105 protein-coding genes, 4 tRNA genes and 6 pseudogenes (1 of these 115 running past the window's edge) are annotated in these 114,507 nt (G+C 64.9%); 60 read left to right on the forward strand and 55 right to left on the reverse strand.

From position 1 onward, the window contains the following. Positions 1-4 precede the first annotated feature (4 nt). Entirely contained in the window at positions 5-316 is a 312-nt protein-coding gene (locus FB389_RS09770; protein ID WP_142113165.1) for a DUF3039 domain-containing protein, read from the forward strand. Between the two features lie 44 nt (positions 317-360). Further along, positions 361-2,142 carry a DEAD/DEAH box helicase gene (locus FB389_RS09775; protein WP_142113729.1) on the forward strand — a complete coding sequence of 594 codons (1,782 nt, stop codon included), beginning with the start codon at positions 361-363 and terminating at the stop codon, positions 2,140-2,142. Here the strand turns inward: FB389_RS09775 and FB389_RS09780 are convergent. Beyond that, the gene (locus FB389_RS09780; RefSeq protein WP_142113731.1) at positions 2,139-3,452 is read right to left on the reverse strand and encodes a nicotinate phosphoribosyltransferase; all 1,314 of its coding nucleotides are present in this window, start codon (positions 3,450-3,452) and stop codon (positions 2,139-2,141) included. The genes FB389_RS09775 and FB389_RS09780 overlap by 4 nt on opposite strands. Positions 3,453-3,526: 74 nt before the next feature. Here FB389_RS09780 and clpS point away from each other — a divergent pair, with 74 nt between their 5' ends. The 6 genes from clpS to rdgB all read left to right on the forward strand — a co-directional run bounded on the left by clpS (position 3,527) and on the right by rdgB (position 7,658). After that, positions 3,527-3,844 (forward strand): ATP-dependent Clp protease adapter ClpS, encoded by a 318-nt coding sequence (gene clpS / locus FB389_RS09785; RefSeq protein ID WP_142113167.1) that lies wholly within the window; start codon positions 3,527-3,529, stop codon positions 3,842-3,844. Beyond that, positions 3,844-4,521 (forward strand): DUF2017 family protein, encoded by a 678-nt coding sequence (locus tag FB389_RS09790; protein WP_142113169.1) that lies wholly within the window; start codon positions 3,844-3,846, stop codon positions 4,519-4,521. The genes clpS and FB389_RS09790 overlap by 1 nt, the downstream gene beginning before the upstream one ends. Before the next feature lie 66 nt (positions 4,522-4,587). Next, positions 4,588-5,412 (forward strand): glutamate racemase, encoded by an 825-nt coding sequence (gene murI / locus FB389_RS09795; RefSeq protein WP_142113170.1) that lies wholly within the window; start codon positions 4,588-4,590, stop codon positions 5,410-5,412. Beyond that, entirely contained in the window at positions 5,409-6,209 is an 801-nt protein-coding gene (locus tag FB389_RS09800) for an MBL fold metallo-hydrolase (RefSeq protein WP_142113172.1), read from the forward strand. Before murI ends, FB389_RS09800 begins: the two co-directional genes overlap by 4 nt. Before the next feature lie 28 nt (positions 6,210-6,237). Further along, entirely contained in the window at positions 6,238-7,014 is a 777-nt protein-coding gene (gene rph / locus FB389_RS09805) for a ribonuclease PH (RefSeq protein WP_142113174.1), read from the forward strand. Next, entirely contained in the window at positions 7,011-7,658 is a 648-nt protein-coding gene (gene rdgB / locus FB389_RS09810; RefSeq protein WP_246043612.1) for an RdgB/HAM1 family non-canonical purine NTP pyrophosphatase, read from the forward strand. Before rph ends, rdgB begins: the two co-directional genes overlap by 4 nt. A gap of 22 nt (positions 7,659-7,680) precedes the next feature. Here rdgB and FB389_RS09815 read toward each other — a convergent pair whose 3' ends face one another. The 5 genes from FB389_RS09815 to trmB form a co-directional block, all read right to left on the reverse strand. After that, on the reverse strand, positions 7,681-8,103 hold the full coding sequence (locus tag FB389_RS09815) for a DUF3054 domain-containing protein (RefSeq protein WP_142113176.1): 423 nt from the start codon (positions 8,101-8,103) through the stop codon (positions 7,681-7,683). Positions 8,104-8,195: 92 nt separating this feature from the next. Next, the gene (locus tag FB389_RS09820; protein ID WP_142113177.1) at positions 8,196-8,870 is read right to left on the reverse strand and encodes a metal-dependent transcriptional regulator; all 675 of its coding nucleotides are present in this window, start codon (positions 8,868-8,870) and stop codon (positions 8,196-8,198) included. Positions 8,871-8,940: 70 nt separating this feature from the next. Further along, on the reverse strand, positions 8,941-10,734 hold the full coding sequence (locus FB389_RS09825; protein WP_142113179.1) for an ABC-F family ATP-binding cassette domain-containing protein: 1,794 nt from the start codon (positions 10,732-10,734) through the stop codon (positions 8,941-8,943). Between the two features lie 7 nt (positions 10,735-10,741). After that, on the reverse strand, positions 10,742-11,302 hold the full coding sequence (locus FB389_RS09830) for an NUDIX hydrolase family protein (RefSeq protein WP_142113181.1): 561 nt from the start codon (positions 11,300-11,302) through the stop codon (positions 10,742-10,744). A 63-nt stretch (positions 11,303-11,365) separates the two neighbouring features. Then, on the reverse strand, positions 11,366-12,082 hold the full coding sequence (gene trmB, locus FB389_RS09835) for a tRNA (guanosine(46)-N7)-methyltransferase TrmB (RefSeq protein ID WP_170207953.1): 717 nt from the start codon (positions 12,080-12,082) through the stop codon (positions 11,366-11,368). Between the two features lie 165 nt (positions 12,083-12,247). Here trmB and FB389_RS09840 point away from each other — a divergent pair, with 165 nt between their 5' ends. After that, positions 12,248-12,553 (forward strand): DUF3467 domain-containing protein, encoded by a 306-nt coding sequence (locus FB389_RS09840; RefSeq protein ID WP_142113185.1) that lies wholly within the window; start codon positions 12,248-12,250, stop codon positions 12,551-12,553. A gap of 100 nt (positions 12,554-12,653) precedes the next feature. Here FB389_RS09840 and FB389_RS09845 read toward each other — a convergent pair. Both FB389_RS09845 and bcp read right to left on the reverse strand, forming a co-directional pair. Then, positions 12,654-12,735 (reverse strand) — tRNA-Leu (locus FB389_RS09845). A 32-nt stretch (positions 12,736-12,767) separates the two neighbouring features. After that, positions 12,768-13,241 carry a thioredoxin-dependent thiol peroxidase gene (bcp, locus tag FB389_RS09850; RefSeq protein WP_142113186.1) on the reverse strand — a complete coding sequence of 158 codons (474 nt, stop codon included), beginning with the start codon at positions 13,239-13,241 and terminating at the stop codon, positions 12,768-12,770. A gap of 176 nt (positions 13,242-13,417) precedes the next feature. Between bcp and FB389_RS09855 the strand changes: the two genes are divergently transcribed. Further along, entirely contained in the window at positions 13,418-14,341 is a 924-nt protein-coding gene (locus tag FB389_RS09855; protein ID WP_142113188.1) for a cation diffusion facilitator family transporter, read from the forward strand. A gap of 22 nt (positions 14,342-14,363) precedes the next feature. Here the strand turns inward: FB389_RS09855 and FB389_RS09860 are convergent, their stop codons facing one another. Beyond that, the gene (locus tag FB389_RS09860) at positions 14,364-15,359 is read right to left on the reverse strand and encodes a sulfite exporter TauE/SafE family protein (protein ID WP_170207954.1); all 996 of its coding nucleotides are present in this window, start codon (positions 15,357-15,359) and stop codon (positions 14,364-14,366) included. Positions 15,360-15,623: 264 nt separating this feature from the next. Here FB389_RS09860 and FB389_RS09865 point away from each other — a divergent pair, with 264 nt between their 5' ends. Beyond that, complete coding sequence (locus tag FB389_RS09865; protein ID WP_142113192.1) at positions 15,624-16,406, forward strand: acetoin reductase; 783 nt, start codon at positions 15,624-15,626, stop codon at positions 16,404-16,406. 167 nt (positions 16,407-16,573) lie between these two features. Here the strand turns inward: FB389_RS09865 and FB389_RS09870 are convergent, their stop codons facing one another. Then, entirely contained in the window at positions 16,574-17,062 is a 489-nt protein-coding gene (locus FB389_RS09870) for a hypothetical protein (protein ID WP_142113194.1), read from the reverse strand. A gap of 293 nt (positions 17,063-17,355) precedes the next feature. Here FB389_RS09870 and FB389_RS09875 point away from each other — a divergent pair. The 6 genes and pseudogenes from FB389_RS09875 (at position 17,356) to istB (ending at position 22,650) form a co-directional block, all read left to right on the forward strand. Further along, positions 17,356-17,429, forward strand: a tRNA-Lys gene (locus tag FB389_RS09875). A 305-nt stretch (positions 17,430-17,734) separates the two neighbouring features. Further along, a complete protein-coding gene (locus FB389_RS09880) occupies positions 17,735-20,170 on the forward strand; it encodes a M1 family metallopeptidase (RefSeq protein ID WP_142113196.1) in 2,436 nt (811 codons plus the stop codon). Positions 20,171-20,528: 358 nt separating this feature from the next. Further along, positions 20,529-20,597: pseudogene (locus tag FB389_RS10750) on the forward strand (hypothetical protein); the annotation flags it as partial. 49 nt (positions 20,598-20,646) lie between these two features. Continuing rightward, complete coding sequence (locus tag FB389_RS10755; RefSeq protein WP_246043722.1) at positions 20,647-21,003, forward strand: hypothetical protein; 357 nt, start codon at positions 20,647-20,649, stop codon at positions 21,001-21,003. Positions 21,004-21,014: 11 nt separating this feature from the next. After that, on the forward strand, positions 21,015-21,785 hold the full coding sequence (locus FB389_RS10760) for a Mu transposase domain-containing protein (protein WP_246043613.1): 771 nt from the start codon (positions 21,015-21,017) through the stop codon (positions 21,783-21,785). A 49-nt stretch (positions 21,786-21,834) separates the two neighbouring features. After that, positions 21,835-22,650 carry an IS21-like element helper ATPase IstB gene (gene istB, locus FB389_RS09890; RefSeq protein WP_142113198.1) on the forward strand — a complete coding sequence of 272 codons (816 nt, stop codon included), beginning with the start codon at positions 21,835-21,837 and terminating at the stop codon, positions 22,648-22,650. Between the two features lie 375 nt (positions 22,651-23,025). Here the strand turns inward: istB and FB389_RS09895 are convergent, their stop codons facing one another. From FB389_RS09895 to FB389_RS09905, 3 genes are all read right to left on the reverse strand, one after another. Beyond that, entirely contained in the window at positions 23,026-24,495 is a 1,470-nt protein-coding gene (locus tag FB389_RS09895; protein WP_170207955.1) for an Ig-like domain repeat protein, read from the reverse strand. A 483-nt stretch (positions 24,496-24,978) separates the two neighbouring features. After that, positions 24,979-25,197 (reverse strand): hypothetical protein, encoded by a 219-nt coding sequence (locus tag FB389_RS09900; RefSeq protein WP_142113202.1) that lies wholly within the window; start codon positions 25,195-25,197, stop codon positions 24,979-24,981. Positions 25,198-25,397: 200 nt separating this feature from the next. Next, a complete protein-coding gene (locus tag FB389_RS09905) occupies positions 25,398-27,593 on the reverse strand; it encodes a S9 family peptidase (protein ID WP_142113204.1) in 2,196 nt (731 codons plus the stop codon). Between the two features lie 42 nt (positions 27,594-27,635). On the opposite strand from FB389_RS09905, the gene FB389_RS09910 reads away from it, so the two are divergent. Further along, on the forward strand, positions 27,636-28,565 hold the full coding sequence (locus FB389_RS09910) for an ATP-grasp domain-containing protein (protein ID WP_170207956.1): 930 nt from the start codon (positions 27,636-27,638) through the stop codon (positions 28,563-28,565). Positions 28,566-28,605: 40 nt separating this feature from the next. Then, positions 28,606-28,905 (forward strand): TetR/AcrR family transcriptional regulator, encoded by a 300-nt coding sequence (locus tag FB389_RS09915; protein ID WP_142113205.1) that lies wholly within the window; start codon positions 28,606-28,608, stop codon positions 28,903-28,905. Between the two features lie 824 nt (positions 28,906-29,729). On the opposite strand, the gene FB389_RS09925 is transcribed toward FB389_RS09915, so the two are convergent. The 4 genes from FB389_RS09925 to FB389_RS09940 are packed head-to-tail and all read right to left on the reverse strand — an operon-like array spanning position 29,730 to position 36,047. Further along, on the reverse strand, positions 29,730-31,103 hold the full coding sequence (locus FB389_RS09925) for a cryptochrome/photolyase family protein (RefSeq protein WP_142113207.1): 1,374 nt from the start codon (positions 31,101-31,103) through the stop codon (positions 29,730-29,732). Continuing rightward, positions 31,100-33,250: an MMPL family transporter gene (locus FB389_RS09930; RefSeq protein WP_142113735.1), complete on the reverse strand. Its 2,151-nt coding sequence runs from the start codon at positions 33,248-33,250 to the stop codon at positions 31,100-31,102. The genes FB389_RS09925 and FB389_RS09930 overlap by 4 nt, the downstream gene beginning before the upstream one ends. Positions 33,251-33,309: 59 nt before the next feature. Further along, the gene (locus tag FB389_RS09935; RefSeq protein WP_142113209.1) at positions 33,310-34,233 is read right to left on the reverse strand and encodes a DUF1295 domain-containing protein; all 924 of its coding nucleotides are present in this window, start codon (positions 34,231-34,233) and stop codon (positions 33,310-33,312) included. Continuing rightward, on the reverse strand, positions 34,230-36,047 hold the full coding sequence (locus tag FB389_RS09940; RefSeq protein ID WP_246043614.1) for an AMP-dependent synthetase/ligase: 1,818 nt from the start codon (positions 36,045-36,047) through the stop codon (positions 34,230-34,232). Before FB389_RS09940 ends, FB389_RS09935 begins: the two co-directional genes overlap by 4 nt. Before the next feature lie 109 nt (positions 36,048-36,156). Here FB389_RS09940 and FB389_RS09945 point away from each other — a divergent pair, with 109 nt between their 5' ends. Then, complete coding sequence (locus FB389_RS09945) at positions 36,157-36,723, forward strand: MarR family winged helix-turn-helix transcriptional regulator (RefSeq protein ID WP_142113211.1); 567 nt, start codon at positions 36,157-36,159, stop codon at positions 36,721-36,723. A 392-nt stretch (positions 36,724-37,115) separates the two neighbouring features. Next, positions 37,116-37,504 (forward strand): annotated as a pseudogene (locus FB389_RS10995) (TIR domain-containing protein). A gap of 14 nt (positions 37,505-37,518) precedes the next feature. On the opposite strand, the pseudogene FB389_RS09955 reads toward FB389_RS10995, so the two are convergent. Then, a pseudogene (locus tag FB389_RS09955) lies at positions 37,519-38,711 on the reverse strand (IS3 family transposase). 70 nt (positions 38,712-38,781) lie between these two features. Between FB389_RS09955 and FB389_RS09960 the strand changes: the two are divergent. Further along, positions 38,782-39,639: pseudogene (locus FB389_RS09960) on the forward strand (ATP-binding protein); the annotation flags it as partial. Between the two features lie 110 nt (positions 39,640-39,749). Here FB389_RS09960 and FB389_RS09965 read toward each other — a convergent pair. From FB389_RS09965 to trxA (FB389_RS09985), 5 genes are read right to left on the reverse strand one after another with little or no spacing between them, the layout of a single operon-like run. Next, on the reverse strand, positions 39,750-40,148 hold the full coding sequence (locus FB389_RS09965) for an arsenate reductase ArsC (RefSeq protein ID WP_142113212.1): 399 nt from the start codon (positions 40,146-40,148) through the stop codon (positions 39,750-39,752). A 35-nt stretch (positions 40,149-40,183) separates the two neighbouring features. After that, positions 40,184-41,401 carry a chromate efflux transporter gene (gene chrA, locus FB389_RS09970; protein WP_142113214.1) on the reverse strand — a complete coding sequence of 406 codons (1,218 nt, stop codon included), beginning with the start codon at positions 41,399-41,401 and terminating at the stop codon, positions 40,184-40,186. After that, positions 41,398-42,420, reverse strand: a complete 1,023-nt coding sequence (locus tag FB389_RS09975) for a metalloregulator ArsR/SmtB family transcription factor (RefSeq protein ID WP_142113216.1) — start codon at positions 42,418-42,420, stop codon at positions 41,398-41,400. The genes chrA and FB389_RS09975 overlap by 4 nt, the downstream gene beginning before the upstream one ends. Beyond that, positions 42,417-43,526 carry an ACR3 family arsenite efflux transporter gene (gene arsB / locus FB389_RS09980; protein ID WP_142113218.1) on the reverse strand — a complete coding sequence of 370 codons (1,110 nt, stop codon included), beginning with the start codon at positions 43,524-43,526 and terminating at the stop codon, positions 42,417-42,419. Before arsB ends, FB389_RS09975 begins: the two co-directional genes overlap by 4 nt. Then, positions 43,523-43,846 carry a thioredoxin gene (trxA, locus tag FB389_RS09985; RefSeq protein WP_142113220.1) on the reverse strand — a complete coding sequence of 108 codons (324 nt, stop codon included), beginning with the start codon at positions 43,844-43,846 and terminating at the stop codon, positions 43,523-43,525. Before trxA (FB389_RS09985) ends, arsB begins: the two co-directional genes overlap by 4 nt. Before the next feature lie 152 nt (positions 43,847-43,998). Between trxA (FB389_RS09985) and FB389_RS09990 the strand changes: the two genes are divergently transcribed. From FB389_RS09990 to FB389_RS10035, 11 genes are all read left to right on the forward strand, one after another. Beyond that, positions 43,999-44,535 (forward strand): hypothetical protein, encoded by a 537-nt coding sequence (locus FB389_RS09990; RefSeq protein WP_142113221.1) that lies wholly within the window; start codon positions 43,999-44,001, stop codon positions 44,533-44,535. Between the two features lie 53 nt (positions 44,536-44,588). Then, complete coding sequence (locus FB389_RS09995; RefSeq protein WP_142113739.1) at positions 44,589-46,313, forward strand: TraM recognition domain-containing protein; 1,725 nt, start codon at positions 44,589-44,591, stop codon at positions 46,311-46,313. 92 nt (positions 46,314-46,405) lie between these two features. Then, entirely contained in the window at positions 46,406-46,849 is a 444-nt protein-coding gene (locus FB389_RS10000) for a single-stranded DNA-binding protein (RefSeq protein ID WP_142113223.1), read from the forward strand. 2 nt (positions 46,850-46,851) lie between these two features. Continuing rightward, the gene (locus FB389_RS10005; RefSeq protein ID WP_142113225.1) at positions 46,852-47,409 is read left to right on the forward strand and encodes a hypothetical protein; all 558 of its coding nucleotides are present in this window, start codon (positions 46,852-46,854) and stop codon (positions 47,407-47,409) included. Continuing rightward, positions 47,406-47,609, forward strand: a complete 204-nt coding sequence (locus FB389_RS10010; protein WP_142113227.1) for a hypothetical protein — start codon at positions 47,406-47,408, stop codon at positions 47,607-47,609. The genes FB389_RS10005 and FB389_RS10010 overlap by 4 nt, the downstream gene beginning before the upstream one ends. Before the next feature lie 179 nt (positions 47,610-47,788). Then, positions 47,789-49,561, forward strand: coding sequence for a recombinase family protein (locus FB389_RS10015; RefSeq protein ID WP_211344987.1), 1,773 nt, complete (start codon positions 47,789-47,791; stop codon positions 49,559-49,561). 118 nt (positions 49,562-49,679) lie between these two features. Then, positions 49,680-50,012, forward strand: a complete 333-nt coding sequence (locus FB389_RS10020) for a hypothetical protein (protein WP_246043615.1) — start codon at positions 49,680-49,682, stop codon at positions 50,010-50,012. Between the two features lie 120 nt (positions 50,013-50,132). Then, on the forward strand, positions 50,133-50,618 hold the full coding sequence (locus FB389_RS10025) for a TIR domain-containing protein (RefSeq protein WP_142113229.1): 486 nt from the start codon (positions 50,133-50,135) through the stop codon (positions 50,616-50,618). Then, positions 50,599-51,045 (forward strand): HIT family protein, encoded by a 447-nt coding sequence (locus tag FB389_RS10765; RefSeq protein ID WP_246043616.1) that lies wholly within the window; start codon positions 50,599-50,601, stop codon positions 51,043-51,045. The genes FB389_RS10025 and FB389_RS10765 overlap by 20 nt, the downstream gene beginning before the upstream one ends. Beyond that, the gene (locus tag FB389_RS10770) at positions 51,042-51,521 is read left to right on the forward strand and encodes a hypothetical protein (RefSeq protein ID WP_246043617.1); all 480 of its coding nucleotides are present in this window, start codon (positions 51,042-51,044) and stop codon (positions 51,519-51,521) included. Before FB389_RS10765 ends, FB389_RS10770 begins: the two co-directional genes overlap by 4 nt. Positions 51,522-51,583: 62 nt before the next feature. Continuing rightward, the gene (locus FB389_RS10035; RefSeq protein WP_142113230.1) at positions 51,584-52,582 is read left to right on the forward strand and encodes a DNA-processing protein DprA; all 999 of its coding nucleotides are present in this window, start codon (positions 51,584-51,586) and stop codon (positions 52,580-52,582) included. 35 nt (positions 52,583-52,617) lie between these two features. Here FB389_RS10035 and FB389_RS10040 read toward each other — a convergent pair whose 3' ends face one another. Beyond that, positions 52,618-52,992: a sulfate permease gene (locus tag FB389_RS10040; RefSeq protein WP_142113232.1), complete on the reverse strand. Its 375-nt coding sequence runs from the start codon at positions 52,990-52,992 to the stop codon at positions 52,618-52,620. Positions 52,993-53,132: 140 nt separating this feature from the next. Then, entirely contained in the window at positions 53,133-56,699 is a 3,567-nt protein-coding gene (gene mobF / locus FB389_RS10045) for a MobF family relaxase (protein WP_142113234.1), read from the reverse strand. A 269-nt stretch (positions 56,700-56,968) separates the two neighbouring features. Here mobF and FB389_RS10880 point away from each other — a divergent pair. Both FB389_RS10880 and FB389_RS10050 read left to right on the forward strand, forming a co-directional pair. Further along, positions 56,969-57,157 (forward strand): annotated as a pseudogene (locus FB389_RS10880) (DNA cytosine methyltransferase); the annotation flags it as partial. A gap of 56 nt (positions 57,158-57,213) precedes the next feature. After that, on the forward strand, positions 57,214-58,086 hold the full coding sequence (locus FB389_RS10050) for a DNA cytosine methyltransferase (RefSeq protein WP_281282050.1): 873 nt from the start codon (positions 57,214-57,216) through the stop codon (positions 58,084-58,086). 12 nt (positions 58,087-58,098) lie between these two features. Here FB389_RS10050 and FB389_RS10055 read toward each other — a convergent pair whose 3' ends face one another. The 16 genes from FB389_RS10055 to FB389_RS10125 form a co-directional block, all read right to left on the reverse strand. Beyond that, positions 58,099-60,174, reverse strand: a complete 2,076-nt coding sequence (locus FB389_RS10055) for an ATP-binding protein (RefSeq protein WP_142113236.1) — start codon at positions 60,172-60,174, stop codon at positions 58,099-58,101. Then, a complete protein-coding gene (locus tag FB389_RS10060) occupies positions 60,167-61,564 on the reverse strand; it encodes an SIR2 family protein (protein ID WP_142113238.1) in 1,398 nt (465 codons plus the stop codon). Before FB389_RS10060 ends, FB389_RS10055 begins: the two co-directional genes overlap by 8 nt. Continuing rightward, the gene (gene brxL / locus FB389_RS10065; RefSeq protein WP_142113240.1) at positions 61,561-63,687 is read right to left on the reverse strand and encodes a BREX system Lon protease-like protein BrxL; all 2,127 of its coding nucleotides are present in this window, start codon (positions 63,685-63,687) and stop codon (positions 61,561-61,563) included. The genes FB389_RS10060 and brxL overlap by 4 nt, the downstream gene beginning before the upstream one ends. A gap of 14 nt (positions 63,688-63,701) precedes the next feature. After that, positions 63,702-66,197, reverse strand: a complete 2,496-nt coding sequence (gene pglZ / locus FB389_RS10070; protein WP_142113242.1) for a BREX-1 system phosphatase PglZ type A — start codon at positions 66,195-66,197, stop codon at positions 63,702-63,704. Beyond that, the gene (locus tag FB389_RS10075) at positions 66,194-67,675 is read right to left on the reverse strand and encodes an AlbA family DNA-binding domain-containing protein (RefSeq protein ID WP_142113244.1); all 1,482 of its coding nucleotides are present in this window, start codon (positions 67,673-67,675) and stop codon (positions 66,194-66,196) included. The genes pglZ and FB389_RS10075 overlap by 4 nt, the downstream gene beginning before the upstream one ends. A gap of 3 nt (positions 67,676-67,678) precedes the next feature. Continuing rightward, positions 67,679-68,476, reverse strand: coding sequence for a COG1361 family protein (locus tag FB389_RS10080; RefSeq protein WP_142113246.1), 798 nt, complete (start codon positions 68,474-68,476; stop codon positions 67,679-67,681). Beyond that, positions 68,469-72,026, reverse strand: a complete 3,558-nt coding sequence (pglX, locus tag FB389_RS10085; protein WP_142113248.1) for a BREX-1 system adenine-specific DNA-methyltransferase PglX — start codon at positions 72,024-72,026, stop codon at positions 68,469-68,471. Before pglX ends, FB389_RS10080 begins: the two co-directional genes overlap by 8 nt. A gap of 12 nt (positions 72,027-72,038) precedes the next feature. Beyond that, entirely contained in the window at positions 72,039-75,560 is a 3,522-nt protein-coding gene (gene brxC / locus FB389_RS10090) for a BREX system P-loop protein BrxC (RefSeq protein WP_142113745.1), read from the reverse strand. Between the two features lie 5 nt (positions 75,561-75,565). Beyond that, the gene (locus tag FB389_RS10095; RefSeq protein WP_094364311.1) at positions 75,566-76,165 is read right to left on the reverse strand and encodes a DUF1788 domain-containing protein; all 600 of its coding nucleotides are present in this window, start codon (positions 76,163-76,165) and stop codon (positions 75,566-75,568) included. Further along, positions 76,162-76,782 (reverse strand): DUF1819 family protein, encoded by a 621-nt coding sequence (locus FB389_RS10100; protein ID WP_142113250.1) that lies wholly within the window; start codon positions 76,780-76,782, stop codon positions 76,162-76,164. The genes FB389_RS10095 and FB389_RS10100 overlap by 4 nt, the downstream gene beginning before the upstream one ends. An 89-nt stretch (positions 76,783-76,871) precedes the next feature. Continuing rightward, a complete protein-coding gene (locus tag FB389_RS10105) occupies positions 76,872-77,072 on the reverse strand; it encodes a helix-turn-helix domain-containing protein (protein WP_142113252.1) in 201 nt (66 codons plus the stop codon). Positions 77,073-77,208: 136 nt separating this feature from the next. Next, positions 77,209-77,661, reverse strand: a complete 453-nt coding sequence (locus tag FB389_RS10775) for a lysophospholipase (protein WP_246043618.1) — start codon at positions 77,659-77,661, stop codon at positions 77,209-77,211. Positions 77,662-77,664: 3 nt separating this feature from the next. Further along, the gene (locus tag FB389_RS10780) at positions 77,665-78,345 is read right to left on the reverse strand and encodes an alpha/beta hydrolase family protein (protein ID WP_246043619.1); all 681 of its coding nucleotides are present in this window, start codon (positions 78,343-78,345) and stop codon (positions 77,665-77,667) included. Beyond that, complete coding sequence (locus tag FB389_RS10115; RefSeq protein ID WP_142113254.1) at positions 78,342-79,349, reverse strand: MAB_1171c family putative transporter; 1,008 nt, start codon at positions 79,347-79,349, stop codon at positions 78,342-78,344. Before FB389_RS10115 ends, FB389_RS10780 begins: the two co-directional genes overlap by 4 nt. Beyond that, complete coding sequence (locus FB389_RS10120) at positions 79,346-79,810, reverse strand: hypothetical protein (protein WP_142113256.1); 465 nt, start codon at positions 79,808-79,810, stop codon at positions 79,346-79,348. Before FB389_RS10120 ends, FB389_RS10115 begins: the two co-directional genes overlap by 4 nt. A gap of 61 nt (positions 79,811-79,871) precedes the next feature. Next, positions 79,872-80,303, reverse strand: coding sequence for a hypothetical protein (locus FB389_RS10125; protein ID WP_142113257.1), 432 nt, complete (start codon positions 80,301-80,303; stop codon positions 79,872-79,874). Positions 80,304-80,614: 311 nt separating this feature from the next. Between FB389_RS10125 and FB389_RS10130 the strand changes: the two genes are divergently transcribed. The 9 genes from FB389_RS10130 to FB389_RS10170 all read left to right on the forward strand — a co-directional run bounded on the left by FB389_RS10130 (position 80,615) and on the right by FB389_RS10170 (position 88,296). Continuing rightward, complete coding sequence (locus tag FB389_RS10130) at positions 80,615-81,694, forward strand: ArdC-like ssDNA-binding domain-containing protein (RefSeq protein WP_142113259.1); 1,080 nt, start codon at positions 80,615-80,617, stop codon at positions 81,692-81,694. Continuing rightward, on the forward strand, positions 81,694-82,626 hold the full coding sequence (locus tag FB389_RS10135; protein ID WP_142113261.1) for a bifunctional DNA primase/polymerase: 933 nt from the start codon (positions 81,694-81,696) through the stop codon (positions 82,624-82,626). Before FB389_RS10130 ends, FB389_RS10135 begins: the two co-directional genes overlap by 1 nt. Next, a complete protein-coding gene (locus FB389_RS10140) occupies positions 82,626-83,285 on the forward strand; it encodes a DUF2637 domain-containing protein (protein ID WP_246043620.1) in 660 nt (219 codons plus the stop codon). The genes FB389_RS10135 and FB389_RS10140 overlap by 1 nt, the downstream gene beginning before the upstream one ends. Next, the gene (locus FB389_RS10145; RefSeq protein WP_142113263.1) at positions 83,282-83,686 is read left to right on the forward strand and encodes a hypothetical protein; all 405 of its coding nucleotides are present in this window, start codon (positions 83,282-83,284) and stop codon (positions 83,684-83,686) included. Before FB389_RS10140 ends, FB389_RS10145 begins: the two co-directional genes overlap by 4 nt. A 93-nt stretch (positions 83,687-83,779) precedes the next feature. After that, on the forward strand, positions 83,780-84,667 hold the full coding sequence (locus FB389_RS10150) for a hypothetical protein (RefSeq protein ID WP_142113265.1): 888 nt from the start codon (positions 83,780-83,782) through the stop codon (positions 84,665-84,667). Continuing rightward, complete coding sequence (locus tag FB389_RS10155; RefSeq protein WP_142113266.1) at positions 84,664-85,671, forward strand: ParB N-terminal domain-containing protein; 1,008 nt, start codon at positions 84,664-84,666, stop codon at positions 85,669-85,671. The genes FB389_RS10150 and FB389_RS10155 overlap by 4 nt, the downstream gene beginning before the upstream one ends. Before the next feature lie 36 nt (positions 85,672-85,707). Beyond that, positions 85,708-86,400: a hypothetical protein gene (locus FB389_RS10160; RefSeq protein WP_142113268.1), complete on the forward strand. Its 693-nt coding sequence runs from the start codon at positions 85,708-85,710 to the stop codon at positions 86,398-86,400. Positions 86,401-86,413: 13 nt separating this feature from the next. Beyond that, positions 86,414-88,030 carry a M23 family metallopeptidase gene (locus FB389_RS10165; protein WP_142113270.1) on the forward strand — a complete coding sequence of 539 codons (1,617 nt, stop codon included), beginning with the start codon at positions 86,414-86,416 and terminating at the stop codon, positions 88,028-88,030. Continuing rightward, positions 88,030-88,296 carry a DUF6112 family protein gene (locus FB389_RS10170; RefSeq protein ID WP_142113749.1) on the forward strand — a complete coding sequence of 89 codons (267 nt, stop codon included), beginning with the start codon at positions 88,030-88,032 and terminating at the stop codon, positions 88,294-88,296. Before FB389_RS10165 ends, FB389_RS10170 begins: the two co-directional genes overlap by 1 nt. A gap of 14 nt (positions 88,297-88,310) precedes the next feature. Here FB389_RS10170 and FB389_RS10175 read toward each other — a convergent pair whose 3' ends face one another. Further along, a complete protein-coding gene (locus FB389_RS10175; protein ID WP_142113272.1) occupies positions 88,311-89,177 on the reverse strand; it encodes a TIGR02391 family protein in 867 nt (288 codons plus the stop codon). A gap of 189 nt (positions 89,178-89,366) precedes the next feature. Between FB389_RS10175 and FB389_RS10180 the strand changes: the two genes are divergently transcribed. The 3 genes from FB389_RS10180 to FB389_RS10190 are packed head-to-tail and all read left to right on the forward strand — an operon-like array spanning position 89,367 to position 92,546. Then, positions 89,367-89,663, forward strand: coding sequence for a DUF6112 family protein (locus FB389_RS10180; RefSeq protein WP_297105607.1), 297 nt, complete (start codon positions 89,367-89,369; stop codon positions 89,661-89,663). A 30-nt stretch (positions 89,664-89,693) separates the two neighbouring features. Then, on the forward strand, positions 89,694-91,073 hold the full coding sequence (locus FB389_RS10185) for a conjugal transfer protein TrbL (protein ID WP_142113275.1): 1,380 nt from the start codon (positions 89,694-89,696) through the stop codon (positions 91,071-91,073). A gap of 3 nt (positions 91,074-91,076) precedes the next feature. Continuing rightward, positions 91,077-92,546 carry a PrgI family protein gene (locus tag FB389_RS10190; RefSeq protein ID WP_142113277.1) on the forward strand — a complete coding sequence of 490 codons (1,470 nt, stop codon included), beginning with the start codon at positions 91,077-91,079 and terminating at the stop codon, positions 92,544-92,546. A gap of 10 nt (positions 92,547-92,556) precedes the next feature. Here the strand turns inward: FB389_RS10190 and FB389_RS10195 are convergent, their stop codons facing one another. Beyond that, a complete protein-coding gene (locus tag FB389_RS10195; protein ID WP_142113279.1) occupies positions 92,557-93,774 on the reverse strand; it encodes a hypothetical protein in 1,218 nt (405 codons plus the stop codon). A gap of 108 nt (positions 93,775-93,882) precedes the next feature. Here FB389_RS10195 and FB389_RS10200 point away from each other — a divergent pair, with 108 nt between their 5' ends. Both FB389_RS10200 and FB389_RS10205 read left to right on the forward strand, forming a co-directional pair. Next, a complete protein-coding gene (locus FB389_RS10200) occupies positions 93,883-94,716 on the forward strand; it encodes a hypothetical protein (RefSeq protein WP_246043621.1) in 834 nt (277 codons plus the stop codon). Further along, on the forward strand, positions 94,713-96,218 hold the full coding sequence (locus tag FB389_RS10205; RefSeq protein ID WP_142113281.1) for an ATP-binding protein: 1,506 nt from the start codon (positions 94,713-94,715) through the stop codon (positions 96,216-96,218). The genes FB389_RS10200 and FB389_RS10205 overlap by 4 nt, the downstream gene beginning before the upstream one ends. Positions 96,219-96,347: 129 nt before the next feature. Here the strand turns inward: FB389_RS10205 and FB389_RS10210 are convergent, their stop codons facing one another. Genes FB389_RS10210 through FB389_RS10230 form a run of 5 tightly spaced genes read right to left on the reverse strand, consistent with a single transcriptional unit; the run spans position 96,348 to position 101,805 of the window. Beyond that, positions 96,348-98,243, reverse strand: coding sequence for a heavy metal translocating P-type ATPase (locus FB389_RS10210; RefSeq protein ID WP_142113283.1), 1,896 nt, complete (start codon positions 98,241-98,243; stop codon positions 96,348-96,350). Beyond that, positions 98,240-98,593 carry a Cd(II)/Pb(II)-sensing metalloregulatory transcriptional regulator CmtR gene (cmtR, locus tag FB389_RS10215; protein WP_142113285.1) on the reverse strand — a complete coding sequence of 118 codons (354 nt, stop codon included), beginning with the start codon at positions 98,591-98,593 and terminating at the stop codon, positions 98,240-98,242. Before cmtR ends, FB389_RS10210 begins: the two co-directional genes overlap by 4 nt. A gap of 7 nt (positions 98,594-98,600) precedes the next feature. Further along, positions 98,601-100,397 carry a hypothetical protein gene (locus FB389_RS10220; protein WP_142113287.1) on the reverse strand — a complete coding sequence of 599 codons (1,797 nt, stop codon included), beginning with the start codon at positions 100,395-100,397 and terminating at the stop codon, positions 98,601-98,603. Then, positions 100,394-100,720: a helix-turn-helix domain-containing protein gene (locus tag FB389_RS10225; RefSeq protein ID WP_142113289.1), complete on the reverse strand. Its 327-nt coding sequence runs from the start codon at positions 100,718-100,720 to the stop codon at positions 100,394-100,396. The genes FB389_RS10220 and FB389_RS10225 overlap by 4 nt, the downstream gene beginning before the upstream one ends. Continuing rightward, positions 100,717-101,805, reverse strand: a complete 1,089-nt coding sequence (locus FB389_RS10230; RefSeq protein ID WP_142113291.1) for a tyrosine-type recombinase/integrase — start codon at positions 101,803-101,805, stop codon at positions 100,717-100,719. The genes FB389_RS10225 and FB389_RS10230 overlap by 4 nt, the downstream gene beginning before the upstream one ends. Before the next feature lie 176 nt (positions 101,806-101,981). Here FB389_RS10230 and FB389_RS10235 point away from each other — a divergent pair, with 176 nt between their 5' ends. The 6 genes and pseudogenes from FB389_RS10235 to FB389_RS10785 form a co-directional block, all read left to right on the forward strand. Beyond that, complete coding sequence (locus FB389_RS10235) at positions 101,982-102,533, forward strand: hypothetical protein (protein WP_142113293.1); 552 nt, start codon at positions 101,982-101,984, stop codon at positions 102,531-102,533. A 20-nt stretch (positions 102,534-102,553) separates the two neighbouring features. Beyond that, positions 102,554-104,302, forward strand: a complete 1,749-nt coding sequence (locus FB389_RS10240; RefSeq protein ID WP_425467259.1) for a type IV secretory system conjugative DNA transfer family protein — start codon at positions 102,554-102,556, stop codon at positions 104,300-104,302. A gap of 79 nt (positions 104,303-104,381) precedes the next feature. Continuing rightward, positions 104,382-104,822 (forward strand): single-stranded DNA-binding protein, encoded by a 441-nt coding sequence (locus tag FB389_RS10245; protein ID WP_142113297.1) that lies wholly within the window; start codon positions 104,382-104,384, stop codon positions 104,820-104,822. A 40-nt stretch (positions 104,823-104,862) separates the two neighbouring features. After that, positions 104,863-105,393 (forward strand): hypothetical protein, encoded by a 531-nt coding sequence (locus FB389_RS10250; RefSeq protein WP_211344988.1) that lies wholly within the window; start codon positions 104,863-104,865, stop codon positions 105,391-105,393. Positions 105,394-105,396: 3 nt separating this feature from the next. Then, positions 105,397-105,603 (forward strand): hypothetical protein, encoded by a 207-nt coding sequence (locus FB389_RS10255; protein WP_142113300.1) that lies wholly within the window; start codon positions 105,397-105,399, stop codon positions 105,601-105,603. A 176-nt stretch (positions 105,604-105,779) separates the two neighbouring features. Further along, positions 105,780-106,823, forward strand: a pseudogene (locus FB389_RS10785) (recombinase family protein); the annotation flags it as partial. A gap of 48 nt (positions 106,824-106,871) precedes the next feature. Here the strand turns inward: FB389_RS10785 and FB389_RS10790 are convergent. From FB389_RS10790 to map, 5 genes are all read right to left on the reverse strand, one after another. Beyond that, positions 106,872-107,153, reverse strand: coding sequence for a hypothetical protein (locus FB389_RS10790; protein ID WP_246043622.1), 282 nt, complete (start codon positions 107,151-107,153; stop codon positions 106,872-106,874). A 30-nt stretch (positions 107,154-107,183) separates the two neighbouring features. Then, positions 107,184-107,351 (reverse strand): hypothetical protein, encoded by a 168-nt coding sequence (locus FB389_RS10795; protein ID WP_246043623.1) that lies wholly within the window; start codon positions 107,349-107,351, stop codon positions 107,184-107,186. A 100-nt stretch (positions 107,352-107,451) separates the two neighbouring features. Continuing rightward, positions 107,452-107,527 (reverse strand) — tRNA-His (locus FB389_RS10265). A 97-nt stretch (positions 107,528-107,624) separates the two neighbouring features. Beyond that, positions 107,625-108,284, reverse strand: a complete 660-nt coding sequence (gene orn, locus FB389_RS10270) for an oligoribonuclease (protein WP_281282040.1) — start codon at positions 108,282-108,284, stop codon at positions 107,625-107,627. A 19-nt stretch (positions 108,285-108,303) separates the two neighbouring features. After that, positions 108,304-109,071: a type I methionyl aminopeptidase gene (map, locus tag FB389_RS10275; protein WP_142113302.1), complete on the reverse strand. Its 768-nt coding sequence runs from the start codon at positions 109,069-109,071 to the stop codon at positions 108,304-108,306. Positions 109,072-109,293: 222 nt separating this feature from the next. Between map and trxA (FB389_RS10280) the strand changes: the two genes are divergently transcribed. Beyond that, positions 109,294-109,665, forward strand: a complete 372-nt coding sequence (gene trxA, locus FB389_RS10280; protein ID WP_142113304.1) for a thioredoxin — start codon at positions 109,294-109,296, stop codon at positions 109,663-109,665. Positions 109,666-109,818: 153 nt separating this feature from the next. After that, positions 109,819-110,235: a Fur family transcriptional regulator gene (locus tag FB389_RS10285; protein WP_142113306.1), complete on the forward strand. Its 417-nt coding sequence runs from the start codon at positions 109,819-109,821 to the stop codon at positions 110,233-110,235. On the opposite strand, the gene FB389_RS10290 is transcribed toward FB389_RS10285, so the two are convergent. Continuing rightward, a complete protein-coding gene (locus FB389_RS10290) occupies positions 110,232-111,290 on the reverse strand; it encodes an alpha/beta hydrolase (protein ID WP_142113308.1) in 1,059 nt (352 codons plus the stop codon). The genes FB389_RS10285 and FB389_RS10290 overlap by 4 nt on opposite strands. A 225-nt stretch (positions 111,291-111,515) precedes the next feature. Further along, a tRNA-Arg gene (locus FB389_RS10295) sits at positions 111,516-111,588 on the reverse strand. 158 nt (positions 111,589-111,746) lie between these two features. On the opposite strand from FB389_RS10295, the gene FB389_RS10300 reads away from it, so the two are divergent. From FB389_RS10300 to FB389_RS10310, 3 genes are all read left to right on the forward strand, one after another. Beyond that, entirely contained in the window at positions 111,747-112,304 is a 558-nt protein-coding gene (locus tag FB389_RS10300) for a single-stranded DNA-binding protein (protein ID WP_170207957.1), read from the forward strand. Positions 112,305-112,527: 223 nt separating this feature from the next. Then, on the forward strand, positions 112,528-114,210 hold the full coding sequence (ettA, locus tag FB389_RS10305) for an energy-dependent translational throttle protein EttA (protein WP_142113312.1): 1,683 nt from the start codon (positions 112,528-112,530) through the stop codon (positions 114,208-114,210). Between the two features lie 78 nt (positions 114,211-114,288). Then, positions 114,289-114,507, forward strand: partial view of an acyl-CoA thioesterase gene (locus tag FB389_RS10310; protein ID WP_142113314.1) — the beginning only. The gene runs 222 nt beyond the window's last position; 219 of the gene's 441 nt are visible here — the first part of the coding sequence; its start codon is at positions 114,289-114,291; the stop codon falls past the right edge of the window.

Below are 114,507 nucleotides of genomic sequence, written 5' to 3' on the forward strand. Positions count from 1 at the left end.
GGCCATGACTTCTCCCCTGGACGACAATCCCATGTCGCTCGACGACCCGATGACAGCGGGTTCCGCGACGGCCGTATTGGACCGCCAGGAACAAACCCAAGAGGTGGAACCCGGCGATCACGAGCGGTTCAGCCACTACGTGCGCAAGGAAAAGATTCTCGAGTCGGCGCTCTCGGGCAAGCCGGTCGTCGCACTGTGCGGCAAGATTTGGGTGCCCGGTCGCGACCCCAAGAAGTTTCCCGTTTGCCCCATATGTGACGAAATATACAAGGGGTTGCGCGATCCGCAAGATGGGGACGGCGACGCCGACAAGTGAACGATCCCTCGACATTTTCAGATAGTCCAACCCTATTCGAGGCGCTGATCGAGGATCCCGAGCCCACTGTTGCGCCCGTGCGCGTGGCGGCCGCGCAGAACCTATCGCCGGCGTTCCCCAGTCGTGCCCCGTGGGGCACGGCGACCAAGCTACGAGCATGGCAGGCGGCGGCACTCGACCTCTACCAGCGCAGCCAACCGCGCGATTTCCTGGCGGTGGCAACCCCGGGAGCGGGTAAAACGACGTTCGCCCTGCGCCTGGCAACAACCTTGCTGGATGCGGGCGTGATCAACCGCGTCACCGTGGTCGCGCCCACCGAACACCTCAAACACCAGTGGGCGCAAGCGGGCGCGCGCGTAGGCGTGCGCCTGGATTCCAACTTCCGTAACTCCCAGGGCACGCACGGCTCGCACTTCCACGGAGTCGCGGTCACGTACGCGCAGGTTGCCGCGAACCCGGCGCTGCACCGCGCCAAGACGCAGGCGGGTCGCACCCTGGTGATCCTCGACGAGATTCACCACGCGGGCGATTCGCTGACCTGGGGTGACGGGGTACAAGAAGCGTTTGAAGGCGCAACGCGCCGATTGGCGCTGACAGGCACGCCGTTTCGGTCCGATACCTCGCCAATTCCTTTCGTGACCTACGAAGAGGACCGCGAGGGTGTGCGCCGATCCAAGGCCGACTACACGTACGGCTATGCCGAGGCCCTGCGCGATCACGTCGTGCGCCCGGTCATCTTCATGTCGTACTCCGGTTCGATGAGGTGGCGAACAAAGAGCGGGGACGAGGTCTCCGCCCGCCTGGGGGAACCGCTCACTAAGGATTTGACCGCACAAGCGTGGCGGACGGCGCTCGACCCCTCCGGGGAGTGGATCGCGCAGGTGCTCGCCGCCGCGGATAGGCGACTCACCGAAGTACGTCGCTCGGTCCCCGATGCCGGCGGCCTGGTGATCGCCTCCGACCAAAGCGATGCGCGCGCCTATGCCAAGCAGCTGCGCGAGGTGACCGGGCAGGCACCCACCGTTGTGCTCTCCGACGATACGGGCGCCTCCGAACGCATCGAGGAATTTGCGGGGGACCCCAAACGGCGATGGATGGTGGCCGTGCGGATGGTTTCGGAGGGCGTTGACGTCCCGCGCCTGGCCGTGGGCGTGTACGCGACTTCCACCGCCACCCCGCTCTACTTCGCCCAGGCGGTTGGCCGGTTCGTGCGCGCGCGCAAACGCGGGGAGATAGCCTCGGTGTTCTTGCCCTCCGTTCCGCACCTGCTGGGACTGGCCAACGCGCTGGAAATTGAACGAGACCACGCCCTCAACAAGAAGCGCAGCGCCGACGACGATTTCAACCCCGAGGATGCGCTGCTCGCGGCGGCAAATCGGGAAGAGAAGGCCTCGGATTCGTTATTGGAGCAGGGAGGTTTTGAGGCCCTCGAGGCGCAGGCTTCCTTCGATAAGGTGTTGTTCGATGGCGGAGAGTTCGGGCTGGGGGCGGAGCCGGGTTCCGATGAGGAAGCGGATTTCTTGGGTCTGCCGGGCCTGCTGGAACCGGATCAGGTGTCGAGCTTGCTGCGTTCGCGTCAGGCGCAGCACATGAAGGCGGGGCCGACCCCCGCAACCGATCAGTTCGACCATCGGCGCGCCACCGAGTTGCGCAAGGAACTGCAAAAACTGGTGTCTGCGTGGGCGCGCAGGTCGGGGCAGCCGCACGGCTCGATCCATGCGGCGCTGCGGCGCGCCTGCGGCGGCCCGGAGGTTCCCCAGGCAACACCCCAGCAGATCGAGGCCCGGATCGCCACCGTGCGGCAGTGGTTCGTCGGTAAACGCTAGATAGGTTCTGCCTGGGCGTGGGTCACCGGCACAGCGGGTTCCCCGGATGACAAGCGCAGTGCGGTCAGCGGCAGTTCGCCGCGCGACATGCGGTGCCGCTGTGCGGCGCGGGCCAACCCGGCTACACCCCGGTTGGCGGACACGATCTGGCCGCCGTCGATGTGAATCACGTGCAGGTCCCGCGAACCGGCCGGCGCTTGCGCGGCCCGCACCGAGGGCTCATCGCCCACTAGGACCAAGTCGTTGGTGGCGACTCCCGCGTCGCTGAACTGCCTCAAAAGTCGCTTGTATCCGCCCAGGCTCGGTTTGCCCGCGGACCGCTTCGCCACGGGCACCATGTCCCCGGAGTCGTCGCTGCGCGCCACCAACTTGTAGACCATGGAGCAGGTGGGAGCCCCCGAACCGGTGACCAAACGCGTCCCCACCCCGAACGAATCGACGGGGGCCGCGGCGAGCGCCGCGATCGCGTACTCGTCCAGATCCGAGGTGACCGTTATCTTCGTCTCGTTGGCGCCCAGCTGATCTAGAATCTCACGCACCTGCGCGGCCAGGATTCCCAGATCGCCGGAATCGATGCGGACCGCCCCAAGCTCATCCCCGGCGGCCGCCACCGCCCGGCGCACCGCCTCGGGAATGTCGTAGGTGTCCACCAGCAGCGTGGTGTCACGCCCCAACGTCCGCACCTGCGAATCGAACGCCTGCTGCTCGTCGTCGTGCAGCAGCGTGAACGCATGCGCTGCGGTGCCGATGGTGGGGATATCCCACAGCTTTCCGGCGGCCAAGTTGGATGTCCCCGCGAAACCCGCCACGACGGCGGCGCGGGCCGCGGCGACCGCGGCCGCCTCGTGGGTGCGGCGCGCACCCATGTCCAGGCAGGGGCGCGCGCCGGCGGCGGCCGTCATGCGGGACGCCGCCGCCGCGACGGCGGAATCGAAGTTCAGCACCGAGAGGATGAGGGTTTCCAGGACCACGGCCTCGGCGAACGTGCCCTCGACCGTCATCAGCGGGGTGTCCGGGAAGTAGATTTCACCCTCCGCTAGCCCGCGGATGGTTCCCGTGAATCGGTACGCGGACAGGTAGGTGGCGGTGGCCTCGTCGATAATTCCTGCCCGCAAAAGGTAGGCGATGTCCGATTCGGTGAACCGAAACCCGTCGATCAGTTCGAGCAGCCGCCCCACTCCCGCGAAGACACCGAATCGCCGCCACGAGGGTAAGCGTCGAGTGAACACCTCGAATACGCATCTGCGCTGCGCGGTGCCATCGGCAAGGGCCGCCCGCAGCATCGTCAATTCGTACATGTCGGTGAGCATCGCCGGGGAAGCGCCACCAAGAAGCGAAGTATCCACACCTTTACGTTACGACGTTCCTGGCTAGACTGGAGGGTATGGCACAGCGCGATGAGGCGGAACTGGGCTCTGCGACGCGGCTTTCACCCGAGGGGGAGGTTGCGGTTCTGCGTTCCCCGGCTCCGCGGTGGCACGTCGTCGTCTGGGACGATCCCGTCAACTTGATGACGTACGTCGAATTCGTCTTCAGGCGTCACTTCGGGTACGGCGCTGACCACGCCCGCCAACTCATGCTGCGCGTGCACAACGAGGGCAAGACGATCGTTTTCACCGGCTCGCGTGAACGCGTCGAAGCGGACGTGCAAGCCATGCACCAGTTCGGGTTGCAGGCAACCATGCAAAGGGCCGAACAATAATGGTCACCCCATTCCTTGAAGACGGCGCTCTTTTGGTGTCCTACCTTTCGGTAACGGAGGCGTTCCTGCTGCAAAACACCATCGAGGCCACGCTCTACCTCCTCGAATCCGAGGGACCCGCGGATCGTGGAAGCAGCCGGCCCGCGGGCGGCCTGGAGGAACCGCCCAGCATCGCCGACCACCTCACCGCGGCGCTGGCCGAGCGCGATGGTGCCCGGCGGCCCGCCGACCCCGCGCTGATACGAATGTTCCCCGATGCCTGCGCGGATCAAGCCGTCGCCGCGGAGTTCCGGGCGATGACGCAGCCGGAACTGCGCCGCACCAAGGCGGACCGCCTGGACCGGATGCTGGTGAGCCTGAACGGAGGCAACCAGGTCGATCAGAAGCTGACCACCGGTCCCGTGGCTTTCGAGGTGAGCGCGGGCGAAGCGCAGGGATTCGCCGCGGCCATGACCGACATGCGCTTGGTAATAGCGGAGCATTTGGGCGTGAGCGCCGATAGCGATGTCGAGGCGGTTTACGAGCGCGTGCAGGCCGTGGTCGAGGCTTCGACCCAGGACGAGGCGTACGAAGTAATGTGGTTGGACGCGGAACGGCTCGCCTTCGTCGTGCTGGCTAATCTGCAGGGCAACCTGATCGAGGCCCTGTGGGACCTGCCCCACGGGGCGTTGAATTAGTCACGTCCGGGCCGCGCGCGTCCCCAAAGCCGGTGGCACCGGAGCAAAGCCGAGTAGGCTGTTGGCGTGAACGACGCACCCATTGGCATATTCGACTCTGGCGTCGGTGGCTTAACGGTCGCGCGCGCCGTTTTGGACCTGCTGCCGAACGAATCAATCATCTACATCGGCGACACGGCGCATTCTCCCTACGGCCCAAAACCGTTGGCGCAGGTGCGCAAGCTCGCAATCGACGTGATGGATCGCCTGGTCGAAAAGGGCGTGAAGATGCTGGTGATAGCGTGCAACAGCGCATCGGCGGCAGTGCTGCGCGATGCGCGCGAACGCTACACCGTTGGGCGCGGCGTTCCCATCGTCGAGGTGGTCCTGCCCGCCGCCCGCCGCGCCGTGGCGGCCACCCACTCGGGACGCATCGGCGTCATCGGAACCCAGGCCACGGTCGATTCGCGCGCCTACAACGACGCGCTCGCGGTGGTGCCCGGCATGGAGATTTTTTCCCAGGCCTGCCCGGAATTTGTCGAGGTTGTGGAGGCGGGAATCACCACGGGACCGCGGGTGCTGGAACTCGCCCGCGGCTACCTGGAACCGCTGCTGGAAATGGACATCGACACCCTTATTTTGGGCTGCACGCACTATCCGCTTTTGGCCGGCGTCATTTCGTATGTGATGGGTGACAAGGTCACGCTTGTCTCCTCGGCCGACGAAACAGCGCGCGATGTTTACCGCACGCTGGTGGCCCAGGATCTGTTGCGGGACCCGGACGCGGGACCGGTGCACCACCGGTTCGTTTCCACCGGCGACAACGACGTATTCCTGCGCCTGGCTCGCCGGTTCCTCGGCCCGGAGGTCGACCAGGTCGAACGCGAAATGCGCAGCGAGCCGGTCGCATGAAACTGACGGTGGTGGGGTGTTCGGGGTCCTACGCCGGCCCCGAAAGTGCTGCCTCCTGCTATTTGCTGCAAGTAACGGACGAGCGCTCCCGTCCCTGGAATATCGTCCTCGATTTGGGTTCGGGCGCCTTCGGAGCGCTGCAACGGTTCGTCGAACCGGTCGAACTGGACGCGGTGGCGCTGACCCACCTGCACGCCGACCACGTGGCCGACGTGTCGGGCCTTGACGTGTACCGGCGCTATCACCCCATGTACTCCGGCAGGTGCCTGCGTGCCCCGTTGTTGGTGCTGGGGCCCGCCGAGACCCCGCAGCGGTTCGCGGCACTGTGCGGCGAGCGCCCCGTGCCGGACCCCGAACCCGCGTTCGCGTTGGCCGCCTGGAACGTCGGGGAGCCCGTTAGGATCGGACCGGTCACGATTACGCCATACAAGGCGTGGCACCCAATCGAGGCATACTGCCTGCGCATCGAGGGGCCCAGCGAAGCGGAACCGGGACGGAACGTGATCCTGGCGTTTTCGGGCGACACTGCGCTGTGCGACGGGCTGATCGAGGCGGCGTCCGGTGCGGACCTGCTGCTGTGCGAGGCCGCGTTTGTTACGGGCCGCGACGACGCTATCGAGGGGTTGCACCTCACCGGATCCCAGGCCGGTGCCGCGGCCACCCGCGCCGGGGCCCGGCGACTGGCGCTCACCCACATCCCCGCATGGAACACTCCGGGAGTGGCGCTTGCCGAAGCCCGGCAATCTTACGCCGGCGAGGCGTGTGAGGTCACCGTCGGCCAACAGTTCGTGCTGTAGGCCGCCACACAACCGATAGGCTCAAGAGATGACGACAAACAATGACCACGTCGTGCGCGCAGACGCCCGCGCGACCGACCAACTCCGCCAGGTTCGCATCACCCCGGGGTGGTTGGACTCGGCGGAGGGCAGCGCCCTCATCGAATTCGGCGCAACGCGCGTCTTGTGCGCGGCATCCTTCACTCAGGGCGTCCCGCGCTGGAAGAAGGGTTCGGGGCAGGGCTGGGTAACCGCGGAGTACGCGATGCTCCCGCGCGCCACCAACAGTCGCTCCGACCGCGAATCGGTGAAGGGCAGGGTTGGCGGGCGCACACACGAAATATCGCGGCTGATCGGCAGGTCGCTGCGGGCGATCGTGGACGTCCGCGGCCTGGGGGAGAACACGATACAACTCGATTGCGACGTCTTGCAGGCCGACGGCGGTACCCGCACGGCATCGATCACCGGGGCCTACGTCGCGCTGGCCCAAGCGATCGAATGGGCGCGGGCCAAGGGCATCATCGCGCCCGGGGCGCAGGTGCTCAAGGACTCCGTCTCCGCGGTCAGCGTCGGTATCGTGGGCGGCGTTCCCATGCTCGACCTGCCCTACGAGGAGGACGTGCGCGCCGACACCGATATGAACGTCGTGGTGACCGGAAGCGGCCAATTCGTCGAGGTGCAGGGCACCGCGGAGCACGCGCCGTTCGACCGGGCGGAACTCAACGAGCTGCTGGACCTGGCTCTCATTGGCACAGGCGAGTTGGCGCGAATCCAGGGTGCGGCGCTGGCCGATCCGTCCCCAGCCCCCGCTAGGACCGCGCGGTGAGCGCAGCGGTGCACGTTCCGGCTGGGGCAAAGCTGCTGCTGGCCACCGGCAACGCGCATAAGCTGGGGGAGTTGCGCGCGATCTTGACGGCGCCCGGGGGCGTCGCGGGGCTGCGACCCGAGCAGATCATCGGATCGGGGCAGTTGGGGGTCCTGGAGCCGGTCGAAGACGGCGTTACCTTCGCGGAAAACGCGCTCATCAAGGCCCGCGCGCTGGCCGCAGCGACCGGGCGCGCGGCTATCGCCGACGATTCGGGGCTGGCGGTCGATGTTTTGGGCGGTGCGCCCGGAATCTTCTCCGCCAGGTGGTGCGGGCACCACGGGGACGACGCGGCCAACCTGGCACTCCTGCTAGCGCAGCTGGCCGATATTCCCGCGCCGCACCGCGGGGCGGCCTTTGTGTGCGCGGCGGCGCTGGTTCTTCCCGATGGGACCGAAATCGTCGAGCACGGACGCCTGGAGGGCACGTTGCTGATGCAGCCGACCGGCGCGGGCGGTTTCGGCTACGACCCGATCCTCGTCCCCGCAGGAATGGACCGTTCCTGCGCGCAACTCACCGCGGACGAGAAAAACGCGATCTCGCACCGGGGGAAGGCATTCCGGGCGCTGGCTCCGGCCATCGCCAGGGAGGTCGGTCGCCGCTAGTCCGCGCGGCGAATCCGGGGGACTAGCGCGGGCGCTGCTGCTTTTCCATCGCCGTTGCCAGGGCCCGCCAACCGACCAAGAACAACGCCAGCACTACCGCGGTGATCGTCATCATGATGGGGTCGCTGCGCTGTTGCTTGACGATGGCCAAGATCGCCAGGCCAACCGTCGTCGTGGCCGCCCATATCCCTAGGCCGACGGGTTTGATCGCGGCGGGGTTCGTTTTCCAGGCGCGGGTCGCCAACCACGCGAGGGCGAGCGCGGGCAAGAAGCACGCCAGCAGCAGGCCGATCGTCCCGAGCGTCAGGCTGTGTGCCATGGCCGCAAGCAACACGAAGACGACGACGCTAACAACGTCGGAGATGATCGCCTTGCGGACTTGCAGGTGGGTGGCGGCTGGACTGGGCGTGGGGCCAGAACTCGCTGGCTGATTGCTTCGGCTCACGCCAAGTATCGTAGCGCCTTGCGCATTGCGTCCGTGTTGCCGCGGCCGGCCCGCGGCAACCGCCGGCGCGGCGCCGCGCGGATCGGGTGGAGCTACTTGGCCTCGCTGACATACAGCGCATCGGTCGCGGTCGCTCCCAGCGCAACAGCCTCCGCGTCACCGACATGCACCATTACCGAATCGGTAAACGGTGCGCCGGGCTCGATCCGCAACAGCGTGCCAATGACCATCCCGTTGTCGGAAAAGTGCTGCAAGAGCGCGGGGTCCTCGTCCGAAATTCTTTCGATCACGACCCGCAGTGGCGGCGTCAGGTCGGATAACCGCTGCGCGCGCGGCATCTCGATGTCCCCGGCGGCCGTAGGTATCGGGTCGCCGTGCGGATCGCGGCGCGGGTGGCCGAGCAGGTCGTCAACCCGCTCGATCATGAAATCGGAGACGGCGTGCTCCAGCGATTCGGCCTCGTCGTGGACCTGATCCCACGTGTAGCCCAGCGTTTCCACCAGGAAGGATTCGATGAGCCGGTGGCGGCGCACCATTTGCAACGCGAAGCCGCGCCCGCGGTCTGTGAGCTGCACATCGCCGTAGGGCGTATGATCCAAGAGCCCTTGCGCCGAAAGCTTGCTGACCGCCTCCGATACGGTCGACAGGCGCAGGCCCATGCGCGCCGCGATCCGGCGGGCGGTGATGGGATCCTGCGACCATTCGCCCAGCCCCCACACGACCTTGAGATAGTTCTGGGTGCTGGCAGAAAGCTCCGAAACCGACATGTAGACGATTCTAGTTGCGCCAGCACGCAGGCGCCGCACCCGCGCTCGCTCACCGGTTTCGCCTAGATCGCTATTCGAGCAGGGCCGACTGCGTCAGCCACTGTTCCTCCAGGTCATCGATCTGGCCGCGCAGCGCCGTCAGCTCCGCGCCCATCTCGCTCAACCGCACGTAGTCGGCCGGATCGTGGGCGTCCATGGTGCGTTGCAGGGCGCCTGCGGTTGCGGTCAGCTTCGCGATGCGTCGCTCCAAGCTGGCGGCCTCCTTTTGGGCCGCGCGCCTGTCGGCACCGCTAAGCTGGTCGCCGGGCGCGCTTGCGGCGCTGTCCTCGCTCCGATTTTCGATTGGCACGGACGAGGCCGCCTGATCCTTCGCCAACCGTAGATACTCGTCAACGCCGCCGGGAACATGCCGCAGGTGTTTGTCGAAGATCGCGTATTGGTTGTCGGTCACGCGTTCCAGCAGATACCTGTCGTGGCTGACGACGATCAGGGTGCCGGGCCACGAATCGAGCAGGTCCTCCATGGCCGTGAGCATGTCGGTGTCGACGTCGTTGGTCGGTTCGTCCAGGATCAGCACATTGGGTTCGGCGAGCAGGACTAGCAGGAACTGTAGGCGACGTTTTTGTCCGCCCGATAGCTCGCCGACACGGGTCGATAGGTGTGCACGGGAAAACCCCAACCGCTCCAAGAGCTGGGCCGGTGTCACGTCCTTGCCCTCGACTTCGATGGTTGTCTTGGTGCGCGCAAGTACTTCCCTGACGCGGTCACCGGCGATGTCTTGCAGCTCCGTGAACTGCTGATCGAGGGTGGCGAGCTGGACTGTCTTGCCGCGTTTGACGCGCCCACCGGTGGGTTGCAGTTGCCCGGAAATCAGCCCCAGCAGGGTTGACTTCCCGGCGCCGTTGGCGCCCAGTAGACCGGTTCGTTCGCCTGGACCGATCCGCCAGGTCACGTCCCGCAGCACCTCGTGATCGCCGAATGCGACCGACACGTCCTCGAGGTCCACCACGTCCTTGCCGAGCCGCGCGGTGGCCATCTTGGCGAGCGCGACGGTGTCGCGCAGCGCCGGGACGTCCTCGATGAGCTGGTTGGCCGCCTCGATGCGGAACTTCGGTTTGCTGGTGCGCGCGGGTGCTCCGCGCCGCAACCACGCCAGTTCCTTGCGCAGCAGGTTTTGGCGCTTGGTTTCGATGACTGCGGCCTGCCTGTCGCGTTCGGCGCGCGCAAGAACGTAGGCCGCGTATCCGCCTTCGAACGGTTCGACTATTGCGTCGTGGACCTCCCATGTGGAGGTGGCGACCTCGTCCAAAAACCAGCGGTCGTGGGTGATCACCAGCAGCCCGCCGGCGCCGCGGGGCCAACGCGAGCGCAGGTGGTTTGCCAGCCAGGTGATGCCCTCGACGTCGAGGTGGTTAGTTGGTTCGTCCAACCCGATGACGTCCCAGTCGCCGGTCAGCAGCGCCGCTAGCGCCACCCGCCGCCGCTGTCCGCCGCTCAAGGTCCCTATTTGCGCGTCAAAGTCGATGTCGGTGACCAGGCCCGAAATGACATCGCGCGTTTTCGGATCCGACGCCCACTCGTGATCGGCGCGCGTGCCGACTATCGCGTGCCGCACCGATTCGTGAGGGTCCAGGCTGTCCGCCTGCCCTAACATCCCAACTCGCAGACCGCCCCGGTAGGTTACGCGCCCGGCATCGGGGGCAAGGGTCCCCATGAGCATGCGCAGCAGGGTCGACTTGCCGTCGCCGTTGCGGCCGACGATGCCGATGCGGTCGCCTTCGGCAACGCCGACGGTTACGGCATCGAAGACGACCTTGGTCGGGTATTCGAGGTGCAGCTGTTCGCCGCCAAACAGGTGGGCCATCTGAACGCTACAGCCGCCCCACGTATGCCAGGGCCTGCCGCAACAAGACGTCTTGCCCGCCGGACATTTCCGCCAAAACGTCGGGGTGCAAGGCCTGCTCGGGGGTGAGCCACGCAAGCTCTAACGCGTCTTGCTGCGGGGCGCAATCGCCGCGCACGGGGACCACGTAGGCCAGCGAGACGGCGTGCTGGCGAGGATCGAAGTACGGAGTGATTCCCGGGGTCGGGAAGTATTCGGCCACGGTGAATGGTTGCGGCGAGGCCGGTATGGACGGCAGCGCCATCGGCCCCAGATCCTTTTCGACGTGCCGCACCAGCGCGTCACGGATCCGCTCGTGGTACATCACGCGCCCGGACACCAAGGCGCGAGTGATCTGGCCGTTTTCGGTGACGCGCAGCAGGATCCCGACCTCGACGACGTCCCCGGCCGAATCGATCCGCACCGGCACCGCGTCGACGTACACGATGGGCAGCTGCGCGCGGGCGCGGCGGATGTCGGATGTCGATAGCCAGTGCGCGGGCTGGCGCTCTGGCGGCTCAAATTCGGGGAAATCGACTGTCTCTGTCACTGGGGTGCTTTCCTTCGATGAGCGCGGGGCATTGGTTCCCATTGTGCCCGACGCGGGGGCGGGCTAACGGCGGGTGGCCGCGAAATCTGTGACCGAGCGCCCTTCGTCGTGCGCCTTGGCCTCGAATCGGGTCAGCGGGCGCAGATCGAACCGGGAGGTTGGGCCGCCCTCGAATTGGGACGAGTCCCGGATCACCTGGCCGATCTGGTCAGCATAATCGGGCCAGTCCGTCGCGATTCGCCAGGTCCCGCCCGCTTTGAGGACGCGGGCGGCCAGGTCTGCGAATGAGTCCGAAATGAGGCGGCGCTTGTGGTGGCGGGACTTGTGCCACGGGTCGGGGAAAAAGACCCACAGCTCGCTGATGCTGCCTGCGGGCAGGGTTGCTTCCAACAGAGTGGTGGCGTCCGCGTGCACGATGGCGACATTGTCAAGGTCCGCCTGTCCTGCCCGGCCCAGGATGCCGGCGACTCCCGGGGCATAGACCTCGCAGCCGATGAAGTTAGTCGCGGGCAGCTGTGCGGCGGCATGCGCGATCGTTTCACCGCGGCCCGACCCTATTTCGAGGATTGTTTGCGCCGGGCGCGCGAAGTGGTGCTGCGGATCCCAGCGAAAATCGGGATCGATGCCCATAGCGGAGCTGTCGCGCGGCAGATCAACAAGGTAGCGCGGCCCGTATTTGTCCCAGTGGCCCTGCAGGCGGGGACCCAGGCGCGAGGAACGCTGGACATAGGAACGAATCTGGCGACGCGGAATAGCCTGGTCGCCTGGTGAGGTGTTCATCAGGTGAAGCCTACCGACTCGCGGGGGCGAATCGGAAAGCGGGTGGGGGTGGACGCCTTGCGGCGGCCTTGCGATGGCCTTGTCCGCGGGCCGGTGCGGGGGCTGCGGCCCACAAGACGATACTCTGTATCCGGCCGACATTGCGGCCCGACCAAGGAGACCACCATGAGCGAAGCTGCTGAACACGTCGAATTCCAGATCGAACTGCCATCCGATGTCGAAACGGGCGTTCCCGCCGACTTCGCCTCGTTGTGGCACACGCCAACGTCGTTTGTCATCGACTTTGTTGCCACCAAGGGGCCCGCGCAGATGGGTCCCGGAGACGACGGAGACAACGTGCAGGTAATCCCCGCAAAGGTTGTTGCGCGGATCCGCATACCCCCGGAGCAGGTGTTCGAGTTGGCGAAGGCGCTGACCCAACAGCTGTCGATGTGGGAGGCCGAAACCGGCCGATCCGCGTCGGGGGAGTAGTCCCGCCGAAAAAGGCGGTCGTCGCTCCCTGCCCCCGCAGGCCGCAGACGTTCCGCGAAACGAAGCGTCGCCGCATCCATCGATGCGGCGACGCTTGTTGTGCGCGAGGTGGGACTCGAACCCACACGTCCGAAGACACTAGGACCTAAACCTAGCGCGGCTGCCAATTACGCCACTCGCGCGCGACTTAGAATTCTAGCGTGAAAATCGACCGCTAGTTGTCAATCCCGAGAATTCTCCGCAGGCGGGCGACGTGACCCGTGGCTTTGACGTTGTACTGCGCCAATTCGATCTTGCCGTCCGCGTCAATGACGAAGGTCGAGCGGATGACGCCGCGGGTCAACTTGCCGTAGAGACTCTTGTCGCCGTATGCGCCGTAAGCATCCAGGACCTTCTTTTCCTGGTCGGAGACGAGCGGGAAGGCCAGTTGCTCCTTCTCGGCGAACTTCGCCAGCTTGGCGGGGGAATCCGGGCTGATGCCGACCACCGCGTAACCGTGCGCGGTCAGTGAGCCAAGGGAGTCGCGAAAATCGCAGGCCTGCTTCGTGCAACCGGGGGTCCCGGCGGCGGGGTAGGCGTAGAGGACGACTCGTTTACCGCGCAGGTCGCCAAGGTGCAGGGTCCCGCCGGTGGCCGTGGGGAGCGTGAAATCGGGAGCGGTATCCCCGGGCGCAAGCGTGACGGACATGAAAACCAGCCTCCTAGTGATTGGCGCGCGGTCGGCGCCGGTCGCCTCCATTATTGTCCGATCGGCTGGCAGAGTCCTGAAGGGATTGTAGGTTTGGGAGGCGGGGCGCTCGTCGGAAATGTCACAGGCCCGGGTGACAATGGTCTTCGCTACACACACGTTCGAAAGGGATCACGATGTCGAGTCACGGTGGAAATAAGGCCATCATTGCCGCGCTGAGTGCCAACCTCGGCATCGCGGTCACCAAGTTTGTCGCGTACCTGCTGACGCATTCATCGTCGATGCTGGCCGAATCGATCCACTCGGTCGCGGATTCCGGCAACCAGGTCTTGTTGCTGATCGGCGGGAAGAGATCGCGGCGGGCCGCCGACGAGGAACACCCCTTCGGCTACGGGCGCGCGCGGTATCTATACGCGTTCGTGGTGTCGATCGTTTTGTTCTCCCTTGGTGGGCTGTTCGCGCTATACGAGGCCTGGCACAAGTGGGCCGACCCGCACGGAATCGAGGGCAGGTGGTGGTGGGTTCCGCTCGCAGTGCTGGTCGTTGCGATAGGGATGGAGGGCTATTCGTTCCGCACCGCGATCCATGAGGCGAACCCGCAGCGCGGCGGTCAGTCCTGGACGCGATTCATCAAATCGTCGAAGGCACCCGAACTGCCGGTCGTCTTGCTCGAGGATTTCGGGGCGCTGATCGGTTTGGTACTGGCACTCGGCGGCGTCGGCATGACGCTGGTGACCGGCAACGGTCGGTGGGACGCCGCCGGCACCGCGGCGATCGGTGTGTTGCTCGTTGCAATCGCGGTGATCTTGGCCGTGGAGACAAAATCTCTGCTGTTGGGTGAGTCGGCCACGCCCGGTGACGTCGCAAAGATTCGCGCGGCGCTGGTCGGTCCCGGGGTCGAACAGGTCATTCACCTCAAGACCATGCACTTGGGTCCGGAGGAATTGCTGGTCGGCGCGAAGATCGCGGTACACGGCACCGATTCCGCGCGGCAGGTCGCGCAGGCGATAGATGCGGCGGAACAGAGGGTGCGTGCCGCCGTGCCTATCGCGCGGGTGATCTACCTGGAACCCGACATCCGCGACGTCGCGAACCGGTAGGACCGTACGGGGCCGCGGTTGCCTACTTGTCGGCTGCCTCGCCGACGGCGGCGCTAGCGGGTTGGGTGCTGTGCTCGGCGGCGCCAGCGGCGTCCTGCGCGGTGGCGGATCGCGTTGCCATCCCCGCGTCTCGCCGCGAGTGCAGCCGTCGCCGGATCGCAATCCAGGCGATGTTCCCGATCACCAGCGCCAATACGGCGCAGATCAGCACCCAGGTGCTGGGAACGCCGATGAGTTTGAGCCCGGACGCGAGGAGAAGCACGGCCAGTGCGCGCCGAATCAACCCGCCCGGTGCGCGGCTGGATACCTGTGCGCCGATCCAGGCCCCGGGCACCGCGCCGATCAGAAGCGACCCCGTGATCCCGAAGGAAAAGTCTCCGAACGCCACGTGCCCCAGGGCCGCGGCGCCGACAAGCGGGATCGCCTGGACCAGGTCGGTGCCAACCAGTTGCGATGCCTTGAGCGTCGGATAGAGCACTAGCAGGACGATGATGACGATCGAGCCGGCACCCACTGAGGTGACTCCCACCATCAGCCCGGCGACGGCACCCAACAGCGCCGTCGCGAGTGGTCGCACCACTATCCCGTCCGGCTTCGTCGGCTTCGCGGGGCCCTCGCCGATCGGCGTCGCTCGTTGAGTCATGCCGTGGTAGGCGCGCAGGACCAGCCCCGCGGTGGCGATGAGCAACGCTATGCCGAGCGAGACCTTGAGGATGTGGTCCAACCCCTCGCCGTGCGGCAGGGATTGGGTAAATAGCGCGCCCAAGAATGCGGCGGGCACTGACCCGATGCACAGCCACTTGACCAGCGACCAGTTCACGGTCTTGCGACGAATATGGACTATCGCGCCAGCCGGCTTCATGAACAGGCTCACCACTATGTCGGACGAGATCGCGGTGAGCGGGTTGACGTTGAAAAAGAACACCAACATCGGTGTCATCAATGCGCCGCCGCCCATGCCGGTCAGGCCGACGAGGAAGCCGACGACCAGGCCGCCGAAAATCATTGGGAAGTCCATGGCCACCTATATCTAGCGAATCGCGTAGTCCCACTTGCTTAGTAGTGATTGACAAGTCTAGCCGATGGACCAAGGTGGGGTAATTGTCTCTCTCGTCACGTATCGCTGATTCCATATGAAACGCCTTGATTGCGGGCATATGGTGGAACAGGTTGAAAACAGCCGAATTGGCCCAGTTCGTTCGCTAGGCGGCGATGGCTGGCAACGCGCCGCGGCAAACCGCCCCGGCGTGTCAACGTTGGAACGAAAGAGGATCCTTTCAAGATGTCCGATAACAAAGTTGCGTTGGTTACCGGGGCGGGCCAGGGAATCGGTCGCGCAATCGCATTGAAGCTTGCAAACGATGGCTACGACATCGCCGTCGCCGACCTGAGTTTCCAGGAAGAAAAGGCGCAGGGTGTCGTTCAGGAGATTGAAGCGCTGGGGCGCAAGGCAATTTTCGTCACCGCCGATGTCTCGAAGCGTGACGAGGTCTTCGCGGCCGTCGACGCCGCAGCGACCCAGCTGGGAAGCTTCGATGTGATCGTCAACAACGCGGGAATTGCGCAGGTCAAGCCGCTTGAGGAGGTGACGGAGGAAGAACTCAACAAGATCTTCTCCATCAACGTCAACTCCGCAGTCTTCGGCATCCAGGCCGCGGCCGCAAAGTTCAAGGAACTGGGCAAGAAGGGAAAGATCATCTCCGCGGCCTCAATCGCCGCGATCAAGGGCTTCCCGATCCTGGGCGCCTACTCGGCGTCGAAGTTTGCCGTGCGCGGGATCACGCAGGTGGCCGCGCAGGAGCTGGCTCCGTTTGGCATCACCGTCAACGCGTACGCCCCGGGCATTGTCGGGACCGGAATGTGGGACCTTATCGATGAAAAGCTCTCGGAGATCAATGGCAAGCCCCGCGGGCAGAACCTGAAAGAGAACGTAGAGAGCATCTCGCTCGGCCGCATCGAGACTCCCGAGGACGTCGCCGGGGTGGTGTCGTTCTTCGCTTCGCCGAACGCCGACTATGTCACCGGCCAGGTGCTACTGGTCGACGGCGGAATGCTCTATAACTGATCGAAAGATACGCAGATTGAGGACGAGTTCCCCGCCTCCGGGGGCGCGTCCCCGATCGTTGCGGGTGGTGGCGCCGGGGTGGCCGCGAATCGATTCGCGGCCACCCCGGCGCCTTTCCCCGATGCTGGAATTTAGGGAAGGCGTGTTCGGGGCGCGGCGGCCTCGTCCTAGCTCATCCAGTTGTTGACGTACGTGAATGTGGTAAAGACAATCTTGCCGTTCTTGCCGATCTTGGCCCGCGCACTCATGGCTTGAATGATGTCGAGGCCCGCGGGGGACTTCAACGATTGCTCGGCCGTGTAGTCGCAGGCGACGGTGCGGTTGATGCGACCGCAGTTCGTGTACGTCTTTTGCCGCTTGACGTTGCTGTCCTGGAAATAGCCGCGGTACTTGATGGCGAGGCGGGCGGTCTTCTTCGAGCTTGTGTACTTTCGGGTCTGCTTGAGGTTCTTGGCCTTGGCGGCCCGCAGCAGCTTCTTGAACGCTTTTCTTGTGGCTTTCGCCGTCGGCACCTTCGCCTTGGGTGCCCGCGCGGTCGGTGCCGACGCTGTCGCCGCGGATGTGGGGCTCGGTGCTGCGGGGGAGGCCGCGGCCGCGGCGATGCTTCCTCCCAGCGCTAGCGCTAAGGCGGACAGTGTGGTCGTGATTCGGTTCATGGGTCTGTGATTCCTTGCCGCAGCCGCGCTGCCTGTGAGGTGTCGATCGTGTCTACATCGTCGCCGAGATCGTCTCGCGGCGCTACCGCGCACACCATGTCGGCCAGGTGTGAGCGAGATCACATAGCCAATTTCTGTGCGGGTCCGCGGTCGCGCACCGCGCGCGCTCGCGGCGACCGGGATCGATGCTGGGGTGCGGATGCTTGGGATTGCAACGGTTCCCGCGACCCGGTTGGCGGCCTGCTCGCTCGATTTTGCATTTCCGTATCGACGTTGGTAATGTTTCTTCTCGCGCGCCATTAGCTCAGTTGGTTAGAGCAGCTGACTCTTAATCAGCGGGTCCGGGGTTCGAGTCCCTGATGGCGCACTCGCAAAAGCGGCCTTGACCTGGGTAAACTCGGGTCAGGGCCGTTTGCGTTTACGGGCCAATTTGATTGTAGGCCCCATGCTTCATGCTCGCGCTCCGCGCGTGCTGCTAGCGCCCCGCACCTGCGTCCGGCGCACCACACGCTGCCGCCGCGAGCCGGCTAGGCTCGCCGCCCTGGGTCGGTCTGAGGGATCGCCACGGGGTGCAATCAAGTAGTAAAGAGAACGAAACATCTAATTCGTACCCTGTGATGAGTCTGGCATCGCCCGTGCCAGGATCCTACTGATGTGACTAAGGCGGCAATAATGCAATCAGCCTCCCCTCGTCGACGACCGCTACGCAGCAAGGCCGTCGCCTTCCTACTCCCGCTGACGCTGGCAGCTTCGCTATCGCTTGCTGCCGCACCTGCGCAGGCTGTGGAACCCGTGGCGGGTCCCCAAACTGCTGGGGACGCGCTGTTCCCGAACGTGGGCAACGGCGGATACGACGTTAAGCACTACGACATCTCGCTGGCGTGGACGCCCGGAACAGTCGTTAGCCCCACCCTGAGCGATGCGACGATCGAAGCGACTACGACTATCAAGGCCACGGCGGAATACCCGCTCAGCAGCTTCTCGCTCGATTTCGAAGGCCTGGAGATCGACTCGATCACCGTTGACGGAAATCCGGCCACCTGGGTGCGTGATATTGATGCCGAGCAGATCAAGTACAAATTGGTCGTGACACCTTCTAGCCCCGTTTCGGGTGACTTCACCACGGTCGTCAAGTATCACGGTGCGCCTAGCATCCACACTGACGCAGACGACAGCTGGGAAGGTTGGGTTCCGACAACGAATGGTTCCATCTTTATGGGCCAGCCCATCGGATCCATGACCGGGTACCCGAACAACAACACGCCGAATGACAAGGCGACCTACACCGTCTCGCTGAACATTCCATCCTCCATCACCTCGAGCGCCGGAACGGGTAGTGCGGCTGCGATTAGCAACGGCGAACTGGTCAGCATCATCCCGACCGCCGATGGCACGCGCAAGACCTGGGTGTGGAACCAGACAAAGCCCATGGCGACAGAACTTGTGCTCATCTCCATTGGCAAGTACGACATGGTTAAGGACTTCGTCACATTGAGCGACGGGTCCAAGATTCCGGAGTATTCGTTCTACGACTCCGACCTGAACACAACGAACAAAAACACTGCATTGACGGCTCGCGGCAAGTTGCAGACCATTATCCAGGGCCTTGAGTCGATCTACGGTCCCTACCCGGGCAAAAGCACCGGCATCGTCATTGACACCGTGCCTGGCGGAATTAACTATGCGCTAGAAACCCAGGATAGGTCGTTCTTCCCAAGTGCCAACAGCGCAAATGGCAACACCTTGATCCATGAGCTAGCCCACCAGTGGTTCGGAGACAACGTCTCACCTAAGGACTGGAACGACATCTGGATTAACGAGGGTATGGCGACGTGGGGTCCCACCTACTACAACAATGCAATCGTCGGTACTAACCCCGCCGCAGTTGAAACCACCTATTTCAACACGTGGAACAACAGGGCGGCATCCAACGGAAGTTGGAACATCGCCCCCGCTGGGATGACGGACAGTGCAACCCTTTACGAATACCAGACCTACACGCGCGGTGCGCTGTTCTGGGAGGCGTTGCGCACACGAATCGGTGACGACGCGTTCTTTGAATTCGTCAAAGAATGGCAGTCTCGCTATGGCGGCCAAAGTGCCGGCCGCGTTGAGTTCCAGGAACTTGCAGAAGAAATATCGGGCCAAGACCTAGAGGATCTGTTCCAAGACTGGATCTACGAAGCCGGAAAACCTGCGTGGCCTGCGCGCGCAGAACTGTCGCTGGCAGCTACTTCCGAGCCGGCAACGACCGAACCTAGCGGGACCGCTAGCTACACAATCACCGTGAAGAACACTGGCAAGGTCGAATTGGCGGGGGCCACAGTGTCGCTCGATTTGGCAGATGTACTGGACAACGCCACTTTGGCGGAAACCTTGCCGGACGGTCTAGAGGTTACTGGGGGCGTGGCGACTTGGACGGTTCCGACGGTCGCGGTTGATGGATCAGAATCGGTGACACTTGATGTCACGATTGCGCCGAACGCGGGCTGGTCAACTCTCAACGCCAGCGTTTCGACACAAACAACTGGTCTATGGTGCACCGAGGCCTGCTCTGCAGAGCTGACAGTCGCTGATGGGCCCGACGTGGAATCTGCTACTCCGACCGTCTCCGGAAAGGCTGTCGTTGACGGCGCTGTTACGGCTAATGCAGGCTCCTGGCAGGCAGGTGCCGAGCTTGCATACCAGTGGTTCAGCAACGGTGCTCCTATCAAGGAAGCAACGTCGTCGGCGTACACGCCAACCGCAGCGGATCTGGGCAAGCACCTCAGTGTGGCTGTGACCGGTTCGCTGACTGGTTACGGTACGATGACCAAGACAAGCAGCCCAACTGCGAAGGTTGCTGCCGCTACGTTTGCCAAGGCGATCACGGTTAAGGTGACCGGCAAACTCAAAGCTGGCAAGAAACTCAAAGCAAAGGTCGCCGGGCGTGCGGCCCGAACCACCATCACCTACAAGTGGAAGGTCGGTAAGAAGACCGGCAAGAAGTCAACCTTCAAGGTCTCGAAGAAGTACGCGGGCAAGAAGGTTTCACTCACGGTGAAGGTGTCCAAGCCTGGATACATCACTGTCACGAAGAAGGTGAAGACCAAGAAGATCAAGAAGTAGTCGATCTGATCTTGCAGTACCGAGGCGGGGTGTCCCGCGCCCCAACAGGGCGCGGGACACCCCGCCTTTTTCGGCGCCGCAAGACATGAAGGATGTACGACGGATTCTTCCCGGCTACGGTCGCCCGTCGCCGGTAGGGCAGTCACGATAGGCCCGCAACCCGGGCTATTCGGCTAGCTCGCGGCGAGCGGGTGTGCTATTGACGGCGCTCACTGAAATTCCCCACTTCTGCTCATCGAAATTCCCCACCCTGGGTCGCTCCGCCGCATGAGGCGGGCCCTCCCCGAGACTGGTGGTCTCTGACCACGCACCAGCCCGAGGAAGGCCCTACTACTCATGCCCCTCAGAGAGGAGCAGCGTGGACATCCACGCGCTGAAACGGCAGGGATTCACGATCAGCGAGATCGCCCGCCGCACCAACCATGACCGCAAGACGATCCGCGCGTATCTGAACGGTGAACGCCAACCCGGGGTGCGTGAACGCTCCAACCGCGGACCCGTTCGACGCGTTCGTCGACTACGTCACCGCACGGCTTATCGAGGACCCGCACCTGTGGGCGATGACCCTGCTCGACGAGCTGCGCCCCCTCGGCTATGTCGGGTCGTATCCGACGCTCACGCGACAGATCCGTGCGCGCGGGCTGCGGCCAGCATGTGTCGCGTGCGCGCACGTCACGAAACGCCCCAACGCGATCATCGCCCACCCGCCCGGTGAGGAGACCCAGTTCGACGGGTCGAGATGCCCGACCCGCCACAGCACTGGGGGTTCGGACGTAAAACCGCCTACGTCCTCGTCGGGTCGCTCGCACACTCCGGTGTCTGGCGTGGCGTGATCTCCCCGTCAATGGACACCCCACATCTGCTGGCCGCGATGACGACCTTGCTCGCCCTGCTCGGCGGGCTCACCAGGGTGTGGCGGTTCGACCGGATGCGGACCGTTCTTGACCCCACCTCCGGGGACCTGACGGTAATGTTCGCCGCGTTCGCGAAGCATCACGGCGTGACCGCGGTCGTCTGCCGGCCCCGCTCAGGAAACCGGAAGGGCGTGGTCGAGAAGAGCAACCACGCCGCCGCGCAGCGCTGGTGGCGCACCCTTCCCGACGAGCTCACTTTAGAGCAGGCGCAGGCCAGCCTGAACACGTTCGCTGCGAGCCAAGATGCGCGCAGGCGGGAGGGAGAGCACGGGTCGACGACCGCGGCAGCGATGTACGCGGCCGAGCGGCTCAGGCCGCTACCTCAGACGGTGTTCCCCGTGATCGTGACCGAGGAGCGCACCGCGACCCGGCAAGCGCTGATCGACTGGCGCGGGAACCGCTACTCCGTTCCACCCGAACTCGCCACCACGAAAGTCACCGTGTCCTGGCGCCGCGGCGCCGACACCATCGATATCGCCACCGTCTCGGGCACGGTGATCGCACGCCACCAGGTCGCCGAGCCCGGGCTGGGCGTCACCGTCCGCGACACCGGGCATGTCACCGCACTCGAGAGGGTCGCGATGGCGTCCGCGCCGCCGGGGCGCCCGCACCGCCGCAAGGAACGCATCCCGCCCGGGGGCCTGCCGCCCGGCACGCCGCCGCGATACTCACCGGGACCGCGGCGCCCTCCTCGACCGTGATCAGTTTGGCCGCCTACGAGCAGGCCGCGAAGAACAGGAACACCCTCCGATGACCACCACAAACACCCCGATGAAGACGGACGCGTCCGTCTATCAGCAGCTGCGCGGCCACCTCGCCGAACTGAAACTCGCCGGCGCGGCCGACGCGCTCCCCGCAGTCCTCGACCAGGCACACGCCGAGGGATGGTCCCTCACCCACGCGCTCGAGCGGCTCCTGCAGATCGAGGTCACCGCGACCGAGGCCCGCCGCCTTACTGGCAGATTCCGGTTCGCGAACCTCCCCACCGGCGCCACCCTCGCCGATTTCGATCACGACGCAGCCTCCGGCATCGACCGGTCACTGCTTGCAGAGCTCGGCACCTGCCGGTTCATCGATACCGCGACGAACGTGCTCCTGATCGGCCCACCCGACGTCGGGAAGACCCACATCGCCACCGTCCTCGGGCACGCCGCCGTTACCGCCGGCTACCGGGTCTACTTCACCTCCGCCGCCGATCTTGCCGCCCGCTGCCACCGCGCCGCTCTCGAAGGCAAGTGGTCGACGATGATGCGGTTCTTCGCGGGGCCCACCCTCCTGATCATCGACGAGCTCGGCTATCTGCCCTTGCCCGGCGAAGCCGCCTCTGCTCTGTTCCAAGTCATCAACCAGCGCTATTTGAAGACCTCGATCGTGATCACTACGAACCGGCCCGTCGGCGCTTGGGGAGAGATCCTTGGTGATACCACTGTCGCTGCCGCGATGCTTGACCGGCTCCTGCACCGATCCGTCGTCATCACTCTCGACGGCGCCTCGTACCGGCTCCGCCACCATGCCACTGCCGCTGACGAACTCCGCCGGGTCACGACCGGCACGAACCTGCGCTAACCTGACCATGCGACCTGGGGAATTTCGATGAGCAACTCTGAGGAAAATCGCTGAGCGCCGTCACATCCCAACGCTCCCAGCAGATCCCATCCACACGTTCTGACCTATAACCCGCCTTGGGGCTGGACGCACCGGCCTCGATGCCGCGCGGCATCTTTGCCGTCCGCGATGACCGAAACGTTTCACTATTCGAAACCTAGCGCTCCCGGGGTGGCATCGCAATAGACGTAAGGTAGTAAGCCCCGAAACGTTTCGCCGTTGGTGCTACTAGTGCTCGGAACGGGGAATGCAGCGGGCGGTGGCCGTGGCAAAAAAGGGTGGGCCCGGACGGAAAGAATCCCATCCAGGCCCACCCCGGGTTGCATCGCCAGTCGGTTACCTGGTGATCTTCGCCTTCGCGGTCTTCGTCGCCTTGCTTACCTGAGCGCTGCCCTTGTAGGTCACGGTGACCTTCTTGCTTCCTTTGACCTTCTTCGGAAGCGTGATGGTGACCTTGCCTTTGGACTTGGCCGTGAGCTTGCCCTTCACTGTCTTCTTGCCGACCGTGATCGTGACGACACCGGTGACAGCCTTGATTCCCTTCGCCGTCACGGTGACGCGTGCCTTGCCCTTCTTAGCTTTCTTGGCGAGCGAGATCTGCGCGGTCGCCTTGGCGACCTTGCCCGTCGGGGCGGTCACAATCGACTTGGATGCGAAGCCCTCCAGCACCGGAGTGATCTTGAGTGAGATTGTCTTGCCGACGTCGGCTCCACTCACTGCATAGCTGGCCTTTGTCGCGCCCGGGATCGCAATTCCATTGCGGCGCCACTGGTAGGTGAATGACTTCGGGGAGGGGGCCCAGGAGCCGGTGTTCGCCGTCAGCGTCTTGCCCAGAGCTGCTGTGCCCGTGATCGAGGGAACCGTCAACGGGTACGGGCTGTCGCCCCGAGCGAATCGAGGCAGGTCATCGCTGGCCAGTGAGACGCCATAGGTGGACAACTGGCCAGTAGCCGATGCGAACACGGTGAGTCTCACATCATCGTTCAGCGCTGCGGCGGGCACTACCGCGGAGGAAGTCGTGCTGATTAGTTTGGTTCCGTCCGACCAGAAGTACCGGTACGAGGTTGCGTTCTTGAGAGCCGTGGAAACGTCCTGGATCGACGCCTTAGCAGTGAGCGTCGCCCCCACTCGCGGCTGTCCGGAGATGGTCGAGCTGAGCGATCCTGCACTGAGTTCGGTCTTGAGCGCCTTGCCCGTAAGGCTCACTGTCCCCGTGTTCGGAGCGGTGATTGGTGTTCCGAACGATTCGGCGCCGATCACCGTGCTGTTGGTGGTGCCCGAGGTTGCGGCGCGGACATAGTAGGTGCCCGAGCCGAGCCCGTTGATCACCGCGCTGGCCGACCCCGCGGAATTTGTGGTCACATTCGCGGAGTTCGATTCACCCGTAGCGAGGTTGAAGGCAAATATGGCGGTGTTCTTGTTCACTCCGAACGCCGAGAGATTGACCTTGAGCGCGCCGTACTTCTGCGACGCGGTGATGTTTTTGGTCACGTCGACACCATTTGCGGCGATGGTGAACGTCTGCGCGTCGCTCGAGTAGTAGGACTTGGCGCTGCCGCCCAGCCAGGTCGGCTTGTACAGGTAATTCCAGTTTGCGTCGTAACTGTATAGGCGCAGGCTGTAGGTCCCGGGGCCAGCGTAGAAGGAATACGCCCCGTCGATGCCGACGTCGTAGGTCCGAACGTCGTCCCAATCGCCGTCCTCGTAGATGCGCACTAGTTGGACCTCTGCGTGTGCCGGGGCACCCTGGGTCCAGGAGGCGATTCCAGAGATTTTGGTCGATTTCAGCGACAGCGGGAAGTTCACGGTCGCGGTCGCCTCGTTGCTAACAACGAAGGTACCCGTGGAACTGGTGCCCGCTGGTTGGTCCGCTGTTCCACCCAGATACTGCGTGAGCCACCCATCTGAATCCCCGGATTGGTATAAAAGCGTGTAACGGGCACCGAAGTCGGTGCGAACCCTTGCCCGGCCGTTCTCATCGGTGTTGGCGTAGCGGACGTATTCGAATTCCTGGTACTCCGTATCCCAGCGGTAGACCTCGATGTAGGCGTCCTCGAGAGCGGGGGAGAGCGCGATAGTCGTCAGTTGCGAGGGTGCAACTCCGATCGCGTAGTGGCTTCCGGGCGTGACGCTGATGTAGTCGCTACTCGACCAGGTGTCACCGTCGTAAGTGATGCTGTCCGAGTCGGGTAGGCGGAGCCAGAAGTGGCCGTAACTCGCGTCCCAATAGTCGTCGTCCGCGGTATCGATCGAGAACTCGCCGTCCTCATCCGTGTACGTGGTATAGCTCTACTCCCAGTCGTACGGCTCGTCGTCGTATCCGGCGTATAGCCGAACCTCGACTTCGGACGCGGGGGTCGCGGTGCCGTTGCTTGTCACTGTGCCTGTGACCGTTGTCGCCGAGGCTGCATTGGCGGGTGCTGCCGCGCCCAAGACGCCGAGGCTCGCGGCCAGGGCGGTGAAGATAGCGACGACTATCTTCGGGGCGCTTCGGGGGGTAGTGCGCATGGATCCTCCTGCAAGGATGGTTGTGATGTCGCAGCGTCAGCGGCTTCGAACATGGGGTTCGATACGCTACGTGCACAATGCTACCGATCCGCCTGCCACCTGGCTAGTTGTGAAATGCAGAATCTCAATCGGTGGTGTGGAAGCCGGATGCGTCACAACGCGCGGGTGGGGGCGAGCCACCCGACCGGCGACAAGGGATGCTATTTGACCGGCGGGAGCGCGGTCGCGCCCAGCACATCGAGCGTCCACGCCATCTCGAAGGCGACCTCGCGCCACTTCGCGTAGCGTCCCGAAACACCCCCGTGCCCGGCTGACATTTCCGTTTTCAGCAGCACGTCGACCCCGGCCTCGCGCAGCCGCGCGGTCCACTTCGCGGGCTCCACAAAAAGCACCCGCGTGTCATTGAGCGAGGTCACCGCCAAGATACGCGGGTACCGCGCACCGTCGCGCACGTTTTCGTACGGGGTGTACGACCGCATGTATTGGTACACCTCCGGGTTGTGCAGGGGGTCGCCCCACTCGTCCCACTCGATGACGGTCAGGGGCAGCGCCGGGTCCAGGATCGATGTCAGGGCGTCCACGAACGGCACGTCCGCGACGATTCCCGCAAACAATTCGGGTGCCAGGTTCGCCACGGCGCCCATCAGCAAGCCGCCGGCGGAACCGCCTTCGGCGACCATCTTTTCGGGGACGGTCCAGCCCGCATCGACCAAGTGCCGGGCGCACGACACGAAGTCGGTGAAGGAATTCTTCTTGTTCAGCATCCGACCCTGTTCGTACCAGGCGCGACCCATTTCCCCGCCGCCGCGCACGTGCGCGATAGCGAAGATTACGCCCCGGTCCAGGCTGGACAGCCGCGCCACCGAAACGCCGGGATCCATTGACGCCTCATACGCCCCGTACCCGTAGAGCCGCAAGGGCGAGGTCCGGGCGGGGACCGGCACCCCGTCGGGGCCGATGGAGACGTTCACGGCTGATCGCTTCCACACGATCGAGATAGGCACCTCAGTGCCATCCTCCGCCCGCGCCCACAGCCGGGCCTGCCCGTAGTCGGCCGGGTCGTATCCGCCCAGGATCTCCTGCGTCTTGCGCACGTGGGGAGTCCCGGATGCGACATCCAGGTCGATGATCTGCGCCGGGGTGATAAACGATCCGAAACCGATCCGCAGAAGGGGCTGGTCGTATTCGGGGTTTGAACCAATGCCGGTGGCGGACAACTCGTCCCCGAAACTAACGGGAATCAACGTCCACGGTTCGGGGTTGGGGGACAGTGCGGCGGCGGCATCCAAGATCGCGATGCGGGGCAGTGCGCCCGACCGGTACGAGACGACCAGGTAGTCGCGGAAGATGTCCACCGCTTCGATACGTTCGCCGGTTGCGGGCGTGAGCACGCTGACCCCGCTCGCCAAGTCGATTGGTTCGCCGGTTGGCACGTCGGTGAGCACGATCTCGAAATCGGCAAAGCGCGCGTTGTGGGTGATTGCCAGCAACTCCGTGCCGTCCGGGCGCACTCCGTGCTCGATCGAATACTCCACGCCGTCGGCGCGCGGGCACACGACGATGGGATCGCAGGTGGGATCCGTTAGATCGATCAGCCGGGTTTCGGAGGTGATTTTCGACGAGGCCTCCACCACCAAGAAACGCTCAGTCCGTGTAAACCCGGTCCCCACCCAGAACCGTTCGTCTTGTTCGTGGTAGACGACCTTGTCGGTTGATGGGTCCGTGCCAACCCTGTGGCGCCACACCGTGTCGGGGCGCCACGATTCATCGACCGTCGTGTAGAAAACGTAAGAGCCATCGGGGGTGATGACGGCGTTGCCGCCGGTGTTCTCGATGACCTCGGGGAAGTGTTCGCCAGTGTTCAGGTCCTGGATTCGGACTGTGTACCGTTCGTCGCCGGTGGTGTCCGTGCCGTAGACCAAGAAGCGGCCGGTGGCGTCCAGGCTGAATGCGCCAATCGAGAAGAAATCGTGGCCCTGCGCGTGTTCGTTGGCGTCGAAGATGACCTGCTCGCCGTCCAGCGTGTTTCCGGGTTCGATGGTGGGGGGATTCCAATCGGTCGGGTCGGTGACAGGAACGCGGCACTGGGTGCCGTACTGCTTTCCTTCGGTGGTCCGCCCGAAGTACCACCACGGCCCGCTGCGAAGCGGCAACGACATGTCGGTTTCGCGGGTGCGTGACTTGATCTCGTTGAACAGGGTTTCGCGCAGCGGCGCCAGGTGGGCGGTGCGCGCGTCGGTCCAAGCGTTCTCCGCGTTCAGGTAGTCGATCGTCGCCGGGTCCTGCGCGTCGCGCAACCATTCGTAGTTGTCCACGAACGAATCGCCGTGGAACGTGCGGGTGGTGGGGCGCTTGGCTGCTACTGGTGGGGCGGTGGGAACGTTGTCGTTTGTCACGTCACCAACCGTACGACACTTGGGTGCACCTAAGATAAAGGAGTGTCGAGAAAAAGAATTGCTTTAGTAACGTGCGCCGCGCTGCCGGAGTTGGACGCCGATGACCAGCCGTTGGCCAAGGCGTTGGCGGATGCGGGCTATGACGTCAGCGTCGTTTCGTGGGATGCGGACGGGGTGGATTGGTCAGGTTTCGACCTCGCCGTCATCAGGTCGACCTGGGATTATTCAAATAGGCCTGAGGAATTCTTGGCGTGGGCCTCGTCCGTGAAGAATGTTGTCAACGCGGCCGGTGTTGTCAAGTGGAACACCGACAAGCACTACCTGAAGGACCTGGCTGGGCTGGGCGTCAAGACGATCGACACCGTCTGGCTGGACCCGCACAAGCACCTGAGCAGCCAGGCGATTCACACGCGCCTGCCCGCCTTCGGCGATTACGTGATTAAACCGACAATTTCTGCCGGCGCGCAGGACACCATCCGCTATCGCGAATCGAGCGCCGAGGCGCGCGGTAAGGCGATCCTGCACGTGCGTGAACTGTTGCGCGCGGGACGCCACGTCATGGTGCAGCGGTACCTGTCGCGGGTGGATTCGGCGGGGGAGTCCTGCCTGGTCTACATCGACGGCGTTTTTTCGCATGCGGTGCGCAAGGACGCGATGCTGCAACGCGACGTGGTGCCCGCCAAGGGGCTCTACACTCCCGAAATCATGACCGCCGCCCAAGCCACCGAGGAACAGTACCGGCTGGCCGAACAGACGATGGACAGCGCCGCGAAGCTGCTGGGGATTGAGCGCTCGCAGCTATTGTACGCGCGCGTGGACATGCTTCCCGGTGACGACGACGTGCCGCACCTGCTTGAGCTGGAGCTAACGGAGCCGTCGCTGTTCTTGGCGCAGTCGCCGGGGTCGCTGGACCGGCTGGTGCGGGCCATCCAGCACCGGCTCGCGGAGGGCGCGGCTGGCCCCGCGGCGTGATGTGGGTGCCGGCCGAGCGCGTGCGTGCCCGGCAACCGCGATGACGGTGCGCGCATTTTTCCGTGCCGCGCTCGAGGAAGAAACGATCCGCGACCGGGTGGAGAGCCTTCTTGGGGAGGGGTTAGACGCGGTCATTAGAGCGGTTATGGGGGGACGAGGGCTCCGCGTCGATCCGCCCACCGCGCGCTTGCGCGCCCAGATCGTCGCCGCACAACTGCTGGGCATCGGCATTTCGCGCTACGTCCTGAAAATCTCGCCTCTGTCCGATGTCGCGCGCGAATGGATCCTCGCGGTGGTAGAGCCGGCTGTCGCTGCCCAGCTTGGTGTTTCGCAGCGGTAGCGACCGCTTGGCCCTGCGTTCTTGAGGCCTTGTGGCGGGCATGAGCGTCCTATGGTCGTTATTTTCTGCAAGGTTGCCGATCGCCTGCCCGGCGCGTGCTCGCTGAGACGATTGTGGGCCTTGCCGGATCCAAGGGGGAGCGTTCCAGGGACGAATCGAGTGAGCGCCCCAGGCTCCGGTGAACCCTTACGGCAGTGTGGGTTGTCATCGGGTGATCCGTCGCGCTGCGGTTCGCGGAAGCAAGAATGACTGAACAACCCGAGGGATGACAGCGGATGCAAAACAATCTGCCCCTGCTCGGAAGCCAGGGGCAGATTTGCTGGGGTGGCTAAGTAGCACGTTCGGCAACTCCGCCCCCAAGACAAAAACCCTGGTCAACCGCCTGTTGCGCGGGGTCTACAAGGTGTCGGCACGGACCCAGAGTGGCGCTCCGAGGGATGTCGGGGGCCTGTTGTGAGGACTATCGAGACGGCTCAAACTTCTCTCACTGCCCCCGAAGTGGACCAACTCGTCGGCGACTACCTGGCCGGGATCGGCGTCAAGACACTGGCCAAGCGGTATGGTATCCACCGCGCCACGGTATTCTCCCACCTCCGTCGTCGCGACGTGCCGAGTCGTCGAGTGGGGCTCGGCCTCGATGAGAAGGCTGAGGCTGTGCGCCTCGCCCGGGCTGGCGTCTCGGTGCGGGCGATCAGTCGTCGGATGGGCGTTGACCGCAAGGGTGTTCGTCTCGCTCTTGTCGAGGCTGGACTGATCATGGATGACATGCCCCCTCAAGTGCAGCGCACCTGCGACAAGTCTTCCTCCGACCCGAGGTCACTGACTCACGGGCGGTTACGGACTATCTCGTAGGCGTCGAGTGCGTTGGCGCGCGTCTCCCGCAGATCGACGATGGGATCTGGATATTCGCCCGTCCGCCACTCCTCGATGTTCGCGCGAGTGTAACGATCTGCCGGATCAAACTTTGCTGCCTGAAGTTCGGGGTTGAAGACGCGGAAGTATGGGGACGAATCCGGCCCCGATCCGGCCACCCACTGCCAATTGAACGGGTTGCTGGCCGAATCTGCATCGACCAGTGTGTCCCAGAACCAACGCTCCCCTTCGCGCCAATCCACCAGGAGGTTCTTGGTGAGGAACGAGGCCGTGACCATGCGGACGCGGTTATGCATCCACCCCGTGCGCCAGAGTTCACGCATCCCGGCGTCAACCAGGCGGAAACCAGTGCGGCCCTCCTGCCACGCGGTGAGTAGGTCCGGGCGGATCGCGGGCCACGGGAAGGCATCAAATCCAGGACGCCAATTCGCCGTGGCGAGGTCCGGTGAGTGAAAGAGCGTGTGCCACGCAAACTCGCGCCAGCCCAACTCACTCAGAAAGGCCCGCACGCCCTCGGAGGCTTCCTGACGCATCACCTTCGCCGCGTGCCACGCCTGAAACGGGCTGATCTCGCCCCATCGCAGATGCGGAGACAACCGAGACGTGCCCGGCGTGCCGGGAATCTCACGATCCGACGCGTATGTGCGCAGGGATCCGTCGAAAAAGTCGGCAAGTGCCCGCTGTGCACTAGCCTCGCCGGGCCGCCACGCCGCGCGGAGTCCGCTTGCCCAGTCGGGGTGTTTGGGCAGGAGAGCAAGTTCGTCCATTTCCAAGCGGGTAACTCCCGTGAGATCTGCGGAGCGATTGATCCGCTCTGGCACGCTCAGCGGCAGTCGGGGTGGAGGCGCAGCATTGCAGGCCTTCCAGAACGGTGCGAACACCGAATAGGGATCCCCGTTCCGGGTCCGGATCATCCAGGGTTCGAAGAGCAGACTTGCCGCGAAACTCTCCACCTCGATGCCCGCAGCGCTCAAGGACGCCTTCACCTCGGTATCGACGGAACGCTCCGGGCCGCCATAACGGCGATTCCAAACCACTGCTCGCGCACCGACCTGGCCGACGATGTCCACAACCTCGGCAAGCGCGGCACCATGCCGCAGTACCAGTGGGATTCCATGGTCAGCTAGATCGGCTTGCAGCGCAGACAGGCTGTGGTGCAGCCACCATTTAGCTGCCCCTCCGAGCGGTCGGATACCCGAGGACTCCTCATCGAGGACGTAGAGCGCGATTACCGGCGCGCGCTGGTCGGCAGCGGCACACAGGGCGGGGTTGTCAGCGATCCGAAGATCATCTCGAAACCAGACCACCACGGGTGCTGAACTCACGCGAGGGCGTCCTTTCCCATTTCTGACGGTGTGGAGCCGTCACCTTTGTGAACCAGCTTCGAAGGCCACCAGATCGCCGCACCGATGTCGTAGCAGAGCGCCGGGACCAGCAGAGAACGGACGATGAAGGTGTCCAGCAGCACGCCGAACGAGACTATGAACGCAAGCTGCGCAAGGAACAGGATCGGGATCACTGCGAGTGCGGCGAACGTTGCGGCGAGGACGAGCCCCGCCGAGGTGATCACACTTCCCGTGATCTTGAGCCCACGCAGAATACCCGGGCGGGTGCCATGACGCAGCGATTCCTCGCGCACACGTGTCATCAGGAAGATGTTGTAGTCAATACCGAGGGCCACGAGGAACACAAAACCAAACAGCGGCACTCCGGGATCGGCGCCAGGGAAGCCGAGGATGTGGTTGAACACCAGCGCCGAGACGCCCAGTGCAGTACCGAAGGACAGCACCGTGCTCGCGATCAGCACGAGTGGTGCCAACAGCGATCGCAACAGCACCGCAATAATCAGAAGGGTCACGAACAGGATCAGCGGGATGATCAGGTTGCGGTCTCGGATTGATGCATCATTTGTGTCGATCGCCGTGGCGGTCACGCCACCGATCAGCGCCCCGGCAGGGGCGAGTGCCTCCCGGAGTTCCCGGACGGTCTGCTCTGCGGCGGCCGAATCGGGAGCCTCAGCCAAGGTCGCCTGGAGCAGGACCGCACCGTCGACGACCGTGGGCTCGGGTGCGGGAGTTCCAGGCGGTCCGAGTGCCTGAATGCCATCGGCCGTGACAGGCGCGATGCCGCTCGGTGAATCCGCAGCCACGATACTCACATCACTTACTCCAGAGTGGTCCAGCATCACATCGGTCGCCATCTGTAGTTGCTCCTCAGGGACCACCACGAGGGCAGGTGCCCCTGAGCCGCCCGGGAAATGTTCGCCGAGCAAGACTTGACCATCTCGGGACTGTGACTGGCCAAGCACAAGATCGGATTGGGCCACACCCGTTGCATTGAACCCCGTGGCAGCGAAAACACCAAGCGCGAGCAGTGCCGTCGGAGCAATCCAGATCGGTCGAGACTTGTTCGCAATCGTCCGCCCAAGTCGCGCCCAGAACCCGGTGGTGTGGACGCCCTGCTCGACAGCCACGACATCGGGCTCATATTGTGGCCGGCGCGGCCAGAACGCCAAGCGGCCGAGGATCAGCAACAACGAGGGCAGCAAGGTGAGCGCCGAGAGCATCGCAAAGATGATGCCGACGGCGGCCACTGGACCAAGTGTGCTGTTGGACTTCAGATCGCTGAGCAAGAGACACAGGAGACCTGCGATGACCGTGCCTCCCGATGCGAGGATCGGTTCGAGGGAACCTCGCACGGCCCGAGTCGTGGCTGCCCAGTTTGTGAGCTCGCTACGGAGTGCCTCACGGAATCGGGACACGTACAGCAGCGAGTAATCGGTGGCCGCGCCAATCACGAGAATGAACAGGATGCCTTGAGTCTGGCCGCTCAGGAGGAAGACTCCCGCCTTAGCAAGCCACCACACGCACAGGAGTGCCACACATAACGCGAACAAGCTGGTGGAAAGAACCACAAGCGGAAGCAGCGCGGAGCGATAGACCGCGATCAGGATGAGGAACACCGCGCCCAGCGCCACGCCGAGCAGGAGACCGTCGATTCCTGTGAAGGCCTCGAGCAGATCGGCGGTGAAGCCGGCTGGCCCGGTAACGTGAACCTGCACGCCCTCCGGAACCCTGTCTTGGAGTCCCTGACTCAGTTCGGCCACGACGTTGCCGATCTCGGCGTCCGGTTCGATTGGCACGAAGACCTGTACCGCCCGGCCGTCGTCGGACGGGATCGCTGGGGAGACCTCCTCCGCCACGCCCGCCACGGCAGGTAGACCGGTGATCTGGGCGGCGATCTCCTCGAGTTGCGCCTCGCTCAGAACCTGCTCGGAGGTGAACACCACGATTGCCGGAATCGCGTTCGATTCGCTGAACTCACCCCGAAGCTGTTGAACCTTGGTCGCCTCGGCGGAGGCAGGCAGGTAGTTCGCCTGCTCGTTCGAGGAGACCTCATCGATCCGGCCGAAGTACGGTCCCCCGAGCGCTGCGCCTATGACCCATATGACGATCAGGAATGACGGCCACAGTACCCGAATCCAGCGTCGCCCGTCGCGGGGGTGGGCCTCACTGTGAAGGGGGCGCCCGATCACAGCTGCTCACTTCCGGCGGCACGAGGAGGCAGAGGCACCAGAACCGAGGTGCGCGCCTTGTACGCCTGGTATGCGGCCTTATCTCCCCAGTACCCGTCAGCTTTACTCTCCAACAGCGGGATCCCGCTGATCTGCGTGAGCAGCACGATCACGAAGATCGGCGAGATCAGAGTGGCGTACTGCCAGCCGCTGAGAGCCGGGATCGCAGCGATGGCGATGCCCATCCACAGCACGATCTCGCCGAAATAGTTGGGGTGGCGAGACCAGGCCCACAGCCCTGTGCGAATGAACTCGTCCTTGTTGGTCGGCTCGGCACGGAAGCGGCTCTTCTGCAGATCCGCCACAATCTCGAAGACGAATCCGGCGAGCCACAGCAGCATGCCGACGACGGTGAGAACACCCAGGGTGGGCCGCTCGGCTGCGGTGATGGCCGCCAAGGCAGCGGAGAGCGTGATCGCGACCCAGAGGGCTTGGATGATCCAGACGGTCAGGAAGCGTGGGAAGTCCGGCTTGATGTCATCGAATCGATCATCGGAGCCGGAGCGGCGAACGCGCATGAAGAGAAACGATCCGAGCCGCAGCGCCCACAGTGTCACCGCACCAGCCAGGAGCAATGAGACAGCATCGGTGTGGCCACTGAGCGCAACGCCGCCGATCGCTGCGGTGATGTACGTGAGGCTTCCGGCTAGGTCGAAGAACGTCTCCGTTTGATTCAGCCAGGCTGGGATGAAAGCGATGATCTGGACGAGGAAGATCCAGGCCACCACGAGCGCAAAGACGGGCAGACCCATCACCTCGGTGCCCTGGCGGGATCCGGCTGCGGCGATGCCGGCACCGAGCGCCACGACGAGCAGGAGGATTGCTGCTGATACGGCTGGCTTCTTCTTCGCCCCTTGGGCGTCGCCGGACGATGCAGTCATGATTGGTTCTCTCCTTGGTACAGCTGGTGGACATGGTGTGCAACCGTGTTCAGGAACTCGGTACGGCGAAGTTTGAGCGTCGGAGTCAAGGTCCGATCGTCCTCGGAGGGCACCGCCATTAGCACGATGAACCGGCGCACTTGCTCGGCGCGCGAGACGGCCGCGTTCGCGCCGTCGACGGTGCGCTGGATGTGCGCCCGGATAGCCTCGTCATCGATGCGGATTCCGTCGCGCGTTGTCGGTGCCGCCTCCAGCTGTTGTGCGAGTTCGGCGGAGCCGCGCCTGCGCGCCCACGCGGCCGCCTTTTCGGCATCGAGCAAAATCACCGCTGCGGCATACGGCTTACCTTCGCCCAGCATGATCGCCTCAGAGACGATCGGGTCTGTCGCGACCACGGCCTCCCACGGTTCCGGGGCAATGTTCTTGCCACTCGCCGTCACGATGATGTTCTTCAGCCGGCCCTGGATATACAGGAAGCCGTCCTGATCTAAGCGCCCAACGTCCCCGGTGCGGTAGAAGCCATCGGTGTAAGACTCGCCGTCGTCCTTGGGATTCAGGTAGCCCGGGCTCACGCCGACACCGCGCACCAGCACCTCACCCTCATCCGAGATGCGCACGCTCGAACCAGGAATCGGAATACCCACAGATCCCGCCCGCATCGTTCCAGGCCGGTTTCCCGTAATTGGGGCGGTGGTCTCGGTGAGGCCGTAACCCTCAATCACGGGAATACCGACGCCGCGAAAAAAATTCCCGAGAGAAGGATCCAAGGCAGACGCGCCTGATAGCAGGTAATCGACGCGCCCACCCATGAGAGCTCGCAAGCGGCCATAGAAGAGCCGCTCGAAGAGTCTGTGCCTCAGCACGAGCCAGCGGGACGGCCTAAGGTCTGGTTGATATTGGGTTCGTTCGAGATGCTCACCCCAGGCGATAGCGGTGCGATCCGCCACGGCGAAAACAGACCCGACCTTGCTCTCCTGGGCCTTGGCGCGTGCCGCCACGCGAATCTTCTCAAGGATTCGCGGAACCACCACCATGAAGGTGGGGCGAACCTCACCCATCGCCGCAACCGCTGATTTTGGGTCACCCACGTGAACGATCTTCATCCCCGCATAGACCGAGACGAGCTGAAGCCCTTGGGCGAGCACGTGGGCCAGCGGCAACAGGATGATCGTGGTGGCCCGATCATGAACCACCTCGCCGTATGCCTGCGTAACCTGCACCACCAGCCGCACGAAGTTGCCGTGAGTGATTCGCACTCCCTTCTGCCGGCCCGTGGTTCCGGAGGTGAAGACGATGCTCGCCAGGTCATCGGGGCCCGCGAGCTGCTCGCGGCGTTCGATCTCCACTTCATCAACACCGTCACCGAGTCGCTCCAGCGCCGCGAGATCATGGCCGGGGTTGGCATCGAAGGTCCAGACGGCAATGCCTGGGAGCGCGTGTGCGAGCACATCCCGATGCGAATCATCTGAGGCAAACGCAACCCGAACCCCGCACTCGCTCACGATGCGCTCGACCTGAGGAATAGACGCGGTCTCATAAATCGGGACGACGACACCTCCGGCCGCCCATATGGCGAAATCCGCTAGAGCCCATTCGTAACACGTCTCGGACATGATGGCGACACGATCACCCGGCTTAACACCCGCTGCGATCAGTCCTCCCGCCAGATCGTGGACCTGCTCCCGAAACCGCGCGATCGTCACGTCATGGACCTCGCCGTCGATCCACCGCGCAAACGCGACGTGATCGGGGTTGATAGCTGCTCTGGCCCCCAGTAGATCGGGAACGGAACGTAGATCGGTTCGTTCCGCCATTAGAGCGATGGTGGTCTCGCGCATCATGCTCTCATCTCTTCATCGCACATATATTGCTTGGCTATTTACTAGATTAGCATGCTACATGCCTGCGTGCTATTGTTGCCAGATGCGTGGATCATCGCAGGAGGACGAGGCTAGCCAGAGTCTCTACAGCGTCGAATCCAGTGACCCCCAGAGCCAACTTGTGGATCGCTCCAAACTTTCCGACGACGATGTGGCTCAGATCAACCAGTTGATGGCCGCGATGGCACAGTTGCGCAGAGCAGAGGATGCACTCTCAGAGGCCTCAACGCGCTACATGAAACTGAACAAGACCGACATGCGCGCCCTGCACTATCTGATCGTGTGCCTGCACCGAGACCAGATCGCTATGCCCGCAGACCTCGCCATCCACCTCGGCATCACCACCGCCTCAACAACGAAACTGCTCGACAGGCTCGCCAAGGGCGGCCACATCACTCGAGAGCCGCACCCGTCCGACCGGCGAGCGCTCAGCGTTCGCATCACACCAGGGACATATCGATCCGCTATGGACACTGTGGGCCGTCAACAGGCGAAACGATTCTCAGCCGCTGCACAACGTACTCGCGAAGAGCGAGCGGTGATTATTTCGTTTCTCGAAGACACTGCACGTGAATTATCGGATACCACACAGGTGTGGCCCACGCTGTAGCACGCTCACCTGCGGGACGGCTATGACCACGGTTTGGAGTGGGATAGTCGAACTGCGAGGAGGATGTGGCCACCTGAAGAGCGATGACGTGGTCTCGCATGTACTCACTGCTGCGCGGGATTCCGGTGGGGAAGGTCACTGAGAATCGCCGGATCCATCGGGCGGCGGTCACCGCACATCTTTGTCCTGGCGGGGTTCCAGCACGTGCCGCGCGGGGCCTGACTGCACGCTAATGCGCATGCCAGTAAGCCTGTCACTGGCTCCCGTAGGCTTTGAGTGACGGCACGAGAGTGGCTCGACCGCAGATGACGGGAGAGTCCAGCATGGCCAAGTCAGTCTTCTACAGCTTCCACTACGACCGTGACGCGTGGCGAGTGCAGCAGATCATCCAGATGGGTGCATTGGAAGGCCAGCCCATTTTCAATGCGCAGCAGTGGGAGGAAGTCAAGCGCAAGGGCGACGCGGCCATCGAGAAGTGGATCGCTGACCAGATGGCGTACAAGTCGGCGGTCGTAGTCGTGATCGGCGCTCAGAGCGCCAGCCGCCATGGGTTCGCCATGAGATCGCATATGCGTGGGATAACCACAAGCCGCTGGTCGGCATCCGCATTCACGGGCTGGCCGACCGCAACGGAAACACCGACTTATATGGGGAGAACCCGTTCAGCAAGGTCTCGCTCAAGGGAGGCGGCACAGTCGGAGACTACGTTCCCGTCTACAACCCCAACGGCTCGAACGGCCAGGCCATCTACGCCGATCTCGAGGGACTGCTGCACGGATAGGTGACAGGTTGTAGTCACGCCGCCAGTGCGGCGGTCGTGTTCATGATGGTCTCGAACTCGATGGGCGTCAAACGGCTCAAGCGCCGCTGGCGACGTCGGCGGTGGTAGGTCCGCTCGATTCAGGTCACGATCGCGATGCGCAACTGCTCACGGGTGGACCACGAGCGGCGGTCGAGGACGTTTTTCTGCAGCAGCGCGAAGAATGATTCCATCGCGGCGTTGTCTCCGCTGGAGCGGACTCTTCCCATGGACCCGATCATGCGGTGACGGGTCAGCGCGCGCAGGAATTTCCTGCTTCGGAATTGAGATCCTCGGTCCGAATGGACCACGCAGCCGGCGACGTCACCGCGCATGGCGACAGCGTTCTCGAGGGCTTGGACGGCCAGCCTGGACTTCATTCTGGAGTCCACCGAGTACCTGACGATCCGGCTGCTGAACGCGTCTTTGATCGCGCAACAGTAGAGCTTGCCCTCCGCGGTCTTGTGCTCCGTGATGTCCACGAGCCAGAGTTCGTTCGGCGCGTCGGCGGCGAACACGTGCCGGGTCCTGCCGTGCTCGTCGGTGACCGCGCAGAGGTCGTCGTGGACGGGAGGGCCAGGCTTACGACCGCCCCGGCCGCGCTGCTTCCCCAACGCGCTCCACCAGCCGTTGCTCGCGGCGATCCGCCACGCGGTCCGGTCCGACATTGCTTCGCCCGCATCACGGGCCTCGTCGGCGAGGAGCCGGTGTCCGAACTCCGGGTCATCACGGTGCGCGTCGAACAGGGCGTTCGCGCGATGCGCCTCGTCGAGCTCCCGATCCGTGACCCGGTGCGCAAGCCAGCGCTTGCAGGGCTGGCGGGAGAGCTTGAGGACCCGACACGTCACCGCGACGGGGACTCCGTCAGCGGCGAGCTCTTTTACGAACGGGTAACTCATTTTCCCGGCAGGTTCGCCTGCGACAGATACGCCGCCGCCCGCCAAAGGACCTCGTTCTCCTGCTCGAGGAGTCGGATCCGCTTGCGCGCCTCACGCAGCTCAGCGCCCTCCACACGGGACTGGCCAGGCTTCGCGCCCTCGTCGAGGTCAACGCGACGCAGCCACTTCTGCAACGTCATCGGGTGGACCCCGAAGCCTTATCCGATCTGCTCGATCGCCACTCCAGGCTCACGGTTGCGGGCGACGCGCACGACGTCATCACGGAACTCGGACGGGTAGGGCTTAGGCACGATGCCATCCTTCCAGGCCCACACCTCGGGCGAGCCAGATCAGATGTCACCTATCCGTGCAGCAGTCCCCACCGTCGCTTCACGCCGCCGGGATCTCATTGGTGCGCTCGCGGAGACGGTGCTTGACCGGCCGCTGACCCCGCTGGAGCACACGGCGATCGATACGGCGTTGACGGAGACGGTGGCGCAAAACGATGTGCCGATTCTGCCGATGGTCGTGGACCGAGTCCTCAACCCGAGCCAGGCTGTGGACCCGGAGCACCGTCTCGCCGAGGATGGCCGACTCGTCGGTCATGCGCTGCGTCGCCTCGTTGCCGGTGACCTGGCCGGGCTCTTCGATGGGCCCTCGACGGTGACGTTCGATCCGAGCCTGCTGATGATCTCCCTGGATCTGTCGCGGGTGGCGGAGAACTCGACGCTGATCTCGGTGTTGATGACGTGTTCGTCGGCACGGATGGAGTCGGTGCCGCTGGACCCGAACGGCGGGCAGCGGTGGTGCATCTACGACGAGGCCTGGCGGCTCATGCAGCACCCGGCCGTGCCGCGCCGGATGGACGTTTACTGGCGTCTTGCTCGTGCGTACGGGATCGCGAACATGCTCATCTTCCACAAGCTCACCGACCTCGAAAACGTCGGCGACCAAGGCTCCGCGCTGCGTTCCCTGGCGAACAGCCTGCTCGCGAATGCGGAGACCCGGATCATCTACCGGCAGGAGACCGGCCAGCTCGGCGTCACCGCCGATGCTCTCGGCCTCACTGGCACGGAGCGGAAGCTCCTCCCGGGGCTCGGCGTTGGGCAGGGGCTGTGGCGAATCAAGGACCGCTCGTTCGTGTGCCAGCACCAGCTGCATCGGTCGGAGCTGGAGCTCTTCGACACGACTGGACTCATGAATGGTGAAACCCGCAAGCTCAGGATTCCTGAAGGCTAGTTCGATGGAAGAGGCGGGTTCAGCGTGCGCTTTCGGGAGTCTGGGGTTGCATGTTCCGCGAACATGCAACCCCACTTGCACTCACGTCCGCATTCCCTTCGACGTTGTATTCAGTCGAGCAGCTCGGCGATGAGTGCCTCGACACGGTTCTTGATCTCGTCGCGGATGGGGCGGACGGCGTCGATGCCCTGCCCTGCGGGGTCGTCGAGTTTCCAGTCCTCGTAGCGTTTACCTGGGAAGAACGGGCAGGCGTCGCCGCATCCCATCGTGATGACGACGTCGGAGGCCTGCACGGCCTCAGTCGTGATCACCTTGGGTGTTTCGCTGCGGATGTCGATTCCTTCTTCGAACATGGCGTCAACGGCGATGGGGTTGATCTGTTCGGCGGGGATCGATCCGGCCGAGCGCACTTCGATGCGTCCGGCGGCGAGGTGACGGAGATAGCCTGCGGCCATCTGGGAGCGTCCGGCGTTATGTACGCAGACAAATAAGACAGAAGGTGTGGACATGAGGGTTCTCACTTTCGATTTTGACGGGCGGCAGGTTAGGTAAGTGCTGTGACGAGGATGCCGCCTGCGGCTCCGACGATCACGACGATCCAGGGCGGTAGCTTCCATGCGACGAGCAGCACGAAGCAGATCAGCGCCAGCGCGAACGCGGGCGGGGTGAGGATCGCGGTGGTGAACACGGGCGTGTAGAGGGCGGCGGCGAGGATGCCGACGACCGCCGCGTTCGCGCCGCGCATGACCGCCTGCACCCACCCATGGTGCTGTAGCCGGTTCCAGAAAGGCAGCACCCCGACCAGGAGCAGGAAGCCAGGCAGGAAGATCCCGGCCAGCGCGATGCTCGCCCCCGCAACCCCACCCGGACCGACGGACGAGACAGCGCCGAGGAACGAGGCGAGGGTGAACAGCGGACCGGGCACGGCCTGGGCGGCACCGTATCCGGCGAGGAAGTCCGCGTTCGAGACCCAGCCGGGATCGACGACGCCGGATTGCAAGAGCGGAAGCACGACGTGACCTCCGCCGAACACGAGCGCCCCGGCCCTCGCGAACGCATCAAACAGGGCGACGCCACCGTTCCCGGTGACAGCAGCGAGCATCGGCATCCCGGCCAGGATCGCGACGAACAGGGCGAGCGCGGTGATCCCTGCGACCCGGGCCACCGGGAACCGCACCGCCGTCGCCGTGTTCGTGGCGGGTGCGCGGCAGACGAAGTATCCGGCGATCCCGCCGAGGACGATCGCGAGGATTTGGCCGAGCGATCCGGCCAGCAGCAGCGCGGCGAGGGCAGCAACGGCGGCTATCGCTGCGCGCTGCCGGTCCGGGGTAAGTGTTTTCGCCATGCCAAGGACGGCCTGGGCGACGATCGCGACCGCGACAGTTTTCAGCCCGGCGAGGATACCTTGCCCGATGGGGCCGGTGAACAGGGACGCGCCGGACGCGAAGGTGAGCATGAGGGCCGCAGACGGGAGCGTGAATGCGATGAAGGCGGCCAGCGCGCCCCGGTATCCGGCGCGGTGCAGGCCGATGCCGAAGCCGACCTGGCTCGAGGCAGGGCCGGGCAGGAACTGGCACAGCGCGACCAGGTTGGCGTAGGCGCGGTCGTCCATCCAGCGTCGGCGTTCGACGATCTCGGTGCGGAAGTAGCCCAGGTGTGCGATCGGCCCGCCGAACGAGGTCAGTCCGAGCCGCAGGAAGACGCGGAACACTTCCCACGCTGAGGCATGTCCGGGAGTGGGAGCCTTCTTCTCGCCTGTCATGGGCTGCCACCGTCGACGTGGACGTGCAGATCGGTGAGAAGACCGCGAACGCGGGCTTCGATGTCGTCGCGGATCGCGGCAATGCCTACTTCGGAGGCGAGGGCGGGGTCGCCGACGGCCCAGTCTTCGTATCGAACGCCGGGGATGATCGGGCACACATCCCCGCACCCCATGGTCACGACGACATCGGCGGCGCGCACCGCATCGTCGGTGAGTGGTTTCGGGAACGCCTCGGCCGCGTCGCGGTTGCCTCCGATCTCCGCGAGCAGGGATCGCACATGCGGGTGCACGTCAGCGGCGGGGGTCGACCCGGCAGAGCGGGCGATGATACGACCGCCTGCGAGCTGGTTCACGATCGCGGCGGCGAGCTGGGACCGTCCCGCGTTCGCGACGCACACGAACAGCACCTGCGGCACCCCAGACTCTCGATCCCGCGTAAGGTCAGCCAGGCGCTGACGGGCGAAGCGTTCGGTGAGCGGGATCATGTGCTGGGTGAGCTTCGCTGACCGCACGAGGCCCGCGTAGGACTCGCGGACGATCGCGACCACGAGATCGCGGTTCAGGCCGGTGAGTTCATCGGCGAGTTCTTCTGCGAGCCGGGTCAGGCGGGCATCCATCGTTCGGAGTGCTTCGGCACGATCCTCGGCCTCGACCTGCACGTCAGTGACGGCAGCTGGCGCGAACGTGTCGAGAAGGGCGGTGACGGCGCTGCGGCGTTCGGGGACGATCCGGTAGTACACCCAGGTGCCGCGCCGTTCGGAGGCGAGCATGCCCGTCTCCTTCATTACTTTCAGGTGGTGCGAGATCGTGGGCTGGGATACGTCGGCGAGTTCTGCGAGATCGCACACGCAGGCTTCCCCGCGCGGGTCGGTCGCGATCGCCGACAGCATCCGAAGCCGGAGTGGATCGGAGAGCGATTTCAGCACGGTCGCGACCGTGGTCGCCGCTTCGGTGCCGATGGCGTGCGTCGCCGACGGCCTGCACTCGGCAGGATCGGTGAGGAGGTTTGTGGTGGTCATGCGATCTGCTCCTTCACGGCAGGAACTGGGGCGTAGGGATTGGTGTGGAACCAGGCGCGTGCCGCCCAGAGCGAGACATAGACCAGACCGACCAAGACGGGCACCTCGATCAGCGGACCGACGACCCCCGCGAGCGCCTGCCCGGAGGTCGCACCGAAGGTGCCGATCGCGACGGCGATCGCGAGCTCGAAGTTGTTCCCGGCGGCGGTGAACGCGAGCGTCGCCGACCGCGCATACCCAAGGCCGAGGCCACGTCCGAGGAGCAGGCCTACGAACCACATGATGGCGAAGTACGCCAGCAGCGGCAGCGCGATCCGGGCGACATCCCACGGCTGGTTCGTGATCGCCTCACCCTGCAACGCGAACAGCAGCACGATCGTGAACAACAGGCCATACAAGGCGAACGGCCCCACCCTGGGGATGAACTTCTCCTCGTACCAGTCACGCCCCTTGCGCTTCTCACCGATCCACCGCGACGCGAACCCCGCGACGAGCGGGATACCGAGGAACACAAGCACGTTCACAGCGATCTGCCCGACCGAGACATTCAAACCTTGGGTATCGAGGCCGAGCCAGCCGGGGAGAACAGTGAGGTAGAACCAGCCCAGCAGAGAGAATGCGACGACCTGGAAAACCGAGTTGATAGCGACGAGGATCGCGGTCGCCTCCCGATCACCGCAGGCGAGGTCGTTCCAGATCACCACCATCGCGATACACCGGGCGAGACCCACGATGATCAGGCCGGTACGGTACTCGGGTAGATCCGGCAGGAACAGCCACGCGAGCGCGAACATCACCGCCGGTCCCACGAGCCAGTTCAGGATCAACGAGGAGACGAGCAGCTTCTTGTCGCCTGTGACGGACGCGACGCGGTCGTAGCGGACCTTCGCGAGCACCGGGTACATCATCACCAGCAGGCCGAGGCCGATCGGGATCGAGATGCCGCCGACTTCCATGTGCGCGAGCACGTCAGAGAGGGCAGGGATGAAGCGCCCAAGCAGGAGGCCCGCGATCATCGCGAGACCGATCCAGAGCGGCAGCCACCGATCCAGGGTCGAGAGCCGCGCCCGTGTTGCGGTCGTCGCGGAGGCAGTCGGAGCGGTCATGCGAGGAGCGCTTCGATCTTGGCGGCGATCACGGGCTTGGGGTGCGCGCCGATCAGCACGTCCTGACGGGTGCCGTCCTGGTAGAAGCCGAGGGTCGGGATCGAGGTGACCCCAGCGGCGGTGACGGCTTCGGGGTTCTGGTCGGCGTCGGTCTTCACGAACTTCACCCGGCCCGCGTACTCGTCTGCGAGCTGGGCGAGGATCGGCGCGATGGCCGTGCACGGCCCACACCATGCCGCCCAGAGGTCCACCACGACCGGCAGTTCTGCGGCTTCGACCTGATCATGGAAGGTTGCATCCGTTACTGCTTGTATCGACATAGTTCTATATTCATTGATTTCGAATCAGAACACAACTTGTGATCGAGCAAGAGCGACGCTGTTCACTCAGGTTCCAGCGACGCAACCGCAACGGCGAGCCCAGAGAGTAGGGGCAAGTCGCACCCCTTGGTCTTACGAGCGCACCTGAAGGTATGAGCAACGCCCAGAACCCTTCAGTATTCGACCCATCACCGGTCAGTCTGCCGCTGGCGGTGATCACCGTCGGCGATTTGGGAGTCGTCACCGTCACACTCGACGGTGACGACTTCCTGCCGCCACCCTTCGCCCCACCCTGGTCGAGAGCCAACTTCGGAGGACTTCTCGACGCACTCACGGAGGCCCGCTCCCGTACCGTCCGCGTCGAGGTGCGGGAGTCAGACGGCAGTGTCTTCACCGACATCATCGAAGCTCGACGACGCAGCGCTCCTCAGTCGGAGACTGCACCGCAGGCACGGCCAGAGACCCGACGTGCACGGCGTTCCAAGGAACCGCGCCTCTTCGAACTCACTGCGACCGGCTTCATCTCAGGCGAGGACATCACCGTTGCGGTCATCGTCACTGGGACGGAGAGCGACCGGCAGGGAAACGCTCGTGCAGTGATCGATCTCGACCTGCTCACAAGCCACGTCACCGAGGCCGTCCTCATCGGTGACGTCTCGGGACACTCGCAGACGGTGAGTCTCTCGTGAACGCGCCGGGCCGCCAGTCCGGATCGTTCGGAGACGAGCTCACCAACATCCTCATGGCCGGACTCATCGCCCTCTTCGGCCTCACCCTCATCCTCAGAGCAGCAGGCTCCATCGCAGCGTTCCTCACCGGCGTCTCGCAGCCCTCTGCGGGAATCGCCGGGGGCATCGGCGTACTCACACACCCGGGACACCCCGGTACAGCGCTCGGGGCCGACGAACTCAACGCGATCGCCTACTGGGCGGTCGCCGCCGTCATGCTCGCGGGACTCGGAGTGCTCGGCGCGTGGCTGTGGATGCTGTGGCGTCGCCACTCACGCAACACCGAGACAGACCCGCACCGACTGGCAGGAACCGCCACCGCCCACGAGGTCGCGCTCGCCGCATCCAGCCGAGCTCTGTTGCGCCGTGCTGGGACGCTACGACCATCGATCGAGAGCCCGAGTGCGGCCGATGTCGGTTACCGGCTCGGGCAGTCGCGCGGGAAGGACGTGTGGGCGAGCGTGGAGGACTCGATCCTGCTCATCGGCCCACCCCGCTCGGGCAAGGGCCTCCACATTGTGATCAACGCCATCCTCGACGCTCCCGGCGCGGTTGTGACGACCTCGACCAGGCCCGACAACCTCACCGCGACACTGCGCGCCAGGCGACGGATCGGACCGGTGATGGTGTTCGACCCGCAACATCTCGCCGAGGGCGTGCCCGCGGGGCTGCGCTGGTCACCGATCCGCGGCTGCGAGGACCCGCTTACCGCGATGATCCGCGCCACCGGCCTCGCCGCCGCGACCGGACTCGCCGATGGCGGAGTCGACAGCGGTGGCTTCTGGGAAGGCAAGACCCGTGTCGCCCTCCAAGCCTTGCTTCACGCGGCGGCGATCGACCGGCGCAGCCCAGCCGAGCTCTTCCGATGGACACTCGACCCATCCGCCGCGGCTGATGCCGTCGCGATTCTCAATGCTTCCCCGAAGGCCGCGACCGGGTGGGCCGAGGGGCTGGAAGCGATGATCGAGACCGACCCCAGGACGCGGGATTCGATCTGGCAGGGCGTCTCGCTCGCCCTCGCGGCACTCGCAGACCCGCGGGTGCTCGATGCCGTGAGCCCGGGAGAAGACGAGGCCTTCGACCCGGAGTCGTTCATCCGAGACAAGGGCACGCTGTATCTGCTCGCCACCGGTGCCGGGGCAGGCAACAGCGCAGCTCTGGTCGCGGCGTTCGTGGAGGACCTCATCGAGACAGCCAGACGAATGGCAGCCAGGATGCCTGGCGCAAGGCTTGATCCGCCGATGCTGCTCGCGTTGGACGAGATCGGGAACCTTGCCCCGTTGCCGTCACTGCCGACGCTCATGGCGGAGGGAGGCGGTACGGGGATCACGACGATGCCGGTGCTCCAGTCGCTCGCCCAGGCGAGAGACAAGTGGAGCGACGACCAGGCCTCAGCGATCTGGTACGCGAGCATCACCAAGATCATCCTCGGCGGAGCATCCAACTCCCGAGACCTCCAAGACCTCTCGACGCTGATCGGCGAGCGGGACGAGTTCACGGACTCCGTCACGCTCGGTGACTACGGCTCCCGCACGAACCAGCGCTCGATCCGGCGGGTGCCAATCTTGCCGCCGGACCGCATCCGCACGATGCCATTCGGCACCGGCGTCGTCCTTCTTCGGTCTGCGCCACCGATCATCACGGACCTCATGCCATGGACGAAACGCCCCAATGCAACGGACCTCAAACACGAGAGACGCGAGATAGAAGAACTGCTGGAACGGAAGCCCGTCGACTGAAGTCGGCGGGCTTCCCGCTGGACGCGGGAGTGCACCTGCCTTCTACGAGCCGCTGTACGAGCGTGGCTCCCGATCGGCAGGAGAAGAGTCCCATGGCTATCCGCACCCAGCAGTCGGTATCTGGCTTCATCGCCAGTGACCCGCAGCTCTCACAGACCGAGAACGGCGACGCCCGGTTCTACGCCCGCTTCGGGCAGGAGAACTACCGCCGCGAAGAAGACGGCAGCTTCACGAAGCTGGACACGACGTTCAACAACCTGGTGATGTACCGCAAGACCGCCCAGCGTGCGTTTGAGCGCTTCGCCAAGGGCGACAAGTTCGTCGCCGAGGGGTATCAGCACGAGTACACCGTCGAGCGAGACGGCGAGACGATTCAAGACGTCGAGTTCGTGGCGAAGAAGATCGGCCACGACACTGCGCGCACACGCTACGAGGTCGACCGCACGCCGCGCGGTGCTCCCGAACGGGGGCAGGGCAAGGTCTTCGACACACCTGTGCCGCGCCCCGGGATTGATACTCGCGGAATGGGGCTGTGACCATGAACGAGCACATCGGCATCGATGACGTTCCCGAGCCAAGCTACGAGCCCGAACCTCAGGCCCGGCCGCCGCACCCGATCAACTGGAACCTGCTCACAGCGCACGACCTCGAACAGGAGCTGCTTGAACTCAATCGATGGGTGAACTGGCTCCGTGTTGAGTACGGGCTCCCGGCCTCGGAGATTCCGCCGTTCTGGCACCGCCACCCAGAGCTGCTCTGGGAGCTTTCGGCACTGCACCTGCACTGGCTCTGCGCTTACGACCCTGACCAGGACGGCTCGGCACCGTTCGGCTGGCACCGCGACTTCGCCGACGCCCGCGGACGCCTCCGCGACTGGGTCGCCGCCTGCGGCACCAAACGAGATCGCGACCGGCCGACAAGGCAGACGCCCTGGCCGGGCGAGAACCATGACCAGGAGGTCGTCGAGGAAGTCATCACCGACCGTGACGCCGACTTCGTGCAGTTCGTTCTTGACGCCGTCGAAGCTCGTCAGTCGGCCGAGGAAGCGTTCTTCGCCAGCGCCGATCCCACGACAGGAGAGGTACAGGAATCGTGAGTAGGCAATACGAGAAGCAGACGGATCGCCGGAGTCGCGAGGAACGTCACCTCAGCGTTCGGGCCGTCCACCGCGAGCAGCCCGACTTGACCTTGCTCACTGAACTCATGATCCGCTTCGCGCTCCAGGATCTCGGCGAGCGACGAGTAGCCGAATCAGGCCCCAAGATTTTCGATACCTCTCTAGAGGGGAAAGCGTAGAATGTAACTGTCCGCCGCTAGCGGTGGATGTTGTGGTCCTAAACCCCCGTGCCTCGGTTCGGGGCACGAATACGTGGCCGTTCTGGCCTAGTCCTACAGCCTTCGGGCTCTTCTCACGATCAACATTCGCAGTTGACGATTCCGCGGCGGGCGCTGTCAAGCACACGCGGAGAAGAGCCATGAGCACCACACCAGATGACCTGCCGTCGCCGACCGATCGGCTGTCGCTACCCACCCTCACCGCGGGCGGCCCCATCGCGGTCATGTGCCTGCGTGTCTCCACGAAGGAGCAGGCGGAGAAGGGCGGCACCGAGGAGGGATATTCGATCCCGGCCCAGCGCGAGGCAAACCTGCGCAAGGCAGAGTCGCTCGGCGCGACGGTGATCGAGGAATTCGTCGACGCAGGCGAATCAGCACGTAAGGCTGACCGGCCGCAGCTGATGAAGATGATCGAGTACGTCACCGAGCATCGAGTGAACTACTGCATCGTCCATAAGGTTGACCGCCTGGCCCGCAACCGAGCCGACGACGTCGCCATCCACCTCGCTCTTCGCGACGCCGGAGTAACGCTTGTCTCTGCGAGCGAGAACATCGACGAGACGCCCTCGGGCATGTTGCTCCACGGCATCATGTCCTCGATCGCCGAGTTCTATTCCCGCAACCTCGCCACCGAGACGGTGAAGGGCCTTTCGCAGAAGGCAGCGCAGGGTGGCACGACGAACCGCGCACCGATCGGGTATCTGAATGTCGGCATCCGTGATGAGCGGGGTCGAGAGAACCGGACGGTCGTAATTGACGAGGAGCGCGCTCCGTTGGTGCGGTGGGCGTTCGAGCAGTTCGCGTCCGGGCGTTGGACGGTGTCGCAGATGCAGCGAGAGCTGGAGGCGCGTGGGTTGACGACGACGCCTACGCCCAAGCGCGCGCCGAAGTCGGTGAGTGTGCCGGGCTTGTACCGGGTGCTGACGAATCCATACTACCGGGGCATGGTGCGGTTCAAGGGAGCCGTCTATCCGGGAGCGCATGAGCCGCTGGTGCCGAAGGAGGTCTGGTATCAGGTGCAGAACGTGCTGGAATCGCACAAGTCGGCTGCCGATGCGACCCAGGTCCACGCGCACTACCTCAAGGGCACCCTGTACTGCGGGTCGTGTGGCGAGCGGCTGATCATCATCAAGGCGAACAACGGTAAAGGGCGGATCTATCCGTACTTTGTCTGCAATGGGCGGCATTCGAAGAAGACCGAGTGCACGCGGCAGGCGATGCTGATCGATGATAGTGAACGGCTGGTCGAGGAGTACTACGAGCGCATCGAGGTCAGTAGTGAGGTGCGGCAGGCTCTAGGTGCGATGTGTCACGCGGAGTTCGACCGTCTGTTGGCGGAGGATTCTGGCGAGCTGGAGTCTCTGGCGAAGCGGCGCACTGAATTGGAAGAGGAGAGGCTCGTTGTCCTTCGAGCTCACTATTCGGGTGCGATCTCGTTGGAGCTGCTGAAGGAAGAGCAGATGAGGATCGAGGCCCGGCTGGATGACATCAAGGGGAGGCTGTCGGCGCATCACGATGAGTATGCGGCGGCTCGGGCGAATCTCGACGACTACTTGGCGTTGCTGGCAAACGTGGCGTTGATCTATCGCCGGTGTGACAACCAGAACAGGAGACTGTGCAACCAGGCGTTCTTCCGGAAGATCTTCATCGACGAGGATCGGGAAGTGCGGGTCGAGTACCAGCCGTCCTACGAGGCGCTCTGCGACATCGAGACCCAGGGCAATGCACTCAACTGGGCCGAGCAGGCAAAGAAAAAGGACGAGGTTCAAACGTTCTCAAGAGTGGAGACTCTTGTCGAAGGTTTGAACCTCGCCCATATGGGGTGTTTGGCGCTACGCGCCTGCAACCCCTGCGCTCGCTCGGAGCCTGAACGCAAGCGTTCAGCTCCTCGCTCCCTTGGGGTGCCTGAGTAGTACGTTCGGCAACTCCGCCCCCAAGACAAAAACCCTGGTCAACCGCCTAGACCGTGGGGTCTACGAGGTCTCTCGACGTCCCCAGGATACCGCTCCGAAGGACGATCGTGGCCCTGTTGTGAGGACTGTCGAGACGGCTCAAACTTTTCTCACCGCCTCCGAGGTGGACGCCCTCGTCGGCGACTACCTGGCCGGGATGAGCGTCAAGGCGCTCGCTGAGAGGTACGGCATCCACCGCGCGACCGTGTTCTCTCATCTGCGCCGCCGCGACGTGCCGAGCCGCCGACCTGGGCTGGGCGTCGAGGAGAAGGCAGAGGCGGTGCGGCTCGCCCGGGCGGGCGTCTCGATGCGCGCGATTGGTCGTCGGATGGGTGTGGACCGCAAGGCCGTGCGCGCAGCCTTGGTCGAGGCTGGACTCATCGCGGACAAGATCATCGACGGTGTGTCGTGAAGCAGGATGGTGGTCTGGCTCCGCGCGAGGGCGCATCAAAGTTCGAATGTCAGTGGTCCGCCGTAGGCTTTGATTGACGGTACGAGAGCGGCTCGACCGCAGGTGACGGGAGAGTCAAGCATGGCCAAGTCAGTCTTCTACAGCTTCCACTACGACCGCGACGCGTGGCGGGTGCAGCAGATCATCCAGATGGGCGCGTTGGAGGGACAGCCCATCCTCAACGCGCAGCAGTGGGAGGAAGTCAAGCGCAAGGGCGACGCGGCCATCAAGAAGTGGATCGCCGATCAGATGGCCTACAAGTCGGCAGTCGTAGTCTTGATCGGCGCTCAGACTGCCAGCCGTCCGTGGGTGCGCCACGAGATCGCCCACGCCTGGGACAACCACAAGCCGCTGGTTGGCATCCGAATCCATGGGCTGGCCGACCGCAACGGCAACACCGACTCATACGGAGAGAACCCGTTCAGCAAGGTGTCGCTCAAGGGCGGCGGCACCGTCGGCGACTACGTGCCGGTCTACAGCCCCAGCGGATCGAACAGCCAGGCCGTCTACGCGGACATCAAGGCGAACATCACTACTTGGGTCAACAATGCCTACAAGCGATCCTGACTGCCCCTTCTGCGAGATCGTCCAGAGAGACGACCCCGATGCCCGCGAGGTCTATCGCGATCAGCATGTCGTCGCGTTCTTCCCCCACAACCCGGCAAACCTCGGACACACCCTGGTGATCCCTCGCCTCCATGTGCCCGACATTTGGGCACTTGATGAAGTCACTGCCGAGCAGCTCGCCAGGGCGACAACGCGGCTCGCCGCAGCAGTCAAGCGCGCAGTCAACCCCGATGGCCTCAACGTCATTCAGTCCAACGGTAGCGCGGCCAGTCAGACGGTCTTCCACCTGCACGTCCATCTTGTGCCTCGCTGGGAAGGAGACCCCATCGGGCACATCTGGCCGCCTGAAAGCAACTACAGCGAGGAGGCGAAGGACGAAGCGTGGGAAGCGCTGAGAGTCGAGTGTCGGAAGGCGAGCAACAAGTGAGTACGCCGACCGCACCCTCAGACGAAGATCGGCGGAAGCACCTTGACTTCATCCAGGCAGTCGTCACTCGCATGTCCGCTGCGTCATCAAGCGCGAAAGGGTGGCTGCTGCCAGTCGTCACGGCCACCTTTGGGTTCGCGCTAGTGCAGCACTCACGAGCGGTTACTCTGCTCGGACTCGCAGCGGTCGTGCTCTTCATGTTCCTCGACGCCAACTATCTGCGACAAGAACGTGCCTACCGGCGACTGTACGACACCGTTGCACGGGGCACGCGCGCCGTCCCACAGTTCTCACTCGACCCCTCCGAAGCTGACGATCCGATACCTGCATCGGCCGGGTGGCGTGAGCGAGTCAAGACTGTGATTGGCCGATGGGTCCCGGCATGGAGCGTCTGGTCATCGTGGTCGATCTTGCCCTTCTACGGTGCTCTCTTGCTCATCGGCGTTGGCATCTATATCCGCGCCGTGATCACCTAGCCGCCACCGAACCGGGGCTGGCTGTGCACCTTGTCGGTATCGAATGCCGAGAGGAACCGACGATGGCTGGCCTGAGTGACCTTGCAGACGACGAGCGAACCGCACGGATGGTGCTGTCCATGCTCCTTGAGCCCAGCGATCCGGTGACCGGCCGAGTCCTGACTGGGCTCGGAGCGATGGAGACACTCCGACTTGCCGAGCGCGACGGGTCGGTGACGGGTCTCAGCGCCGTCGACGCGCAGGTCTGGCGCGACCACTTCGACGCAACTGCGGCGAAGGACATCGCCGCCCGTCTCGACCAGGCTCAGCAGTCAGGCATCCAGGTTCTCGTCCCAGGCGACACCAACTGGCCCGTCGCCCTCAACGACCTTGGCGATCTCGCCCCATACGTGTTGTGGACGCGCGGCGCCTCATCGTTCCTCTCCCGCCCGTTGCAGGACATCGTCACGATCACCGGGTCACGCGCGTCCACCGCATACGGAGACCATGTTGCCCGCGAACTCGCCGCCTCGACGGTTGCGGACGAGCGCGTTGTGGTCGCCGGTGGCGCGTATGGGATCGAAGGCGCTGCACACCAAGCTGCCCTCGCCGCAGGCGGAGACACCATCGCGATCCTCGCAAACGGAGTCGACCGTCCTTACCCTGCTGGTCACCGCGACCTACTCGACCGCGGGGCTGATGTCGGGCTTCTCGTCAGCGAGGTGCCACCTGGCGCTGTCCCTACAAGGCATCGGTTCATCGCTCGCGGGCGGCTAATGGCGGCGCTCGCGTCTACGACGGTCATCGTCGAGGCGGCAGGTCGGTCAGGCTCGTTGGGGGTGGCGCAGTACGCATTCGAGCTGGGTCGAAGCGTGGGAGCAGTGCCTGGTCCGGTGACGAGCGCCGCGAGCGTCGGTCCCCATCGTCTGCTACGGGAAGGCACCGCGTCGCTGGTCGCAGACAGCGCCGATCTTGCGCGCCTGGGGAAACGCGGCAACGCTCGCCAAGTCTCAGCGCCGCGTCCGCAAGTTGATGCGGATCGAGTCCGTCCGGCTACGCCTGAACCAACGCGTTCGTTGTAGCTGCTCGTCAACGGTTGGACGGATGGAAGTGTCTCTCATCGGATGCTGCGAGTGAGTTCACGCTGAGACACCTCAGCGTCTACCGCGCGCTCGGCACGCTTCCGGGCCTGGCGTTCCTTGGCGCGTGCCCTCACGAGCAGCACCACGCTTACCGGGCCGATGACGATCATCTTCAGAGCGTTCCAGATGCAGATCAGGACCACGAGGTGAAGCCATCCGGGGCCGCCGGACTCAATGAGAGTAGTGCACCAGGCAGCGACGCCCAGGTACGGAGCGGCCAGCAGCATCGCTGGCACGCCCCACTTCAGTCCGTTCCTCGTTCGGATCAGGTCGAGCAGGATGTTGCCCGGCATGTAACGACGCAGGAAGTAGCGGACCACCGTGCTGGCTGTCCACAGTAGGCGGATCATGATGGGCTCCTCTCAACACGCACTTATGTTGTTGAGACGGTGCGTGGAGAGTGACCCGAAGGTCTGCCGCGAACGGCCCAAAGGTAAGGAGAAATCCGCCTCGCTTCAAGGCTACGTCGAGGTGGGGACATTTGGAAGGATCAGATGCTGCGTCCTGTCTGAGGCCGCACCCGCCTGACGGCGTTGAGCCCAGCCTCCGGCGGAGCGCTCTGGGCAGAGAGAAGGAGCATCCTGTCGAGTGCTGCTCGCGCCCTCACCGCGTCGATCTTCTGCGCGGAAGACTCGGCCGGGGCACCAAGGGGTGCATCGTCGGCGATGCGGTAGCGGTCTCGGTAAGCGGTGACGACACGTGCAGCCGCGCGCCAGGTCGCAGCTCGGCGTCGCTCATGCGGTGGCATGCCGAGCGCCCTTGTCCACGGCGTGTTCTCTGTCAGCGCGGAGTCAAGTACGGCGCTGACGCGGGCCTCGATCAACTCCTCTCGCTCGTCGAGTGCTGCTCGCATCTCGGCATCGGTCACGCCGTGGGCACGTGGGATGAGGCCGGCGATTAGGCGCGGCGGCTTCCTTGTACGTCCTGATCCTGCCGGTCGAGCCGTCGCTCGTTCGATGCGGTAGTGGAGGACCGCGGCGATGTCGTCGGCGTCGCCGAACCCTCTCGCCGCGACAAGACGCGGCAGGAGCGAGTCGACATCGTGGTGGTTGGCTTCGGCGCGGCGGAGTTCGGCCGTGAGCGGCCCGAACGCCTCGGATTCGATGGCGCTGTCGGCCTGTTCGTCGGTGAGCCCGGAGTTGCGGATGAGGGTGGCCCAGCGGTCGTGTTGGGCTGCGGCGGCGATGGTCTCGTACTCGGCGGCAAGCTGCGCGATCGAGCCCCACTGCTCCTGCTCGGCAACGATCGTCTCGTGCGCCGAGAGTTCGGCTCCGCTGTGCTGCAGCACGCCGTAGAGCACGTTGCGCGCGGTCGCGTTGGGGTCATCGCCGGGGTGCGGCTCCGCATGGTCGTCGGCGCGATCAAGGGTGACGTAGGCACGGTTGGAGTGCTGGCCTCGGGTCATCGCGACGTAGAAGGTCTCTCTGGTCGAGGTCGGTTCAACCAGCACATGCGCGGTGTCGGTCGTGACACCTTGCGCACGGAAGGCGGTGACTGCGTAGCCGAGATCGACGCTCTTGGAGACATACGAGGCTGGCAGGACGATCCTGCCGCCGAACCTTCGCCCACGCCTCCGTATGGCGATAGTCCCGTCGTCGCCGACGGCGGTGATGGTCCAAACGTCGCCGTTGCGTACCCAGTCTCGCCCGTTCGCGGTGCGGAGCCTTCGGTCGTTGTCGCGGGTGATGATCGTGTCTCCGATCCCGGCGGCGGTGCCGTCGCGCAGTTCGACCTCGCGGTCGGGGTTCAGCGTCTTGTTGTGGATCAGGTCGGCGCGGGCGCGTCGGTTGAGGGCGGTCACGTCTTCGTGGGTCTCGGCGATCAGCACCGATATGTGCCCCTGGTCGCGGTCGGCGCGCCAGGCGTTGTAGGCGGCATCGGTCATGGTCTCGGCGTCGCCACCGGTGATGCGCTGATGGGCGAGGTAGGAGTCGATGGCATCGGCGCGTCCGTGGCGCAGCTCGAGTGATGCGGTCTTCTCCCAAGCGTGGGTGAACCGGTGAACGTCGACCAGTTCCGGGGTGTCGTCCCGGTCGTTAGCGATCATCGCGAACGCACCGCCGGCGTCCACGGATTGCAGCTGGGCATAGTCACCGACCAGCAGCACCTTCGCGCCAGCCTCCTGGGCGAGGTGGGTGATGCGGTCCAGCGACAGGGTGCCCGCCAGGGAGGCTTCGTCGATGATGACGAGCTGCCCCGCTGCGAACGTAGTGCCGTGCAGGAGATGGTTCTGCCACCACTTCGCCGTGTTCTCGGTCGCGATCCCGAGATCGTCGGCGAGCACCTGCGCGGCCACCGCCGACGGCGCGAGGCCAACGACGGAACCGGGGCCGTGCTCGGCTTCCCAGGCGCGGCGAAGTGCGTTCATGGCCGTGGTCTTGCCAGCTCCGGCGGGACCGACGAGGACATCGAGCATCCGACCCGACACCGCGATCCGGGTCAAGGCATCTGCTTGGTCATCGCCGAGCATCCGACCGTCCGCGTCGGGCCTGCCCGTGATCTTCTCGACCGTGGCAAGCGTCACCGTCGGCCCGCCGAGGTTGGCTGCTCGTTCGAGGAGTCTGTCCTCGGCCGCGAGCTGGGACTCGGAGGTGAACGCGGTCGAGCTCTTCGGCCGGAACACCGAGCTGCCGTCGGGGCGACGGAACACGACCGGCGAGGCCGCGAGCTCAGGCGGTGTCAGGCGGAGCGAGACGAGCTCGGCGGCGTCGGCGACCATCGCGACGATAGCTTCCCGGTCCTGCATGGTGGCGAACCGCCAGCCCATCGTCTGCCGGGATGCTTCGGCCATGAGATTCCACCGTCGCCAGGTCGAACGCTTTTCACCGACGACTTCGACGACTGAACGTCCCAGCTCGCCGATCACGTCGAGCGGCACATCATCCGCCCGCAGCAGGAGCGGCTTGTCGTTGTCGGTCATCCCGCGTGCCCACGACGTCGCGTCCTGGCCCAGGGTCTTGCTGGCTCGCGTTCGCCACTCGGCGGTCAGCTCAGCAAGGGATCGGACCTGCTTCTCGGGGCGGGTCGCGAGTGTGGCTTGGGCTCGCAGTTTGAGGATCGTCGCGTTCGATGGTTGGCGTCCGTGCTGGGCAACGTACTCGTCGATGAGCCGGTTCTTCTCCGCGTCGATGTGGCGGGCGCGGGCGGAGAACTCCGCGACCAGTTCCTCCGGCACGCCGGTGATCGCCCACGCTGGGTTCCGGTCGCGGCCCATCTCGCGCGCCTCCCAGGAGACGCCGAAGGTGCGGGTCATGTGGTCAGCGAACACGGCTTCGTGTAGTTCGGAGAGCGCGACGACGGCGGCGTGCATCGGTCTGCCGTCAAGCGAGCGCCACTTCCCGTCGAGGACGGTCTTGGCCTTGTTGCTGATGACGACGTGCGTGTGGAGGTGGGGGTCGCTGGCGCGGGAGTCGAAGTGATCGAACGCGGTCGCGATGAGCCCGGTGACCTCGACGTGTGCAACCGCGCCGTCCCCGGCGGTTGCGCCCGTGCGGGTGGCTGCAACCTCACGTTCCATGAACGCAACTACCTCCGCAACTGCGCGATGATGCGCCTCGGCGATCAGTGCCTGCACTCCGGCATCGGCGAGCGCCCACAACACGCTCGCGGACTTCGGAATCGAGAAGGTGAAGTCGAAGCCCGCCACAGCACGCCGCTTGCTCCGGGCGCTCTCCTCGGCAACGATCTGCGCTACGGCCTCGCCCTTGGCGCCAGGCGTCATCGTCGGGTCGAGGTCGGCGATCCGCGCCTCGATCCGCTCGTCCTGGCTCTTGTAGGTCGGAAAGGCACGACCGAGCGGCTCGTCGGTAATCGGATCATGGCCAGTCCCCATCAGGAGCTGGAGCTGGTGCTCCGATACTCGGTCACCCACCTGAATCTCGCCCTTGCCGAGGGCCACTACGCCCGCGCCGAGCCAACGACCAGGCGGGGTGCCTTCCTCCATGTAGTAGCGCGTGAGTGGCGTGGAAAGTGGCCTGTTCCCGTCGGCTGCCGCAACCGTCTTGAGCAGGTACTTGTAGCCGTCACCCGCCGACATCACGCGCATCGAAACTGTCATGCTCGCCTCCGCTCCTGCCGAGCAGGTGAGCACCCTCACCCGGTGATCTCGGCCGCGGGAATGCTCACTCAACCTCGATCTGCAAGACGCGTGTGACCTCGGGCGGCGGTCGGAGCTGAGGCCGGAGATGGAGGCCTCGGGTGACGGCAAGCGGGGTGCGCAGTTGAGCGGCTGGCGCGTGTCGGAGTCGTGCACCTGACAGGTGACCAGCTCGGCATCAACTTCGTGACGAGGCGATGCCGGGGACGACCGTCACCGGAGCAGACTTCATGCACGACCTCGACGCCAGCGGCGACTCAGAACTCAAGATCGGATCGCTCTTCAGCGGCTACGGCGGACTCGACCTCGCCGTCGAGCACGTCTTCAACGCCAAGACCGTGTGGTTCTCCGAACTCAACGAGCCCGTCGCCCGTGTCTTCTCCCGCCACTGGCCCGTGGCGCCGAACCTCGGTGACATTACGGCCATCGACTGGAGCCAGGTCGAGCCCGTGGACATCCTCATCGGCGGGTTCCCGTGCCTCAAGACGTTTCCACCGTCGGCAAGCGCGCCGGCCTCGCGCCTGGCACGCGCTCGGGTCTGTGGGCGCACATGGCCGCGGCCATCGACGTGCTCCAGCCAGAATGGGTCGTCATCGAGAACGTCCGCGGGCTGCTGTCCTCACCCGCGACACGGCCACCCGCAGAAGGAAACGACCATGAACGACGCAACCCAGGCGATGCAACCCCCGACGGCGCAACCCTTCGCGGCATGGAACCCGACCCGTGGCACCTGGGAGACAACGCAACTCGACCTCTACGGGCTCTCGGCGCCGTTCTCGGCGATCTGGCCGACCTGCGGCTGGATGCGCGATGGATCGGCCTACCGGCTTCCCTTGTCGGCGCTCCTCACCAACGCTTCCGCATCTTCGCGCTCGCCCGGCGCACTGTTCCGCACCCCTCTCGCAACCGACTCATCACGCGGCGGGGAAACCCTCGACCAAGTGCGAGCACGACGCGGGACGATCGCGCTGTCGCACCAGATCATCGACTTCGCGCTCCACGGACCGAGTGGCTCACCCAACAGGAGAGCCGAATCGGAGACGCTGTGGTCCCTGATCGACGGACTGTTCAGCGCTGGGCACGCTACGCCGAGGCTATCGCCCGCTGGGAACACATCACCGGACGCCCCGCGCCAGCGCCAGCCCTCCTGAACGACGCCGACGGCCCCCGCCCGGCACCGGTATTCGTTGAATGGCTCATGGGCCTGCCGACTGATTGGGTCGCGGATAGCGACGAACTGACGCAGAACCAGCAGATCACCGCGCTCGGCAACGGCGTGCTACCTCTTCAAGCCTGCGCGGCGCTCAGGTGTGTGCGTGGTGACCGGGTGAGCCTACTTGCCACGTAAGTCGATTCCGCTCTATGGCGCAACTGGGCCTACGTCCCCCTGCCAGTCTCGAAGCACGGTGTCGACGTGATCTGGAAGGGTCGCGAGCCTTTGGGCATCGCTCCAGATGTCAATGAACTTCGGATCGTCACTCTTCGGCGGGTTCTGAACATCGCGGACGCGAACAGCAACGGGCACCCCGGTGCTGACACCAGTGACGAGAGCGTGTTGTTGCGCGAGGCTTGGCAGCTGTTCAAGTAGCGCGCGGGAACTAAGAGCTGTTGCGTGACGGAGCAACCGCTGGTCGGCCTCGTGGGTGAGCCTGTGCGCGATGACGGTCCCGCATTGGGCAACGACGGTTTCACTGAGTTCGCTCGGACGCTGACTTGCGAGCAGAAGTGAGAGCCCAAACTTGCGGCCTTCCTTCGCGATGCGTTCGAAGATGGCCGCTGAGCGATTCGCCCCACCGGTGGAATCTAGCCGGGACGGTATGAAGCGGTGTGCTTCTTCGAGCACCAACATGACCGGGTGCTCAGCACGCGGATGGCTCCGAACTGCGAAGTCAAAGAGGATTCGACCCAATAGCGCGGTGACGTTCTCCAGGACGTCGTTAGCGACGAGACTGAGGTCGAAGATTGTCACAGACGGACCATCGCCATGTGTGGCGCTCTGCGCACGATGGTGGGACGTTGCAGGCCAGTCGGAAGCCGCGTTGTCGTTTGTTGGGTCGACGCCCAGGAGCGCCTTGAGATAAGTTCCGAGGGGGTCGTCGTGCTTTTCGACCCGCGTTATGAAGTCGTAGCGACCATCGGCGAGTAGCCGACTCAGGCGCATCTGTAGTGTCGCGACGTAGCCAGCGATCTTGCTGTCATTCGCCTGCTCCATCTGAATTCGGTTTGGGAGGAAAAAGTCGCACAGCTCCTGGAGCGAGTAGTACACAGGCGCGTCGAAGTCAGGCGCTGCTTGAGCGCTACCCATGCCGAGCGCGCCGAAAGCAGCCGAGATCTCTTTCCGGATGGCGACAAACATCCTCGCAAGGATGTCGCGTTGAGGTGCTGTTAGTGGCGTCCACTGGACATTCGACACGGAGGCCTGAGGCGTACCAGCATCGAGAATCACCTTTATCTGCGACCATTGCGCAGAACACAAACTTGCTTGACCAAGCTGGCCATTGACCGGGTTGGCCATACCGTCGAGCTGGGCGAAGGTCGTATCTGAGCCACTCTTGGTGTTACTGAAGGCTCCTTCGATGATCCCCATAGAACTGAGCAGGTTCTGCAGACGGAGCAAGTCCAAATTCGTTGAGGCTCCAGCTACTCGCGCATCAGCTATGGACCGCTGGAGCACGGGAGCTTGAACGCCTTCGCTGGCCTTGAGGAGGCTCATGTGCTCCTCGTTGTTCATGAACCAGTGCGGTAGGAAGAGTGCGGAGTCCGTCCCCGGCTTGGGGCCGAGCACCAGCGGCCGAGTCTTCTTGCCCCGTGGCGTAGAAGACGCGAAGGACTGTGCGTACTCTCCGTTGATATCGAAGATGACGATATGCCCATTGGGGATTCCGTGATCCAATAGCCTATCAATGATGGCGGCGACAGTGCAGGACTTGCCGGAGCCCGTGGAGCCGACAACAGCACAGTGATGACCGAGGAGCAGGTTGGCATCAAGGTGAACAGCCTGCTCAGCGGCCACCGCCGAAGTGCCAATACGAAGCGACGGGGCGCCCTTGGGGAGAAAGATGTTCTTCACTTCGCCAGGCGTGGCTGCCTGCACTGGCGCGTGAAGCGGAGGGTATCCAGTCAGCCCAGACTTGAAGCAGTGGTTCTCGAACCGGCCTACCACCGTCGCTTCAAGTTCATAGGCTGCCGTGTCGTCCTGGCTGAGGAGAGGTGCCTTTACCTTTTGGTCGTCTCTCCCGCTGATGTAGACGCCGCTGACGATGCCAACAACGCGATGCGCGCCAGCAGGTACCGTTATGTAGGAGTTCACCACACCGACGGTCTGGAGACCGTCAGGACCCACCTTCGTGAAGCCCTTCGATCCAACGTCCAGCGCGACTCGGATCGTCGTGCTGCGGACATCGATTACACGTCCGATAATGCCGGTCTCAGTCATTGGACTTCACTCCCGAGGCTGGCAAGTTGCCGTCACGCGCAGCTTGCTCAAGCGCCTCGATCAGTACTGTAACGGCCGTGGGTGTATCGCCCAACTGGGATGATCCCGGTAGGAGGCGGGAAAGCTCCGTGAACTTGCCGTACTCGCCAGTGAGTACGGAAATGCGGGAGTCACTGGAGGTAGCGAGGGCAGCGATTGCCGTTTTCTTCGGCGTAACGTCGAGATCGCTGAGGTGCTGCTGGAGAGAGTCCGACGTTAGCGAGGAGATGTCTGCGTCTTCAAGCACCGCGAAGGGATCAGCCACCAGGACATTGAGAGCGGAGTTCGTGGCAAGGCTGCGGAGAAGTAGACGGTTGATGTGCGGGTCGGCGAATCCGTAGCCAACGACGATTACTGCGGTGTCTTCCTGCTGTACAGCATCACCCAGTAGCCGAAGGAGGTCTGAGTACGGGTATGCGAGGGTGTCACCCTCCTTCGCTGAAGTCGGGTAGATCAACACCAGCTGGTCGTCTTCGGGGAAGGCGTTGCTGTGTCTCACCTCTAGTGACTCAAGTCCGGTCAACCGATCCTTGTCGCTGGACGATCGCCAGTTGAGACTGCCGTGGACCTTATGCAGATAGATGGCCCCCTCAGCGCGCGCCAGCACCGATTGCGTCGTCGTTTCGACTCGGTGGAAGTCAAGTCCGTAGAACGCGAGGTTGAGGCGACGGTCGACCGTCCCGCTGAAGCCGTCGATGTACGGATATCCGAGTTGATCGAGGGCGCTCTCAATGACCAGGTCGTAGTTCGTGGTGAAGACTTGTGGCCTTGGCAGATTGACGCGACGACTACGGATGATTCGGGAGAGGAACGTCCGGTGCGCAAGCAGTGGGTCGGAATCGAACGGTGCGTCCAACGGCTTGCCGGGTTTCGGCAGACGGCATGCTTCGGCGAGCGCCCGGTTGATCTGTTGTCGCAAGGCATCGACCTGCTTCTTCGGGTAGGACTTGGCGTCCGCCCCCGAACCGAGCGTCACCGAGTCCTGGCCAGCTTGCGTCGCAAGCGATGCGGCAAGCTGGAGTCCGTTCAGGAGCTTTTCTAGATCACCGCTGTCGGTGGGATTGATCGTGGCAAGGAGCGATTGGTGTTCCTCCGTTGGTTCACCGCCAGCCTCCCTGATGAGCCCAAGTACCTGCTCATTGGACAGGTCTCGCGTCTTTGGAGAGCCCAAGTGGAACGACGCGCCAGAGCCAAGAAGGACGACGAGGTTCTTCACTTGCAACAGCGAACCCAGATGTTCCCGGACCAATTTCGGCTCGGATGTCGTGATGATCTCTTTCAGCGTGCCACCGATGACGAGGAGGCCCTTGGCGTCATCCTCCGACTCCGTTGTGGTGTTCGTTGTTGTCATCGGGCCCCCTCTTGCTCGTTGATGTAGGTGATGCCGAACGCGAAGACCTGACGGAACTCCTGGCGGCGGGAGCCGAGGTCGAACTGGCTACCGGAACCCTTCTGGAAGATGTCGAGGCCGCGTCCGAGGAGGAGCTTCCAACCGTGGTCGGTGCGGATCGACCGGTCGTGGATCGTTTCGTCCCAGGTGACGGTGAACTGGATGCCGACGGTGGCGGCGCTGTCCTGGATGTCCTTGAGCATGAGGAGGTGCTGCTGGGCGTACTCGCCGCGGTCTTCCTTGGTCACCAGCGTCACTGCAATCTCGTCGGCGGGATTCTTGGCCGCTGCCAGCAGAGCCAGCAGATCGACGAGGTTGCGCCCCTGGTGCGGGAGCCGGATGTAGGGGTCAACGATGGTGATGTCTGTGGCACCGCGCAGATAGGGCATGAGCAGCGTCTCGTATGAGACTCCACGCTGGTTCTCCTGGAACTCGCGGTGCCCTTCGAACAGTGGCGCGGCTACCTCAGTCACGGACGGAACTGCAACAGCGGCCTCTTCTTGCGCGGGCTCCGACTCCGCCGACGGCTCTGCCTCGTGGTCGGTCTCGGGACGGCGCGCCTGGTAGTAGTCGGGGTACTCGTCCTCTTCCAGCGTGGTGACACTGCGCCAGGTGCCGGTCTTGTCGGAGTAGCCGAAGTTGACGGCGGCCATCGTGGTGTCAATCCGAAGAATCTGGTCCTTGACACGCTTGCGTCCTTCGACGGCGAAGCGCAGCAGTTCCTCGATCTCTTCTTGCGTGGCCTCGCCGCCTGGGTAGATGAGCTTCATCAGGCCGGAGAAGGTCTTGTGGATGCCGTCGCGGTCTCGTGTGGAGATGTCCGAGCCGAGCGTGAAGTGCTGCTGGTAGCGGTCGGAGTAGTCGGTGTTGCGCATGGATCGCAGCACTTCGGCGATGTAGTCGACGACGAAGCCGAAGCCGGAGGAGAACATCTCGCTGCGGATCGTGTCTACCTCCCAGCCGGGGATGTAGAAGTGGAGCCGGTCGAGGTAGGCGGAGTCGTGGTATGCCTCGGGTAGCTCGTCGAACAGGTCTGAGTGCTTGAGCATGTAGGGCACGTTGTGGGAGGTGTTGCCCACGAACACCATCGACGCTTCGGCTCCGAGGGTCTCGACGCCACGGGAGAACGACTTGTTCGCCATGTAGTTCTTCATGATGTCGACGAGCGCCTTATCGGTGCGCTTCTTCTTGCCGGCGAACTCGTCGAAGGCGACGACGTCCCAGTAGCCGACCAGGCCGATGCGGCCATTGGCGTTGTTGACGAATAGCTTCGGGACGGTGACTTCGCCACCGGAGATCAGCATGCCGTGGGGCGAGAACTCGGAGTAGATGTGTGACTTGCCGGTGCCCTTCGGCCCCAGCTCAATCAAGTTGTAGTTCCGTTCGACGAACGGGATGAGACGCACGAGTTGCAGCAGCTTGGCACGCCGTCCGAACATCTCAGGGTTGAACCCGATGGACTGGATCAGCAGGTCGATCCACTCCTCAGTGTTGAACCCCTTCCGTGATGCGAGGTAGCCCTCGTAGTCGAAGCTCGACATCTGGATGGGCTTCAAGCTCCCCAGAATCCAGGGCACGACGCGGGCGTCGTCGCTATGGAAGTACTCGATGTCGCAGATGCACCACACGCCGCCGACCAGCAACTTGGGGTTCGCCTTCACTGTTGCAGGTTCGACGATCACGCCGCTGAGCCCGAGGTTGGCGAACGAGGCCTGGTACACGTCCTGCTTGTCGTTCAGGGTCACGGTGACCTTGTCGATGATCCGGTGGCGGCCCTTCTCGCGGATGGTGGACTTCACCAGTTCTGACTCGTTGCGGTGCACGTAGTGGTCGGCGAGAATCTTGCGCACCGCGTCAATACCGGCCTGGATTGTTGCTTCGTCGTCGGAGGCGGCGTACTGGCCGAGCAGGTACTCCAGCACGTAGGAGGGGACGATCGCGTTGCCCTTGACGGCCTTCACGAGGTCTTTGCGGACGACGGAGCCGCCGAACAGCAGGTTGATCTTGTAGTCAAGATCGCTCTGCTGTGGTGTAGCTGACTCGGCGTTGCGTTCCTCGCCGGAGTGGCTCTCGGTGTCCGTCATGGCTACTGCTTCCTCTAGAAATCGAAGTCCGATGTGAATGAGCGCTTGAGCAGGTACTGAGCCCGCTGGTAGACGCGCCACTGGGCGGTGTTGGGTATCTGCTCTTCGAGCCGGAACTCGACCGTGCGGTTATTGAACTCGTTGGCGTCCTGGCTGAGGAGCATCCGTGCACTCTGGTAGCGGTCGCGCTTGTCCTCGGAGGGCTGGTCGAAGAGCAGCTTGGGCTGATTCGAGATCAGCGTCTCGCCTACGTAGAGGCCAGCCCGTAGCGTGCGGGCCTGGACCTTCTCGCCAACCGGCTCGGACTGGAAGAGCTTCACGACGAGCTGGCCGGTGGTGATCTTGTCCGTTTCGGGCAGCACCTCGACGTTGACGGGCCGAGTGTCGCTCTTGCGCTTCTTGTTGACGGTGAGCACCGGCACGACGATCTCCTGGAGCGCGGCGCCGCCGTGGACGAAGCGGGAGCCCGCCCCCGGCAGCTTGAGTCGATGGATCGACTTGGGAATCTGCACCTCAAGGTCGCTGCTTAGCCCGAGCTGTTCAGGCTCGAACTTCCGGAACGCGGGATCATCCTTGAGTCCTCGCCCGAGCACGTATCGGCGGTTCGTCACGACGAGCTCGTCGCCCTGCGGCTTGGTCGAGAGGTAGGAGGCATCGGCGAGCGCGGTGTCCTGGTAGAGGAAGCCGTGGTCAGCGGTCACCAGGATGTTCGTGGCGTTCGCGTTCGTCAGTCGCTTGATGAGGTCGACCAGTTCGCGCAACGCGTCATTGGCGGCCTCGAACACCTGACGTTCGGTGCGGGCCTTGTCGCCTGCGGCGTCAATCCGGTCGTGGTACACGTACAGCACCTGGTGCGCGCCGTAGAGTTCGCGCAGCTCGCCGCGCGGCATCGCGAGAACGTCCTCGGCCTGGATCGCGAACCCGTCCACCGAGGCCAGTACCTTGTTGCGGTTCGCCGTCCCGTCGGAACGCTGGCCGTCGACGAGCACCGGGTCACCATCGTGCGAGTGCGCCAGCATCTTGTGCGGAAGCAAGGCGGCCATGCCGAGTTGGGTGTAGCTCGGTAGCACACCGAGCATCGCGTCAAGCTCCGCGTCGAAGCGGTCTTCCTGACGGATACGTGAACCTAGTTCGTCGGCGACCTCGTAACGCAGCGCATCGGAGATGATGACCACGGCCTTCCGGTTGCCCTTCCTGATGACGGGCTCGACGTGATCGACGAAGAACCTTGTCTGCGGGCGCAGTGCAACCGATCGCCAGTCAGTCACGGCATCAACTTGCTGCTGCCAGGCGTTGCCGAGCTCGTAGAGGTATCGGTTCGCGTAGTGCTTCTCCACCTCGACCCGGAGCGCTTCGAGCGGGCCTGCGTACTCGGTTGTGCGGGCGGCAAAGTGGAACTGTCGGTAGAGCTGGTCGATGCGGAACCAGTGCTTGCGGTATCGGTCGAGTCCGTCATCGAGCGACGCGATCTCGAATCTCGCCATTGCGAGATCGCTCAGCAGGTCGGAAGCAGCGGAGAGCGCCGCGTAGAGTTCCCGGTACCCATCGACCCAGATGCTGCTCTGTCGGGCGCGGATCGTCTCGGACACCTCGCGTGCGCTCATGGTCCGCTCGACGATTGCATGCGCCAGCACGCTGATGATCTTGCGCTCCACGTCCTCAAAGAGATCGTTGCCCACTAGTTCGGCCAGCTCGGCATCCTCGATGCTGCTGGCGTAGTTGAGGCTTTCTGCTGTGCGCCGAGCCAGGGTGGCGAGGGCATCGGCGCTGCGCCGGTCGTTGCGTAGGCTCGCGAAGTCGAGCTGGATATTGCGCAGAGCTCCGGGTGTGTCCGACGCGAACCCGTTGATTGCCTGCCGGAACATCCACAGCACGAAGTCCTCGACGCTGGGCTCGCTTGCTTCGTAGTCGTAAATCTTGGCAACGCCGGACCAGTGGAAGCTGTCGAGCCCCTGCTCGGCCAGCGCGTCGTACTTGGTGCGCGCGCCACGCGCGTTCTCGATCAGCAATGCGCGCGTGAGCTCCAGCATGCTGTGCTCGCGCTGACCAAGCACCACGGCTGACATCTTCGCCCGCAACCTGTCGGCGTCATCGTCAGTCGTGAGCAGGGCCTTGAGACTCTGGACTCTCTTGGCGGCACGGAAGAACTTCTCGTGCTCCCGCACCACACCGTCGATCCCGCTACCGCTGAGACCGAGGTCCTGGCTCACAAGCGCGGTCCGGTCAGCGGTGAAGACTCCGTAGGCAAGCTCAAGATCGAGCAGCCAGTTGCCAGTACCCGGAGGCACCGGGGCGCCTCGGTAGAGGAGAAACTTGCCCACGGGCTCGTCGTGGAGGACGCGGTTCTTCACCGCGTACTCGTTGTTCTCGACCCGCACGGTGGTCACGCCGAGGAGATCAAGCGCGTCAAGGTCGGCGGCATACTCGCCGTCGACGTCGTGCCAGAAGACCAGGCGCTGTGACTCGAACCTCTGCTCCAGGTGAGGCAGGACGGCACTGAGCGAACTCATTCGGCGTCCTCCTGCCCAGCTAGCGCGACGAGACCGAGCTCCGTGATCCGATAGCGCTGGTCTCGACTCGTGGGCTTGTCAGGGAGTGTGCGCTCCAGCAGCCCTGACTCAAGGAGCGGCTCGATGTGTCGACGGAACGCGCGAGTCTGGTTCGTGATGCCCAGCGCCGCCATGAGATCCGCGCGGCTCGCTGGATCAACTCGGACCTGACGAAGAACTACAACCTCGGTCGACGAGAGGCTGGCTACCGGCCGACTTGGCGCCTCATCTTGGTGCCTTAGTGCCTGATCTTGGTGCTTCGCATCGGCACCAAGACCCGCGTCCGGTGCATGGGACGGCACGTAGATCGTGAACCGAAGCCGATCCATGACCTCTTCAACGCGCGGCTCAGGCAGCCCAGCCTCAGCGATCTGGTCATAGACGCGCTGGACACCGGTGCCCCACTGCTCCATGATCCCGGCCTCACGGAAGATGCGCGCGAGCGAGGGATTCCGCAGCCGAGAAGCGCGTCGCATCGACTCCACCGTCATCCCCGGCAGGAGCAAGCCAGGGCTGTCGACCTGGATTCGGTCGTCGTAGAACCCGACCCGGATGGGCGTCCCGCGTTCGGCATAGCTGGCATGCACCAGAGCGTTGACGACGACCTCGCGGATCGCCTCGACCGGGATCGAGTACGAATCACGTCGGCGCACTTCACCGAACACCGCCGACTTGTAGGCGTGCTTGAGGAGGAACTCCATGACCCGATCCACGGCAAGCGGCATCGGGCCGTGAATCTCGGTCTGATCGAAGATGTCGGTCCCACTGGGACCCCGCAACCGGCCGCACTGGACCCACGCGGACGGCAGAAATCGGGCGGGGTCGGGGCACGCGGCAAGAAGGCCCGCATACGTCGGGACGATCTCCTCTCCCTGCTTGACTGCGAGCCCGAGCGCGACGAGATCATCGACATCGGTACTGCGCCCGCGCAGCTCCGACAGCGCCTTCAGATCGAGATCATCCAGCGAGGCTCGTGGCTCAGGCAGGTCTTCGAACGCGACACCACGCGCGCTGCGCTCAAGTTCTGCCACCAGCGCAGGGTCGGCTTGCCGCGTCGTCGATCCTAGTCGAACATACACGCCGTGCTCGGGGCCTTGATCGGTCATGAAGTGCGGACGTCGGGTGCTCAAGGGCACGTCCACCACGAGGATTGTCGCCTCGCCAATGGTCACGAGGTCGATGGCCGGCACCAGCTGCGGCGAGATGCGATCCGCGATCAGACTGGTGATACGTTCTTCCTCCGTGAGGGGGTCGGCCACGCCGACGACCGTGCCGTCGTCGTCGACTCCGATGACCAGGCGGCCACCTGCGGAGTTTGCGAAGGCGACAATCGTGCGCAACGGCTTCGTCGGTGACGACAGGTCACGCTTGAACTCCAGGGTCTTCCCTTCAAGCGCCTGGAGGCGGCCGTTGGCATCAAGTTTCCCGAGCTGCTCCATTCGTCATCGCCTCCCTGTCCATCGCGCTCGACTACGCCGCGCTCTCATGGTTGGCTTACGTCGCGCTCCTCGAACGCTCACCGACTCGCTAAGGCCTTCTAGGCGCGAGTCGACTCTCTCGACGGCTGCGGCAATCTTCCGTTGCGCTTCGGTCTGCCATTTGAGCTGATTCCAGTTCTTGTTGTCGTAGTCGTCATCCGCGAGTGCGTCTGCCCATTGACCGAGGTCGAGAACCATCTGTTCGTCCTCGCCGAATGGCTCGCCGCGTGGGTCACGGTAACGTGCGACAACGGTGTACCGCTTGGGCATCAAGTCGTCCGACCAATAGTCTGAGGCGCGGCCCACGGAGTAGCGCACCGTGCGACCTGGTGCGAGGAACGGGATCACACCGTTGACCAAGTTCCGTTCGATCGCCTGCCCATGCCGCTCGTCGAGCGCTTGCGGCTTCGGGTCCCAGGTCAGCTCTACGTTGTGAGCCGGCGCTTGTCCGATGTTCCGTACCTCAATGAGCAGAAGGATCGACTTGAAGGCAAAGTCAACGACAACGTAGGGACGAGTCAGTTCCCGCTGAGCTTGCTGGTGAGCGGCTAGCTGGGCGAGCGCGACGGATGCAGCGACGGCAGCGATGAGAAACGTGAAGAAGGTCCAGATGGCTTGCCAATCTGATCCATCCGGCCATGGCCAACGGAGAAGCTTGCCAGCGAGCCAGGTGACAACGAAGAGGATCGCGACTGTCGCCAATCCCCAGGCAGCGCTCTTGCGCTGGGACCACGGGCGTCCTTGCTGAGGATCGTTACTCACGATTGGCCTCCAAGCCTGCGATCTTCTTGAGGGCCGGGTAGAACTTCGGATAGTTGGCCTTCACCCCATCATCGAGGTCGATGGCGACCTGCTGAGACGCCAGCGGGTAGAGCACGTCATGCTCGTACTCGCTGAGTTCCACCAGCACCTTGCGGAGCCGCTCGGCTTCCTTCAGTGCCGCTGCCTTCTCGCGAGGTGTACCGTCCCCGGCTGCGAGACGCTCCTGATGCTGGAGGTTCGCCTCCAGCTTCGACTCGAACTCGCGCAGGTACTCGTTCAGCACCGTTGAGACCGTGGACGGCGTGTAGCGGTGCATGTAGATCAGCGCGTTGAACGATCCTTTCGGGCTGGAGAACAGCCAGTAGATCGGGCGCTTCTTGTAGCGCTTCACATGGTCGTCGTAGAACCTCGACCGCCCGGCACGGGTAACGAAGTACTCCCTCAGATTCTTGACCCCAAGCGACTCCTCAACGAACCGGAGATTGTCCTCGAAGTGCTGCTCTCCGAAAGCCGCTCGCAGGAACTGGCGAAGACGCGCCACGATGTCGTCCTCGAACCAGTCGCCATCGACGATCGGGAGAACGTTGTCTGCATCGGGAGCGAAGGTCGGCGCCGACACCTTCGCGATGTAGTCCTGAAGCGTTGCCCCCTGGTCGGCGAGGATCAAGCCTGGCTTGTCGAGGCTGTATCGACCGAACATGCAGCCGACTGCATAGGACACAAGCTCAGAGATGGAGTCTAGATTCTCTAGCTCCAGATACTCTTCGATCTTCTTGCCAGGGCCGTAGCGAAACTCAACGTTTCGTGCCAACGACACACGATGGAGGGCCACATCGACATCCACTTCGTGCTCAAGTCCGTAGGCTTCAGCGGTCGTCCGGTTGTTCTCACTCTCGCGGGCCTGCTGAGAAGACGCGAACGTGGCCCAATGCGCTGAGACTGCGGCCGCGCGATCACCGAGATCGATTTCGGCTGGTTTGCCCTGATCTATGCGCAGACTCGAACCAACGAAATTCCATGATGTCTCGAACGAGTCCCAGTCCATCCTTGCCGCACTGATCATCTGTTCGACCGTCGCGCGCGGCGCTCCTGCGCAAACTGGCAAGCCAGCCATCTCATCCACGTTGTAGTTCAAGGTCGGAGAGGTGGCCTTCAGTAGCGATAGCGCGACAATTGAATTTGCGAATCCAATAACGTCTGCACTTATCTCCTCTGACTCTATGAAGAGTCCTCTTGATGCGTTGTCGAAGGCAAACCCTACGGGGTACATGCGGAACGCTGGGTCTCCCGAACTCACCGCAGTCATGCCGATGTGCTTTCGGAAAAAGTACTCGGTGTTCTGGGGACGTGCGCTGGGGTTCTTGCGAACCGAGTTACCATTGGACTCCCAGTCCAGTACGAACTCCTGATTTCCGTACCATTTGCGGAAGTCTCCACCTTTGTCGTATGGAATCCAACGGGCACTGCGCTCAGCCAACTGCGCTGCCGACTCGCAGTTGGTAGCCAGTCGGTTGCCGCTGACTTCCCACCATCTCCGCAGGTAACGATTAACATCACCAGTTTGGAGTCCTACCTTCGGTTCGGCGATAGTTCGAAGAGGTTTCCCCACCGTGAATGCGTTTCGCATGGCACTGGAAAGCCAGTAGGCGAATGGATGCCCTGGAACCTTTGCAAAGTCACCGGGGTTGACACGGTGCATGTGCCGCTCCATGCCATCAGTCGTTCCGCTAGGCTCCGCCTTCCTTCTTCGATCCGCCTGTATGATCTCAAGCGCCTTAGGTCCTTGAACATTCGGGCCAATGAAGTCAGACAGCCGCACGAAGGCTGCGGATACGTCCCGATGGCCACGCTGTGCCACGTACGCACAGATCGGCACTGTCGCTCCATCAAAGCCCGAATACTCCAACTGAATTAGCGACATGACTGTTTCTCGCTCGACCAGACGCTTCCGTATGGGCAGATAGGAGCCGATGAACATCCAAACGAATGGGGTCATAAGCCCCACAAGCCCACCGGCGACCGCTGCGTCAAGGCATCGGTGAATAAACATCGCGAACAAGTCGGACTTCGAGTCCGCATACTCCAACTTGGCAAATGCGGCGAGGGCTGGGTCCATATTTTTCGACCCCATGTAGGGCGGGTTCGCCACGACCACGGCATAGCGGGGTGTGAGGAACTCGGCCTGCCGCAAAGCGCGCCTAGCCCGCTGGATGATGTTATCGAAGATCAAGTCGCCCTTGTCGTCAAGCGTCGACACATGTTGGGCAAGTCGGAGGCTCAGGTCTGGATCGGGGTCGATGAGGGCACCGAGCAAATCAGCTCTAGCGAACTGGTTCCAGAACGCTTGCTCTGCGTGCTTGTCGCCGCCTCTGGTGACGAGGGAGTCCAAGTCGTCGGGACTAAACGCAATCGGACCAATGACGCAGATGTTCGGCTCGACCCGCCTGCTGAGGAACGTGCGCTGCCTCGCACGAGCCTTCATTGTGAGCGCGAAGGCTGCCAGTGCGCCTGCGCGCGGGTCGATCTCGGTGCCGTAGATGTTGTGGGTAAGGATCAGTTCGGGAATCTCGGAGGGTGCGTAGCCTTCTTCTTCGTAGATCGCGTAGAGCAGGTCGAAGGCGTAGGTGAGCATGTGGCCGGAGCCGCAGGCAGGGTCGATGATCTTCAGTTCCTCGGGGCTGCTGATCGTGAGGAAGTCTGTCTCCTCATCAAGAGGGGCGACGTAGTAGTCCATCTGCTCGATGAGCCGAGAGGACGGATGGTTGAGCATCCAGAGGCGGCCGAGGGAGTTCTCGACGAGATAACGAACGATCCAGTGTGGGGTGAAGAGCTGGGTCGCGGCGGGAATCTCAGCGGTGCCTGCCTTCTTGCCTTTCTTAAATCCGGCGAAGACTTCGTCTTTCCGCTCAGCGATGTAGAACTGGTAGAGCCAGCCGATGACCTCAACGTCGCGGCAGACCTCTGCTGTGAGCGTCGATGCGGCCTTGCTGAGGATGGAGTCCGCGGCGAGAAGGTTCGCGGGGATCAGGAGTTCGGTGTAGTCGCCCTCGCGCTCGAACATGAACGGCATCGAGCGGTTCCAGTAGCGGCAGTACTCAGCGAGTAGCAGGGTGTAGGCCTCACCCTGGGCGTCTGTACTGGGGCGGGTTCCGTCGAGGAGTCCAGTGATGGCATCGAGGGTGCGCTTGTTGCTGACAACAGCGGGGTCGATGCTGCCACGCTTGGCATCTGCGAGTATCTCTGGCTGCCCGGTCTGCTGGCCGTGGGCTGGCGAGACCACGCCAACACCGGTGTAGCCGTTGGCGTCCATGAAGCGGAGGGCGATGATGCGGTTGAACCAGGTGTAGGCGACCTTGTCGGCCACAGCATCCTTGCCCTTGGCTCCGCCGCCGGCGGCCGCGATGTCGCGTTCGAGCATGGTCACGGCGCGCTGGTTCTCGACTCGCTCCGGCGATGCTGGTGCGAGCACGGCGGTCAGGCGGGCGCTGACCTGAGTGATGAGCTCGCGTCTGGCCCACGTGCCGAAGCTCTTCAGCGGTGAGGTTTCCATGCGTTTCGTCTCCTACAGCGCGATGCGCTTATCGTCGTTGAGGGCCTGGACCAGTGCGGTGCGCAGCGCATCAAGGTAGCGATCGACGTCCTCCTCGGTTTCCAGCACGCCGCTTATGCCGGTGGCGCTGATGCTCTTGACTGAGACCGTCTGCTTCTTGATCTGTGCCGGGGCGTGCTCATCGCCTCCGTTCGCATCGTTGCTGCGAGGAGAGGCTGCGAGCTGATCGAGGATGGCCGGGTAGGTGCGTTCCTCGAAGGTGTTCGCGATCTCCCGGACGACGGCAATCTGGTTCTCCCGATCGATCCGGTCAAGGATCGCGCTGACCTTCTGAGTCACGCTGTGCTGCGCTCCGTCGGTTGCTTCGAGATAGATCGTGCTGGTCTGAAGCGGTGCCCATCGGGAGTCGATCTCCAGGAGTGCTCCGTCGCGGTTTGCGACGAGCGCCTCGTCGATGCGGGCTTGGAGTTCGACGGTGGCGGCCTTGAGCTTCGTCATCCGGTTGCCGCGGAAGGCCTGCGGGTCGGCGAGGAGCTGCGCCACATCCTGGCTGCTGCCGGAGGGCAGGTAGTTCAGGTTGCTCGCGTTGCTGGCGAGCAGCTCGGTTGCCTCGTCGTAAATCTTGCGCTGGGCACCGCCGAGGAATGCCTGGATCGGGTCGATGAGGTCGCTCTTCGCATCGAGCAGATCGTCGGCGATTGCGAAGTCGGTCAGGTACCAGTCGTCGGGCTTGCCAACGACGGACTCCAGTAGAGCAATCGGCGCATCGAGCTGAGTCACGAATGGGTATTTCGAACCGCTGACTCGCGCCTTGAGTTCCTCGCACTTTGCCCGAAGGCGTTCGCTGGTGTGCCGGGCAAGTTCGAGCGGGTCTTTCGGCACGGCAGGTTCGTCGAAGAAGTCCGTGCAGAACGCGCGCAGTGCCGCAATCTTGCGCTGGTCGAAGGTCTTCTGCGGAGCGACGACGGCGTGGGAGTGCTTCTGCGTGTTGCGCAGTGCGGAAGCGACTTCGCTGCGCTTGAGGATGTTCGAGTCGACAGTGAGGGTGATCTTCGAGGTGCCGACGAGCCAGGCTGTGACGCACTCGATGGAGGCCAGGTCCCAGCCGTAGGGCTTGGCCTGGAAGTGTTCGATGATCTTCTTGACGGTCACCTGCTCGCCGAGCCGATCACGCTGCAACAGGTACGACAGCACCTCGTCTGCCGGTGCTGCGAGCGCATGGATCGAGGCGTCGTCGATCATCCCGGACTGGTCGGGGTTCGCGAACCCGGCAACTTGCTGCTCGGAGTAGGTCCGCCCGTCAAGGAGGCTCAGCTGGGTGTAGGTCCGGGCAATGAGGTCTTGGAACCCGTCAGTGATCCGCGTGACCGCATCCTGTGACGCCACACTGAGGTCCGCAGCATTGATCACGAGATCGGCACGTCCCACGGCCCGTCGGATGCGCTCGACAAGTTCCTTCTCCCGCTGAGCGTTCTGAGTCGCCTTGGCGCGCAGAATCTGCTCCTCGACCGGAGACAGCGAGCTGGTCTGCTTGCGTTTGGTGTACTTCTCGGTCTTGATCAGCAGCCGCAGGTCGGCCAAAACACGGTCGTCGGGAGCGAGGATCACACGGAGCTCGTCCTTGCCTGCCGAGTGCATCCGAATCTCTTCCGGACCGTACGGGTATTCGGGAGTGATGAAGTGCAGTGAGAGTTCGCGCTGCTGGCCGAATGCCTGGTCGTCGAGCTTGTACCCGAACGGGAAGTCCTGCCCGTTCTTGGTGTAGCGGAGCTTGGAGGTCTTGACGACATCGCCGGACAGAATCTTGTTCAGCCGGGTGGAGACCTCGGAGGAGTCAATCTCGACGTTCTTGATCTCTTCCTCGATCACCTGCTCTTCGTTGGTCAGGTACTCGTAGACGTTGCCGTTGCGCTGCACGTAGGTCTGCGTCTCCAGCAGCGTCAGCGCTTCCTGAACCTGCTTGGACAACGCGGGCAGATCGAGCCCGAATCGGTCGTAGACCAGCACAGTCAGGTTGCGCGGGGTGGCCTGGAAGCTCTCCACGTACTTCACCAGGAAGAGCGCCTTGAGTAGCCGCACCGCGAGCATGGTGACCAGTGAGCCGCTGTCGGGGAGGTCACGCTCGGCGCGGTCGATCGAGCGCTGTGCTGCGGACTTCAACGACGCGCGGATGCCGGCGAACATCGCGTCAAAGGTTGCCAGTGACCCGATCTCGACATCGCCGATGTCCTTGGCGACCTGCTGGACGACGCCGAGCATGGAGCGTTCTCCGACGGAGCTGTTGCGGCCCTCGAACACGTTGTGGTCGGAGATGCCCTCGATCGCGGCCTGGAACAGCGGGAATTGATAGCTCACGAACGGGTAGGTGCCGACGAAGTGGGCTTCGTCGGTGAAGTTTCGGTAGGTCTTGGCGCCATCAACGAAGTCGAACAGGGTCTTGAAGTTCGCTGACTCCTGCGCGTAGACCGCTTCGAGCACCTGCGTGCCCTTGTCGTTCTTCTCCAGCAGGCGCTTGCGGATGACCTCTTCTACGTCGGCGGAGGTGAGTTTCACGCGGGTCTTGAACCGCGCCTGAATCTTCGAGAAGTCGTAGCCCTGCTGCTTGGTGCGGTCGCCGACCACCTTGTCCATGTCCTCTTGCGAGGTCACGAACACCCAGGCCCGTCCGCCGCACTTCGTGTTGAGGGACTCTGCGATCGTCTGAAGGTTCAGCATCAGATGGGTGTTGGAGCCGATGAACTGCCCGACCTCATCGACGAAGAAGTTGAGCCGGTAGCCGGCAGGCTGCTTGTTCAGCCAGGCGCGCACCTCGTCGGCGAAGTCCTCGATCGACACCGAGTAGGTGTCCTGATAGGTCTTCAGGATGTCGGGCGCGGTCGTCGCGTCCAACCCGGTGATCTGTGCGTATGCCTCGTTGACCTGGCGTCGCACAGTGGGGAGCCCGAAGCTCGGCCGGCGCTCTACCCAGTCCCGGCCCGACACCTCAAGGAAGGCGTCTTTGAACGCGTCGAGCTGGCCCTCGTCGTCGAGTTGCCGCTCGAACCGCGCGATGTGACCCTGGTCGCCGTAGTAGCCGCGGGACTCGTCGAATACCTTCACGAACACGCGTAGTAGGGCGTCGGTCTGATCCTTGCTGATCAGGGTCGCCTTCTGGTCGATGTTGAACAGGAGGCTCTTCGCCGGGATGCGGTCAGCCTTGTGGAGCAGCGGCGGCAAGAACGCATCCGTCGCCTTGGCGCGGAAGCTCTCCGAGACACGCTCGCGAGGGAAGTTGTCACCCTCCACGTCGCCGAGGAGGTGTGCGAGCATCTTCAAGAGGTGCGATTTACCGGAGCCGAAGAAGCCCGAAATCCACACGCCGTTCGCGTTGGTGTAATCCGTGTACGCCTCAAGCAGCAACTCCAGCCCCTTGGCGGCCTCGTTGGTCAGGACGTACTCGTCGACCTCGGTGCCCAGGTGCGCAACGTCGTCGGCCTTGATGACGCCCTCGATGGGCCGCTGGACGTCCTTGGCGAAAATCTCGGTGAGCTGCATAACGGTCACGGTTCCTGTTCCAGAATGTTCTTGGCGCGGTAGTACTGGTCGTCCTTCAACCTGCCGAACAGCACCAGCGATGAGCCGAGCGTGTCGGACTGCTCGTAGCGGCCGGGGAAGAACATGAGCATCGGCCGGCCCACCACAACGCTCTGCAAGTTGTTGAGCACGTTGTGAGACCGGATGTAGGGGAAGACCTCGCCGATCCCGGTCAGGAACACGATGTCGAACTCGCCGTCTGCGAGCCGCTCTCGGATCGCGGGAGCCAGGTGCTGCTGCGGGTTGAGCATCGACTGCAGCATCTCCGTGAACTCGGCCTTGTCCAATTCGGGCTCGACCTCAAGCACTTCATCCCAGTCGCCGCGCTGCTTGAGGACGTCGACCGACAGGTCGTAGAGGTTGATCTCGCGTACCTCGATGCCCTTGCCGGCCAGGCGGTTCTTGACGCGCTTCTTGGCCTTCGCCACATCAAGCGCGTGCTCCGGCTCGTAGGGGTAGATGAAGAACGGGACCTCGTTGGACAAGCCCTCCATCTTCAGGAAGCGCTCGCCACTGAGCACCGCGAACAGATGCTCCTCCTGGCGCGAAAGTTCATGGGGCGTCACAACGAGACCTCCTTGATGTCGCGGGCCGGGAGGTAGCGGAGGTCACTTGGTAGCTGAACGTCGAGTGCGTCCCGGACACGCTCTGACAGGGCCGCGTTGACGATCTCGCTGCCTGCAAGCAGTCCAGCCTCGGTCAGCATGCGGAACACGGTCGACCGGAGCTTCTGCAACGTCGAGTCCTTCACCTCTACGAGCTCGGGGTGCCACAGCGCCTTCCCACGAACGAAACTGTCGAAGTCGTCGTATCCCAAGGTGGGAGTGAGTAGGAGGAAGCGCTCGCGTACTACCTCTTCCGCGAAGTCGCCGATGAGCGCGTAGCGACGGCATGCGGCGACCCACATCAGGTGACCGCGTTCGCTGGGGCTGGCGTCTCGCAGCAACTCCAGCTCCGGGTCCGTGAGCACCGCCAATCGCTGCGCGACCTCGCGCGCCAACCGGAATCCGGACGAGGCGGTTCGAGCCTGGAGCAAGTTCTTTGAACGGAGCCGGTCTCGAACCAGACCCCAGTCACGAACTTCCAAGAAGAGCGGCGCGGCGATCACCGCCTCCCGAGTCAGGAGGGCACCACTGGTGAAGGACAGGGCGTATCGGTCCTGTCCCTGAGACGTGATGCTCATCTGGTGCCTCCTTCTGGTTTTGGGCAGTGGATCAGGATATGGGGTGCCACCGACAAAGTGTCAGCGGCGGCTCGAAGTGAGCGACGCGCTCACCCTGGCGGGGAGGGTTCGGAGGCGGCGGCAGCGCCGCCTCGTCGCACCCAGTCGTCGATCTCGCTGGCTTGGAACTTCCAGAGGCGTCCGACCTTGTGGGCGGGCATGGCCTTCTCGGCGATCCAGGTGTAGACGGTGTCTTTGGTAACCCCGAGGTGGGCGGCGATGTCGTCAGCGGACAGCCACGGCTCAGCCACGTTGGTCCTCCCTCGCTCAATGGCCCAGGCAGGCCAACACCCACGATGATACCTGCGGAGGTACGGCTTGAGTTGGGTTTCTCCGGGCGTGGCCGAACGAGACAGGTTTCGAGAGTGGCCGCTGCGTGCGCGCCGATCAGCGTGGGATGCGCACCTTGAGCCAGGCGGTCACTGCGTTCTGCCACCAGTCGGGGTCAGCATTCCAACAGAGGGTGTAGCCGGCGTCGAAGGTCTCCAGTTCGACGAGCTCCGGGCGGGCGTCTCGGAGTGCTTGTGAGAGCCGGATCGGCACGGAGTCGTCTCGGGTGCCGTGGAGGATCAGGGTCGGCGTGTTGAGCTCTACGGCTCGGGATGTCCAGTCGAAGGAGCGAAGTGGGATGCGGCCCGGCAAGCCGACGGTGCGAGCCAGCGGGGCGAGGGTGAGCCACGGGATCGCGAGGTGCCCGGCTGCTGCGGGCAGTCCGCTTTGGACGCAGTTGGCCTTGATGACCTCGGCCCAGTTGAGGACTGGTGAGTCGAGGACGAGCGCGGCAATCAGCCCCTCGTGTCGAGGCCGGTCGGCCAGCTGAAGGGCGATCGCGGCACCCATTGACTAGCCGAAGAGCACGATCTGCTGGGCTCCCCGTCGGACGGCGTATCCGATGGCCTCGTCAACGTCGCCAGTCTCGGTGTGCCCGAGGGTAGTTCGGCCGGTGCCGACAGGTGGCCCTTCTGCGGTGTTGCGGTAGCTGACGACCAGGGAGGTGTAGCCGAGTTCGGTTGCGGCGCGGACGCCGCGGAGGGTGCCGGCACGGGTGCTGCCGAGGCCGTGGATGTGGATCGCCCAGGTCGAGGGGTCGCCGTCGATGCGCCAGGCCGGGCACGGCCCTGCGGGGGTAGTGATGCTGATGTCGCGTGCGTGGAGTCCGGCGTCGGCTGGGCTTGCGTAGTAGATGCCGCTCCAGGAGGCACGGTCGCCGACCTTCGGAGTGAGGCCAGGTGTGGTTCCTGTGATCCTGCGCGCGACGCGAGTAGGTCCGCGATCGACGATCTCTGCGGAGAGCTGTGCCCAGCCGCCGTGATCGAACCAGAGGTTGTAGATGCCGTCGGCGGTGGTCTGGCCGGTGCGGTCGAGCACGATCAGGTGGGCGTCTTCGTCGTGCTCGATCCCTTGGATCGTGAGGTCGAACTTCCGTGGACCGACTGGCGCGGTCAGCTGCCGGGCGATCATCCACCCGAGACCAGAGACGGCTGCTGTCGCGATCCCTGCTCCGACGGTGAGGTGGCCGATCATCGGGCACCGTCCTCTTCGTCTACGCGTGGCGGAGCGACGGCTGTTCGGTCGTGTCCGAGGAGGTGGCTCTCGGCGCGTTCGAGCAGTGTGCGTTCGGTTCGGCTGGTGCGGAACGTGATGCGGGGGTCGATCATCGCGTCACGGATTTCGACGATCTCTCGGTGCAGTCGTCCTTCGGGGTCTTCCGTGCGCGCGGCGGGCGGGTCTGCTTGGCTCAGACCGGGCCGCAGATGCGTCGCTCGGTTCCAGAGTGACTCCAGCTGTGCCGCGAGGGCGGATGTGCGCTTGTCGCGCAGGTAGTGCTGGGCGCGGCGGACGGCGGGTTGTGCAGCGAATCCGGCGCAGAGGAACAGGAACGTCAGGAGCGACAGTGGCCCGTAGGCGGGTTGTACGGCGTGCATGAGGTCGAGCCGGCCGGTGACGTGGGCGATGTCCATGACGATCACGGCGAGGCAGAGTGCGACGCCAAAGGCTGACCCGAGCGTCAGCAGTGCTGCGGGCAGGCGTTGGATGCCGGTGCTGTGCCGGTATCGCCGTGCGGCGAGAGTCAGCATCGTGGCGATGACGATGCCGCCGTAGCTGAAGTTGATGATCGAGTACGCGGCAGTGGCGGGTTGAGCGCCGAGATCGCTCATGAACTGCGTGGTCGTCGGGCCGCGGTCGATGAACAGGAACGTGATGGTGATCGAGAGGAGCGAGATCACGAGCATGGGGACGCTGACGGCGGCGCGGACGAGCCCAGGCCGGTACTCGCCGGACTTCATGACGCCACGTCCGAGGAAGAAGAGTCCGGTCATCAGCAGGGCGTCCGCGAGTAGGGTCGCGAGGCTCGTGCGGCCGAGGAGCGGATCGACGACTGTATAGATGCCATCGACGCCCAGCGTCATCGCGATGGCGATGGCGAGTGCGGCGTAGGTGATGTTTCTGTCGGTGCGTTTGCGACGGAAGATGAGCAGGCTCGCCACGAGCGCCCACATGAGCGTCGCGACGAGCGTCTGGATCATCCGAAGACCTCCGAGTAGGCCGATTCGGCGAACATCGCCCCTCGGATGCCTGCGGCGAGCCGGTCGGCGAGGGACTCGGCGGCGATCTCGGTCTCGCTGTCGAGGTCTTGCCGAGAGAGCAGGCGTCCTCGGGTGTAAGGCGGGATGTTGGGCAGCAGCGCCTCGCCGACGGTGCAGTCATCGCCGTCGCAGTGGCCGAGGATCATGTGGGCCAGCTCGTGGAGGACGAACTGCTGGCGGTGGAGTGCGGAGTCGCTGCGGGCGTGGATCACGATGTCTTCGGCGTCGGCGACGAACCAGAGCGCGCAGAGGCCGTCGTGGGTGTCGAGGTCTGCGAGCTCGACGATGCGCAGCCTGCGGTGCCGCCGGTCCTGGACGGTGTGGCGGAGGTCGTCGAGGGTGAAGGTGTTGCCGAGCTGAAGGCCCGCGACGGCCGCCGATACGGTCTGTTCGATGTTCACGGTTCGCCCCTTCTCAGTGGGGAGCAGGGACCGGTGGCGGCTCCGTGTCGCGCGGTACCGGTCAGTGCTCAGGCATGTGTGTCATTTCCTCGTCCAGGAACTTGGTGATGGCGTGGAGGGCTTTCGGCGAGATGTCGCCGAGGGTGCGGGCTGCGTAGGACTTCACCTTCGCGGCACGCATGGACCGAACCAGATCGAGCTGCGCGGAGACCTTCTCGGGGGTAGCGGCACCGTCCTCGCCGAGCAGGAAGGCGGCGTCCACGTCGAAGAACGCGGCGAGCCCCTCGAAGACGGCGGGGTCTTGGACGTAGCGGTGGCCGTTGACCATGTACGTCCAGCGCGACCGCGACAGGCTGGTGCCTCGTTCTTGGAGGTAGTCGGCGATCTGCGAGTAGGTCGGTTCGGTGCCGGACTCGGCGACGGCGACGTCCATCAGGAGCCGTAGACGTTTGGCGAGGTCTTCGGCCGCAGCCTGGCTCTCGTCTTCGGTCATAGTGGCTGACCCCCTTCCCTTCGCGACGGGCAAGGCATCGATGTGATCCACCCGGAGGGTGGTTGTGCATGCTCAACCGTACTCGTTGAGCATGCACAAATCAAGGCTTGCGCATGCTCAACGATGGATGTTAGAACAGGACTCCGGGACATTTTGAGCATGCTCAATGCTCGGTTCCGGTCTCGGCTCGGGCTGCCTCAAGGAGGTGAACGATGTCCAGCTCACGGTCCGGGCGCGGGTGTTCGCGCCTACCTGCCAGGTGTACCGCCGCGCGCAACCTTGGCGCGGCCCGCCGAAGAGGAGGCAGGAGCATGGCATCGAACGAGGACCCCCGCGCGGTGCGAGAGGCGAAGCTCGACGAGCTGCACGAGAAGCTGACTGGCGCGGTCGAGTCGCTGGTCTCGGGCGACGACTGGCGCCAAGCGCTGGCCTTCGCGGCACGGTTCCGGTCGCGGTCGTTCAACAACACGATGCTGATCTGGGTGCAGCACGAGGCGGCGTTCGAGACCGGCCGGGTGCCCGAGCCTTTCCCGACTCTGGTTGCCGGGTACCGGCAGTGGCAGGGCCTCGGTCGGCAGGTGATGAAGGGTCAGCCGGGCTACATGATCTTCGCGCCCGTGACGGGCCGGTTCGCCTCGTCCAATCCTGCCGATCCGAACTCCTGGCGTCGTTTGGGGCCGCGAGAGAAGCACAAGGTCAACGAGGTCGTGCGCTGGCGGATGGTCGGAGCGCGCCCAGCCTACGTGTGGGATGCCTCGCAGACCGACGGTGAACCGCTGCCAGTGCCGCCCGCTCCGACGCTGCTGGAAGGCGAAGCACCTTCGGGGTTGTGGGAGGGGCTGGCCGGGCAGATTCACGGCGCGGGGTTCGAGGTGCTGCGGGTCCCGCACGAGGGGATCATCTCCGGCGCGAACGGCATGACCGACTACGAGGCGCGCACGGTCGCGGTGCGGGAGAACATGGACCCTGCCGCGCAGGTCAAGACCCTCGCACACGAGCTGGCGCACGTGCTGATGCACGATCCCGACGACGAGGAAGCGCGGCAGCATCGCGGCATCCGCGAGGTCGAAGCCGAGTCCGTCGCGCTGATGATCGGTGCCGCGCACGGCATGGACACCGCCGGGTACACGATCCCGTACGTCTCGACCTGGGCCGCCCGCGTGGACGGCCAAGAGCCCGTCCAGGTGGTGCAGGCCACCGGCGAGCGGGTGCGGAAGACCGCGCTGGCGATCCTCGACCAGCTCGACACGCTCCAGGTCGGCGACGGCACCCCGCCCGGCCTCGAACGCGACACCCCCAGTCCGCGAACTTCCCGTGCGGCTGCGCATGGGGTGGAGGCGGATCGTCCGCGTGTTGCGCCGGTGCCAGCGCTGGCAGGGCGAGGGCTGTGATGCCTGAAGCATTCGATGTCCTGGCGGCGCTCATCCGTGTGGATCGCGAGCCAAGCCTGGCGTTCGCGGCGGGCGCCCTCGCGGCGGCCCGCGTGCCCGTGTTCCCGTGTCTGGTCGAGGGGAAGCGTCCGCTCACCCGTCGTGGGTTCCTCGATGCGAGCAGCGACCCGGAACAGGTCGCGGCGTGGTGGTCGCGCACACCGGACGCGAACATCGGCATCCCGACGGGCGCTGCATCGGGCGTTGTCGTCGCCGATGTCGATGTCCATGGCCCCCACGATGGCCGCGCGGCATTCGAGCGCGCCTCCGAGGCGGGGCTCGTCGATGGAGCGGGTCTGCTGGTGCGCACACCCACCGGTGGCGCGCACGTGTACTTCCCGGCGACACAAGGCAGGGAGCAGCGGTCGTGGCAGGCAGCTGACGTGGGCGTCGATTTCCGGGGCGACGGCGGCTACATCATCGCTCCGCCTTCCCAGCGAATCATCGACGGTCATGTGAAGCGCTACGAGGTCGCCGATATCGCCGCGCACTCGGTCGGGACGGTGGACGCGGCCCGGCTGCGGGACTTTCTCGACCCGCGCCCCGTCGCCCCGTCGCGCGCCAGCAGCGGCTCGATGGATGTGGATGCTGAGCGGTTGGCGGCTTGGGTCGCGGGGCGGGGTGAGGGTGAGCGGAACCGGGGCCTGTTCTGGGCCGCTTGCCGCCTTGCCGAGAATGGCGTCTCGGCCACGGACGCGCTCGATGCGCTGGGTTCTGCGGCACACTCGGCGGGTCTGGGTGATCGCGAGATCACCACGACCGTGCGCTCCGCCTACCGAGCCACCCAGCCCGCATCGGAGGCCACGTCCGATAGCCGGAGCCAGAGCGCGGGTCGCTGGTTCGGCCGCGCGGCGAGCCCACCCTCCGCAGCCTTGGGGAGGGCCGGGCTGTGATGCGTGAATCGGAAGGGCGGCGCTGGGCCGCCATGACAGCGGCCGCGGGGACGGTGTTCATCGCCGCCGGCGCGTTCTGGCTGTCGTTCACGTCGCTGGCCGACCTGGCCGCTCGCTCCGGGATCGGGGCGGGGCAGGCGTGGGCGTGGCCACTGATTGTGGACGGCATCATCGTGGTCGCCACGGTCGCCGTCGTCGCCCTCGCCGGGCAACGCTCGGCCTGGTACCCGTGGGCGCTGCTGGTCGGCGGCGCGCTCGTCTCGGTGACAGCGAACGCCATTCACGCTGTCGTCGCCGCAGACGCCGACGTGCCACGGATGCTCGCGGCCTCGGTCGCCGCGGTGCCGCCCGTCGTGCTGCTCGCCATCACGCACCTGACCGTGATCCTCACCCGCACCACCGACCCGGCCACCGCACTTGCCGCCGCTGCGGAGTCGATGCCTGCGCTGCCGCCTGGCGAGACGGAGGTCACCCGTCGCGAGGACGGTGTGGCGGATCGGCGGGCGTTGGGGTGGGAGCTGCGCGAGGCGGGCTGGTCGAACAAGCGGATCGCCCGCGAACTCGGGGTGCATCCCTCGACGGTGGGCCGCTGGTTCGCCGTCGCGCACCTCACTGACACCACCGACACCGCCGACGAGCGGGAGGAGACGACCCGATGAACACCACTGAGAACCCACAGCACAACGACCCCGCCAGGTCCGATCCGGCACGGCTGGTGCCCGAGGAGCGGCGGGAGCGCCCCGAGCCCGTCGAGGCGACGAGCACGCCGGAGGCGGTGCGGGCCGCGCAGCTCGCCCGCGACGACAAGCAGCACGCGCTCGTTCGCGGGCGCGGCGTGGAGTGGGTGCGCCCCACCGACCTGATCGCCCGCCACTCGGCGCACGCGGCCGGCCGTGGCCTCGACTTCCAGGCCGAGCTCGCACGCCGCACCCGCACCCCGCTCGGGGCCGGCGTTCGTCGTCTCGGGGATCGTGCCCGTCGGTTGCCTCCGATTTCGGCGTTCGGGCGCAGCACCGCACCTGCCTCGCAGGTGTCCCGCTCTGGGGTCTCGATGAGTTGACGGCGGTGAGAGGTCATGGCTGCGACGGCATCGGCATGCAGGACGCGCTCGTGGGAGCGAGTGCGCACCTGCCTGCCAGGAGGTGCCGACACCATGACCACACCAACCAGCACCAACACCGAGCCGACGGCCCACGGGGCTGAGGACTTCACCACTGGCGAGGGCCTGCGTGCCCTGCTCAATCGCCTCGCCGAGGGCGGCGAGGACGCCTGGGTTCACGACCCGGTGGCCCGCGACCTGATGGAGTTCGCCGCCGACAAGTACCGCGCTCTCGCGAGGAAGCACAAGCTCGACACCTGGGAAGCGGTCACGGCGGCGTTCGACGCGATGCAGTACCGCTCGACCCGCGAGGCCAACGATCCGTGGGCGATCATCACCCACGCCGTGCGGATCACCTGCGTCTACGAGGAACGCGCCCAAGGGCTGCTCTGCTCGGTGCACCAGGCCCGCCGCGCCCACGTCTCGGCTTTCCACGACCCCGAACGATTCTCTGAACGCGACACCGCGCTGGCCGACTACCATCCCGCGTTCCACACCACCGACCTTCGTCCCAGCGACCTCGAACCGGAGCCGCGCGACGGACTCGGGTCAGCGCAGGCGTGCATGTCCGCTGGATCGGCGGCCGAGGACGCCATCGCGATGCTGTGCCTGCTCGACTGGCCCGCCGACACGGCAAGGGCCGCTGTCGAGCACGTCTGCGGAGCGTTGATGAAGGCCGGCACACGCCAGTCCGCCTACGAGACGCTGCGCCGCGATCGGCACGCGCGGGCACTGCTCGACCTTCCGCGCCGCTCATGGGCCGCGTTACTGAAGGCACTGCTCGGGAACCCGCACCCGGCCTACGTGGCCACCAGTAGTGGTCGCGGTGTCCTGCTCCGGCTCCTCTTGGGCGAGACCCTTGATCTGCTGCTTCGCGACGAGGACCTGATCCTCGCGCTCGCGCTCGCCGCTCCGAACGGTGGAGGCGGTGAGCCCTCGTGACCGAGCCACAGATCGGCAGCATCCAGCTCGACCGCACCGTCGATTCGATCGTCGTCGGAACACGGCACCGCGCCGACCTCGGCGACATCGAGACACTCGCCGCGTCCATCAAGCGCGACGGACTGCTGCAGCCGCTCACGATCACCATCGACGGCGTGCTGGTGTGCGGGGCGCGACGGCTGGCCGCGATCAAGAAGCTCGGCTGGCGCACCGTCAACGTCTGGGTGCGCAGCGGCCTGTCCGACCGGCTCGGGCAGCTCCTCGCCGAGCAGGACGACAACATGCTGCACAAGCCCTACACCCAGCTCGAAGCCGCCGGCCTCTACCGGGAACTCAAGCAGGTCATGGCCGAAGACGCCGCCCGCCGCAAGAGCGCTACCCAGTTCAGCAGCGAGAACCAGCCAGGAAACGACGGTGGTGCAAACTTTGCACCACCGTCTAACGGGCCACTCGGGAAGAGCCGTGAACAGGCGGCGGCGATGATCCCCGGCGGTGCCTCGCATACGACGTTGGAGAAGATCGGGTACCTCGAAGACATCGCCAACAACCCCACCCAACCCGAGACCTTGCGCGCCGAGGCCGCCGCCGGGCTGGAACGGATCGAGGCCGGAGAGCCGGTGCATCCCATCTACCAGGCGATCCGCGACGCCGACACCACCGAACGGGAGCGGCGCGAGGCCGAACTGCACGCCCGCGCCGAAGCAGCCGTAGCCCGCGCAAAGGCGATCAAGAAGGGCAAGCGAACCCCACCCCGCCCGCTGCCGCTCGTCACCGGTGACGGGCAACCCGTCCGCTACCCGTTGCGCGCGTTCGTGCAGACCTGGGGCGAGCTGACGAACTGGTGGACCCACTACGACGCCGACACCCTCGCCGGTGAACTGACCGACGAGCAGTTCGAGAACTTCCTCGCCACCACCGACGGCACCCTCCGATTCGCCGACGCCCTCCGAGCCGCACGCGAAGGCACGACGGCGACGGAGCGGCCACGCCTCCGCGCGCTCTGACCACAGGCACAGGTGCCGGGTGCGCACCTGCTCGGCATGAGCCCTGCAGCCACTGACACCCGGAACCGCCGCCGACTCGTCGCCCTCATCGCCGCCGGCATCGTCCTGCTGCTCCTGGCCAGCGTCGGCGTCTACGGACTCCTCACCGGCCCGCGCAGCAACACCAGCCCCCAGCAAGACCCGGAGCCTGGCCCGACCACGACGGCACCGCCGACCGCCGCACCGAGCACGCCTCGGCCGCCGCAGGTTCCAGCGGATCCACGTTCGACCAACCCAGAGACGTTCGCGCAGGGCGTCGCGTCAACGCTGTTCGCCTGGGACACCGCCTCGGGGCTGTGGCCGCTGGACTACACCTCGGCGATCCTCACGGTCGGTGACCCCAGCGGAGACGAGCAAGCAGGGCTGGCCTCCGACGTCGCGACGTACCTGCCGACCCGCGACGCCTGGATCGAGCTACGGCAGTACACCACCCGCCAGCACCTCACCATCGACACCGCGTACATCCCCGACGCCTGGGCCGAGGCCGTAGCGCAGGCCCAACCAGGGCAGCTCGCGGCAGGCACGACGGCCGTCACGATCGAGGGCACACGGCACCGTGCCGGGGTCTGGAACGGGCAGCAGGTGAACAGCGAGAATCCGGTCGCGTTCACCGTGTTCGTCGTCTGCGCACCGACCTACCCGACCTGCCATCTGCTGCGGCTGTCGCAGCTCGACAACCCTCTGCGTTGAAGGGGTTGGTGTCGTGTTCCGCAAAGCCGCCATCGCAGCCCTGGCGCTGCTGTTCTTCGTCCCCGCCGCCACGCTCCTCGGGATCGGGGTGCTGATGAACCCCGCCGCCGCCTACTGCGCCACCCCTGCCGGGACGGTTAACCTCGGCCCGATCCCGGACTCGCTCACCGTGACCACCGCGAACGGCGAGACCTTCACCCTGAACCGTCAACAGCTCACGCACGCGGCCACGATCATCACGGTCGGCAACGGCATCACCGACGTGGGCCGGCCGGGAATCAAGATCGCGCTGATGGCCGCGCTCACCGAGTCCACGCTGCGGATGCTCACCAACACCGACGCCTACCCGGAGTCGGAGAACTATCCGAACGACGGCAACGGCGGCGACCACGACTCACTCGGTCTGTTCCAGATGCGCCCCCAATCCGGGTGGGGCTCGGTCGCAGAGTTGATGGACCCGAACTATCAGGCGCGGGCGTTCTTCGGCGGGCCGACAGGACCGAACTACCCCTCACCGCGCGGCCTGCTCGACATCCCCGGCTGGCAACAGATGGACCCCGGCGAGGCCGCCCAAGCCGTCGAGGTCTCCGCCTACCCCGACCGCTACCGCAACTACGCGTCCGTCGCCGACAGCGTCCTCGCCGCCCTCACCAGAGGAGGCAGTCCCGCTGGCGGCGCGGGTGGCCCTGCGGTCTCGTCGTCGCGTGTGGTGTTCCCGCTGCCCGAGGGCACCTGGGTGCTGACCTCGCCGTTCGGGATGCGGGTGCACCCGATCACGGGCGAACGGAAGATGCACACCGGCACCGACTTCGCAGCGCCCGATGGCACGCCGATCCTCGCCGCCGCTGACGGCACCGTGACCGTCGCGGAGTTCTCCGGCGGGTACGGCGGCCTCATCGTCATCGGGCACACCATCGACGGCCAGACCGTCGTTACCGCCTACGCGCACATGTGGCAGAGCGGCATCCACGTCCACGCCGGAGACCGCGTGACAGCGGGGCAGCACATCGGCGATGTCGGCTCCTCGGGCATGAGCACCGGAGCACATCTGCACTTCGAGGTCCGCCCCGGCGGCACAGGCGGCGACGCCATTGACGCCGCTGCCTGGCTCAACCAGCACGGAGCCGCGAACCTCCCCACCGCGACCAGCGGATCACCAGCCGTCTGCAACACCGCCGGGACGCCCGGGGCACCTGGCGGCGTTGATGGAGACCCCGACCGACTCGTCGACGATCCCACCAGCAACGGGCAAATCACCGCCCGAATGCTGCACCTCTACCAACAGACCCTCGCCGCGTTCCCCAACACCGGCTGGGGCTGCTACTCACCCCGCCCCGGCACGAAGTCAGAGCATCCCCTCGGACGCGCCTGCGACATCACCTTCGGCAACCAGATCGGCCAACGCCCCAACCCCGCGCAACTCGAAGCCGGCTGGCGAGTCACGAACTGGATGAAAGACAACGCCGACGTACTCGGCGTCCAGTACCTCATCTGGCAAGGCCAAATCTGGTCCCTCGCCCGCGACGCCGACGGCTGGCGACCCTACAACGGCGGCGGCATGCACGACCCCGCCTCCATCACCGGCGGCCACTACGACCACCTCCACGTCACAGTCAAGGCAGTTGCGTGATGGGCGTGTTCCCCGACTTCGACGGCCTCGGCGGCATCGGAGACCTTCGCGCCATCGTCGGCGCGCTCCTGACCTTCGTCCTCATCGTCGCCGTCCTCATGCTGATCGTCTCGGCGATCGTATGGGCCATCGCGACCGCGCACGGCAACTACGCCACCGCCAGCAAAGGCCGAACCGGAGCCCTCGTCTCCCTCGGCGCCGCAGTCCTCGCCGGAGGCGGCGTCGCTTGGATGAACTGGCTCCTCACAGTCGGGTCGAGTCTGTAGCTGAAGGGCTGTGCTTACTCGCCCGGCTGGTCTTCGTCGGCGCTTGAGGGCTCGCACCGATCGAGCAGTCGCGCGAGATAGCTGTAGGCGGCGAGGCGTTCCATCGCTTCTTGCTCTGACAGCTCAGTGCGCGTATGCGTCGTCACGTTGCGGACCGTCAGGTTCAGGCCGGTGGCCAGCAAATTGAGTGCCTTCGCGAGCGGTTCGAGACCGCCGCGCATGCTCTTCACCGTCTTGTCGTCCAACGCTCCTCGCCAGGTGAGTTTCGGTTTGCCTGGTTCCGGCGCGCCGGGTGAGAGCGTCTGCTGCCAGAAGACCGTGTCATCGACATCGTTCCGGCCGAGCCGTTCCTTCCAGTGGACTGTGAGGCCTTCGGCTGCCTCGCGGACTGCCACTCGGTACTGGTGCGTAGTCCAGTGTGCGGAAGCGCCGGACCAGACCACAGGGTGGAACTGCGCGGGGGCGAAGGTCGGCAAGTCAGAGTCGGTGCGGGACTCTGCGTCCACGATCATCGCGTCCAGTCTGCCCTTGACGTTGGCGGTCGTCGTGCGGATGTCCCGAGGTGCAATCGGAGCCTTTGGTGCAGACATGAACGACCAGTTGGAGATCGGGTCTATCGCTCCGATGCCCGCGATCGCAATGTAGGCGCCAGTTACCGAAACGGCGCTCGCTGCCACGCCGGCAGCCTCCGCGACCGCGAGTTCGAGACGTTGAACCTCGTTCTGATCCTGGCCTTCCTTCGTCCAGACGGTCGGAAAGAGGCCGCGTGCGGACATGTGGTCCGATTCGACCTGCGTGCTCATCCACGCGTTGAACGCCTCCTCGAACTTCTCGACGGCAGTGCGTAGTCGCTGGAGGTAGTCCACCCCGTACTGACTCATGTTCCTTGCACCTCTCGATCCCGCGATCCCGTGCGGACGAGCGACGCCCGGACTCCTTCAAGGCTAGGGGCGGCCACTGACAAGGGCGGGAGGACGGGCGCACCTGTCGCGTGTACCCCGTCTGCGAGTTCGTGGGCGGGCCGCCCGTCGCCAAGGAGACCTACCGTGTTCGATCTGCTCGCCAATGTCATGTCCGCGCCGCTGCTGGTGCCGATGGACATCAACATCGACCCAAACACCAACGGGCTGCCGGGGATCAACCAGCTGCGCACCATCGTCGGCGCGGTGATGACGATCGGCCTGATCCTCAGCGTCCTCGCGTTGATCGTCTCCGCGATCGTGTGGGGCTTCGGCGCCAACAGCAGCAACCCGCACCTCGCTTCGCGGGGAAAGATCGGCGTGCTTGTCTCGTGCGGCGCTGCGGTGATCTGCGGCGCGTCGGTGACGCTCATCAACTTCTTCTGGAACGTCGGCCAGCAGGTCTGACCCGCGCGTCGTCGAGAGCTGGAGTTCGAGATGGGCGTGTGCGACGTTCCCGTGATCTCGTCGGTGTGCGATGCCGTCGGCGAAGGGGCCGCTTCCTTGGTTGCGGCCCCGTTTGACTGGCTCGCCCAGGCGATGGGTGCCGCCGCCGGGTGGCTGTTCGAGGCGGTCTGGTCGGTGTTCGACACCACCACGCTGGTGGATGTCACCAAACCCGGCTACGTCAGCGTGTACAACCTGCTGTTCGGCATCGCGGTCTTCGTGATGCTGATCTTCTTCTGCCTCCAACTCATCACCGGGCTGATCCGCCGAGACCCCACCGCGCTCACCCGCGCCGGACTGGGGCTGGCGAAATCCGTCCTCGGCTCGTTCGTGGTCATCACGCTCACGGCGCTGCTGCTGGAAGTCGTCGATCAGCTGTGCATCGGGATCGTGCAGGCCGCCGGGGAGACCACCGAGTCGATGGGCGACAAGATCGCCCTCCTCGCAGCGGGACTGGTCGGCATCAACATCGCCGCCCCCGGTGTCGGGGCGATCATCACCATCTTCATGGCCGGCCTCGCGATCACCGCCGCAGCCATCGTGTGGCTCTCCCTGCTCGTCCGCAAAGCGCTGCTACTGGTCGCAGTGGTGTTCGCGCCGCTCGCGTTCAGCGGAGCATCCTGGGACGCCAGCCGGGGATGGATCGGGAAGTGGGCAATGTTCGTCGTCGCCCTGGTCTGCTCCAAGCTCGTCCTCGTCGTGATGTTCCTCGTCGCCGTCACCCAGGTGTCCGCACCCATCGACGCCGATCTGGCGTCAATCAGTGATCCCATCGCGGGGATCGTGCTGATGGCGATGGCGGCGTTCGCGCCGTATCTGACCTACAAGTTCATCGCGTTCGCCGGGTTCGACATGTACCACGCGATCGGCTCCGAACAGGACGCCAAGAGCGCCCTCAACCGACCGATCCCGGTCCCGTCCAAGCCGCAAGGCGGCGCAGACCCGAAGAAGGTACTCGACGGCAGCAGTGGCGGCGGCAACACGGGCGGAAGCACTGGTGGCGGGAGCAGTGCGCCGCCACCGCCGAAGACCCCGGCACCTATACCCGCCGCGAGCAGCGGAAGCGCGGCAGGCGGAGGAGGTGCCGCAGCCGGCGGTGGCGGAGCAGCCGCAGCCGGTCCCGTGGCCGCGGGCGTGGTGATCGGAGCGAGAGTCGCTAAAGGTGCCGCCACCGCCGGACCCAAGGCCGGGACGGCGCTGGGAACCCAAGGCGAGCACACCGCAGACGCAGCCGCGCAGACACCACCACCGCCCGCAACGCCAGCGGCGGCACCGCCGTCGAGTCCCGCGCCGCGCCCGCCGAGCACTGACCCGTCACCGCCGCCACCGAAACAGTCCCCGCCGCCCGCGCCACGCCCACCGAAGGAGTAGACGATGAGCGTCACGAACAACGACCGGCAGACCGCGGGCGAGCTGGTGCCGGTGAAGTTCTCCCGACTCACCCGACGCGGTGTCCTCCTCGGCCTGTCGCTGACCCAGCTCATCACCCTCGCCATCGGCGGAGCCACCCTCATCGGCGCGTTCTACGCCGGAGGCGGGATGCTGCTCGCCTACACCGCACCGATCTGGCTACTCGCCGCCGCACTGACCTGGATACCCATCGCGGGCCGACCGATCGTGGAATGGCTGCCCATCGCCTGCTGGTGGCTGTGGCGCACCACCGGCGGGCAACTGCTGTACCGTCGCCGGATCGTCGTCCCGCGCCCCGTCGGCACGCTCGCGCTGCCTGGGGACATGGCGCGGTTGCGCGAGTACACCGATCCCGAGACCAGCGCGGGGATGATCCACGACCCGCACGCCGCCACTCTCACGGTGGTGTGCGAGGTCACGCATCCCGCGTTCGTGCTCCTCGATCCCGGCGAGCAGGAACGCCGTGTCGCGTCCTGGGGCCGTGTCCTCGCCACCGTGTGCCGCTCCGGGCGCATCGCGACCCTGCAAGTCCTCGAACGCACCCTCCCAGACTCCGGAACCGGCCTGGCCGAATGGTGGGCCACGCACGGCACACCCGATGGATCGTGGGCGTCCGACACCTACGCCGAACTCATCGAGCGTGCTGGTCCCGCTGGTGAGCGCCATGCCACCACGCTCTCTCTCAGCCTCGACATGAGAGCCAGCGCCCGGCAGATCAGAACCGCCGGCGGAGGGATACGCGGAGCCGCCGCCGTCCTGCGGCAAGAGATGAACACCCTCGTCGCCGCCCTCCGCTCCGCCGACCTGTCACCCTCGGGATGGCTCACCCCAGGGCAGATCGCGGTCATGCTGCGCTCGGCCTACGACCCGGCGATCGCCGCGACCCTGGAACGTCACGGTCGCCTCGGCCAGTCGCTCGCGACGGCTGGACCGGTCGCAGTCACCGAGACCTGGGGTCGTACGCGCACCGACTCCGCTCACCATGCGGTGCTCTGGGTCAGCGAGTGGCCGCGGTCGCTGGTCTATCCAGGGTTCCTGTCACCGGTACTGCTGTCCACCGGCATCCAGCGCTCGTTCTCACTGATCTGCACCCCGATGCGCTCCGACCAAGCCGCCCGTGACATCCGCAAGAAGAAGGTCGAGCACATCTCCGACCATGCCCAGCGCGCGAAGATCGGCCAGATCGAGGACGCCTCGCAGACTGCCGAGTACCACGACGTGCTCCAGCAAGAAGCCGACCTCACCGCCGGGCACGGCATCCTGCGCTACACCGGCCTGATCGCCGTCTCCGCCCCCACTGTGGAAGAACTCGACGCCGCCGTCGCCGCCATCGAGCAAGCCGCGATCCAAGCGTCTTGCGAGACCCGCCTCCTTGTCGGCCAGCAAGCCGCAGCGTTCACTGCCGCCGCACTGCCACTCTGCCGGCGGGTATGACTTCAAGCTTTCAGGCGTCTCCGCCGGAGGAGCCCTTCGAGTCACCGCTCTTGAGCACAGCACCAACTACGAGGGTTCCGATGCCGAGAGCACCCACAACAACTTTCGGGCCAGCTTCCGCTGCCGCGTTTCGCAGTTGCTGCGGGTCTCGCACCGCATCTCTCCAACGGGTGCTGGTCAATGCCTCCCGGTTTGATTCAATCGCAAACGGAGTGTGGAAGTCATCGATTGAGTCGCTGACGGTGTTGATCGAGTTGATCACTTTGCGTGCGGCACGAGCGTGCAGCACGACATTCTCGCGTGCGACGCCACCGGCCTGATCGAGGCGTGTCATCAGTTGCCCTGTCTTCAGGACGATTTTGCCGCGCCGCTCTCGGAGCGCCGCATCGAGTCCAAGTCGATGCCCATCTAGCGAGCCTGGCGCTGTATCGAAGACATGATCCAACTCCAGAACCGCATACTCGTTCTGCAACTGAAAGCATCGTGCAAGTACAGCAAGCCAGACACTGACCTCGGTCTCAATGTCCTGGGTTGCCTTCGCGAGGGCACCTATCCCGGACTGGTCGCTGGCCTTGTCGGCGAGGGCTTCCAGAGCACGCAACGCATCGGCTTGGACTTCGGCGATTGTTCCTACCTCGGTCTTGACCTTGTCCCAAGCGGTCTCGCGATCGCCGCCATGTTCACGTATCGCCATCGCTTCGTCGATCACGAAACTGACTCGATCCATCTTGGCGAGGACCTCGTCACGTTGTCTGCGACGCACGTCATCAAGCTTCCCGTCGATGGAGACGAGGAGTTGCTTCAGCTCTTGTGCCTCTTGTTGTCTCGCGAGTTGAGCCATTACTCCGGCAGCACCAGAGAGCACAACAGGGTTCGTGAGAAGGGATGCTGGACCATCCTCGATCTGAATGCACTTGCTGATGGAGCCGGGATCACCAAGCATGGCGTGACTGATGCCCTTGGTCTTCGTGGGCATCAGGCCGAACTCCTTGACGTGCTCAGCAGACTCCTTAGTGAGTCTCACATACCGGCCAGCGTTCTCGGCGATGTTGGACACCGCTTCCGCGACCTTCGATCCCGTATCAAGAGCAGCTCCGAGCCGGTCGAGGCGAAGCTCACGAGAGAGTGACGACAGCCCGACTGAGTCGAGGAAGCGCTGGACGGCCGATGGGTCGCCGATGACGGCCAGCCCCTCGCCGTCATGGATCAACTCGATCTCATCAGCCACCTGCCGCGTCCTCCTCTGTCCGCTTCCTGACTCAAGAGTATTAGTCACCGCCGACAGCCGGGTGGGAGTTCTGCGCACCTTCATGACACACGACGTGCCAGGAGGTCCATGATGCCCACGTTCTTCGATCCGACTGCCGACGCTGCGGAGGCGTCCGAGGCTCTGCGGGGGTTGGCTCATGCGAGCCGAGGCCTCGATCAGCCCGCCGAGATGTATGGGGTGATCGGTGACCTTTCGTCGGGGATGCGGTCGCTGCGGCAGGTACTCGATCAGATCGCCGATGTTCACGAGCGCAAGGTTGCGCACGCGTTCAACGACGACGGGAACCACGAGGCCGGGGTGCGGGACGCGCTGGCCGCTGCGGAGGAGTTGCGCCAGGCAGCGAACCTCGTCGACCGGGCCTACGACCGGCTCGCCGACGGTTTCATCGCGGCCGGCAAGATCGCCTGGCACCCCGACCCCGCGGTCGAGGAGGCCGCGCCGTCCAGGTGGGTCAACGTGGTGTTCTTCCAGGGCGATGAGGCCGACAGGCCGTTGCGCATCCTCGGCGAGCTGGGACATGTCGATGCGGTGGACTACCTCGCACAGTGGGACTATGGCGACGAAACCACCCAGGCGGCGCTGGAGAACGGGTACGTCTACGACGAGCCCGGCGAGGGCACCAACGACCAGGTGGCGATCTCCGGCGACTACGCGCTGGTCGTCAACCTGCACATCGGGTACGTCTCCCTGCTGCGCCGCTACACCGAACCCGACACCGAGGCACAGGAAGCGGCACAGACCGGGCCACCCCCGATGCGGGACGGCCCGGAGCTGCTGGTGTCCTACTCATCGCCGGGCGCTCCGAAGCGGACCGACCTTCCGGCCCCGAAGTCGGATGGGTCGTGGTTCGAGCCGGCGAAGATCGCTGCGGTGAAGCAGGCCCGGGGGCTGGGGCTGTGACCCAGGATCGGGAACGGCTGCACACCGCCGTTCTGGTGGCACCGTCGAAGGAACGGCGGAAGCTCCGCAAGCAGCGCCGTCGGGCAGAAGCCCGCTTGCATGCCGAGCAGCGGAAGGATGCGCTCGCTGCCGCGAAGGTCAAGGCCGAGCAGGAGCGGGCTGAGCGGCGCGCCACGATCTACCTCCCGAAAGCCGGTGAGACAGGTGCCGCGCGGTTGCGGACGCCAGGTCGGTTCCATCTGACGCGCCATCAGGACACCTCGGCGACCTTGGCGGGTGCGTATCCGTTCGTCGCCGAGGGTGGCCTCGGTGCCGATGGTGTGTTCGTGGGGCAGGACCTCTACTCGGGCGGGAGCTTCGTCTACGACCCGTGGGTGCTGTACGCGCGCGGCATCATCACCGCACCGAACGTGGTGCTGGCCGGGATCGTCGGCTCTGGGAAGTCGAGCCTCGCCAAGTCCCTCTACACGCGGTCGTTGCCGTTCGGTCGGCGCGTGTACGTTCCCGGCGATCCGAAGGGCGAGCACACCGCGGTCGCCAACGCCGTCGGCGGACGCGCGATCGTGCTCGGCCACGGACTCAACACCCGCCTGAACCCGCTCGACGAGGGCCACCGACCCGACGGGCTGTCGGATGAGCAGTGGACCAACACGGTCGCGGCGCGGCGTCGTGACCTGATCGGTGCGCTCGCCGAGACCGTGCTCGCACGAGGGCTCTCGCCGTTGGAGCACACCGCGATCGACATCGCCCTGACCCAGACGGTGCGGGAGAACGACGTGCCGATCCTGCCGATGGTCGTCGAACGCATCCTTGCCCCCAGTGCGGATACCGACGGCAGGCTGGCAGAGGACGGCCGGCTGGTCGGTCACGCGCTGCGCCGTCTCGTGGCCGGTGATCTGGCTGGGCTGTTCGATGGGCCGTCCACGGTCAGGTTCGATCCGTCGTTGCCGATGATCTCTCTCGACCTGTCCCGTGTCACGGAGAACTCGACGCTGATCTCGGTGTTGATGACGTGCTCGTCGGCGTGGATGGAGTCCGCGTTGCTCGACCCGAACGGTGGGCAGCGGTGGGTGATCTACGACGAAGCCTGGCGGCTCATGTCTCACCCGGCGTTGCTGCGGCGGATGGACGCGCACTGGCGACTCGCCCGGCACTACGGGATCGCGAACATGCTGATCTTCCACAAGCTCACCGACCTCGACAATGTGGGCGACCAAGGCTCGGCGATGCGGTCGCTGGCCAACTCCTTGTTGGCGAACGCGGAGACGCGGATCGTGTACCGGCAGGAGTCCGATCAACTCGGCCCGACGGCGACCGCGCTCGGCCTGACCGGGACTGAGCAGCAGCTCTTGCCGAACCTCGGCGTCGGCCAAGGCCTATGGCGGATCAAGGCCAGGAGCTTCGTTACCCAGCATCAGCTGCACCCGGCCGAGCTGGCCTTGTTCGACACGAGCAGCCGCGCGGCGGGAATTCCCCGCAAGTTCAAGAATCCTGAAGCCTGATTCGCCGGAAGATGCGGGTCGAGGGGCTCTGTGCGGGGTGGTGAGGTCGCATCTTCACGGAAGATGCGACCTCACCCTGTTCTGCCGGTGCTCGGATGTGGTGGTGGAGCGCGGTGGGCGGCTCTGTGTCTAGCGTTTCCCGCGTGCGGCGCGGAGCCCGTTGAGGATCACCAGGACCTCGGCGATCTCGTGCACGAGGACCACGGCGGCGAGTCCGAGGATGCCGAAGAGGGCGAGCGGGAGCAGTGCGGTGATGATCAGCAGCGAGAGGATGATGTTCTGGTTGATGATGCGCCTGCCGCGGCGGGCGTGGGCGAACGCGCGTGGGAGCAACCGCAAGTCGTGGCCGGTGAAGGCGACGTCGGCGGATTCGATCGCGGCGTCCGAGCCGGTCGCTCCCATGGCGATCCCGATGTCCGCGGCGGCCAGGGCCGGGGCGTCGTTGATGCCGTCGCCGATCATCGCGACCGAGCCGGTCCTGCCGAGTTCGGAGATCGCGGCGGATTTGTCCTCGGGGCGCAGCTCGGCGCGCACGTCCTCGATCCCGGCCTGCGCGGCCAGCGCGTGGGCGGTGCGGGTGTTGTCGCCGGTGAGCATGGTCACCCCGACGCCCTGAGCTGTGAGGGTGCGCACGACCTCGGGGACCTCGGGGCGCAGCTCGTCGCGAACCCCAATCGCGGCGACCGGCACGCCGTCGCGGTGCACGACAACGACCGTCATGCCTTGCTCCTCCAGGTCCGAGACCTGGTCGCGGAGCGTCCCGGGGTCGAGCCAGCGAGGGCTGCCGACGGTGATCTTCGTGCCGTTGAGATGGCCTTCGATGCCGTGCCCGGCCTGCTCGGTTACGTCCTCGGCCGCGGGTGCTTCTGGTGCTGCGGCGGTGATCGCTGCGGCCAGCGGGTGGGTGCTGTGCTGTTCCAGGGCCGCCGCCCAGTGAAGTGCCTGTGCTTCCGTCACGCCGTCCGCTGTGAGCACGGCCGTGACTGTCGGTTCGTTGCGGGTGAGCGTGCCGGTCTTGTCCACGGCGATGTGGTGGATGGTGCCGAAGCGTTCGAAGACGGCGCCGGATTTGATGATCACGCCGAACCGGCTGGCCGAGCCGATCGCGGCGACGACCGTGAGCGGCACGGAGATCGCCAGCGCGCATGGCGACGCGGCGACGAGCACGACGAGGGCGCGGGTGATCCACAGTTCCGGATCGCCGAGCAGCGAGCCGATGAGTGCGACGAGGGCGGCGAGCACGAGCACGCCGGGCACCAGCGGGCGGGCGATCCGGTCCGCGAGACGGGCACGGTGGCCTTTCTCTGCCTGCGCCTGCTCGACGAGCTCGACGATCGTGGTGAGGGAGTTGTCGGTGCCTGCCGCGGTCGTCTCGATCTCCAAGGCTCCGGCGGCGTTGATCGCCCCGGCCGACACCGTGTCGCCGGGCTCGACTTCGACCGGGATCGACTCTCCGGTGATCGCCGAGGTGTCCAGGCTGGAGCGCCCGGACCGGACGATCCCGTCGGTCGCGATCCGTTCACCGGGGCGGACGAGCATGAGTTGCCCGACGGTGAGGTCTTTCGCCGGGATCTCGACCGAGGCGCCGTTACTGCGGACGGTCGCGGTCTCCGGGACGAGTTTGAGTAGCGCCCGCAGTCCGCCGCGGGCACGGTCCATCGCCTTGTCCTCCAGTGCCTCGGCGATCGAGTAGAGGAACGCCAGCGCGGCGGCCTCCTCGACGTAGCCGAGGATCACCGCGCCGACGGCGCTGATCGTCATCAGCAGGCCGATGCCGAGCTTGCGCTTCGTGACGAGGTTCCGGATCGCGCCGGGCGTGAACGTCGATGCGCCCAGCAGCAGGCCGATCCAGAACGCCACCACAGCCGCGATCTCTGCCCCGGCCCACTCCAGGACCAGTCCGGTGCCGAACGCGACGCCGGAGAAGACGGGCACCATGATCCCGCGGTCTCGCCACCACGGGCGCTCTACTTCCTCGGTTTCCGGGGTGGTGGTCGGCTCGTCGCAGCCGCACGCGGCGCTCACGCGCCCGCCCCGAAGCATCCCGGCACGGTGCAGGCCGAGTCCAGGCACGGGGCGCTCTCATCGACGGCCAACGTCACGTCGATGAGCGCTGTCAGCGCCGCGGTCAGGTGCGGGTCCGCGATCTCGTAGCGCGTCTGCCGGCCCTCGGGCTCGGCGACCACGATGCCGCAGTCGCGCAGACACGTCAGATGGTTCGAGACGTTCGAGCGGGTCAGTTCCAGCCCGCGTGAGAGCACCGCCGGGTAGCTCGGGCCGTCCAGCAGGGTCATCAGGATCCGGGAGCGCGTCGGGTCCGCCATCGCCCGGCCGAGCCGGTTCATGACGTCGAGACGCGAAGTAATAGTCAGCATGCACTGACTATACACTGGATGCTGACTCGTTGTCGATCTCTCCCGTGTGTGTCGGGGCGCGTTCGCCTGGGGTGGGTGGTTCGAGGATCGTGGCCGAGTAGCGCAGCGCGGTCTCGATGCCGATGCCGAAGAGGTCGCAGACGCGTCTGACGTCGCCGCCGGTCTGTTCGACCTCGTAGAGAATCCGGTCGGTGCGCAGCGCCTGGGCAGTGACACCGGCTTTCTTCCAGGGGAAGTTCCGGCTGGGCGGTGAGAGACGGGGCGCGGTCTGGATGGTGACGAGCAGGTAGGGATTCTTCGTTTCCGGCCAGCGTTTGGCTCGGTGGTCGAGCCAGGCAGTGAGGCGGACGCGGACCGGCTTCGCGAGCGGGATGGACCGGCCATCGGGCATCCGCAGTCGCCCGTCGATGATGTCGGTGAGCTGGACGTGCTGGACCTGCTGTGTGGTCAGGGCGTGGAAGGCGATGAGTGAGACGGCCAGCGCGATCGCGGGGTCGGGGTTGGTGAGGGCGTCGCGGATCGCGGTGGGTTCCATCGGCAGCGGCATGTTGCGCTTGGGGCCGCGCAGCGGGATCGCTTTCGTCGGGTCGAGGAAGACCAGTTTGCGGCCGCGCAGGATCGTGAACAGGGTGCGGAAGCCGAGCATCATGGTGTGACGGCGCGAGGGATCGTCGGGGAGCATGGCGAGGATGTCCTCGGTGCTGATGCCGACGAGGCTGGTGCGCCCGTCTTCGACCCAGCGGGTGATCGCGGGGAGGATGCCATACATCTGACCCTTGACCGTCATCGTGTCGCGGGGCTGGCGGCGCGGCGGGGTCTTGGAGCCGTCGACCATGATGTCGCGCCAGAGCTCAAGCTGCGATCGCATCGGCTCGGGAAGGGCCTGGGTCTTGCGTGCGAAGAGCTTGGTGAAGGACGGCACCCTATCGTCGATGAGGAGACCTGCGTCTTCGAGGACTTCGATGGTGGAGCGGATGTTGCCATCGTCGTCGTAGGAGCGCATCGCGAGGATGTCGGAGGCGCGGAAGCGCAGATTCGCGCCGGGGAACACGAGCTGCAGGACTTTCAGGGTGCGCCGGACCTGGTTGGTCTGTCGCTTGCTCCATGCGTACTCGCCGGCTCGGGCGTAGAGGAAGTGATCAGTGCGGGAGGTGATGTCGCGCAGCCGGATCTCGTTGGAGCACTGCCGGAGCAGCTCGGGGTCAGGGTCAATGTGGAACAGCACCGGCTGGTAGCTGGCCGCCACTGGCGGTGGCGTGTTGATGACGCGGATCGCTTCGCTGACACTCATCGCCATCGGCAGGTGGAGTTCCGCGGGCCTACGAGAGTCGTTCATTGAGGCGAGGAAGAGCTGCTGGCCGTAGGTGCGGGCCGCGTCGAGGTCGAGCGGCTGTCCGGGCGTCTGGTGGTAGCGGGCGGTTTCCAGGCACAACCGGCAGTAGCCTTGCTCGCCAAGGGTGACCTGCCGGTGACAGGAGACGCATTCGCCCTGCGGGTAGTGCGTAAACCACCAACGGCACTTCCAGCAGCGCCAGTTGCGCCCACGGTAGACGCCCCAGGCAAGGCAGTCGCGGCAGGAGCCGACGTAGCCGGGGCTGCCCGGGTGACAGTTGGCGCAGAGCCCCTGGGTGTAATACTCGCTCGAACCGCACTTGCTGCAGGGCGGCGGGGTGAACGGGCCACCGGGGATGCAGTCATAGCAGAAGTCGATGCGGGGTGTGAGCCACGCGGCCGGCTTGACCCCGCAGCCCGTGCAGGGCAGCGGCGGACTCAGAGGCCCGTTCGGGCCGCGTGCGGGGCTCATAACGGCGGGGCGGGCCGGTCGTGCTTCGGACCGAACCGGGGCGTCACGATGTTCGAGTTCCCGTTGGCTTCCTGCTGCTTGGACCCCGGCTTACGGGCTTGGACCTTCTCCGGCTCGGGCACCAGCAAGTCAGTCGGCTTGCAGGCGAGGACATGGCAGATGACGTCGAGGTCGTCCAGCCGGATCGTCGTCGGGGTGCCCGTCCACAGCCCGGACATCTTGCCCTGGCTGATCTCTAGCCCGGCTTCGGCGAGCATCCGCCGCAGTTCCGCCGACTTCCAGATGCCACGCTCGGCGGCCTGGACTCGCAGGTTCCATTTCATCGCGTGGTCATCCCTTCGAATCGATCTTCCAGCCGTTGGTTCGCCTGCATCCACGAGTCCTCGACGTGCTCGCCCGGGACGTGGATGTACTGCGTCGTGGTCGAGAGCCATTGGTGCCCCAGCAGCTCTTGCAGAGCTTTCAGATCCATGCCCGCCAGATACAGCGATGACGCGCAATAGTGGCGGAGCACATGCGGCGTCATCCGTCCTCCGGCCCAGGCGGGCAAGAATCGCTCGGTCGCTCGGGTCAGTCCTCGCCGGAGCACATCGTCGCTGGCCCGCCACGAACGGCCGAGCTCGTGGTCGAACCGCTCGGACGGGATCATCGGGGCATCTGGGTTGTCCCAGTCGGGGCCGAACCGGTGCCGTACATCGCCGAGCCACCAGTCGATGAGCTGGTCCGCGCCGTTGATCGCGGGCACCAGACGTTGCTTGGACCCGCGTCCGCGTGAGCCTTTCCCGAACCGGACATGCAACTTGCCCAGCGCCCCGAGATCAGGTCGCCAGTCACGGATGTCGAGTTTCGTGCTCTCGGTGATGCGCACCCCGACCCGTCGCCAGAGTGATGCGGCGAAGTAGTTCCTCGCGGCCGGCAGATAGCGTCGCTCGTCTTGGAGCGAGGCCGCCCACCCGCCGAAGAGCCGATCGATCTCCACATCCGAGGGCGGCACACGGACCTTGCCCAGCGATGCGCCGGACTGTCGGTTGTGCTCGTCGACGGGCTGCTCGATCACCCACTCGGTCAGCGCGTTGATGTCGCCCTGATAGCGGGCAATGGCGAAGTCGTAGAATTGCGCGATCGCTCCCGCCTTGCTCGCTCGGGTCGTGACCGCCAGCCCCGCCCGTCGCAGCCCGGCCAGGAACGCATCGGCGTCGGAGGGCCTCGCCTGCCACAGCGGGGCGTCGAGGTGACGCAAGAACTCGAACACGACCGCCCTGGACTGCGCGATATAGCCGTCGCTGAGCCCGGCAGCGGCCATCGCGAGCGCGTACTGGTCGATGATCTCCTGCTCGAAGTCGGCAGCATCTTCCTCAGACCGCCAACCCCTGGCGGTTCCGATGCTCCGCACCGCGGCGAGCTTCATCGCTCCGCAGCTTCAGGAATCGTGACCATGCATCAAAAATACCGCAAAAGTGTCAGGAATCATGATGGTTCATCGGGATTCTCGACAGGCGGCGAGGCCGTTGCAGGGGCGGGCCAAGCGCACCTGAGAGGCATGAACCTCAGTCAGGAAGACGCGGGTCTAGAGATAGGCCACCGATGAACCTCACCAGCCCGCGCCGATCCCACCCCGATGACGACGACGGAATGGCTCCGGTTGAGCTGCCGCATGTCCTCGTGATCGTCGCTCCCAACGGGACACTGACCGCGACCGTCGATGGAACACCTATCCCAGCACCCGGCGAGACCGCGTGGACGCGGACGACATTCGGGCCGCTCATGGACGCGATCACCAAGGACCGTGCCGTCGCGGTCCGGGTGGAGGTGCGTGAGTGCGACGGGAGCGTCTTCACTGACATCATCCGCCCCCGCACACCCCGACGCGCAGTGACGCTGCCGGAGAAGCCGGTGCCGGAGACGCGGCGGAGCCGTCACGCACGCCGGGTGCCGCGTTTGATGGAGGTCACCGCCGACGGATTCGTCCCCGGTGAGGATGTCGCCGTCGCGACAATCGTGTCCCACACCGACGCGACCGGAACCGGTGAGGCACGCGCGCTCATCGACCTCGACACCCTGCCCGATGCTGCGGGGCAGGAAGTGATTCTGCTCGGGCGTATCTCGGGCACGTTCACGGTGCGGCGGCTGACATGAACCAGCGACAAACAGGGGGCATGGGCGACGAACTCACCAACGCCGCCCTCATCGGACTGATCGGCATGTTCGGCATCGCCCTCATCCTGCGCGCAGCCGGCAGCGTCACCGCGTTCCTCACCGGCCTGCCGCAGCCGGACGCCGGCCCGGCTGCGGGCCTCGGGGTGCTGTTCAACCCCGCCGACCCCGCGACCGCGCTCAGTGCCGAGGGCCTCAACCCGGTCCTGTACTGGCTCGTCAGCGCTGTCATGCTCGGCGGGCTCGCCGCCTTCGCGGTGTGGCTGTGGATCGTGCTGCGCCACCACACCAGGAAGACCGAGACCGACCCGCACCGCCTCGCCGGGATCGCCACCAGCCAGGAAGTGAAGACGGCCGCGTCGGCGAAGGCACTGCTACACCGCGCCGGGACGTTGCGGCCGTCGCTGGAATCCCCAACGCCGGAGGATGTCGGCTACCTCCTCGGAGCCAGCCGCGGAACGAAGGTATGGGCATCGGTCGAGGACTCGATCCTCCTGATCGGGCCACCCCGCTCCGGCAAAGGCCTCCATGTCGTCATCAACGCGATCCTCGACGCACCCGGCGCGGTCGTCACCACCAGCACCCGGCCCGACAACCTCACCGCCACCCTCCGCGCCCGCCGCCGTCGCGGGCCAGTCGCGGTGTTCGACCCGCAACGCCTGGCCGACGGCATCCCTGCCGGGCTGCGCTGGTCACCCGTGCGCGGCTGCCACGACCCACTCACCGCGATGATCCGCGCCAACGGCCTCGCCGCCGCCACCGGACTCTCCGCTGGTGGGGTCGAGTCCGGAGGCTTCTGGGAAGGCAAGACCCGCACCGCGCTTCAGAGCTTGCTGCACGCCGCAGCCCTCGACGGCAGACCACCCGCCGAACTGTTCAGATGGACCCTCGACCCCTCGGCTGCCTCCGAAGCGGTCGCGATCCTCAACTCCCACCCGAACGCGGCGATGGGCTGGGACGACTCCCTGGCCGCGATGATCGACGCCGACCCCAAAACCCGCGACAGCATCTGGCAAGGCGTCTCCCTCGCCCTCTCCGCCCTTGCTGACCCGCGCGTACTCGATGCCGTCTCACCCGGACCCGACGAGCAGTTCGACCCCGAGACCTTCCTCACCGAGCAGGGCACCCTCTACCTGCTCGCCACCGGCGCCGGTGCGGGTGCATCGGCGTCGCTGGTTGCGGCGTTCGTGGAAGACCTGATCGAGACAGCGCGCAGGCTCGCCGCACGCTCGCCCGGTGCTCGGCTCGATCCGCCGCTGCTGCTCGCGCTCGACGAGATTGGGAACCTCGCGCCCCTGCCGTCGCTCCCGACGCTCATGGCCGAAGGCGGCGGCACCGGGATCACGACCATGCCCGTGTTGCAGTCGCTCGCCCAAGCCCGCGACCGGTGGAGCGAGCACCAGGCCGGCGCGATCTGGGACGCCAGCATCGTCAAGATCATCCTCGGCGGTGCCTCCAACAGCCGCGACCTCCAAGACCTCTCCACCCTCATCGGCGAACGCGACGAATACACCGACAGTGTGACCCTCGGCGACCGCGGCACCCGCTCCAACCAACGCTCCATCCGCCGCGTGCCGATCCTGCCGCCCGACCGCATCCGCACGCTGCCGTTCGGCACCGGCATCACCATGCTCCGCTCCGCACCACCCATCCTCACCGACCTGCGGGCCTGGCCATCCCGGCCGGATGCCGCGCAGCTCCGTAGCGACCGCGCCGAACTCGAAGCACTCCTGCGCCGCCCCGCACCCTGACGGCTCTGGGTGCCGGGGCGCACCTGCCTCTCACAGCGATCACATGCAGCGGGTCGCCCGAGTTCAGGAGGACGCCATCATGGCCATTCGCACCCATCAGTCCATCTCCGGTTTCGTTGCTTCGGACCCGCAGCTCAGTCAGACCGAGCGTGGCGACGCACGCCTCTACTTGAAGGTCGGGATCGAGCACTACCGCAAGGAACCCGACAACACCTTCACGCAGTTGGAGACGACCTTCCACGACCTCATCGCGTATCGCGGTGCCGCCGAGCAAGGGGCGGAGCGTCTGGCCAAGGGCGACAACATCATTGCCGACGGCCGGGTGCGCGAATATTCGTACGAGCGAAACGGCCAGCGGTACGAAGGCGAGGAGTTCATCGCGACACGCATCGGTCACGACCTCGCCCGCACGCGCTACGAGGTGGATCGCACCGAGCGGTCAGCGTCCGGGCGCGACTCAGCCGCCTTCGCTGCACCTCAGCAGACTGCGGCACCGAGCGCGACCGCAATCGGGATGTGAGCAGGCCATCATGACCGATCAGTTCCCTGAGCATGACGACATGCCACCCGAGCCGGTCTTGGCGTCACCCCGGTTCGACACACCTGAGCCGCCGCACCCGGTCAACTGGAACCTCCTCACCGCGAACGATCTGGAAGCAGAACTGCTCGAACTGAATCGCTGGGTTGACTGGCTGCGGCGCACGTACGGTCTTCCAGCCAGCGTCGTGCCGCCGTACTGGCACCGCCACCCCGAACTCCTGTGGGAGCTGTCCGCGCTGCACCTTCACTGGCTGTGCGCCTACGACCCCGACCAGAACGGCTCCGCGCCCGTCGGCTGGCACCGCGACTTCGCCGATGCCCGCGGCAGGCTTCGCGATTGGGTGGCCGCCTGCGGAACGCGCCTCGACCGTGACCGGCCGACACGTCAGACGAGCTGGCCGGGCGAAGACCCCGCTCAACCCATCGAGGACTCGCCGATCACCGACCGTGACGAGGACTTCGTCCGGTTCGTCCTGGACGAGGTCGCGGCGCGTCAAGATGCAGAGGACGCCTTCTTTGCCGCCGCCGTCCCGGAGACGGGTGAGGTGTGAGTCATGGCTCGTCGCTACGCACGGAAGACCGGGCAGCGCCAGCAGAGCGAGCGCGAGCTGACGATCCGCGCCGACTTCCACGATCCGCCCGACCTGGACAAGCTCAGTGAGCTGCTGATTCGTATGGCGCTCCAGCAGTCGGGCTCGTGCCGTTCGGGAGATGCGACTCGACCGAAGCGCTCCCGTGCTTCGGCGGGCTCGTCGTCGTAGAATGAACACATCCGCCGCGGATGGCGGATGTTGTGGTCCTAGCGCTTCGCCATCACGGCGAGGCAAAGCAAACGTGGCCGACTCGGCCTAGTCCTACAGCCTTCGGGCTCTTCTCACGATCAACATCCGCTCACACGAGTCCGCGTCGGCAGGACCAGTGACTGTGGAGAAGAGCCATGACAATCATCGACGCGGACCGCACCGCGATAGACGGCCTCGTAGCGCCAACGCCATTCCCCGGATCGTTCGCCGTTTCGTACCTGCGGGTGTCCACGAAGGAGCAGGCGGAGAAGGGCGGTCAAGCGGAAGGCTTCTCGATCCCAGCGCAGCGCGAGGCGAACCAGCGCAAGGCCGAGCAGCTCGGCGCAACGATCATCGAGGAGTTCGTCGACGCGGGCGAATCCGCACGCAAGGCCGATCGGCCCGAACTGATGCGGATGATCCAGTACGTCGCCAAGCACAAGACGAACTACTGCATCGTCCACAAGGTCGACCGGCTCGCCCGCAACCGTGCCGACGACGTGACCATCCACCTCGCGCTCAAGGACGCCGGAGTCACGCTGGTATCGGCCACGGAGAACATCGACGAGACCCCATCGGGGATGCTGCTGCACGGCATCATGTCCTCGATTGCCGAGTTCTACTCCCGCAACCTCGCCACCGAGGTTGTCAAGGGCCTGTCGCAGAAGGCCGCGCAAGGCGGCACCGTGACGAAGGCACCCATCGGCTACCGCAACGTCGGCGTGCGCGACGAGTTCGGGCGCGAGGTACGCACCGTCGAGATCGACGACGAACGGGCGCGGCTGATCAGGTGGGCCTTCCAGGTGTTCGCCTCCGGCGACTGGACCACGAGCCAACTCCATCAGGAGTTGGTGGCGCGTGGGCTGACCACTGCCGCGACACCGCGGCGACCTTCTCGGCCAATCGGCAAGTCATCGGTACACCGGATGTTGATGAACCCGTACTACAAGGGCAGCGTGCGCTACCAGGGCGTCACCTATGCCGGAGCACACGAGGCGATCGTCCCGAACGAGGTGTGGGACCAGGTGCAGACCGTGCTCGGCACGCACCGATCCGCAGCGGATGCAACGCAGGTGCACGAGCACTACTTGAAGGGCACGGTGTTCTGTGGACAGTGCGGCTCGCGGCTGATCGTGTGTAACGCGAAGAGCAGCCAGGGCACGATCTACCCCTACTTCGTGTGTGCGAGCCGGCATGGCGGCAGGGGCGATTGCACGCGACAGGCGATGCTGATCGAGCAGGTGGAACTACTCATCGAGCGCTTCTACGCCAAGGTGCAGATCGACCCGGAAACGATCGAGGCGGTCTCGGCGATGATCCATGCCCGGTTCGACGAAATGATGGCCGAAGGAGCCGCCGAACTCGCCGACCTCGCGTCCCGGAGAACACAACTCGGAGGCGAGCAGCAGAAGCTGCTCCAGGCTCACTACGCCGGGGCGATCCCGCTCGACCTGCTCAAGAAGGAGCAGGATCGGATCACCGCGTCGCTGGAGACCATCGAGCACCGGATCACCGCGCACCACGGCCACTACGCCGACGCGAGAGCGAACCTCGACGACTCACTGAAACTGCTGTCCAACGCCGCCGACATCTACGAGCACGCCGACGATGCAAACCGTCGGCTCCTCAACCAGGCGCTGTTCAAGACGATCTACATCGACGAGGACAACGACGTGCGCGTCGGCTACCGCAACCCGTACGACGGGCTGAGCATCCCCGGCCTCCATGCCGACGCACTGAGTTGGGCCGCGGAGGCAAAGAAGATGGGCCAGGCTGAACCCTCGACCAAGGGTGGCCCCTTGGTCGAAAGTTCAAACCTGACCCGTTTGGGGTGGCTGACGGGACTCGAACCCGCGACCCCCGCGACCACAACGCGGTGCTCTACCAACTGAGCTACAGCCACCATGCCCCCGCAAGCGGGGACGACGCCCCTTACGGGGCCGCAGACGATTCTAACCGCAAAACGTTCAAACGCCCAATCGCCGCCTTTTCGGCCGCACTTACCGCAATGACTTGGTCTTTGGTGCGGTGATAGTGCCGGAATATGACCCGGATGCAATGGCCGCGGCGATCGCGCGCGCGGTCACGGTGTCGGGGCCATCGCCTTGCGGGAACAGCGCGGCGCGGTAGTAGCGCAACTCGTCGATGCTCTCGAGAATGTCGGCCAGGGCGCGGTGCCCGCCGTGCTTGTCGGGGGAAGCGAAATACACCCGCGGGTACCAGCGGCGCGCCAACTCCTTGATCGAGGAAACGTCGATGATCCGGTAGTGCAGGTATTCGGTCAGCTCCGGAAGGTCGCGCTCCAGGAACATCCTGTCCGTTCCCACCGAATTACCGGCCAGGGGCGCCTTGCCCGCATCGGGCACCCACTTCTTGACGTAGTCGAGAACCAGCTTTTGGGCCTCTTCCAGGTTCACCCCGGCCGCCAACTCATCGATCAACGCGGACTTGGTGTGCATGTCGCGCACAAAGTCGCCCATGTTGTCGATGGCCTCCTGCGGGGGCTTGATGACAACGTCGATTCCCTTGTCCAGGGGAGTCAGGTCGGGCTCGGTGACCACAACGGCCACCTCGATCAGTGCGTCCTTGGCCAGGTCCAGCCCGGTCATTTCGCAGTCGATCCAAACAATTCTGCCCGCAGGGCCTTGATTCGTAGACACGTCTTCTACCTTATCGCCATCACACCTGGGTCAAGATGACCGGGCCGTCAGACGTGACCGCGATCGTGTGCTCGAAGTGCGCGGCGCGCCCCCCGCGCAGTGAACGGATGGTCCAACCGTCGTCGTCGTACCCGTAGGCGCTGTTGCCGCCGGCAATGAACATCGGCTCGATCGCGATGGTCAGGCCGGGCGCCAAACGCATTCCCTTGCCGCGTCGCCCCTGGTTGGGCACGAACGGATCCATGTGCATTTCCCGCCCGATCCCGTGCCCGCCATGATCCTCAAGGTTCCCGAACTTCCCCTTGCGCGCAACGCGGTCAACCGCATAACCAATGTCGCCGATGTGCGCGCCGGGAACCGCGGCCGCAATGCCGTCCATGAGGGCCTGCTCGGTTGCATCCAGCAACGCCTGATCCGCGGCAGACGCCTTGCCGATAACGAAACTCAAAGCCGCATCCGACGCCCACCCGTTCAGGACCGCCCCGAAATCCAGCGAAACCAGGTCGCCCTCCTGCAGGACCTGATCGGTGGGGACCCCGTGCACGATCGCGTCATTGACCGATGCGCACACCACGCCCGGGAACGGGGACGGCGCCCACGACGGGTGGTACCCCAAGAACGGGGAGGTGGCACCGGCGGCGTCAAGGACCTTCTTGCCGACACTGTCCAGGTCCAGCAGCGAAACGCCCGGCGCGGCCGCGGCCTTCATCTGCTGCAACGCCTGCGCCACGACCCGGCCGGTTTCACGCATCTGTTCTATTTCTTGGGAATTCTTCAACTCAACCATGGTCCGTACCCTACTCGCGTTCGCGCCCAAGTGAGAATGATCATCGACTTGTGGATAACTATTGGCAACCCCGTAAACGCAGGCCCGCAAGCAGGTTCCGCACCGCAGACCTTCCAGCAGGGAATGAAACGCCCCCGCTACAGTGTTGAATACAGCGAACAGATCAAGGGCGCCAGCCGCGCCGCAGCCAGTGGCGCGATGCGCCGCACGTTAGGGGAACATATGTCTACGGTGGAAATCACCAAGGAGAACTTCTCGGACACCATCGCGCAGAACGACATCGTGCTGGTTGATTTCTGGGCGGAGTGGTGTGGTCCGTGCCGCCAATTCGGGCCCGTCTTCGAGGCCTCCTCGAAAAAGCATGAGGACATCGTCTTCGGCAAGCTCGACACCGAAGCGCAGCAGGAACTGGCCGCCGCCGCGGGCATCACTTCCATCCCCACGATCATGGCGTTCCGAGAGGGAGTGCTGGTGTTTTCGCAGCCGGGGGCGCTGCGCGCACCGCAACTTGAGGAGGTCATCTCTGCCGTCAAGGACCTCAACATGGAAGAAGTGCACGCCTCCATCGCCGCAGAGAAGGCGCAAACCAACTAATTCGGTAGGCTTGATCGGACCCGATCGCGCGGCATTATTACCGACGAGGCCCGCCCCACCGGGGCCACGCCGGCCGCTGCGCGGCCGCGGCGGTAAGGTGCGGTCCTTGAGGTCAGCGCCGCCGATGGCAGACCATTCACGGAAGGGAATGTGATGGCGAACCAGACGCCAGTTCGAAACACGCGCCAGCGGGCAGCCGTGAGGGCAGGCCTGGATCATGAACCGCGCTTCATATCGGCCCAAGATCTGCACATGAAGCTGCGCAACGCCGGCGAATCCGTTGGGCTCGCCACCGTCTACAGGGTGCTAGCCGAGCTGGTGAAGGCCGGTGACGCAGACTCGATTCACACCGAAGACGGAACTCAGCTGTTTCGCGCGTGCGCGGATGCGGAAGGGCATCACCACCACCTGATTTGCGTCGACTGCGGAGCGACCGTCGAAATTGACCCCCCGGTTGAGGCGTGGGTGGATGCCGTGTGCGCGAAGAACGGTTTCACGCCCATTCGCCACGTGCTGGACGTCTTTGGCAGGTGCGCAACGTGCAGCTCCGGCCGCTGGGACGCTGACTAGAACGGCAGTTTGAAGGCGCGGCGGGCCCCGGGCTCGGGGCGCGCCGCCACGCCTGAGAACCAGTCCTCCATCCGCCGGTAGGCGTCGGCGCGCGCCTTGCGGCGGGACAAGAAAACGTCATGGATCGCGCCGCTGATCCGGTTGACCGTCACCGTTTGGCCGAGCTTGAGAGCGGCCTTGGCGATCTCGTCCACCACCAAAACCGTGTCGCAGCGGGTCAGCTGATCGCTCCAGCGCGTGGGCGGCGCGAACTTCTCGGAGAGCAAAACGCAAATCGGCACCTTTATGTCCAAACCCGCCTGCACGGTCGCGTGTCCCACAAGGATCGCCTTGAGCCACGCCGCGCGCACGGCCGTGGTGTGCTCGGGCCGCCACGCCTCGTTGATCACCATGGGCTGTGCCGGGTCCGCGCACGCCCGCTGGGCGCGCGCGTAGAAACCGAAATCAATGTTCGGGGCCGCGTTGTGGGGAGTCAAGGATGCTTGCAAATTCACGATCGGGGCTATGGCGGTTCGCACGGTAGCGCTGAGCTGGAATTCCAGCCACGGCGAGTTGAGGATCAGCGCGCTCGCGGCGCCGGGGTGGCGCGCCACCCACAGCGACCAGATCAGTCCGCCCGTCGAATGGCCCATGGGGATGAGGCGGCGCGGCTTGGTGCCCGGGGGTAGGTCTTGCTTGATGACCGTGAGAGCGGCCTCGATGTCCTCGTCATACTCGGTCAGGTCCGTGATGAAGCCCGCCGTTTGCCCCGGGCGTAGGCTACGCCCATATTTGCGCAGGTCGAGTGCGAAGAAGCGGGCGCCGCGGTCCGTGAAGAAACGGGCCAGTTGCGTTTGGAAAAAGTAGTCCGACCAGCCGTGGATGTAGAGGATGTCCACGTCATCGAGCGGGCGGGCGACCGGGCGCAGGTGTCGAAGCTGCGGGGCAGACGGGAGGCTGCGGACCAAGGTGGCGACGACGGGTCCCTCGTCATCGCTCCGTAAATCGAGGGTCAGCGCCTCGAAACCCGGTCCCAAAATGTCCGGCGACCACCCGTTAGCCTGTGCGGTGTCCATGCCTTTAGTGTTGCAGAAGCCGGCCGTTGGCAGCCAGACATTACCTCAAGGCCCCGCGATCCGCGGTTGCCGACCAGCGACCGCTGCGCCTATCGATCCTTATGGGGTGCGAAAAGCAGTCGGTGACGCGTTTGGAGGTAATCACGTCGCGCACGTGGCTTCCCATCGGCAACTATTGCGGCACCGGGTAAGCCTGCTTGGGGCCGAAGGTGTTGCGATTACAAGCGCCCCCTACAGGACTCGAACCTGCAACCTACGGATTAGAAGGCCGTCGCTCTATCCATTGAGCTAAGGGGGCACCCACGATCTTACTAAGTCCTGAGCCGGCAGTGCACCGCGCGTCCACGCCGAAGAAGTTATCCACATTCGCTCGGTGACGCCGCACCCAGCAGGGCGGCGGGCCCACCATCGTGTCGAGCGCATTTCGGCGCCGAACAATCGATGGAGGTATGTGGCATGGCAAAGCAGCAATCCTTGGTGACGCTTCACGTGTGGGCGGCAACCAATCCCGAAGTTTTCACTACTCCAAGCGGCCGCGACAAGGTGACGTTCCGCATCGCGGATTCGGTCAGGAGCCGGTCGCCGGAGACGGGCGTGTGGGGCGATTCAAAAACCACGTGGTACACGGTTACCGCCTGGGGCGACCTGGGGGCGAACATCGCCGAGTCGGTGCGCAAGGGCGACCCGCTCATCGTGGTCGGGCATCCGTGGGTGGACCATTACATCAAACGCGATGGTAATCCCGGTGTCACCGCTCGAATCGAGGCCGTCGCGGTCGGACTCGATTTACGCTACGGGACCAGCAGATTCGCGCGGGTTCGGCGCGCCGCATCGAGTGATGAGGTTATGGACGAGGCCGCCGCAATCGCCCAAACCAATGCGGAATTCAACGAGTTGACCAGTGAACTCGCAGATGTCGATCCGCTCACCGGCGAACTGCGTGACGATGCCGGGGCATTGACGGATGGCAGCGAAATCGGCGGTGATTCGCAGGAGGAAACCGTCATGGCCTAGCGGCCACACGCGTTCGATGGGGTGGTGTGGGGCGCGGGCGCGCTGCGCGCAATTATCGCAGCGCGCCCGCGCCGCCCCCGCCCGCGCTAACTGCGTACAATGGGAGGCTGAGCCCGCCGGCGGATGCATGCGCGTCCGAGGCAACGTGCAGGAGCGGGCAAAGATACCCCGGCAACGGTTGTGACGCTCCAACCGGCACGCATGACTACGAACGGAAAACTGAGTGGCTGAGTTCATTTATTCGATGTACAAGGCGCGCAAGGCGCACGGCGACAAGGTCATCTTGGATGATGTGTCGCTGAACTTCCTGCCCGGCGCGAAGATTGGTGTCGTTGGCCCGAACGGTGCGGGTAAGTCCACGATCCTGAAGATTATGGCGGGGCTGGACACGCCCTCGAACGGTGAGGCCCGCCTCTCGCCCGGCTTCACCGTGGGGATCTTGCAACAGGAGCCCCCGCTCAACGACGACAAGACGGTGCTTGGCAACGTCGAAGAGGGCGTCGCGGAGATCAAGGCAAAGGTCGACCGCTACAACGAGATTTCCGCGCTCATGGCGGACCCCGACGCGGACTTCGACGCGCTGCTGGCCGAAATGGGCGTGCTGCAAGAAGAAATCGACGCGGCCAACGCCTGGGACCTGGACAGCCAACTCGAGCAGGCAATGGACGCGCTGCGGTGCCCGCCGCCCGAGGCGGATGTGAAGGTGCTGTCCGGGGGTGAACGTCGCCGGGTCGCGCTGTGTAAGTTGCTGCTGGAAAAGCCTGACCTGCTGCTGCTCGACGAGCCCACGAACCACCTGGACGCAGAAAGCGTGCTGTGGTTGGAGCAACACCTGGCAACCTACCCCGGCGCCGTCCTGGCGGTTACCCACGACCGTTACTTCCTGGACCACGTCGCGGAGTGGATCTGTGAGGTCGACCGCGGGCGCCTGTACCCGTATGAGGGCAACTACTCGACGTACCTCGAAAAGAAGCGCGCCCGTCTCGAAGTGCAGGGCAAAAAGGACGCGAAGCTGGCCAAGCGTCTCGCCGAAGAGCTTGACTGGGTGCGCCAGAGCGCCAAGGGACGCCAGGCCAAGTCGAAGGCGCGCTTGCAACGCTACGAGGAGATGGCGGCCGAGGCGGAGCGCACACGCAAACTCGACTTCGAAGAGATCCAGATTCCGGCCGGTCCGCGCCTGGGCAACGTCGTCTTGGAAGCAACCGATCTAGAAAAGGGTTTCGGTGACCGCAAGCTCATCGATCACCTCAGCTTTACGCTCCCGCGCAACGGCATCGTGGGCGTGATTGGCCCCAACGGTGTGGGTAAGACGACGCTGTTCAAGACGATCGTGGGTTTGGAACCGCTGGACGCCGGAACGCTGAAGGTCGGGGAAACGGTCAAAATCTCCTACGTGGACCAGTCGCGCGGCGGCATCGACCCCAAGAAGACCCTGTGGGAGGTTGTCTCCGACGGCTTGGACTTCATCAAGGTTGGTAATGTCGAAATCCCATCGCGCGCCTACGTTGCGTCGTTCGGGTTCAAGGGCCCGGACCAGCAAAAGCCCGCGGGAGTGCTCTCGGGTGGGGAGCGCAACCGCCTCAACCTGGCGCTCACGCTCAAGCAGGGCGGCAACCTGTTGCTGCTCGACGAGCCGACCAACGACCTGGACGTCGAGACGCTCGGCTCGCTGGAAAACGCGTTGCTGGAGTTCCCCGGCTGCGCCGTCGTCGTCAGCCACGACCGGTGGTTCCTGGACAGGGTCGCAACCCACATCCTCGCCTACGAAGGAACGGAAGAGAACCCGTCGAATTGGTACTGGTTCGAAGGTAACTTCGCCTCGTATGAAGAGAACAAGGTAGAGCGGCTCGGCGCGGACGCGGCGCGTCCTCACCGCGTCACGTACCGCAAGCTCACGCGGGACTAATTACACCGACAAGCGGCCAGGCACCCACTCGGGTGCCTGGCCGCTTCACTGGCATCATCAAGGGATCAGATAACAGCCATGCCTACCGTCACCGTAGAGATACCGATCCGTTGGGGCGACCTTGACCCATACGGGCACGTCAACAACGTTGCCATGTTCTCGTTGTTAGAAGAGGCGCGCATTGCGGTGTTCTGGCACGGGAAGGCCGGCAGTCCCGTACGCATCGGTGCGGGGGTGGCAGGTGACACGGCGACGCTGGTCGCCGCGCACCACATCGAATACCTGCGGCCCTTGCTG

Source organism: Rarobacter incanus (assembly GCF_006715765.1).
Classification (GTDB): domain Bacteria; phylum Actinomycetota; class Actinomycetes; order Actinomycetales; family Cellulomonadaceae; genus Rarobacter; species Rarobacter incanus.

Bases quoted from the DNA above. Each gene is read 5' to 3' on its own strand.
- FB389_RS10150 (WP_142113265.1), top strand. From the start codon at position 83,780: ATGACCACACCAACCAGCACCAACACCGAGCCGACGGCCCACGGGGCT.
- FB389_RS10055 (WP_142113236.1), bottom strand. From the start codon at position 60,174: ATGACTGAGACCGGCATTATCGGACGTGTAATCGATGTCCGCAGCACG.
- FB389_RS10145 (WP_142113263.1), top strand. From the start codon at position 83,282: ATGAACACCACTGAGAACCCACAGCACAACGACCCCGCCAGGTCCGAT.
- FB389_RS09800 (WP_142113172.1), top strand. From the start codon at position 5,409: ATGAAACTGACGGTGGTGGGGTGTTCGGGGTCCTACGCCGGCCCCGAA.
- FB389_RS10235 (WP_142113293.1), top strand. From the start codon at position 101,982: ATGAACCTCACCAGCCCGCGCCGATCCCACCCCGATGACGACGACGGA.
- arsB (WP_142113218.1), bottom strand. From the start codon at position 43,526: ATGACCGCTCCGACTGCCTCCGCGACGACCGCAACACGGGCGCGGCTC.
- FB389_RS09935 (WP_142113209.1), bottom strand. From the start codon at position 34,233: ATGACTGCATCGTCCGGCGACGCCCAAGGGGCGAAGAAGAAGCCAGCC.
- FB389_RS10100 (WP_142113250.1), bottom strand. From the start codon at position 76,782: ATGAGCATCACGTCTCAGGGACAGGACCGATACGCCCTGTCCTTCACC.
- FB389_RS09770 (WP_142113165.1), top strand. From the start codon at position 5: ATGACTTCTCCCCTGGACGACAATCCCATGTCGCTCGACGACCCGATG.
- FB389_RS10035 (WP_142113230.1), top strand. From the start codon at position 51,584: ATGGCTGGCCTGAGTGACCTTGCAGACGACGAGCGAACCGCACGGATG.
- map (WP_142113302.1), bottom strand. From the start codon at position 109,071: ATGGTTGAGTTGAAGAATTCCCAAGAAATAGAACAGATGCGTGAAACC.
- FB389_RS10290 (WP_142113308.1), bottom strand. From the start codon at position 111,290: ATGGACACCGCACAGGCTAACGGGTGGTCGCCGGACATTTTGGGACCG.
- FB389_RS09965 (WP_142113212.1), bottom strand. From the start codon at position 40,148: ATGTCCACACCTTCTGTCTTATTTGTCTGCGTACATAACGCCGGACGC.
- FB389_RS10130 (WP_142113259.1), top strand. From the start codon at position 80,615: ATGGCATCGAACGAGGACCCCCGCGCGGTGCGAGAGGCGAAGCTCGAC.
- FB389_RS10200 (WP_246043621.1), top strand. From the start codon at position 93,883: ATGATGCCCACGTTCTTCGATCCGACTGCCGACGCTGCGGAGGCGTCC.
- FB389_RS10060 (WP_142113238.1), bottom strand. From the start codon at position 61,564: ATGACAACAACGAACACCACAACGGAGTCGGAGGATGACGCCAAGGGC.
- FB389_RS10135 (WP_142113261.1), top strand. From the start codon at position 81,694: ATGCCTGAAGCATTCGATGTCCTGGCGGCGCTCATCCGTGTGGATCGC.
- FB389_RS09790 (WP_142113169.1), top strand. From the start codon at position 3,844: ATGGTCACCCCATTCCTTGAAGACGGCGCTCTTTTGGTGTCCTACCTT.
- FB389_RS09990 (WP_142113221.1), top strand. From the start codon at position 43,999: ATGAGCAACGCCCAGAACCCTTCAGTATTCGACCCATCACCGGTCAGT.
- FB389_RS09940 (WP_246043614.1), bottom strand. From the start codon at position 36,047: ATGGCGGAACGAACCGATCTACGTTCCGTTCCCGATCTACTGGGGGCC.
- FB389_RS10005 (WP_142113225.1), top strand. From the start codon at position 46,852: ATGAACGAGCACATCGGCATCGATGACGTTCCCGAGCCAAGCTACGAG.
- mobF (WP_142113234.1), bottom strand. From the start codon at position 56,699: ATGACAGTTTCGATGCGCGTGATGTCGGCGGGTGACGGCTACAAGTAC.
- FB389_RS10795 (WP_246043623.1), bottom strand. From the start codon at position 107,351: ATGGAGGCCGGGGATGCTCAGCCCGTCGTACGGGTTGCGGTAGCCGAC.
- FB389_RS10140 (WP_246043620.1), top strand. From the start codon at position 82,626: ATGCGTGAATCGGAAGGGCGGCGCTGGGCCGCCATGACAGCGGCCGCG.
- FB389_RS09825 (WP_142113179.1), bottom strand. From the start codon at position 10,734: ATGGCCCACCTGTTTGGCGGCGAACAGCTGCACCTCGAATACCCGACC.
- FB389_RS10000 (WP_142113223.1), top strand. From the start codon at position 46,406: ATGGCTATCCGCACCCAGCAGTCGGTATCTGGCTTCATCGCCAGTGAC.
- pglZ (WP_142113242.1), bottom strand. From the start codon at position 66,197: ATGAGTTCGCTCAGTGCCGTCCTGCCTCACCTGGAGCAGAGGTTCGAG.
- FB389_RS10220 (WP_142113287.1), bottom strand. From the start codon at position 100,397: ATGAGCCCCGCACGCGGCCCGAACGGGCCTCTGAGTCCGCCGCTGCCC.
- chrA (WP_142113214.1), bottom strand. From the start codon at position 41,401: ATGACAGGCGAGAAGAAGGCTCCCACTCCCGGACATGCCTCAGCGTGG.
- rph (WP_142113174.1), top strand. From the start codon at position 6,238: ATGACGACAAACAATGACCACGTCGTGCGCGCAGACGCCCGCGCGACC.
- istB (WP_142113198.1), top strand. From the start codon at position 21,835: ATGACCACCACAAACACCCCGATGAAGACGGACGCGTCCGTCTATCAG.
- FB389_RS09945 (WP_142113211.1), top strand. From the start codon at position 36,157: ATGCGTGGATCATCGCAGGAGGACGAGGCTAGCCAGAGTCTCTACAGC.
- FB389_RS10190 (WP_142113277.1), top strand. From the start codon at position 91,077: ATGAGCGTCACGAACAACGACCGGCAGACCGCGGGCGAGCTGGTGCCG.
- FB389_RS10025 (WP_142113229.1), top strand. From the start codon at position 50,133: ATGGCCAAGTCAGTCTTCTACAGCTTCCACTACGACCGCGACGCGTGG.
- FB389_RS10185 (WP_142113275.1), top strand. From the start codon at position 89,694: ATGGGCGTGTGCGACGTTCCCGTGATCTCGTCGGTGTGCGATGCCGTC.
- cmtR (WP_142113285.1), bottom strand. From the start codon at position 98,593: ATGCTGACTATTACTTCGCGTCTCGACGTCATGAACCGGCTCGGCCGG.
- FB389_RS10250 (WP_211344988.1), top strand. From the start codon at position 104,863: ATGCCACCCGAGCCGGTCTTGGCGTCACCCCGGTTCGACACACCTGAG.
- FB389_RS10015 (WP_211344987.1), top strand. From the start codon at position 47,789: ATGAGCACCACACCAGATGACCTGCCGTCGCCGACCGATCGGCTGTCG.
- FB389_RS10300 (WP_170207957.1), top strand. From the start codon at position 111,747: ATGGCAAAGCAGCAATCCTTGGTGACGCTTCACGTGTGGGCGGCAACC.
- FB389_RS10160 (WP_142113268.1), top strand. From the start codon at position 85,708: ATGAGCCCTGCAGCCACTGACACCCGGAACCGCCGCCGACTCGTCGCC.
- FB389_RS10115 (WP_142113254.1), bottom strand. From the start codon at position 79,349: ATGATCCAGACGCTCGTCGCGACGCTCATGTGGGCGCTCGTGGCGAGC.
- FB389_RS10075 (WP_142113244.1), bottom strand. From the start codon at position 67,675: ATGGAGCAGCTCGGGAAACTTGATGCCAACGGCCGCCTCCAGGCGCTT.
- FB389_RS10775 (WP_246043618.1), bottom strand. From the start codon at position 77,661: ATGGGTGCCGCGATCGCCCTTCAGCTGGCCGACCGGCCTCGACACGAG.
- FB389_RS09870 (WP_142113194.1), bottom strand. From the start codon at position 17,062: ATGAACCGAATCACGACCACACTGTCCGCCTTAGCGCTAGCGCTGGGA.
- FB389_RS09840 (WP_142113185.1), top strand. From the start codon at position 12,248: ATGAGCGAAGCTGCTGAACACGTCGAATTCCAGATCGAACTGCCATCC.
- trxA (WP_142113220.1), bottom strand. From the start codon at position 43,846: ATGTCGATACAAGCAGTAACGGATGCAACCTTCCATGATCAGGTCGAA.
- FB389_RS10240 (WP_425467259.1), top strand. From the start codon at position 102,554: ATGGGCGACGAACTCACCAACGCCGCCCTCATCGGACTGATCGGCATG.
- trxA (WP_142113304.1), top strand. From the start codon at position 109,294: ATGTCTACGGTGGAAATCACCAAGGAGAACTTCTCGGACACCATCGCG.
- FB389_RS09880 (WP_142113196.1), top strand. From the start codon at position 17,735: ATGCAATCAGCCTCCCCTCGTCGACGACCGCTACGCAGCAAGGCCGTC.
- FB389_RS10040 (WP_142113232.1), bottom strand. From the start codon at position 52,992: ATGATCCGCCTACTGTGGACAGCCAGCACGGTGGTCCGCTACTTCCTG.
- FB389_RS09820 (WP_142113177.1), bottom strand. From the start codon at position 8,870: ATGTCGGTTTCGGAGCTTTCTGCCAGCACCCAGAACTATCTCAAGGTC.
- FB389_RS10255 (WP_142113300.1), top strand. From the start codon at position 105,397: ATGGCTCGTCGCTACGCACGGAAGACCGGGCAGCGCCAGCAGAGCGAG.
- FB389_RS09900 (WP_142113202.1), bottom strand. From the start codon at position 25,197: ATGCGCACTACCCCCCGAAGCGCCCCGAAGATAGTCGTCGCTATCTTC.
- brxC (WP_142113745.1), bottom strand. From the start codon at position 75,560: ATGCAGCTCACCGAGATTTTCGCCAAGGACGTCCAGCGGCCCATCGAG.
- FB389_RS09975 (WP_142113216.1), bottom strand. From the start codon at position 42,420: ATGACCACCACAAACCTCCTCACCGATCCTGCCGAGTGCAGGCCGTCG.
- FB389_RS09780 (WP_142113731.1), bottom strand. From the start codon at position 3,452: ATGCTCACCGACATGTACGAATTGACGATGCTGCGGGCGGCCCTTGCC.
- FB389_RS10285 (WP_142113306.1), top strand. From the start codon at position 109,819: ATGGCGAACCAGACGCCAGTTCGAAACACGCGCCAGCGGGCAGCCGTG.
- FB389_RS10765 (WP_246043616.1), top strand. From the start codon at position 50,599: ATGCCTACAAGCGATCCTGACTGCCCCTTCTGCGAGATCGTCCAGAGA.
- FB389_RS09855 (WP_142113188.1), top strand. From the start codon at position 13,418: ATGTCGAGTCACGGTGGAAATAAGGCCATCATTGCCGCGCTGAGTGCC.
- trmB (WP_170207953.1), bottom strand. From the start codon at position 12,082: ATGAACACCTCACCAGGCGACCAGGCTATTCCGCGTCGCCAGATTCGT.
- FB389_RS10175 (WP_142113272.1), bottom strand. From the start codon at position 89,177: ATGAGTCAGTACGGGGTGGACTACCTCCAGCGACTACGCACTGCCGTC.
- FB389_RS09860 (WP_170207954.1), bottom strand. From the start codon at position 15,359: ATGGACTTCCCAATGATTTTCGGCGGCCTGGTCGTCGGCTTCCTCGTC.
- FB389_RS09915 (WP_142113205.1), top strand. From the start codon at position 28,606: ATGACGGTGCGCGCATTTTTCCGTGCCGCGCTCGAGGAAGAAACGATC.
- FB389_RS10230 (WP_142113291.1), bottom strand. From the start codon at position 101,805: ATGAAGCTCGCCGCGGTGCGGAGCATCGGAACCGCCAGGGGTTGGCGG.
- FB389_RS10225 (WP_142113289.1), bottom strand. From the start codon at position 100,720: ATGAAATGGAACCTGCGAGTCCAGGCCGCCGAGCGTGGCATCTGGAAG.
- FB389_RS10780 (WP_246043619.1), bottom strand. From the start codon at position 78,345: ATGATCGGCCACCTCACCGTCGGAGCAGGGATCGCGACAGCAGCCGTC.
- bcp (WP_142113186.1), bottom strand. From the start codon at position 13,241: ATGTCCGTCACGCTTGCGCCCGGGGATACCGCTCCCGATTTCACGCTC.
- clpS (WP_142113167.1), top strand. From the start codon at position 3,527: ATGGCACAGCGCGATGAGGCGGAACTGGGCTCTGCGACGCGGCTTTCA.
- FB389_RS10180 (WP_297105607.1), top strand. From the start codon at position 89,367: ATGTCCGCGCCGCTGCTGGTGCCGATGGACATCAACATCGACCCAAAC.
- FB389_RS10125 (WP_142113257.1), bottom strand. From the start codon at position 80,303: ATGACCGAAGACGAGAGCCAGGCTGCGGCCGAAGACCTCGCCAAACGT.
- FB389_RS10170 (WP_142113749.1), top strand. From the start codon at position 88,030: ATGGGCGTGTTCCCCGACTTCGACGGCCTCGGCGGCATCGGAGACCTT.
- pglX (WP_142113248.1), bottom strand. From the start codon at position 72,026: ATGGAAACCTCACCGCTGAAGAGCTTCGGCACGTGGGCCAGACGCGAG.
- FB389_RS10245 (WP_142113297.1), top strand. From the start codon at position 104,382: ATGGCCATTCGCACCCATCAGTCCATCTCCGGTTTCGTTGCTTCGGAC.
- FB389_RS10760 (WP_246043613.1), top strand. From the start codon at position 21,015: ATGGACACCCCACATCTGCTGGCCGCGATGACGACCTTGCTCGCCCTG.
- FB389_RS09865 (WP_142113192.1), top strand. From the start codon at position 15,624: ATGTCCGATAACAAAGTTGCGTTGGTTACCGGGGCGGGCCAGGGAATC.
- FB389_RS09995 (WP_142113739.1), top strand. From the start codon at position 44,589: ATGGCCGGACTCATCGCCCTCTTCGGCCTCACCCTCATCCTCAGAGCA.
- brxL (WP_142113240.1), bottom strand. From the start codon at position 63,687: ATGACGGACACCGAGAGCCACTCCGGCGAGGAACGCAACGCCGAGTCA.